This window comes from Caulobacter sp. P1_D6, assembly GCF_056406095.1.
In genome coordinates, this window is the sequence record NZ_JBFUAW010000003.1 from 1 (window position 1) to 110,119 (window position 110,119).

At 68.6% G+C, this 110,119-nt stretch carries 111 protein-coding genes, 1 tRNA gene and 1 pseudogene (1 of these 113 cut by a window edge); 58 read left to right on the forward strand and 55 right to left on the reverse strand.

The features are described 5' to 3' along the window. Positions 1 to 602 precede the first annotated feature (602 nt). On the forward strand, positions 603 to 2,441 hold the full coding sequence (gene aspS, locus AC1DYP_RS01385; RefSeq protein WP_477044810.1) for an aspartate--tRNA ligase: 1,839 nt from the start codon (positions 603 to 605) through the stop codon (positions 2,439 to 2,441). Positions 2,442 to 2,504: 63 nt separating this feature from the next. On the opposite strand, the gene AC1DYP_RS01390 is transcribed toward aspS, so the two are convergent. The 3 genes from AC1DYP_RS01390 to AC1DYP_RS01400 form a co-directional block, all read right to left on the reverse strand. After that, a complete protein-coding gene (locus AC1DYP_RS01390) occupies positions 2,505 to 3,446 on the reverse strand; it encodes a pentapeptide repeat-containing protein (protein ID WP_477044811.1) in 942 nt (313 codons plus the stop codon). A 96-nt stretch (positions 3,447 to 3,542) separates the two neighbouring features. Further along, complete coding sequence (locus tag AC1DYP_RS01395; protein ID WP_477034879.1) at positions 3,543 to 4,037, reverse strand: pentapeptide repeat-containing protein; 495 nt, start codon at positions 4,035 to 4,037, stop codon at positions 3,543 to 3,545. A 69-nt stretch (positions 4,038 to 4,106) separates the two neighbouring features. Next, a complete protein-coding gene (locus tag AC1DYP_RS01400) occupies positions 4,107 to 6,878 on the reverse strand; it encodes a TSCPD domain-containing protein (protein ID WP_477044812.1) in 2,772 nt (923 codons plus the stop codon). 262 nt (positions 6,879 to 7,140) lie between these two features. Here AC1DYP_RS01400 and AC1DYP_RS01405 point away from each other — a divergent pair, with 262 nt between their 5' ends. Then, positions 7,141 to 7,536 carry an NADH:ubiquinone oxidoreductase subunit NDUFA12 gene (locus tag AC1DYP_RS01405; protein WP_477034881.1) on the forward strand — a complete coding sequence of 132 codons (396 nt, stop codon included), beginning with the start codon at positions 7,141 to 7,143 and terminating at the stop codon, positions 7,534 to 7,536. Between the two features lie 34 nt (positions 7,537 to 7,570). Beyond that, a complete protein-coding gene (locus AC1DYP_RS01410) occupies positions 7,571 to 8,221 on the forward strand; it encodes a DUF2155 domain-containing protein (protein WP_477044813.1) in 651 nt (216 codons plus the stop codon). On the opposite strand, the gene aat is transcribed toward AC1DYP_RS01410, so the two are convergent. From aat to AC1DYP_RS01430, 4 genes are all read right to left on the reverse strand, one after another. Beyond that, a complete protein-coding gene (gene aat / locus AC1DYP_RS01415; protein WP_477044814.1) occupies positions 8,158 to 8,814 on the reverse strand; it encodes a leucyl/phenylalanyl-tRNA--protein transferase in 657 nt (218 codons plus the stop codon). The genes AC1DYP_RS01410 and aat overlap by 64 nt on opposite strands. Before the next feature lie 84 nt (positions 8,815 to 8,898). Then, positions 8,899 to 10,242 carry an acetyl-CoA carboxylase biotin carboxylase subunit gene (gene accC, locus AC1DYP_RS01420; protein WP_477044815.1) on the reverse strand — a complete coding sequence of 448 codons (1,344 nt, stop codon included), beginning with the start codon at positions 10,240 to 10,242 and terminating at the stop codon, positions 8,899 to 8,901. 5 nt (positions 10,243 to 10,247) lie between these two features. After that, positions 10,248 to 10,760 (reverse strand): acetyl-CoA carboxylase biotin carboxyl carrier protein, encoded by a 513-nt coding sequence (gene accB / locus AC1DYP_RS01425; RefSeq protein ID WP_477034885.1) that lies wholly within the window; start codon positions 10,758 to 10,760, stop codon positions 10,248 to 10,250. A 40-nt stretch (positions 10,761 to 10,800) separates the two neighbouring features. Beyond that, positions 10,801 to 11,244 (reverse strand): type II 3-dehydroquinate dehydratase, encoded by a 444-nt coding sequence (locus AC1DYP_RS01430; protein WP_310078814.1) that lies wholly within the window; start codon positions 11,242 to 11,244, stop codon positions 10,801 to 10,803. A 79-nt stretch (positions 11,245 to 11,323) separates the two neighbouring features. Between AC1DYP_RS01430 and thiS the strand changes: the two genes are divergently transcribed. Both thiS and AC1DYP_RS01440 read left to right on the forward strand, forming a co-directional pair. After that, entirely contained in the window at positions 11,324 to 11,524 is a 201-nt protein-coding gene (gene thiS / locus AC1DYP_RS01435; RefSeq protein WP_477034886.1) for a sulfur carrier protein ThiS, read from the forward strand. A 45-nt stretch (positions 11,525 to 11,569) separates the two neighbouring features. After that, on the forward strand, positions 11,570 to 12,379 hold the full coding sequence (locus AC1DYP_RS01440; RefSeq protein ID WP_477034887.1) for a thiazole synthase: 810 nt from the start codon (positions 11,570 to 11,572) through the stop codon (positions 12,377 to 12,379). Position 12,380: 1 nt separating this feature from the next. On the opposite strand, the gene AC1DYP_RS01445 is transcribed toward AC1DYP_RS01440, so the two are convergent. The 4 genes from AC1DYP_RS01445 to AC1DYP_RS01460 form a co-directional block, all read right to left on the reverse strand. Then, a complete protein-coding gene (locus AC1DYP_RS01445) occupies positions 12,381 to 12,725 on the reverse strand; it encodes a hypothetical protein (protein ID WP_477044816.1) in 345 nt (114 codons plus the stop codon). Between the two features lie 163 nt (positions 12,726 to 12,888). Continuing rightward, entirely contained in the window at positions 12,889 to 13,626 is a 738-nt protein-coding gene (locus AC1DYP_RS01450; protein ID WP_477044817.1) for a DsbA family protein, read from the reverse strand. Positions 13,627 to 13,649: 23 nt separating this feature from the next. Continuing rightward, positions 13,650 to 15,080, reverse strand: coding sequence for a M48 family metalloprotease (locus tag AC1DYP_RS01455; RefSeq protein WP_477044818.1), 1,431 nt, complete (start codon positions 15,078 to 15,080; stop codon positions 13,650 to 13,652). A 147-nt stretch (positions 15,081 to 15,227) separates the two neighbouring features. Beyond that, positions 15,228 to 17,933: an Rne/Rng family ribonuclease gene (locus AC1DYP_RS01460; protein ID WP_477044819.1), complete on the reverse strand. Its 2,706-nt coding sequence runs from the start codon at positions 17,931 to 17,933 to the stop codon at positions 15,228 to 15,230. Between the two features lie 559 nt (positions 17,934 to 18,492). Between AC1DYP_RS01460 and AC1DYP_RS01465 the strand changes: the two genes are divergently transcribed. The 3 genes from AC1DYP_RS01465 to prfB all read left to right on the forward strand — a co-directional run bounded on the left by AC1DYP_RS01465 (position 18,493) and on the right by prfB (position 23,474). Beyond that, positions 18,493 to 19,692, forward strand: a complete 1,200-nt coding sequence (locus tag AC1DYP_RS01465) for an N-acetylmuramoyl-L-alanine amidase family protein (protein ID WP_477044820.1) — start codon at positions 18,493 to 18,495, stop codon at positions 19,690 to 19,692. A gap of 191 nt (positions 19,693 to 19,883) precedes the next feature. Further along, positions 19,884 to 22,259, forward strand: a complete 2,376-nt coding sequence (locus AC1DYP_RS01470; protein WP_477034893.1) for a penicillin-binding protein 1A — start codon at positions 19,884 to 19,886, stop codon at positions 22,257 to 22,259. 101 nt (positions 22,260 to 22,360) lie between these two features. Beyond that, a protein-coding gene (gene prfB / locus AC1DYP_RS01475; RefSeq protein WP_477044821.1) for a peptide chain release factor 2 occupies positions 22,361 to 23,474 on the forward strand; the annotation gives its coding sequence in 2 pieces (ribosomal slippage) (positions 22,361 to 22,429 and positions 22,431 to 23,474; 1,113 coding nt in all). Between the two features lie 6 nt (positions 23,475 to 23,480). On the opposite strand, the gene AC1DYP_RS01480 is transcribed toward prfB, so the two are convergent. Continuing rightward, a complete protein-coding gene (locus AC1DYP_RS01480) occupies positions 23,481 to 23,783 on the reverse strand; it encodes a helix-turn-helix domain-containing protein (RefSeq protein ID WP_477044822.1) in 303 nt (100 codons plus the stop codon). An 86-nt stretch (positions 23,784 to 23,869) separates the two neighbouring features. Here AC1DYP_RS01480 and AC1DYP_RS01485 point away from each other — a divergent pair, with 86 nt between their 5' ends. Beyond that, positions 23,870 to 24,241 carry a VOC family protein gene (locus AC1DYP_RS01485; protein WP_477044823.1) on the forward strand — a complete coding sequence of 124 codons (372 nt, stop codon included), beginning with the start codon at positions 23,870 to 23,872 and terminating at the stop codon, positions 24,239 to 24,241. A 39-nt stretch (positions 24,242 to 24,280) separates the two neighbouring features. On the opposite strand, the gene AC1DYP_RS01490 is transcribed toward AC1DYP_RS01485, so the two are convergent. From AC1DYP_RS01490 to tyrS, 4 genes are all read right to left on the reverse strand, one after another. Then, positions 24,281 to 24,760, reverse strand: coding sequence for a bactofilin family protein (locus AC1DYP_RS01490; RefSeq protein WP_477034897.1), 480 nt, complete (start codon positions 24,758 to 24,760; stop codon positions 24,281 to 24,283). Continuing rightward, on the reverse strand, positions 24,741 to 25,895 hold the full coding sequence (locus AC1DYP_RS01495; protein ID WP_477034898.1) for a M23 family metallopeptidase: 1,155 nt from the start codon (positions 25,893 to 25,895) through the stop codon (positions 24,741 to 24,743). Before AC1DYP_RS01495 ends, AC1DYP_RS01490 begins: the two co-directional genes overlap by 20 nt. Before the next feature lie 204 nt (positions 25,896 to 26,099). Beyond that, a complete protein-coding gene (locus AC1DYP_RS01500; protein WP_477034899.1) occupies positions 26,100 to 26,561 on the reverse strand; it encodes a peroxiredoxin in 462 nt (153 codons plus the stop codon). Positions 26,562 to 26,629: 68 nt separating this feature from the next. Beyond that, positions 26,630 to 27,961 (reverse strand): tyrosine--tRNA ligase, encoded by a 1,332-nt coding sequence (gene tyrS, locus AC1DYP_RS01505; protein WP_477044824.1) that lies wholly within the window; start codon positions 27,959 to 27,961, stop codon positions 26,630 to 26,632. A 188-nt stretch (positions 27,962 to 28,149) separates the two neighbouring features. On the opposite strand from tyrS, the gene AC1DYP_RS01510 reads away from it, so the two are divergent. Together AC1DYP_RS01510 and AC1DYP_RS01515 are read left to right on the forward strand one after the other, a co-directional pair. Beyond that, positions 28,150 to 29,253: an anhydro-N-acetylmuramic acid kinase gene (locus AC1DYP_RS01510; RefSeq protein WP_477044825.1), complete on the forward strand. Its 1,104-nt coding sequence runs from the start codon at positions 28,150 to 28,152 to the stop codon at positions 29,251 to 29,253. Positions 29,254 to 29,361: 108 nt separating this feature from the next. Then, positions 29,362 to 29,955, forward strand: a complete 594-nt coding sequence (locus AC1DYP_RS01515; protein WP_477044826.1) for a calcium-binding protein — start codon at positions 29,362 to 29,364, stop codon at positions 29,953 to 29,955. 27 nt (positions 29,956 to 29,982) lie between these two features. On the opposite strand, the gene AC1DYP_RS01520 is transcribed toward AC1DYP_RS01515, so the two are convergent. The 3 genes from AC1DYP_RS01520 to AC1DYP_RS01530 all read right to left on the reverse strand — a co-directional run bounded on the left by AC1DYP_RS01520 (position 29,983) and on the right by AC1DYP_RS01530 (position 32,506). Next, positions 29,983 to 31,281: an NAD(P)/FAD-dependent oxidoreductase gene (locus AC1DYP_RS01520; protein WP_477044827.1), complete on the reverse strand. Its 1,299-nt coding sequence runs from the start codon at positions 31,279 to 31,281 to the stop codon at positions 29,983 to 29,985. A gap of 71 nt (positions 31,282 to 31,352) precedes the next feature. Further along, positions 31,353 to 31,751 carry a VOC family protein gene (locus AC1DYP_RS01525; RefSeq protein ID WP_477044828.1) on the reverse strand — a complete coding sequence of 133 codons (399 nt, stop codon included), beginning with the start codon at positions 31,749 to 31,751 and terminating at the stop codon, positions 31,353 to 31,355. A 101-nt stretch (positions 31,752 to 31,852) separates the two neighbouring features. Then, positions 31,853 to 32,506 carry an alpha/beta hydrolase gene (locus AC1DYP_RS01530; RefSeq protein WP_477044829.1) on the reverse strand — a complete coding sequence of 218 codons (654 nt, stop codon included), beginning with the start codon at positions 32,504 to 32,506 and terminating at the stop codon, positions 31,853 to 31,855. Between the two features lie 200 nt (positions 32,507 to 32,706). Between AC1DYP_RS01530 and AC1DYP_RS01535 the strand changes: the two genes are divergently transcribed. From AC1DYP_RS01535 to AC1DYP_RS01585, 11 genes are read left to right on the forward strand one after another with little or no spacing between them, the layout of a single operon-like run. Beyond that, positions 32,707 to 33,183, forward strand: a complete 477-nt coding sequence (locus tag AC1DYP_RS01535; protein ID WP_477044830.1) for an Rrf2 family transcriptional regulator — start codon at positions 32,707 to 32,709, stop codon at positions 33,181 to 33,183. Then, positions 33,180 to 34,331 carry a cysteine desulfurase family protein gene (locus AC1DYP_RS01540; protein ID WP_477044831.1) on the forward strand — a complete coding sequence of 384 codons (1,152 nt, stop codon included), beginning with the start codon at positions 33,180 to 33,182 and terminating at the stop codon, positions 34,329 to 34,331. The genes AC1DYP_RS01535 and AC1DYP_RS01540 overlap by 4 nt, the downstream gene beginning before the upstream one ends. Further along, positions 34,331 to 35,800: a Fe-S cluster assembly protein SufB gene (gene sufB, locus AC1DYP_RS01545; protein ID WP_422183879.1), complete on the forward strand. Its 1,470-nt coding sequence runs from the start codon at positions 34,331 to 34,333 to the stop codon at positions 35,798 to 35,800. The genes AC1DYP_RS01540 and sufB overlap by 1 nt, the downstream gene beginning before the upstream one ends. Beyond that, a complete protein-coding gene (locus tag AC1DYP_RS01550; RefSeq protein WP_477044832.1) occupies positions 35,797 to 36,099 on the forward strand; it encodes a hypothetical protein in 303 nt (100 codons plus the stop codon). The genes sufB and AC1DYP_RS01550 overlap by 4 nt, the downstream gene beginning before the upstream one ends. Next, positions 36,092 to 36,841, forward strand: a complete 750-nt coding sequence (gene sufC / locus AC1DYP_RS01555) for a Fe-S cluster assembly ATPase SufC (RefSeq protein WP_477034907.1) — start codon at positions 36,092 to 36,094, stop codon at positions 36,839 to 36,841. The genes AC1DYP_RS01550 and sufC overlap by 8 nt, the downstream gene beginning before the upstream one ends. Next, entirely contained in the window at positions 36,838 to 37,869 is a 1,032-nt protein-coding gene (sufD, locus tag AC1DYP_RS01560) for a Fe-S cluster assembly protein SufD (RefSeq protein WP_477044833.1), read from the forward strand. The genes sufC and sufD overlap by 4 nt, the downstream gene beginning before the upstream one ends. Beyond that, positions 37,869 to 39,107 carry an aminotransferase class V-fold PLP-dependent enzyme gene (locus tag AC1DYP_RS01565; protein ID WP_477044834.1) on the forward strand — a complete coding sequence of 413 codons (1,239 nt, stop codon included), beginning with the start codon at positions 37,869 to 37,871 and terminating at the stop codon, positions 39,105 to 39,107. Before sufD ends, AC1DYP_RS01565 begins: the two co-directional genes overlap by 1 nt. Positions 39,108 to 39,112: 5 nt before the next feature. Then, the gene (locus AC1DYP_RS01570; RefSeq protein WP_477044835.1) at positions 39,113 to 39,472 is read left to right on the forward strand and encodes an SUF system Fe-S cluster assembly protein; all 360 of its coding nucleotides are present in this window, start codon (positions 39,113 to 39,115) and stop codon (positions 39,470 to 39,472) included. Positions 39,473 to 39,486: 14 nt separating this feature from the next. Then, the gene (locus AC1DYP_RS01575; RefSeq protein ID WP_477044836.1) at positions 39,487 to 39,876 is read left to right on the forward strand and encodes a HesB/IscA family protein; all 390 of its coding nucleotides are present in this window, start codon (positions 39,487 to 39,489) and stop codon (positions 39,874 to 39,876) included. Between the two features lie 2 nt (positions 39,877 to 39,878). Beyond that, complete coding sequence (locus AC1DYP_RS01580) at positions 39,879 to 40,148, forward strand: hypothetical protein (RefSeq protein ID WP_477044837.1); 270 nt, start codon at positions 39,879 to 39,881, stop codon at positions 40,146 to 40,148. Continuing rightward, complete coding sequence (locus tag AC1DYP_RS01585) at positions 40,148 to 40,348, forward strand: hypothetical protein (RefSeq protein WP_477044838.1); 201 nt, start codon at positions 40,148 to 40,150, stop codon at positions 40,346 to 40,348. The genes AC1DYP_RS01580 and AC1DYP_RS01585 overlap by 1 nt, the downstream gene beginning before the upstream one ends. Before the next feature lie 4 nt (positions 40,349 to 40,352). Here the strand turns inward: AC1DYP_RS01585 and AC1DYP_RS01590 are convergent, their stop codons facing one another. From AC1DYP_RS01590 to AC1DYP_RS01605, 4 genes are all read right to left on the reverse strand, one after another. Further along, positions 40,353 to 40,721, reverse strand: coding sequence for a hypothetical protein (locus AC1DYP_RS01590; protein ID WP_477044839.1), 369 nt, complete (start codon positions 40,719 to 40,721; stop codon positions 40,353 to 40,355). Between the two features lie 87 nt (positions 40,722 to 40,808). Beyond that, on the reverse strand, positions 40,809 to 41,081 hold the full coding sequence (locus tag AC1DYP_RS01595) for a hypothetical protein (RefSeq protein WP_477044840.1): 273 nt from the start codon (positions 41,079 to 41,081) through the stop codon (positions 40,809 to 40,811). Positions 41,082 to 41,119: 38 nt separating this feature from the next. Further along, positions 41,120 to 41,908, reverse strand: coding sequence for a lysophospholipid acyltransferase family protein (locus AC1DYP_RS01600; protein ID WP_477044841.1), 789 nt, complete (start codon positions 41,906 to 41,908; stop codon positions 41,120 to 41,122). A 41-nt stretch (positions 41,909 to 41,949) separates the two neighbouring features. After that, entirely contained in the window at positions 41,950 to 42,510 is a 561-nt protein-coding gene (locus tag AC1DYP_RS01605) for a TetR/AcrR family transcriptional regulator (protein ID WP_477044842.1), read from the reverse strand. 97 nt (positions 42,511 to 42,607) lie between these two features. On the opposite strand from AC1DYP_RS01605, the gene AC1DYP_RS01610 reads away from it, so the two are divergent. Together AC1DYP_RS01610 and AC1DYP_RS01615 are read left to right on the forward strand one after the other, a co-directional pair. Continuing rightward, positions 42,608 to 43,597, forward strand: coding sequence for a glycosyltransferase family 9 protein (locus AC1DYP_RS01610; RefSeq protein ID WP_477044843.1), 990 nt, complete (start codon positions 42,608 to 42,610; stop codon positions 43,595 to 43,597). A 1-nt stretch (position 43,598) separates the two neighbouring features. Beyond that, positions 43,599 to 44,003 (forward strand): DUF6165 family protein, encoded by a 405-nt coding sequence (locus tag AC1DYP_RS01615; RefSeq protein ID WP_477044844.1) that lies wholly within the window; start codon positions 43,599 to 43,601, stop codon positions 44,001 to 44,003. Here AC1DYP_RS01615 and AC1DYP_RS01620 read toward each other — a convergent pair. The 4 genes from AC1DYP_RS01620 to AC1DYP_RS01635 form a co-directional block, all read right to left on the reverse strand. Then, positions 44,000 to 44,821: an arginase family protein gene (locus tag AC1DYP_RS01620; protein ID WP_477044845.1), complete on the reverse strand. Its 822-nt coding sequence runs from the start codon at positions 44,819 to 44,821 to the stop codon at positions 44,000 to 44,002. The genes AC1DYP_RS01615 and AC1DYP_RS01620 overlap by 4 nt on opposite strands. A 34-nt stretch (positions 44,822 to 44,855) precedes the next feature. Further along, on the reverse strand, positions 44,856 to 45,971 hold the full coding sequence (locus tag AC1DYP_RS01625) for an FUSC family protein (protein ID WP_477044846.1): 1,116 nt from the start codon (positions 45,969 to 45,971) through the stop codon (positions 44,856 to 44,858). Next, the gene (locus AC1DYP_RS01630; RefSeq protein WP_477034921.1) at positions 45,972 to 46,463 is read right to left on the reverse strand and encodes a CinA family protein; all 492 of its coding nucleotides are present in this window, start codon (positions 46,461 to 46,463) and stop codon (positions 45,972 to 45,974) included. A 108-nt stretch (positions 46,464 to 46,571) separates the two neighbouring features. After that, positions 46,572 to 47,723: a bifunctional 2-C-methyl-D-erythritol 4-phosphate cytidylyltransferase/2-C-methyl-D-erythritol 2,4-cyclodiphosphate synthase gene (locus tag AC1DYP_RS01635; protein ID WP_477044847.1), complete on the reverse strand. Its 1,152-nt coding sequence runs from the start codon at positions 47,721 to 47,723 to the stop codon at positions 46,572 to 46,574. 97 nt (positions 47,724 to 47,820) lie between these two features. On the opposite strand from AC1DYP_RS01635, the gene dusB reads away from it, so the two are divergent. The 9 genes from dusB (at position 47,821) to AC1DYP_RS01680 (ending at position 58,531) form a co-directional block, all read left to right on the forward strand. Next, positions 47,821 to 48,828: a tRNA dihydrouridine synthase DusB gene (gene dusB / locus AC1DYP_RS01640; RefSeq protein WP_477044848.1), complete on the forward strand. Its 1,008-nt coding sequence runs from the start codon at positions 47,821 to 47,823 to the stop codon at positions 48,826 to 48,828. Further along, positions 48,825 to 49,955 carry a two-component system sensor histidine kinase NtrB gene (locus AC1DYP_RS01645; protein WP_477034924.1) on the forward strand — a complete coding sequence of 377 codons (1,131 nt, stop codon included), beginning with the start codon at positions 48,825 to 48,827 and terminating at the stop codon, positions 49,953 to 49,955. Before dusB ends, AC1DYP_RS01645 begins: the two co-directional genes overlap by 4 nt. Then, entirely contained in the window at positions 49,952 to 51,373 is a 1,422-nt protein-coding gene (locus AC1DYP_RS01650) for a sigma 54-interacting transcriptional regulator (protein ID WP_477034925.1), read from the forward strand. The genes AC1DYP_RS01645 and AC1DYP_RS01650 overlap by 4 nt, the downstream gene beginning before the upstream one ends. Positions 51,374 to 51,516: 143 nt before the next feature. Further along, complete coding sequence (locus AC1DYP_RS01655) at positions 51,517 to 53,760, forward strand: sensor histidine kinase NtrY-like (RefSeq protein ID WP_477044849.1); 2,244 nt, start codon at positions 51,517 to 51,519, stop codon at positions 53,758 to 53,760. After that, entirely contained in the window at positions 53,757 to 55,145 is a 1,389-nt protein-coding gene (gene ntrX, locus AC1DYP_RS01660) for a nitrogen assimilation response regulator NtrX (RefSeq protein WP_477044850.1), read from the forward strand. The genes AC1DYP_RS01655 and ntrX overlap by 4 nt, the downstream gene beginning before the upstream one ends. Positions 55,146 to 55,301: 156 nt before the next feature. Then, complete coding sequence (locus AC1DYP_RS01665; protein WP_477044851.1) at positions 55,302 to 56,165, forward strand: D-amino-acid transaminase; 864 nt, start codon at positions 55,302 to 55,304, stop codon at positions 56,163 to 56,165. Between the two features lie 136 nt (positions 56,166 to 56,301). Next, positions 56,302 to 56,550 (forward strand): RNA chaperone Hfq, encoded by a 249-nt coding sequence (gene hfq / locus AC1DYP_RS01670; protein ID WP_012286640.1) that lies wholly within the window; start codon positions 56,302 to 56,304, stop codon positions 56,548 to 56,550. A 10-nt stretch (positions 56,551 to 56,560) separates the two neighbouring features. After that, a complete protein-coding gene (gene hflX, locus AC1DYP_RS01675) occupies positions 56,561 to 57,916 on the forward strand; it encodes a GTPase HflX (protein ID WP_477044852.1) in 1,356 nt (451 codons plus the stop codon). Between the two features lie 66 nt (positions 57,917 to 57,982). After that, complete coding sequence (locus tag AC1DYP_RS01680; protein WP_477044853.1) at positions 57,983 to 58,531, forward strand: lysozyme; 549 nt, start codon at positions 57,983 to 57,985, stop codon at positions 58,529 to 58,531. A gap of 2 nt (positions 58,532 to 58,533) precedes the next feature. On the opposite strand, the gene mazG is transcribed toward AC1DYP_RS01680, so the two are convergent. The 6 genes from mazG to AC1DYP_RS01710 all read right to left on the reverse strand — a co-directional run bounded on the left by mazG (position 58,534) and on the right by AC1DYP_RS01710 (position 64,697). Beyond that, positions 58,534 to 59,394, reverse strand: a complete 861-nt coding sequence (mazG, locus tag AC1DYP_RS01685; RefSeq protein WP_477044854.1) for a nucleoside triphosphate pyrophosphohydrolase — start codon at positions 59,392 to 59,394, stop codon at positions 58,534 to 58,536. Then, on the reverse strand, positions 59,339 to 60,769 hold the full coding sequence (locus tag AC1DYP_RS01690) for an MFS transporter (RefSeq protein WP_477044855.1): 1,431 nt from the start codon (positions 60,767 to 60,769) through the stop codon (positions 59,339 to 59,341). The genes mazG and AC1DYP_RS01690 overlap by 56 nt, the downstream gene beginning before the upstream one ends. 95 nt (positions 60,770 to 60,864) lie before the next feature. Further along, entirely contained in the window at positions 60,865 to 61,350 is a 486-nt protein-coding gene (locus AC1DYP_RS01695) for a hypothetical protein (protein WP_477044856.1), read from the reverse strand. Between the two features lie 17 nt (positions 61,351 to 61,367). Continuing rightward, a complete protein-coding gene (gene nhaA / locus AC1DYP_RS01700; protein ID WP_477044857.1) occupies positions 61,368 to 62,561 on the reverse strand; it encodes a Na+/H+ antiporter NhaA in 1,194 nt (397 codons plus the stop codon). A gap of 212 nt (positions 62,562 to 62,773) precedes the next feature. Further along, entirely contained in the window at positions 62,774 to 64,234 is a 1,461-nt protein-coding gene (locus tag AC1DYP_RS01705; RefSeq protein ID WP_477044858.1) for a cobyric acid synthase, read from the reverse strand. A gap of 49 nt (positions 64,235 to 64,283) precedes the next feature. Further along, complete coding sequence (locus AC1DYP_RS01710) at positions 64,284 to 64,697, reverse strand: DUF6766 family protein (protein ID WP_477044859.1); 414 nt, start codon at positions 64,695 to 64,697, stop codon at positions 64,284 to 64,286. Positions 64,698 to 64,798: 101 nt separating this feature from the next. Here AC1DYP_RS01710 and AC1DYP_RS01715 point away from each other — a divergent pair, with 101 nt between their 5' ends. Continuing rightward, positions 64,799 to 65,092, forward strand: a complete 294-nt coding sequence (locus AC1DYP_RS01715; protein WP_082554633.1) for an FAD assembly factor SdhE — start codon at positions 64,799 to 64,801, stop codon at positions 65,090 to 65,092. Positions 65,093 to 65,169: 77 nt separating this feature from the next. Continuing rightward, a complete protein-coding gene (gene mfd / locus AC1DYP_RS01720) occupies positions 65,170 to 68,634 on the forward strand; it encodes a transcription-repair coupling factor (protein ID WP_477044860.1) in 3,465 nt (1,154 codons plus the stop codon). Here the strand turns inward: mfd and AC1DYP_RS01725 are convergent. Together AC1DYP_RS01725 and AC1DYP_RS01730 are read right to left on the reverse strand one after the other, a co-directional pair. Continuing rightward, the gene (locus tag AC1DYP_RS01725; RefSeq protein ID WP_477044861.1) at positions 68,631 to 69,104 is read right to left on the reverse strand and encodes a helix-turn-helix transcriptional regulator; all 474 of its coding nucleotides are present in this window, start codon (positions 69,102 to 69,104) and stop codon (positions 68,631 to 68,633) included. The genes mfd and AC1DYP_RS01725 overlap by 4 nt on opposite strands. After that, a complete protein-coding gene (locus AC1DYP_RS01730) occupies positions 69,074 to 69,595 on the reverse strand; it encodes a helix-turn-helix transcriptional regulator (RefSeq protein ID WP_477044862.1) in 522 nt (173 codons plus the stop codon). Before AC1DYP_RS01730 ends, AC1DYP_RS01725 begins: the two co-directional genes overlap by 31 nt. A gap of 88 nt (positions 69,596 to 69,683) precedes the next feature. Between AC1DYP_RS01730 and AC1DYP_RS01735 the strand changes: the two genes are divergently transcribed. The 3 genes from AC1DYP_RS01735 (at position 69,684) to AC1DYP_RS01745 (ending at position 71,345) form a co-directional block, all read left to right on the forward strand. After that, complete coding sequence (locus tag AC1DYP_RS01735) at positions 69,684 to 70,175, forward strand: DUF1579 domain-containing protein (RefSeq protein ID WP_477044863.1); 492 nt, start codon at positions 69,684 to 69,686, stop codon at positions 70,173 to 70,175. Next, positions 70,172 to 70,876: an NIPSNAP family protein gene (locus AC1DYP_RS01740; protein ID WP_477044864.1), complete on the forward strand. Its 705-nt coding sequence runs from the start codon at positions 70,172 to 70,174 to the stop codon at positions 70,874 to 70,876. The genes AC1DYP_RS01735 and AC1DYP_RS01740 overlap by 4 nt, the downstream gene beginning before the upstream one ends. A gap of 73 nt (positions 70,877 to 70,949) precedes the next feature. Further along, positions 70,950 to 71,345, forward strand: a complete 396-nt coding sequence (locus tag AC1DYP_RS01745; RefSeq protein ID WP_477044865.1) for an SRPBCC family protein — start codon at positions 70,950 to 70,952, stop codon at positions 71,343 to 71,345. A 711-nt stretch (positions 71,346 to 72,056) separates the two neighbouring features. Here AC1DYP_RS01745 and AC1DYP_RS01750 read toward each other — a convergent pair. The 4 genes and pseudogenes from AC1DYP_RS01750 to AC1DYP_RS01765 all read right to left on the reverse strand — a co-directional run bounded on the left by AC1DYP_RS01750 (position 72,057) and on the right by AC1DYP_RS01765 (position 74,756). Next, complete coding sequence (locus AC1DYP_RS01750) at positions 72,057 to 72,578, reverse strand: CcdC protein domain-containing protein (RefSeq protein ID WP_477044866.1); 522 nt, start codon at positions 72,576 to 72,578, stop codon at positions 72,057 to 72,059. 57 nt (positions 72,579 to 72,635) lie between these two features. Then, a complete protein-coding gene (locus tag AC1DYP_RS01755; protein ID WP_477044867.1) occupies positions 72,636 to 73,280 on the reverse strand; it encodes a DsbA family oxidoreductase in 645 nt (214 codons plus the stop codon). 43 nt (positions 73,281 to 73,323) lie between these two features. Then, positions 73,324 to 73,424 (reverse strand): annotated as a pseudogene (locus AC1DYP_RS01760) (hypothetical protein); the annotation flags it as partial. 6 nt (positions 73,425 to 73,430) lie between these two features. Further along, on the reverse strand, positions 73,431 to 74,756 hold the full coding sequence (locus tag AC1DYP_RS01765; protein WP_477044868.1) for a diguanylate cyclase domain-containing protein: 1,326 nt from the start codon (positions 74,754 to 74,756) through the stop codon (positions 73,431 to 73,433). Positions 74,757 to 74,962: 206 nt separating this feature from the next. Here AC1DYP_RS01765 and AC1DYP_RS01770 point away from each other — a divergent pair, with 206 nt between their 5' ends. Then, positions 74,963 to 76,099, forward strand: a complete 1,137-nt coding sequence (locus tag AC1DYP_RS01770) for a CaiB/BaiF CoA transferase family protein (protein ID WP_477044869.1) — start codon at positions 74,963 to 74,965, stop codon at positions 76,097 to 76,099. Positions 76,100 to 76,325: 226 nt separating this feature from the next. Next, entirely contained in the window at positions 76,326 to 77,276 is a 951-nt protein-coding gene (locus tag AC1DYP_RS01775; RefSeq protein ID WP_477034945.1) for a YihY/virulence factor BrkB family protein, read from the forward strand. On the opposite strand, the gene AC1DYP_RS01780 is transcribed toward AC1DYP_RS01775, so the two are convergent. The 3 genes from AC1DYP_RS01780 to AC1DYP_RS01790 are packed head-to-tail and all read right to left on the reverse strand — an operon-like array spanning position 77,248 to position 79,128. Beyond that, complete coding sequence (locus AC1DYP_RS01780; RefSeq protein WP_477044870.1) at positions 77,248 to 77,493, reverse strand: sulfurtransferase TusA family protein; 246 nt, start codon at positions 77,491 to 77,493, stop codon at positions 77,248 to 77,250. The genes AC1DYP_RS01775 and AC1DYP_RS01780 overlap by 29 nt on opposite strands. Further along, positions 77,486 to 78,223 (reverse strand): pseudouridine synthase, encoded by a 738-nt coding sequence (locus AC1DYP_RS01785; RefSeq protein ID WP_477044871.1) that lies wholly within the window; start codon positions 78,221 to 78,223, stop codon positions 77,486 to 77,488. The genes AC1DYP_RS01780 and AC1DYP_RS01785 overlap by 8 nt, the downstream gene beginning before the upstream one ends. Next, positions 78,220 to 79,128: a class I SAM-dependent methyltransferase gene (locus tag AC1DYP_RS01790; protein ID WP_477044872.1), complete on the reverse strand. Its 909-nt coding sequence runs from the start codon at positions 79,126 to 79,128 to the stop codon at positions 78,220 to 78,222. The genes AC1DYP_RS01785 and AC1DYP_RS01790 overlap by 4 nt, the downstream gene beginning before the upstream one ends. Positions 79,129 to 79,406: 278 nt before the next feature. On the opposite strand from AC1DYP_RS01790, the gene AC1DYP_RS01795 reads away from it, so the two are divergent. The 3 genes from AC1DYP_RS01795 (at position 79,407) to AC1DYP_RS01805 (ending at position 83,934) form a co-directional block, all read left to right on the forward strand. After that, positions 79,407 to 80,348, forward strand: a complete 942-nt coding sequence (locus AC1DYP_RS01795; RefSeq protein ID WP_477044873.1) for a hypothetical protein — start codon at positions 79,407 to 79,409, stop codon at positions 80,346 to 80,348. A gap of 16 nt (positions 80,349 to 80,364) precedes the next feature. After that, entirely contained in the window at positions 80,365 to 81,633 is a 1,269-nt protein-coding gene (locus AC1DYP_RS01800) for an FG-GAP repeat domain-containing protein (RefSeq protein ID WP_477044874.1), read from the forward strand. Between the two features lie 93 nt (positions 81,634 to 81,726). Then, on the forward strand, positions 81,727 to 83,934 hold the full coding sequence (locus AC1DYP_RS01805; RefSeq protein WP_477044875.1) for an FG-GAP repeat domain-containing protein: 2,208 nt from the start codon (positions 81,727 to 81,729) through the stop codon (positions 83,932 to 83,934). A 29-nt stretch (positions 83,935 to 83,963) separates the two neighbouring features. Here AC1DYP_RS01805 and AC1DYP_RS01810 read toward each other — a convergent pair. Further along, positions 83,964 to 84,053, reverse strand: a tRNA-Ser gene (locus tag AC1DYP_RS01810). A 141-nt stretch (positions 84,054 to 84,194) separates the two neighbouring features. Between AC1DYP_RS01810 and AC1DYP_RS01815 the strand changes: the two genes are divergently transcribed. From AC1DYP_RS01815 to AC1DYP_RS01845, 7 genes are all read left to right on the forward strand, one after another. Beyond that, complete coding sequence (locus AC1DYP_RS01815) at positions 84,195 to 85,211, forward strand: septal ring lytic transglycosylase RlpA family protein (protein WP_477044876.1); 1,017 nt, start codon at positions 84,195 to 84,197, stop codon at positions 85,209 to 85,211. Positions 85,212 to 85,317: 106 nt separating this feature from the next. Next, entirely contained in the window at positions 85,318 to 85,944 is a 627-nt protein-coding gene (gene tmk / locus AC1DYP_RS01820; protein ID WP_477044914.1) for a dTMP kinase, read from the forward strand. Positions 85,945 to 85,946: 2 nt separating this feature from the next. Further along, positions 85,947 to 86,951 carry a DNA polymerase III subunit delta' gene (locus AC1DYP_RS01825; RefSeq protein WP_477044877.1) on the forward strand — a complete coding sequence of 335 codons (1,005 nt, stop codon included), beginning with the start codon at positions 85,947 to 85,949 and terminating at the stop codon, positions 86,949 to 86,951. 4 nt (positions 86,952 to 86,955) lie between these two features. Beyond that, positions 86,956 to 87,735, forward strand: coding sequence for a TatD family hydrolase (locus tag AC1DYP_RS01830; RefSeq protein WP_477044878.1), 780 nt, complete (start codon positions 86,956 to 86,958; stop codon positions 87,733 to 87,735). After that, positions 87,732 to 88,535, forward strand: a complete 804-nt coding sequence (locus AC1DYP_RS01835) for an MBL fold metallo-hydrolase (protein WP_477044879.1) — start codon at positions 87,732 to 87,734, stop codon at positions 88,533 to 88,535. The genes AC1DYP_RS01830 and AC1DYP_RS01835 overlap by 4 nt, the downstream gene beginning before the upstream one ends. 82 nt (positions 88,536 to 88,617) lie before the next feature. Continuing rightward, entirely contained in the window at positions 88,618 to 91,302 is a 2,685-nt protein-coding gene (locus AC1DYP_RS01840) for a DUF4118 domain-containing protein (RefSeq protein ID WP_477044880.1), read from the forward strand. 7 nt (positions 91,303 to 91,309) lie between these two features. Then, positions 91,310 to 92,002: a response regulator gene (locus AC1DYP_RS01845; RefSeq protein ID WP_477044881.1), complete on the forward strand. Its 693-nt coding sequence runs from the start codon at positions 91,310 to 91,312 to the stop codon at positions 92,000 to 92,002. Positions 92,003 to 92,058: 56 nt separating this feature from the next. Here the strand turns inward: AC1DYP_RS01845 and AC1DYP_RS01850 are convergent, their stop codons facing one another. The 7 genes from AC1DYP_RS01850 to AC1DYP_RS01880 form a co-directional block, all read right to left on the reverse strand. Continuing rightward, positions 92,059 to 92,244 carry a hypothetical protein gene (locus AC1DYP_RS01850; protein WP_477044882.1) on the reverse strand — a complete coding sequence of 62 codons (186 nt, stop codon included), beginning with the start codon at positions 92,242 to 92,244 and terminating at the stop codon, positions 92,059 to 92,061. 1 nt (position 92,245) lies between these two features. Next, positions 92,246 to 92,428: a coiled-coil domain-containing protein gene (locus tag AC1DYP_RS01855; RefSeq protein ID WP_477034956.1), complete on the reverse strand. Its 183-nt coding sequence runs from the start codon at positions 92,426 to 92,428 to the stop codon at positions 92,246 to 92,248. Then, positions 92,425 to 92,676 (reverse strand): hypothetical protein, encoded by a 252-nt coding sequence (locus tag AC1DYP_RS01860; protein ID WP_477044883.1) that lies wholly within the window; start codon positions 92,674 to 92,676, stop codon positions 92,425 to 92,427. The genes AC1DYP_RS01855 and AC1DYP_RS01860 overlap by 4 nt, the downstream gene beginning before the upstream one ends. Before the next feature lie 115 nt (positions 92,677 to 92,791). Beyond that, positions 92,792 to 94,075: an alginate lyase family protein gene (locus AC1DYP_RS01865; protein ID WP_477044884.1), complete on the reverse strand. Its 1,284-nt coding sequence runs from the start codon at positions 94,073 to 94,075 to the stop codon at positions 92,792 to 92,794. Positions 94,076 to 94,192: 117 nt separating this feature from the next. Beyond that, on the reverse strand, positions 94,193 to 95,653 hold the full coding sequence (locus AC1DYP_RS01870; protein ID WP_477044885.1) for an efflux transporter outer membrane subunit: 1,461 nt from the start codon (positions 95,651 to 95,653) through the stop codon (positions 94,193 to 94,195). Further along, positions 95,637 to 97,175 carry a DHA2 family efflux MFS transporter permease subunit gene (locus AC1DYP_RS01875; protein WP_477044886.1) on the reverse strand — a complete coding sequence of 513 codons (1,539 nt, stop codon included), beginning with the start codon at positions 97,173 to 97,175 and terminating at the stop codon, positions 95,637 to 95,639. Before AC1DYP_RS01875 ends, AC1DYP_RS01870 begins: the two co-directional genes overlap by 17 nt. Further along, positions 97,172 to 98,269: an HlyD family secretion protein gene (locus AC1DYP_RS01880; RefSeq protein ID WP_477044887.1), complete on the reverse strand. Its 1,098-nt coding sequence runs from the start codon at positions 98,267 to 98,269 to the stop codon at positions 97,172 to 97,174. The genes AC1DYP_RS01875 and AC1DYP_RS01880 overlap by 4 nt, the downstream gene beginning before the upstream one ends. A gap of 145 nt (positions 98,270 to 98,414) precedes the next feature. Between AC1DYP_RS01880 and AC1DYP_RS01885 the strand changes: the two genes are divergently transcribed. Beyond that, complete coding sequence (locus AC1DYP_RS01885) at positions 98,415 to 99,383, forward strand: LysR family transcriptional regulator (protein ID WP_477044888.1); 969 nt, start codon at positions 98,415 to 98,417, stop codon at positions 99,381 to 99,383. Between the two features lie 527 nt (positions 99,384 to 99,910). Next, positions 99,911 to 100,153 carry a hypothetical protein gene (locus AC1DYP_RS01890; RefSeq protein ID WP_477044889.1) on the forward strand — a complete coding sequence of 81 codons (243 nt, stop codon included), beginning with the start codon at positions 99,911 to 99,913 and terminating at the stop codon, positions 100,151 to 100,153. 265 nt (positions 100,154 to 100,418) lie between these two features. On the opposite strand, the gene AC1DYP_RS01895 is transcribed toward AC1DYP_RS01890, so the two are convergent. The 3 genes from AC1DYP_RS01895 to AC1DYP_RS01905 are packed head-to-tail and all read right to left on the reverse strand — an operon-like array spanning position 100,419 to position 102,602. Beyond that, positions 100,419 to 101,477 (reverse strand): PAS domain-containing sensor histidine kinase, encoded by a 1,059-nt coding sequence (locus AC1DYP_RS01895; RefSeq protein WP_477044890.1) that lies wholly within the window; start codon positions 101,475 to 101,477, stop codon positions 100,419 to 100,421. Between the two features lie 20 nt (positions 101,478 to 101,497). Continuing rightward, positions 101,498 to 102,166 (reverse strand): response regulator, encoded by a 669-nt coding sequence (locus AC1DYP_RS01900; protein ID WP_165187097.1) that lies wholly within the window; start codon positions 102,164 to 102,166, stop codon positions 101,498 to 101,500. Positions 102,167 to 102,212: 46 nt separating this feature from the next. Continuing rightward, positions 102,213 to 102,602, reverse strand: coding sequence for a hypothetical protein (locus AC1DYP_RS01905; protein WP_477044891.1), 390 nt, complete (start codon positions 102,600 to 102,602; stop codon positions 102,213 to 102,215). Between the two features lie 227 nt (positions 102,603 to 102,829). Here AC1DYP_RS01905 and AC1DYP_RS01910 point away from each other — a divergent pair, with 227 nt between their 5' ends. Beyond that, positions 102,830 to 103,939: a BamA/TamA family outer membrane protein gene (locus tag AC1DYP_RS01910; protein WP_477044892.1), complete on the forward strand. Its 1,110-nt coding sequence runs from the start codon at positions 102,830 to 102,832 to the stop codon at positions 103,937 to 103,939. Between the two features lie 88 nt (positions 103,940 to 104,027). Further along, positions 104,028 to 104,447: an EF-hand domain-containing protein gene (locus AC1DYP_RS01915; protein ID WP_477044893.1), complete on the forward strand. Its 420-nt coding sequence runs from the start codon at positions 104,028 to 104,030 to the stop codon at positions 104,445 to 104,447. Positions 104,448 to 104,529: 82 nt separating this feature from the next. Here AC1DYP_RS01915 and AC1DYP_RS01920 read toward each other — a convergent pair whose 3' ends face one another. Next, positions 104,530 to 105,459 carry an HAD family hydrolase gene (locus tag AC1DYP_RS01920; RefSeq protein ID WP_477034968.1) on the reverse strand — a complete coding sequence of 310 codons (930 nt, stop codon included), beginning with the start codon at positions 105,457 to 105,459 and terminating at the stop codon, positions 104,530 to 104,532. A 17-nt stretch (positions 105,460 to 105,476) separates the two neighbouring features. Beyond that, positions 105,477 to 106,388 carry a formylglycine-generating enzyme family protein gene (locus AC1DYP_RS01925; protein ID WP_477044894.1) on the reverse strand — a complete coding sequence of 304 codons (912 nt, stop codon included), beginning with the start codon at positions 106,386 to 106,388 and terminating at the stop codon, positions 105,477 to 105,479. Between the two features lie 327 nt (positions 106,389 to 106,715). On the opposite strand from AC1DYP_RS01925, the gene AC1DYP_RS01930 reads away from it, so the two are divergent. From AC1DYP_RS01930 to AC1DYP_RS01945, 4 genes are all read left to right on the forward strand, one after another. Beyond that, complete coding sequence (locus tag AC1DYP_RS01930; RefSeq protein ID WP_477044895.1) at positions 106,716 to 107,087, forward strand: DUF1622 domain-containing protein; 372 nt, start codon at positions 106,716 to 106,718, stop codon at positions 107,085 to 107,087. Next, complete coding sequence (locus AC1DYP_RS01935; protein WP_477034971.1) at positions 107,084 to 107,728, forward strand: hypothetical protein; 645 nt, start codon at positions 107,084 to 107,086, stop codon at positions 107,726 to 107,728. The genes AC1DYP_RS01930 and AC1DYP_RS01935 overlap by 4 nt, the downstream gene beginning before the upstream one ends. Positions 107,729 to 107,751: 23 nt before the next feature. Further along, on the forward strand, positions 107,752 to 108,759 hold the full coding sequence (locus tag AC1DYP_RS01940) for an HAD family hydrolase (protein ID WP_477044896.1): 1,008 nt from the start codon (positions 107,752 to 107,754) through the stop codon (positions 108,757 to 108,759). 136 nt (positions 108,760 to 108,895) lie between these two features. Further along, positions 108,896 to 110,119, forward strand: the 5' portion of a protein-coding gene (locus tag AC1DYP_RS01945) for an arylsulfatase (RefSeq protein ID WP_477044897.1). The gene runs 315 nt beyond the window's last position; the window shows 1,224 of its 1,539 coding nt (coding positions 1–1,224); the start codon lies at positions 108,896 to 108,898; the stop codon falls past the right edge of the window.

The window sequence follows — 110,119 nt, forward strand, 5'->3', positions numbered from 1 at the left end:
GCGACCGATGCGGCGGCGGGGGGCGATCGAGCGGGAYTGGGCTGGAGGGGGTTACTTCAGCGTGTCCGGGGAGCCTGGCGTTGCAGGCCCCGCCCGCCGTCGGCGTCGAACGGGGACAAAGCGCGTGTATTGCCCATTGGCCCGCGCCCTCGGCGGCTGGGACTGGCYCGAAAGGGKYGSTYCCGGRTCCGGCTAAGCCTCAACAGGGCTGCCCACCGGATGCTGGCGGATAACGATGGCGCGGAGCGGTCGGCTTCGTCGAAACGGTAACAACACAAAGAACTCCGGACGTCGTCCGGCGCTCCGCGACCCTTTCCATCAGCTCAGCGAGCAGTCGCGTGAGGCGGCGAGCCGTGCCTCCAAGGCCCTCCCCCTGTGGGGGAGGTGTCGGCGCAGCCGACGGAGGGGGGCGTGATCGGCAGATGGCCACACCCCGGATCGACGCCCCTAAAACTCCCCCCACCGATCGCTGCGCGATCGCCTCCCCCACAGGGGGAGGGTTTGGATCTGGAAGGACGGACCTCGCCCCAGAATCCTTGACATCCACGCCCCCTCATGCGCCTTTCCGCGCCTTGCAAATCATCGCGTTTCAAAGACTTTCCATGACCTCGACGCACGCCTATCGCACCCATACCTGCGGCGCCCTGCGGGCCTCCGACACCGGAAACCCCGTCCGCCTGTCGGGCTGGATCCACCGCAAGCGCGACCACGGCGGCCTGGTCTTCATCGACCTGCGCGACCATTACGGCCTGACCCAGCTGGTGCTGCACCCCGAAACCCCGGGCTTCGCCACGGTCGAGCGCCTGCGCGCCGAGAGCGTGATCAAGATCGACGGCGAGGTCGTGGCCCGCGACGCCAGCGTCGTGAACCCCAACCTGCCGACCGGCGAGATCGAGATCCGCGTCACCGCCGTCGAGGTGCTGTCCGAGGCCGCCGAGCTGCCGCTGCCGGTGTTCGGCGAGCCGGACTACCCCGAGGAAATCCGCCTCAAGCACCGCTATCTCGACCTGCGTCGCGAGACCCTGCACAAGAACATCGTGCTGCGCAGCAAGGTGATCCAGTCGATCCGCTCGCGGATGTTCGCCCAGGGCTTCAACGAGTTCCAGACCCCGATCCTGACGGCGTCGTCGCCGGAAGGGGCGCGCGACTTCCTGGTGCCCTCGCGCCTGCATCCGGGCAAGTTCTACGCGCTGCCCCAGGCGCCCCAGCAGTTCAAGCAGCTGCTGATGGTCTCGGGCTTCGACCGCTACTTCCAGATCGCCCCGTGCTTCCGCGACGAGGACCTGCGCGCCGACCGTTCGCTGGAATTCTACCAGCTCGACGTCGAGATGAGCTTCGTGACCCAGGAAGACGTGTTCGCGGCCATCGAGCCGGTGATGCACGGCGTGTTCGAGGAGTTCTCGGGCGGCAAGCCGGTGTCGCCGATCGACGGCGTCCACACCTTCACCAACGATTTCGGCGCGACGCTGGAGCACAAGGGCTTCGAGCGCCTGACCTACGCCCAGTCGATGGCCTGGTACGGCAGTGACAAGCCGGACCTGCGCAACCCGATCAAGATGGCCGACGTCTCCGAGCACTTCCGCGACGGCGGTTTCGGCCTGTTCGCCAAGATCCTGGGCGCGGACGCCAAGAACGCCATCTGGGCCATTCCGGCCCCGACCGGCGGTTCGCGGGCCTTCTGCGACCGCATGAACTCGTGGGCCCAAGGCGAAGGCCAGCCGGGCCTGGGCTACGTCTTCTGGTCGGAAGACCAGGGCGGCTGGGGCGGTCCGATCGCCAAGAACCTGGGCGAGCCGACCCAGGCGCTGATGGAGTCGCTGGGCCTGGGCAAGGGCGACGCCGCCTTCTTCGTGGCCGGCGACCCGGCCGTGTTCGCCAAGTTCGCCGGCCTGGCCCGCACCCGGGTCGGGACCGAGCTGAAGCTGGTGGCCGAGGAGCAGTTCAAGTTCTGCTGGATCGTCGACTTCCCGATGTTCGAATGGAACGAGGACGAGAAAAAGGTCGACTTCTCGCACAACCCGTTCTCGATGCCGCAGGGCGGCCTGGAGGCCCTGGAGACCCAGGACCCGCTGACCATCCGCGCCTACCAGTACGACATCGTCTGCAACGGCTACGAGCTGTGCTCGGGCGCGATCCGGAACCACAAGCCGGAGATCATGCTCAAGGCCTTCGAGACCGCCGGCTACGGCGCCGAGGTGGTCGAGGAGCAGTTCGGCGGCATGCTGAACGCCTTCCGCTTCGGGGCCCCGCCGCACGGCGGCCTGGCCCCCGGCATCGACCGGATCGTCATGCTGCTGGCCGAGCAGGTCGCCATCCGCGAGGTCATCGCCTTCCCGCTGAACCAGCAGGGCCAGGACCTGCTGATGAACGCCCCGGCCGAGGCCCAGGACCGCCAGTACAAGGAACTGCACATCCGCTCGGCCCCGCCGATCAAGGTGTAGCGACCAAAGAAAAAGGCCCCGGTTCACACCGGGGCCTTTTGAATTTCAGGGCCTGAGCCGGGCCTAGTACTTCGGCTCTTTCGGCGGCTTGGGCGGCTTCGGCGGCCTGGGCGCGGAGGCGGACACGCGGGCCGCGGCCTCGATCTCGGCGCGGTGCGCCTCCACCTCGGCCCGGGCGGCTTCGGCCTGGGCGCGCTGGAAGCTGGGGCTGACGCGAACCCGGACATTGACCCCGCAGTTGCGGACGACCAGGCCGCGCGGCAGCCGGGTGGCCTGGTCGCCGCAGGCCTCGTCCAGCTGGTCCTGGTCCAGCCCCCGGGCGTTGGACAGGTCGGCCCCGTTCAGGCTGGCGCCCGAGAGGTCCGCGCCCCGGAAGTCGGCGCCGTTGAAGATCGCGCCGCGCAGGGTGGTGCCGGTGAACTCGGCGTCGCGGAAGCTGGCCCGCTCGAAATTGCCGCCGCTCATGTTGCTGGCGTTCAGCTCGGCCGAGCTGAAGTTGGCGCCCTTGGCGCTGACGCCCTGCATGTTGGCGCCGATCAGCTCGCTGCTCGACAGGTTGGCGCGCTCCAGGTTCGCGCCCTGGAAGCTGGCGCCGTGCAGTTCGCTGCTGGACAGGTCGACCCGGCCCAGGTCGGCGCCGATGAAGTTGGCGCCGCTGCTCTCGATGCCCGACAGCTTGGCGTCGGTGAAGATGGCGTGGGAGAAGCCGGCGCCGCGCATCTCGGCGCCGCGCAGATCGGCCCGCGACAGGTCCGCGCCGGTGAAGTTGGAGCCGAAGAAGCTGGCGCCGCGCAGGTCCGCGCCGATCAGATTGGCCTTGGCGTAGTTGGCGCCGGTGAAACGCGCGCCGGTCAGCTTGCGGCCCGACAGCTCGCAGCTCACGCAGGCGCCGCCCAGCGAGATCATCTTGGCCACGTCCTTGTCCTCGACCCCGGCATAGGCCTGATGAGCCATGGCCGACAGGGCGAGCGACAGAGCGGCGACAGTGATCCGCAAGCGGGACATCAAAACCTCCAGACCGGTCAGATAAGCGACCGTATGGGTTACGATTTGGGACCGGCGGCTCTCAAGCGCCACTTAAATCGCGGTAATGACGGAAGTTTAACGGCAAGCGGGCACGGAAAACCCGCGTGGCAAGCGGGTGGACAGATCGCCGCAGGCCCGGTTCAGCTGGGCCTGGGACAGGCCGACGGCGCGGTCCATCTCGGCTCCGGACAGGTTCGCCCCGGTCAGGGTCGCGCCCCGGAAGTTGGCCCCTTCCAGGTAGGCGCCGACCAGGCTGGCGTTGGTCAGGTTGGCGCCCGCGAAGCTGGCCCCGCCGAACACGCCGCCGTAGAAATTGACGTCGCGCAGGTCGCCGCCGGCGAAGCTGGTACGGTTCATCTCGGCCAGGCTGAGATCGGCTTGGCGCAGGCGGGCCCCGGCCAGGTTCTTGCCCTTCAGCACCTTGCCCGACAGATCGGCCTGGAACAGGTTGCAGCCCGGGCAGTTGGCGCCGCCCCGGACCTTGGCGATCTGGCCGGCGTTCTGGGCCGACGCGGGCGCGGCGGCGATCAGCAGACCGGCGGCGACGAGGATCGAGAGCAGCGGTTTCATTGTGGCGCGGGTCTTTCGGCGGGAACGGCGATTAAGCATGACCTTGCAAGCTTAAGGCCAAGCAAATGCCTAGCCGGCGTCGCTTTCGCCCCGGGAGCCGTCGCCGGCCTGGGTTCCGCAGCTGTCGCACACCACCAGCCCGCCCTTGCGGCTCAGCGCCAGGTCGCCGCACGACGGGCAGACATCGCCGCTGGAGCCTGCGGGACGAGGCTCCTGATCGCGACGGCCGCCGAACGGCAGGAACACCAGATTGTCCGGCGCCGCGCCACGCGAGAAGCCCTTGGAGATGAACTTGCTGGCGGGCAGGGGCTCGGCCTCGATAGCGCCGTCCTCGACGCCTTCGCCCCGGCCCAGGCCGTCGGCGTTGAACTCTCCCGGATCGGCGTTGGCCAGGTCGTCGCGGCCCAGATACGAAACCCCGAGCTCGCGGAAGATATAGTCGAGGATGGAGGTCGCCGAGCGGATGGAGTCGTTGCCCGTCACCGGCCCGGCCGGCTCGAACTTCGTGAAGACATAGGCGTCGACGAACTCGTCCAGCGGCACGCCGTATTGCAGGCCGATCGAGATGGCGATGGCGAAATTGTTCATCAGGCTGCGGAAGGCGGCCCCTTCCTTGTGCATGTCGATGAAGATCTCGCCGACCTCGCCGTCCTCGTACTCGCCGGTGTGCAGATAGACCTTGTGGCCGCCGACCGCGGCCTTCTGGATATAGCCCTTGCGGCGGTCGGGCAGCTTGCGGCGAGCGCGGCCGCCACGTTCCACGATCCGCTCGACTACACGCTCGACGATCCGTTCCTTGACCTGGACGGCGGGAGTCTCGGCGACGGAGGCCTCGGCACGGACCGGCTTGGGCGCTTCGGCTTCGGCCTCGGGCAAGGGGAGGGTGAAGCCCGCGGGCGGCGCGGTGCGGTTCAGGCGCAGGGCCCGGACCCCGGCGCGAGCCGCAGCGGCCTGAAGACGGGCGGCGTCGGCGGGGCGGGCGTCGAACGGCACGTCCAGCACGGCCGGGACCGCCAGGCAGGTGAAGGTCTCGACGGCGGCGATCATCGCCAGGCGATCGGCCAGGACCGGCGCTTCGATGGCGGCGAACAGGGCGCGCAATTCGCCCTCCAGCGCTTCGCAGTCCGACAACCGGCGCGCGCCGAGGGCGTGGCGTTCGGCCGCCTCGATCTCGATCTCGGAGAAGCCGGCGAAGGCCAGGGTGTCGAACCTGGGATCGGCCAGGGCCTCGGCGGGAACGCCCAGCACGTCGCTGAGGAAGCCGGCCCCGATCACGGCCGGGGCGAAGGCGGCGCGCAGACCGTCGGCGTGGCGCAGGGCGTCCTCGGCCTGTTCGATCTCGTGGGCGGTGAAGCCGCGCGCCTGCAGGACCATGTGGTCGATGGCCGGAGCCTCGGCCAGCGAGCCGTGGCCCATGGCGTGACGGCGGGCGGCGTCGAAGTCGGCGCCGGCTTCGGTCAGGCAGACGTGGGCCGCGGCGCTGAAGGTGGGGACCAGCAGGCCGTCGGCGGTTTGCGCCGTCGAGACGGGCGCGGCGGCGGCGGCGTGGCCCAGGGCCTTGCCGCCCAGGCGCAGGGCGGTTTCGGGGTCGGCGAAGGCGGCGACCAGACGCGACGAGCGCAGGCCGTGCTTGCGGGCCAGGCCATGGGYGACGGCCAGGGCGGCGGCGGCTTCCGAGGCCAGGGGCGAGCGCAGGGCGGCGGCGCGCACGCGGCGCTCGGCCAGGCCGCGCAGCACGGTCTGGCGCTCCTGGGCGAAGGCGGGGTCGACGCCGAGCACCGCGGCGGTCTCGGCGCTGGCGCTGAGCGCGGCGCCGACCGTCAGGGCCCAGAGGGCCGAGGCCGCGTCGCGTCCGGCGTCGCCGGCGGCCGAGAGGCCCTGGACCAGCAGCCAGTCGCCGATCCCGGCCAGGCCGATTTCGGCCGGGCGGTCGCCGCGCTCGATCTCCAGGGCCGTGGCCCACAGCCCCACCACCTGGTTGAAGCCGGCGGAGTCGAAGGTCTCGTCGTGCTGGAAGGCGGTGACGTCGATGGCGGCGCGGACCGGCGCGCCCCGGGCCAGGGCCTCGGCGTCCTCGGGCGCCAGGGCCAGGATCAGGGCGCTGGTCTCCCAGCCGATCTGGGCGGCGGCGGAGGCGGCTTCGTCGACGGCGGCCACGCCCTGGCGCGAGGCCGAGGCCACGAGGGGGGCGGGGGTTTGGACGTCGGACTCGATCAGACCCGTGCGTGGCGCGCCGGCCAGGGCGATCGCGTCGAGGATCATGCGGTCGTCGGCGCCCAGGTCCCGGGCCCGGCGCGTGGCGCGGCCCAGGGCGCTGTTCTTGGACGGATCGGCGCAGGCCTTGGCGTCGCCATGGCAGCGCTCGACGGCGTCGCCGACCTGGGCCAGCGCCGCGTCGAGGCGGGCGGCGGCCTTGACGGCCAGTCGCGCCGAACGCCAACGGGCCAGATGCCCTTCGGCGACGCGCTTGAATTCGATCTCGCCGATGTCAGGCAGGCGCTGGGCTGCGGCGGGCGTTCCGACGGGCGAGGCGACGCCGGTCAGCATGGTGGCCAGCAAGGCGTCGCGGAAGGCGTCGGCGTCGGCGTCGTCGCCGAACAGACCGTCCGAAAGGCCGGTCCTGGCCAGGCGATCGGCGTAGCGGGCCGGACCGCCGCCCAGCGGCGCCTCGGCGTCGAACGCCTTGTCGTTCTGATCCTGGACGGCCCAGTCCAGCCAGGCCTCGACCCGCGCGTCGGTCCAGCCCTCGGGCGCCAGCACCTCGATGACGGCGTCGGCGCGCTCGATCTCGCGCAACGCGATGCGCGGGGCGGAGGCGGGGTGTCGGGACTGGATGCGCATGGGCGATTCCGCGGCCTGGGCGCCAGGGTGCGCCAAGAATTAGCCATCCTAGATCGCCGAACAGCGCCCTTCAATAGATGTGGGGCGCCGCAACCCCTCGATCCACAAGATGTTGATATGGCGACCTCGCGCCGGATGCTGGACGCTGGAAGGCCGCCGACCTATAGTCCGGCCGCTTCGCAACGCCTTTGCGTTGCCCGAAACCCTCCCGGATTCTGGACCCTTCCAGATCTGGGACCTTTGCGAGATTGGTGCTGACGCGGTGCTGAAAGCGATCTTCACGTGGTGGAACGGTGCGACCATCGGTCAGCGCTTCCACATTAGCCGTCGTGGCGTGTTCGTGGGCCAGGACGACTACGGCAACCGCTACTTCGAGGCCCGCGACAACAGCGACAGCTATGACGACCGCAAGCGTCGCTGGGTGATCTACGACGGCTACGCCGAGGCTTCCAAGGTCCCGCCCGAATGGAGCGGCTGGCTGCACTATACGTTCGACGAGCCGCCGACCACGGCGCCGCTGAAGCGTCGCAGCTGGGAAAAGGATCACCATCCCAACCTGACCGGCACCATCTACGCCTGGCGTCCGAAGGGCTCGCTGGCCCGTGGCGGCGAGCGCGCAGTCGCCACCAGCGACTACAAGCCCTGGTCGCCAGAATAGGATGACGATCCGGCGGCCCTCGACGAGCGTGGCGATGCTGGCCCTGGCGGGTTCGCTCGTCGGCGGCGGCGCCTGGGCGCTGCAGAACGCGCCACAGCAACCGCCTGCCGCCCAGACGCCGCCGACGGCCCCCGCGCCGACGGTCGCGCCGCAGCCGTCCCGCCAGGGACCTGGCGCGCGCCCTATTACGCCTGCGCCGGCAGCCCAACCCGCCGCCCAACAGCCCGCCCCAGCGACCGAGCCCACACCGGCCGTCAAGGGGCCTGCTCCGCCAGCGCCGGCCGCCAAGCCCGTGGTGACCGTGCCCGAGAAGCCCGCGGAACCGATCAAGCGCGCGCGCTCGTCGATCGCCATCATCCAGGCCCTGGACAAGGTGACGACCGAGACGATGCGGTTCGAAGCGCCGGTCGGCCAGCCGATCCGCTACAAGACCCTGGTGTTCACGGTCCGCGCCTGCGAGACGACCGCGCCCGACGAGGACGCCCCGGACTCCGTGGCCTATGTCACCGTCGACACCCAGCCCAAGGCCCTGCCGGGCCGCGTGGCGCCGCCCGGACGTCAGATCTACAAGGGCTGGATGTACGCCAATTCACCGGGTCTGAACCCGCTGGAGCATCCGGTCTATGACGCCTGGCTGATCGCCTGCAAGACCTCGGCTCCGGTGGCCCCGGCCGCCAGCCGATAGAAGTCGGCCTGGGCCGTCCAGGCCCGGCCAAGCCGGCGGCGATAGTCGGCGCGCGAGATCTCCACCGTTCCGAACTGTTCGAGATGCTCGGTGATGAACTGGGTGTCCAGCAGCCGGTAGTCGCCGGCGACCAGACGACCGACCAGATGGACCAGCGCCACCTTGCTGGCGTCGCGGCGGGTCGAGAACATGCTCTCGCCGAAGAAGCACGCCCCGAACGCCACGCCGTAGAGGCCGCCGACCAGCTCCTCGCCGTCCCAGCATTCGACGCTGTGGGCCAGGCCGCGCGCGAACAGCTGGCTGTAGAGCCGTTGGATCGGATTGTTGATCCAGGTTTCGAGCCTGCCCGGCCGCGCGGTCGCGCAGGCCTCGACGACGGCGTCGAAGGCGGAGTCGATGCGGATTTCGAACGGTTCGGCCCGGACGGTGCGGGCCAGGCGGCGCGGGACGTGCACGCCGTCCAGCGGCAGCACGCCCCGGCGTTCCGGGTCGATCAGGAAGATGCTCTCGTCCTGGCGGGCGTCCGCCATCGGGAAGACGCCGCGCTCGTAGCAGGCGATGAGATCATCGACCGTGAAGGCGTCGTCATCCATGGCTGGCCGTGAACCCCAGGTGGGCCTGATCCCGAAGCGTCGTCATCCCTTCGAACAAGTCGGGGGATGACGACGATTTTAAGGTCAGCCCTGCGCCTTGATCCAGCGCTCCAGCCAGTGGATGTCGTAGTCCCCGGCCAGGATGTCGGGCTGCACCAGCAGGTCCTGGAACAGCGGGATCGTGGTTTCGATGCCGCCGACGACCATTTCACCCAGGCAACGGCGCAGGCGCGCGATGCACTCCTCGCGATCGCGGCCATGGACGATCAGCTTGCCGATCAGGCTGTCGTAATAGGGCGGGATCGCGTAGCCGGTGTAGATCGCCGAATCCAGCCGCACGCCCAGGCCGCCGGGGGCGTGGAAGTCGGTGATGGTGCCGGGCGACGGCGTGAAGGTCCGGGCGTTCTCGGCGTTGATCCGGCACTCGATGGCGTGGCCTTCGAACACCACCTCGTCCTGGGTGAACGACAGCGGCAGGCCGGCGGCGATGCGGATCTGTTCGCGCACCAGGTCGATGCCGGTGATGGCTTCGGTGACCGGGTGCTCGACCTGCAGGCGGGTGTTCATCTCGATGAAGAAGAACTCGCCGTTCTCCCACAGGAACTCGATGGTGCCGACGCCGAGGTAGCCGATGGCCTTGACGGCGTCGACGACGATCTTGCCGATCTTGGCGCGGTCCGCGGCGCCCAGGGCGGGCGAGGGGGCTTCTTCCAGCACCTTCTGGTGACGACGCTGCAGCGAGCAGTCGCGCTCGCCCAGGTGCACCACGTTGCCATGGCTGTCGGCGATGACCTGCAGCTCGATGTGACGCGGCTTCTGGAGGTAGCGCTCCATGTAGACCGTGTCGTCGCCGAAGGCGGCGCGGGCTTCCGAGCGGGCCGTGGAGACGGCTTCCGCCAGGTCTTCGCGGGTCTGGGCCACTTTCATGCCGCGACCGCCGCCGCCGGAAGCGGCCTTGATCAGCACGGGGAAGCCGATCTTCTCGGCGGCTTCGAAGGCCTCTTCCTCGGTCGACACGCCGCCGTCCGAGCCGGGAACCACGGGGATGCCCGCGTCCTTGACGGCCTGCTTGGCGGTGATCTTGTCGCCCATCATCCGGATGTGTTCCGGCTTGGGCCCGATGAAGGTGTAGCCGTGCGCGCCGACGATCTCGGCGAACCGGGCGTTCTCGGACAGGAAGCCGTAACCCGGGTGGATCGCCTGGGCGCCGGTGATCTCGGCGGCCGCGATGATCGACGGGATGTTCAGGTAGCTCTTGGCGGCCGAGGCCGGGCCGATGCAGACGCTTTCGTCGGCCAGCCGCACCCACATGGAATTGGCGTCGGCCTCGGAGTGGACCGCCACGGTGGCGATGCCCATTTCCTTGCAGGCGCGGTGAACCCGAAGCGCGATCTCGCCTCGGTTCGCGATGAGGATCTTGTCAAACATGCCGATTACTCGACGATGACGAGCGGCTCGCCGAACTCGACGGGCTGGGCGTCTGCCACCAGGATTTCGACAACCTTACCGGCCTTCGGGGCCGAGATCGGGTTCATGGTCTTCATGGCTTCGACGATCAGCAGGGTCTGGCCGGCGCTCACGGTGTCGCCCACCTTGATGAAGGCGTCGGCGCCGGGCTGGGGCGACAGATAGACGGTGCCGACCATCGGCGATTTCACGGCTTCGCCGGCGTGGGCGGCCGGCGCGGGCGCGGCGGCTTCAGCGGCGGGCGCGGCGGCGAGGGGAGCCGGGGCGGGCGCATAGGCCTGGGCGGCCGGGGCCTGGACGTACTGGGTGGCCTGGGCGGCGACGGTCAGTTCGCGGGCGACCCGGATCTTCAGGCCGGCGTGCTCGACCTCGATCTCCGACAGGCCGGTGTCCTTCAGGATGTCGGCCAGCTTGCGGACCAGGCGGGCGTCGATCGACGGAGTCTCGACCGGATCGGCGGGGGCCTTGGGATTGGACATGGAAGCTTACCTTGCTGTCTTCTGAAGCCGGGGTCGCCGGCTAGTTCGCGCCGATCAGGCCGGCAGCGGCCTCGATCGCCAGTTCATAGCTCGCCGCGCCGAAGCCGGAGACAATCCCGGTCGCGGCGAGCGAAACGAAGGTGTGGCGGCGGAAATCTTCACGCGCCGCCGGGTTGGACAGGTGACACTCGATGACCGGGATGTTCAAGGTCTTCAGGGCGTCGAGGAGAGCGATCGACGTATGGCCGTAGCCCGCCGGGTTAATCACCAACGCGCAGGCTTCCGTCCGGGCCTCCTGGACCCAGTCGATCAGCACGCCTTCGTGATTGCTCTGCCGGAAGACGACGGAAAGGCCCCGAGCGGCCGCGCGCGCCTCGCAGCGCGTACGGACATCGTCGAGCGTGTCCTTGCCGTAGATCTCGGGCTCGCGCGTTCCCAACAGGTTGAGGTTGGGTCCGCTCAGCACATGGATCGGTTTTACCATTCGGCTCCGCCGTCGATTCCGGGAGGTCTTGTATAGCCGGTTCCCCCGCGTCACAAGCAGGGCTCGCTTCGGAGGTGACATGAAGCTTCTCTTGAACGGCGAGGAACGGCATATCGCCGACGTCGTCAGCATCGCGGATCTGGTGTCCGCCCTGGGCCTGGACGCCCGCAAGGTGGCGGTGGAGCGCAATCTCGAGATCGCGCCGCGCTCGACCTATGCCGACGTGCGCCTGGCCGACGGCGACCGAATCGAGATCGTGACGTTCATCGGCGGCGGCTAGGTCTGCGGGTTTGAAACCCGGGGCGCGGAGGCGTAAACCGGCCCCATGAACGCGCATGTCTCCCCCGAATCCGCCGTCCCCGTTTCCGAAGATACGTGGACCGTCGCCGGCCGCACTTTCCGTTCGCGACTGATCGTCGGCACCGGCAAGTACAAGGACTACGCCACCAACGCCGCGGCGGCGAAGGCGGCGGGGGCCGAGATCGTCACGGTGGCCGTGCGTCGCGTGAACCTGACCGATCCGACCCAGCCGCTGCTGGTCGACTACGTCAAACCCACCGAATTCACGTTTTTGCCCAATACGGCGGGCTGCTTCACCGGCGAGGACGCCGTGCGCACCCTGCGCCTGGCCCGGGAGGCGGGCGGCTGGGATCTGGTGAAGCTGGAAGTGCTGTCCGACCCCAAGACGCTCTATCCGGACATGGAAGAGACGTTGCGCTCGCTGAAGCTGCTGGTCGCCGAGGGCTTCCAGGTGATGGTCTATTGCTCGGACGATCCGGTCTATTGCCGCAAGCTGGAAGAGGCCGGCGCGGTGGCGATCATGCCGCTGGGCGCGCCGATCGGCTCGGGCCTGGGCATCCAGAACCGCGTGAACCTGCGGATCATCGTCGAGAACGCCAAGGTGCCGGTCCTGGTCGACGCCGGCGTCGGCACGGCTTCGGACGCCGCGATCGGCATGGAGCTGGGCTGCGACGCGATCCTGATGAACACGGCCATCGCCGAGGCCAAGGACCCCATCCGCATGGCTCGGGCCATGAAGCACGCGGTGATCGCCGGTCGCGAGGCCTATCTGGCCGGGCGGATGCAGAAACGGCTCTACGCCGATCCCAGCTCGCCGCTGGCGGGCCTGATCTAGGTCAGGCCTTCACGTCGAGCAGCGATCCCTTCTTCATGGCGGGATCGTTCTGGACCTGCTCCTTGATCTGCTTCTTGAGCTCGTCCTCGATCTTCTGGCGCTCCTCGGGGCTCATCGCCTTCATCTGCTCTTCGGTGACGCCCATCTTCGCCAGCATGGCCGCGCGCATCTTCTGCGCCGGCGTCAGCTTGGCGTAGTCCATGAACTCGTCCTTGGCCGACTTCGCGGGCCCGGCGGCCAGCGGATCGGACGACGAAGTCGCCGGCTTGGCGGCCGTGGCGGCGTTGATCTTCGACAGGGTCGCGGCGGCGAGAGACGCCAGGATGCTGGGACCGGAAACGAGCATGGAAATCTCCGCCGTAAGAGGGCGGGTCATGCCAAGCAAGAGCCGTGCGCGCTTTGCGTCTCAGGGATTTCAATAGGTTGCCGAAAGCTTGCCGAGCCCCACGGCAGAGTTGGCCGAGCAGTTCCTTCCGGGCCGGCCAGATCTGCCCCGCCGCTCGGGGGCGCTAGACCTTCTTGGCCTTGCCCGCCCGGGCCTGTTCGATCGCCAGTTTGAGGGCGTGCATGTCGGCGCCGGGGATCATCTGGTCGCCGACGAAGAAGGCCGGCGTGCCTTCGATGGCCAGGGCCTCGGCCAGGGCGTGGGTGTCGGCCAGGTGCTGGGTGGTGGCCGCGGACGTGGCCGAGGCGCGGGCCTTGGCCATGTCGATGCCCAGGTCCTGGGCGATGCGCAGGACGCTGGCCTCGTCGAGGCTCTTCTCGGCCATCAGGCGTTTGTGCAGCTCGATCGTCTTGCCCTGGTCCTTGGCGCCCAGGACCATGCGCGCGGCGACTTCGGAGTCGTGGCCGAAGATCACGAAATCCTTGAACACGAAGCGCACGTCGGGGTTCTTCTGGATCAGCTCGACGATCTGCGGCGCGGCCAGCTTGCAGTAGCCGCAGCGGTAGTCGAAGAACTCGACGACGGTGACCGAACCGTTCGGATTGGCCACGAAATCGCGCGGATCACGTTCCAGCGCCTGGCGATACTTGTTCATCGCGCTCTTGGCGTTCTTGGTCTTCTCGGCGGTCTGCTTTTCCTGGAGCTTGGTGCTCATCTCGACCAGCACCTCGGGGTGCTCGATCAGATAGGCGTGCACCTTCTCGCCGAACGCCTTGTCGGCGTTGGCCTGGCCGCAGCCGATCAGCGAGAGAGCGGCGATGGACGCGGCGGCGAACGCCATCGGACGGAGCGACAGGGGCATGGAGATCTCTGGAAAGGGGCGGCCTAGCGGCGCAGGCCCGAGGTGACGGCGCCTTCCTTGGCCAAGTCCTTGAGGTCCTGGTTGGAAGGATTGGAAGTCAGGACGATGTCGGTGGCGCGACGCCATTCGACGCTGTCCTTCTTGAGCAGTTCACGGGCCCGCATCGCGAAGACCCGGGCCTCCTGGGTTGCGCCCATGTTGAAATACTGCTCGGCGGTAGCCAGGCGCGCCCGGCCGTCCTCGCCGCGCTTGTCGTAGGCCTGGGCCAGCAGGCGCCAGGCGACGGAATTGTCGCTTTCGTCGAGCAGCGAGCGCTTCAGTTCGCTGATGCCCTCCTCGACCTTCTTGGGGTCGTCGAGGCCAATCAGGGTCTGGCCCAAATTGACGCGCAGCAGCGCGGCGTCCGGCTTCAGCGCCACCGAGCGGCGTTGGGGCTCCTCGGCTTCCTTGACGCGGTTGAACTCGAACAGAATCTGGCCCTTGAGCTCCCAGAGGTAGGGATTGTTCGGGTTCTCGGTGATCAGGCCGTCCAGGATCTTCAGGGCCCGGTCGGGCTCCTTCATCTGGTAATAGGCGATGGCCCGGGCGTAACGGGCCGGGAAGGCCCGGTCGTTTTCCTTGTACTTCGTGATCGCGATGCCGGGATTGAGGAACCCCTCCAGCTTGGCCTTCATGATCTCGTGTTCGGCCAGGGAGGCGGGATCGTCGACGGCGTTGTAGTGCGGCAGCTTCTCGACGCGGCTGCGCAGGGCGTCGATCCGGTCGCCCGAGAGGGGGTGGCTGCGGAAATAGGCGTAGCGCCGCGACTGGTCGAAGACCTCCTGGTAGCGGAAGTTGTCGAAGAACTCGACGAGGCCGCGGCCCGACTGGCCGGTGGCTTCGAGGAAGCCGGCGCCGGCCTGGTCGGCGCGTGATTCCTGGTCGCGGCTGTAGCCCAGGGCGCCCAGTTGGCCGAAGTAGCTGGCGTTGCCGAGCAGGACCGCGCCGGCGTCCGGAGCGCCGGCCAGGGCGGCCAGGACGCCCAGGCCCATGGTCAGGATCATCGGCTTGAGGCCGGCCCGCATCATCTCGCCCGAACGCAGCGGGTGCGCGCCGGCCAAGTGCCCGGTTTCGTGGGCGATGACGCCCTTCAACTGGTTGGGCGTCTCGGTCTGCAGAATCAGGCCGGTGTTGAGGCCCATCATCAGGCCCTGGGTGGCGAAGGCGTTCAGTTCCTTGTCGCCCACCAGCAGGATGCGGACCGTCTTCGGATCCAGTCCCGCCGCCGCGTAGATCGGGTCGGCGTCGCGGTGGAGGATTTCCTCGATCTCGGTGTCGCGGATCAGCGAAGGGCCGTCCTGCGCGTGGGCCGGCGCGACCGGAGCGAGGATGGCCGTCAGCAAGGCCAGCGCCGACAGCGCCGATCCCGTTTTCCTGGACAATCTTTCGGAAGCCGCCCTTATCCGGGAGGTCATCGAACTCTCCTGATCGCGCCCCCGCGCTCAAGCCGGCAGTCTAACGCGGTTCTCGACGACCTGGGAACATCCGTCGAACGAGCATCCGCGGATATAGGTGCAAAGCCCGGCGGGACCAGGGTCCCGCCGGGGCTGCATTCAGGGATTTTAGCCGCGACGCCACCAGCCGCGCTTGGGCTTCTCGGGCGGCGTCACGATTTCGGCCGGATCGGGTTCGGACACGACCGGAGCCGGCTCCGCCGCGGCGACCGCGACGGGTTCCGGTTCGGCGATCGGTTCCGGGGCGGCCTTGACCGCCACCGGAGCCTCGACCTCGACATCGGCCGCGACCAGCGGCGTTTCCTCGACCGCTTCGACGGCGGGCGTTTCGACAGTCGCTTCGGCCGAAACCTCGGCGTCGCCGGTCTTGCGGCCGCGGCTGCGGGGACGACGCGCCTTCTTGGGGGCTTCGTCCTGCGGCGGCAGTTCGACCCAGACGTCGGCCGGCGGGCCTTCGATCACGGGCGGCGGCAGCGGGGCGGCTTCCAGCTCGGCGACGTCGACGCGTTGGGCGGGGGTGCGTTCGGCGCCGAAGGTCTCGGAGGACGCCTCGGTCCGCTCGCCGCGTTCGCCACGACCGCGTCCACGACGACCGCCGCGTTCACCGCGCTCGGCCCGCTCGGGACGCTCGGCGCGTTCCGCCACCGGGGCTTCCACGCGTTCCGGGCGCTCAGGGCGTTCCGGACGTTCGGCGCGCTCGGGGCGAGCGCCGCGACCGTCCAGTTCCGCCGGGTCGTGCCAGACGAAGGCGTTCTCGCCGAACGGCACCCGCGGACGGGTCCAGGCGAAGGCGTCGGCCGGACGATCGCCGTCCTCGCGACCGCCGCGACGACCGCCGCGACGTCCACGACGGCGACGACGGCGGCGCGATTCCTCGTCCTCACCCTCGATGTCGCCCTCGGCGCGGTCAGCGCCTTCGGCGTCTTCCTCGTCTTCGTCGCCGGCGGCCTCGGCCGGGGCTTCGTCACGCTCGTCGCGACGACCGCCGCGACGGCGGCGCTTGCGGCCGCGACGGCCAGCTTCATCCTCGGCCGGTTCGGCGCGAGCCGGACGGGCGGCGCGGGGCGCGGCGTCGTCTTCGCTCTCGTCTTCGTCCTCGGAGACGATCTCTTCGTCTTCGTCTTCTTCCTCGTCGTCGAACGCCTCGTCGTCATAGACGGGGTCCGGCTCGATCGGCGCGAAGATCTGCGGGGCAGGGCGCTCGCCCAGCTCGGTGCGATCGATGTCGTGTTCAGCCTGGTGCAGGCTGTCGTCGACCAGGACCGTGACGAACAGGGCGTGGGTCTGCTGCAGGCGCAGCAGATAGGCGCGCTTTTCGTTGAGGATGTAGATGCCGACCGGGCGGCTGACCTTCAGGGTGACGGCGCCGCCGCCCTTCAGGGCCTCGACCTCGACCGCGCGCAGGGCGGCCAGGGCGCTGGATTCGACCGAGCGGACGCGGCCGGTGCCGTCGCAGTGTTCGCAGACGTGGGTGGTGCCTTCCAGCACGCCGGTGCGGCGACGCTGGCGGCTGATCTCCATCAGGCCGAACCCGCTGATCTTGCCCATCTGGATGCGGGCGCGATCGTCCTTGAGGGAGTCCTTGAGGACCTTCTCGACGGCGCGGTTGTTCTTGCCTTCATCCATGTCGATGAAGTCGATGACGATCAGGCCGGCCAGATCGCGCAGACGCAACTGGCGGGCGGCTTCTTCCGCCGCTTCCATGTTGGTCTTCAGCGCGGTGGCTTCGATGTTGCGCTCGCGCGTGGCCTTGCCCGAGTTGACGTCGATGGCGACCAGGGCCTCGGTCTGGTTGATCACCAAATAGCCGCCGGAGCGCAGCGGCACGACCGGCGAATAGATCTGGGCCAGGTGGTCTTCGATCTTGTGCTTGACGAACAGCGGCGCCGGCTCGCGATACGGGAAGACCTTCTTGGCCTGGCTCGGCATCAGCATGCGCATGAAGTCGCGCGCTTCCTTGTAGCCGGCCTCGCCCTCGACCCAGATGCCCTCCAGGTCCTTGTCGTACATGTCGCGGATGGCGCGTTTGACGAGGTCTTCTTCCTCGTAGATCAGCGCCGGAGCGATCGAGTGCAGCGTGTTGTCGCGGATGTTCTCCCACAGACGCAGCAGGTACTCGTAGTCGCGCTTGATCTCGGCCTTGGTGCGCTTGGCGCCGGCCGTGCGGACGATCAGGCCCATGCCCTGCGGCACGTCCAGGCCCTGCACGACGCTCTTGAGGCGCTTGCGGTCGGTGACCGTGGTGATCTTACGGCTGATGCCGCCGCCACGGGCGGTGTTGGGCATCAGGACGCCGTACCGGCCGGCTAGCGACAGGTAGGTGGTCAGGGCCGCGCCCTTGTTGCCGCGCTCTTCCTTGACGACCTGGACCAGCATGATCTGCCGGCGGCGGATCACCTCCTGGATCTTGTACTTGCGCATCAGGCGGCGCTTGCGGCGCGCCAGTTCTTCCTCGACGGCGTCTTCCTCGTCGTCGACCGCGTCGCCGTCATTGTCCTCGCGGGCGTGCTGGTGATCGTCCTCGTCGTCGTGCGAATCGTCGCGCATCAGCGCTTCGCGGTCGGCGACCGGGATCTGGTAGTAATCCGGGTGGATTTCGTTGAAGGCGAGGAAGCCGTGGCGATTGCCGCCGTACTCGATGAACGCAGCCTGGAGGCTGGGCTCAACGCGGGTCACCTTGGCGAGATAGATATTTCCTCGGAGTTGCTTTCGGGTCTGGCTCTCGAAATCGAACTCTTCAACCCGCGTACCATCCACGACCACCACACGCGTCTCTTCGGCGTGGGCGGCGTCGATCAACATCTTCTTCGACATAAAGGGTATCTCCACGGCGCGCGGCGGACGCTAGGTCCGGGCGCCGATATGATTGAAAGGCGCGCACGTCACCGCCCGTCGCCCCGCCGAAGCGGTTGCGGAAGGTCGGTCGCCAAAGGCGGTCGGGTGCGGCGCAGCCCATAAGGTTTCTGTGTTCCTTAAACGCGCCGGGGGGCGCGGATCGGATGGAGCGTCGACGCCGGAGCGGCTTAAGGGTCCGACGCGGGCCCTGCGGGACGATCCAGGCGAAGGCTTCGCGCCTCACGCTGGTAATCGAGCCCAAACTCGTTTCAGTCCGGCGGTTCCGGCCGCGACCGCGATTTGCATCCTTAAGAATGCAAGCACGTCCGCGAGATAGGAACCGCTCACGCTTTCCGCCATGACGATCACGGCGCTCAGCGCGCGGACCATAGTCTAGCAACATCGCGCGGTAAAAGAAAAGCGCTCGACGATCCGCACCTGCGCGGCCATGTCGCGTTTGAGGTTAACGCTTTCTCTACCGAAACATGCGGATATCGGTTTTTGGGTTTAGGTTGAGCGCCTGGGGGCGACGGACGACATGAGCAGGGTTCTGATCTCGGCTGCGAGGACAGGATGGGCGCGGGCGGCGATGATCGTCGGCGGCCTGGCCCTGGCCGGCGTCGCCGTGGCCATGGCCCAGGGCCCGGCGCCAGCCGCTGGCGTCCAGAAGGTCCGCTTCGGCGGCGACCGCAACGAAACCCGCATCGTCATCGACCTGGATCGCGCGGCCACCGGCAAGCTGTTGGCCGACGGCGCGACGGATCGCCGTGTGGTGATCGGCCTGCCCAATGTCACGACGGCCGGCGATCTGCAGGGCTCGGGCCAGGGGCTGGTCGAGCGCTGGGCGATCGACGAAGCCGCCGGCGGCGCGCGACTGCGCCTCGACCTGAAGGCCAACGCCGAGGTCCGCCGCCGCTTCCTGCTGCCGCCTGGCGACGGCGCGTCGGCCTATCGCTACGTCATCGACCTGAAGTCCACGGACGCGCCGGGCGCGCTCCAGGCGCCGGTCCTGAAGCCGACCCTGGTCTCGACGCCGGTGAAGGCCTCGGCCCTGCGCCTGAAGAAGGTCATCGTCATCGACGCCGGTCACGGCGGCAAGGATCCAGGATCGTCCGGCGCCAACACCGCCGAGAAGGACGTCACCCTGGCCGCGGCCAAGGCGCTGAAGACCAAGCTGGAGAAGTCCGGCCGCTACACCGTGGTCATGACCCGCCAGTCGGACACCTTCGTGCCGCTGGAATCCCGGGTGCAGATCGCTCGCCGGGCCGACGCCGACCTGTTCATCTCGCTGCACGCCGATTCGGGTCCCGACGCGACGACCCGCGGCGCCAGCGTCTACACCTTGTCGGAAAAGGGCACCGAGCGCGTGGCGCGGGTGCTCGAAAAGGACGACTGGCTGATGAAGGCCAATCTGCCGGGCCGCGATCGCGCGGTCAGCCAGATCCTGCTGGATCTTTCGCAACGCGCCACCAAGAACCGCTCGGCCGCCTTCGCCGAAACCCTGTTGCAGTCGGTGGGCGAGGAGACGACCCTGCTGCGCCGCAGCCATCGCGACGCCGGATTCATCGTGCTGCTGGCCCCCGACGTGCCGGCCGTGCTGCTGGAAATGGGCTTCATCACCAATGTCGACGACGAGCAGCTTCTGAAGACCTCGTCCGGCCGCGACCGGCTGATGGACGCCGTCGCCGGCTCGATCGAATCCTATTTCCAGACCCAGACCCGCCTAGCCGCCCGCTAGGCGAAGGGCTTCTGCTCGCTGGACCGGCGAGAGCCGTTGGCGCCTTGCCCGATGCGCGCTAGAGCCATCTGGGGGAAGACGCGTCGGACGTGGCCAATCCCTGCGACCGCAAAACAGCTTACGTTTTTGCCGATCGCGCTCTAGAGGATTCGAACGGAGCGGGCGAAAGTGCGTCGCCCGACGGAGGCTGCGTGGATCTGAAGCCCAGAGAACGATGGATCGCCATCGCCGGCGTCGCGGTGCTGTCCGCGATCGCCGTGGCCGGCTTCACCATCGCCATCTACGCCGCCTGGCTGTTCCACGACATGCCCGACGCGGGCGAACTGCAGGACTACAGGCCGCCGACCGCCACGCGCGTCTACGCCTGGGACGGCACCCTGATCGGCGAATACAGCAAAGAGCGCCGGATCTTCGTGCCCTACGACCAGATCCCGCCCCAACTGGCCCAGGCCTTCCTGGCGGCCGAGGACCACAACTTCTTCAAGCACGGCGGCGTCGACGTCGGCGGCTTCTCGCGCGCCATGCTCAACAACGTCGGCAACGCCGCTCGGGGCCGACGGCTGGAAGGCGGCTCGACGATCACCCAGCAGGTGGCCAAGAACGTCCTGCTGACCAGCGACGCCACGATCGGCCGCAAGTTCAAAGAGGCGATCCTGGCGCACCGCCTGGAGCAATCGCTGTCCAAGCAGCAGATCCTCGAGCTCTATCTCAACGAAATCTGGCTGGGCTACCGCTCCTACGGGGTGGGCGCGGCGGCCTACAACTATTTCGGCAAGTCGCTGCCGGAGCTGACCCTGGCCGAGAGCGCCTATCTGGCCGCCCTGCCGAAGGGACCGGACAACTATCACCCGATCCGGAACAAGGCGAAGGCCAAGGCCCGCCGCGACTGGATCCTGGGCCAGATGGCCGAGCAGGGCTGGATCAGCCAGGACGACGCCCGCAAGGCGATGGCCGAGGACCTGATCGTCCAGGCCGCGCCCAGCCGGGCCAAGTACCGCGACGCCGACTACTTCGTCGAGGAAGTGCGCCAACGCGGCGTGGCCACCCTCGGCCCGCGCCTCAACGAGGGCGGCTACTACATGCGCACCACTTTGGACCCCAAGCTGCAGACCGCGGCCCGCGTGGCGCTGATGGAAGGCCTGGAGAAGTACGACCGCCGCCACGGCTGGCGCGGCGCCTGGGGCCATGTCGAGACCCTCGACGCGGACTGGGAGAAGCAAGCGCTGAAGAGGGCTCCGCCGTCGGAGCGCCGCGGCTGGCGTGCGGCCATCGTCACCTCGGCCTCGGGCGGCGTCCGCCTGGCCAAGGGCGAAGGCGAGGGGGCCATCGCCGGCGAGGACATGGCCTGGGCCAACGCCACCAAGGGCCTGAAGGTCGGCGACCTGGTGTTCGTCGAGAAGTCCGACAGCTCGGCGAACTATCGCCTGCGCCAGACCCCGATCGTCAACGGCGCCCTGGTGGCGATGGAGCCCTATACCGGCCGCGTCGTGGCCTTGGTCGGCGGCTACAGCTACTCGCTGTCGAACTTCAACCGCGCGACCCAGGCGATGCGTCAGCCCGGTTCGGCCTTCAAGCCCTTCGTCTACGCCACGGCCCTGGAGAACGGCTACACGCCGGCCAGCGTGGTGGTCGACAGCGCCATCACCCTGAAGGGGGCCAACGGCGAGGACTGGAGCCCGGAGAATTACCACAAGAAGTTCTATGGGGCCCTGCCGCTCCGCAAGGGCCTGGAGCAGTCGATCAACGCCATGACCGTGCGCCTGGCCCAGAGCGTCGGCATGAAGAAGATCGTCGAGACCGCCAAGAAGACCGGCATCACCCATGAAATGGCCCCGGTGCTGGCCATGGCCCTGGGCGCGGGCGAGACCACGCCGTTCAAGCTGACCACGGCCTATACGCCGTTCGTCAACGGCGGCCGCCGGGTCGAACCGCACCTGATCGAACTGGTGCAGGACCGGGAGGGCAAGGTGATCTTCCGCGCCGACAAGCGCGACTGCGTCCGCTGCAACGCCGGCTTCAACGGCGACGAGAGCCCGCGCATCCCGGCGCTGGGCGAACAGGTCATGGACCCTATCACGGCCTATCAGATCACCTCGATGCTGCAGGGCGTGGTCCAGCGCGGCACCGCCGCCCAGGCCAGCTCGCTGGGCTATCCGCTGGCCGGCAAGACCGGCACGACCAACGAATATCGCAGCGCCTGGTTCATGGGCTATTCGCCCAACCTGGTGGTCGGCGTCTTCATCGGCTTCGACGACAACCGCTCGCTCGGCGAGGGCGAGACCGGCGCGACCGGACCCGTGCCGATCTTCATGGACTTCATGCGCGAGGCCCTGAAGAACCAGCCGAAGACCGAGTTCAAGGTGCCGAAGAACGCCAAGTTCGCCATGGTCCGCGGCATTCGCGAGGCCTTCCGTCCGGGCACCGAGCCCAAGGTCGTCGTGCCGACCGAAAGCACCGGACCCCAGCCCTACGGCGACGCCTGGCCCGGCGGCCAGATCGGCCCGGCCCCCACTCAAGGCCCCGCCAAGCCGCCCACCCAGGCGCCCGACATCAGCGGGCTCTACTAATCGGATTCTACTAATCGCTGGGCAATCGCCCCCGGGTCATTGCGCCGACTCCGGGGGCGGGCTACATCCCGCGCCCTTCAACACTGTCACGGAGTTACGTGATGAGACCGGATGTCGAGGCCTCCGCGGCTGACATCGAGCAGTCCGTGGGACTGCTCAGGAGGCGTCTTTGACTGGGATGTCGCCCTACGCAAGCTCGATGAGCTGAACGCCCGGGTCGAAGACCCGACCCTGTGGGACCGCCCGTCGGAAGCCCAGGCCGTCTCCCGCGAACGCGCAGCCCTGGCCGCGCGCGTCGAGGCCGTGCAGGTGCTGGAAACCGGCCTGAAGGACGCGCTCGAATACGCCGAGCTGGCCGACATGGAGGGCGACGAAGCCCTGCTGGAGGACGCCCGCGCCCAGCTCAAGGACCTGAAGGAACGCGCCGGTCGCGCCGAACTCGAGGCCCTGCTGTCCGGCGAGGCCGACGGCAACGACTGCTATGTCGAAATCAACTCCGGAGCCGGCGGCACCGAGTCGTGCGACTGGGCCGGCATGCTGCTGCGCATGTACAGCCGCTGGGCAAACGCCCACAAGATGAGCGTCGAGCTGGTCGAAGAGACCTCGGGCGACCAGGTCGGCATCAAGTCGGCGACCCTGCTGGTCAAGGGCGCGAACGCCTATGGCTGGCTGAAGACCGAGGCCGGCGTGCACCGCCTGGTGCGCATCAGCCCCTACGACGCCGCCGCCAAGCGCCACACCTCGTTCGCCTCGGCCTGGGTCTATCCGGTGGTCGACGACACCATCGAGATCGATATCAATCCGTCCGACGTGCGGACCGACACCTACCGGGCCTCCGGGGCCGGCGGTCAGCACATCAACAAGACCGACTCGGCCGTGCGCCTGACGCACATCCCGACCGGCATCGCGGTGGCCTGCCAGGCCGGCCGCTCGCAGCACCAGAACCGCGAGGAAGCCTGGAAGATGCTGCGCGCCCGGCTCTACGAGGCCGAGCTGCAACGCCGCGAGGCCGCGCAACAGGCGCTGGAAGACCAGAAGACCGACATCGGCTGGGGTCACCAGATCCGCAGCTACGTCCTGCAGCCCTACCAGATGGTCAAGGACCTGCGGACCAACGTCGAGACGTCGGACACCCAGGGCGTGCTGGACGGCGACCTGGACGCCTTCATGGGCGCCTCGCTGGCCCAGCGGGTCGGGGCGACCCGCGACGCCTAGGAGCCTCTAGTCCCGCTGACGCCGCCAAGGTGTCAGCGGGACATAGGTCGCCGCCTCGGTCGGCCCCTGGCGGTTGATCGCGATCAGTTTCCGCCTTTCCAGCAGTTCGACCGCGCCTTGCACGGCCCGGCGCGACAGGCCGGTGCGCTCGGCCAGCTCCGCATGACTGAGGCTGGCGCGGCCGTCGGCGTGGGCCGCGACGATCGCCAGATAGGTCAGAAACGCCGACGGTCTGTGGTCATGCCCGACCAGGTCGGCCATCAGGGTGTCGAGCACGTAGCGGTCGAGGGCGTAGGTTTGCGCAGTCATTGCTATAGCATTGCCTGCACCCCTTTCCCGACGCAACGGGGCGCGGCTAATCCAGCCCAAGACCTCAGGGCGCGAAAGGGCAGGGCATGAGCGTGATCAAACAACTGAAATTCGTCAGCATCCCGGTCGGCGACCAGGACCGAGCCCTGGCCTTCTGGACCGAGAAGATGGGCCTGCGGGTGGCCACCGATCAGCCGATGGGGCCGGGCAAGCGCTGGATCGAGCTGAGCATCCCGGGCGCCGAGACCGGGGTGGTGCTGTTCACGCCGGATGGGCACGAGGACCGGATCGGCAGCTTCTTCAACGGCTCGTTCGCCTGCGACGACGTCGAACACGCCTATCGCAAGCTGATCGAGAAGGGCGTGGAGTTCGAGGGGCCGCCGCAGAAGCAGCCGTGGGGCACGTTCGCCAAGTTCCGCGATCCCGACGGCAACAGCTTCGTGCTGTCGAGCCGTTAAAACAAAAACGCCCCGGAGCGATCCGGGGCGTTTCCTGTTCTAGCCTGCCGACTTGGCTTCGAGCATCGCCTGCGGCGCGGGCTGGGCCTGTGGCGGCGCGGCCGGGCGCTGGAACTTCAGGCTGCGGCCCTGGAAGAAGGCCCCGGTTTCCATCGCCAGCTGTTCGTGGGTGATGTCGCCGTCGATGTAGGAGGTGCCGTAGAGGCGGACCTGCTTGGCGGTGATCGCCCCGACGATGCGGCCGCGGACCTCGACCGCCTCGGCGTAGATCGAGCCTTCGATGTGGCCGGTCTCGCCGATCGTCAGGCGACCCACGCGGACATCGCCGCGCACCACGCCGTCGATCTGCAGCTCGCCGTCGCCGGTGATGCTGCCTTCGATGGTGATGTCGGGGGAAATCAGGGACGCCACCTTGGGCGGGGCCTTGCGGGCCGCGTCCGGGTTGGCGGGAGCCATGGACATCGGGAGGGGCTCGATGCGAGCCGGACCCTTGGACGCCTTAGCTTGCTTGCTGAACATACTCACCAGCCTTCAAGAAGCGGTTCGGGTTTTGAGCCCGCCCGTTGACCCATACTTCGTAGTGCAGATGCGGACCGGTCGAGCGACCGGTCGAGCCCATGGCCGCGATGCGCTGGCCGATGGCCACGCGCTGGCCGACCCGGACCGAAGCGGCCTGCAGGTGGGCGTAGCGGGTCTTGAAACCGTTGCCGTGGTCGATCTCGACGACATTGCCGTAGCCCGAGCGCACGCCGGTGAACGACACCACGCCCGGCGCGGTGGCCATGATCGGCGTGTAGAAGGCGCCGGGGAAGTCCAGGCCCGAATGGAAGGCCGGGCGATGGGTGAAGGGGTCGAAGCGGACGCCGTAGCTGCTGCTCAGCGCCGGATTGTTGGTCGGACGGTAGAAGGGCAGCTTCTGCGAAGCCGCGCTCAGCTTGCGCATGTCCGACATGTCGGTGGCCGCGTGCTGGATCCGGCCCGCGAAGTCTTCGTCGACGTCGAGCACGGCGGCCAGGGCGCGAGGGTCCTTGGCCTCGATCAGCGGGCCGCCCAGCGACGAGCCGCCGCGGCCGGTGAAAGAGCCGGCGTCCAGGCCGGCCATCCGCATGGCCAGGCGAAGGCGCTCGGCGCGGCTCTTGGCGAAGGTCTCGGCGGCGTCGATCAGGCGCTCCTGATCCATCCGCGTGGCCTGGATGCGCTCGACCGGCGAGGCGCCCAGCACGTGCGGCTTGGCGACCTGCAGGGCCTGGGCGGCGCCGGGCACGCCCTTGAAGTCGCTGACCAGGAGGGCGAGGGCGGCGTGGCGCTTTTCGACCGAGCTGGCCAGTTCGTCCAGCGAGCCGCTGCTGGCCGACAGCTGGACCATCGCGCTGTTCAGGCGGGCCTGGCGATCGGCGTTGAGGCGCTCGTAATAGGCCTTCTGCTTGATGACCATCTGATCGGTCGAGCTGACCGACAGGGCGTTGACCATCATGGCGGCGGTGCAAACGCCCATCCACAGGGCCGCAACGGCGACGCCCGTGGCGCACATCAGCTGCTTGCCGGTGGAGAAAACGTAGCCGCGCATCTCGCCGCCGGAGCGCACATAGAGATGGCGCTCGGGGAAAAGCTCTTCCAGGGATTGTCGCAGTCGCTTGAAGCGCGTGATCGCCATCGCCCTAGGAAACCCCCGTTTTCAAGGTCCCGGCGATATGCAACGAGAAAGCGGAAACGCGCAAGATACTTCGCGCCGAGCGTGAACGCAGGGCGACGTTTTGCCTAAACAATTCAACCGGTAAAAGGTTCCGCGACCGATTGCCACCATCTGGACGCCTCGGTGTTGCGATAACCTCACGCCTGAGGCCGGCAAGCCACACTGTTATTTCAGCGCCTTGGCCGCCGTCAGCACCGCCTTGATATGGTTGGGCACCTTCACCTTGCGCCAGACATTGCGGACCACGCCCTCGCGATCGATCAGGAAGGTCGAGCGGTCGATGCCCATGTACTTGCGGCCGTACATGCTCTTCTCGACCCAGGCGCCGTAGGCCTCGACGATCTCGCCGGTCGTGTCGGCGGCCAGCTCGACGGTCAGGTCGTGCTTCTTGCGGAACTTGGCGTGCGAGGCGGCGCTGTCCTTGGACACCCCGACGATCACCGCGCCCAGCTTGGCGAACTCCTCGACCTCGGACGAGAACTGCAGGGCCTGCGACGTGCAGCCGGCCGTGTCGTCCTTCGGATAGAAGTAGAGCACGACGTTCTTGCCCTTCAGGCTCGCCAGGCTGACGCGGCCGGTGTCGGTGGCCAGGTCGAAATCGGGGGCCTTGTCGCCGGCTTCAAGCATCTGTCTCTCCAACGTCCCAAACAAACCCGTCCCGGACCGCGCGGAGCGATCCGGGACGACCATGCACTCTAGACCGGCTTGACCAGCACGATCTTCTTCTTGCCCGCCGCCAGCTTGACGACGCCGTCGACCAGGTCGGCCGAGGTGATCACGCGGTCGGCGCTGGCCTCGGCCTTGTCATTGACCTTCAGCCCGCCGCCTTGGGCCAGGCGCCGGGCTTCGCCGCGCGAGGCGGCCAGGCCGGCGTCGGCGAACAGGGCGGCCAGGACGATCCCAGCCTCCAGGTCAGCGGCCGGAACCTCGAAGGTCGGCAGGTCGACCGACAGCGCGCCCTGTTCGAAGGCCTTCTCGGCGGCGTCGCGGGCCTTGCGGGCCTCGTCCTCGCCGTGGGCCATGCGGGTGGCCTCGTCGGCCAGCACCTTCTTGGCCTCGTTGATCTGGGCGCCCGGCAGGGCTTCCAGTTCGGCGATGCGCTCCAGCGGCAGGTCGGTGAACAGCTTCAGGAAACGGCCGACGTCGGCGTCTTCCGTATTCCGCCAGAACTGCCAGTAGTCGTACGGGCTCAGTTGCTCGGCGTTCAGCCAGACGGCCCCCGACATGGTCTTGCCCATCTTGGCGCCCGAGGCCGTGGCCAGCAGCGGCGTGGTCAGGCCGAAGGCGGCCTTCTGGTCCACCCGCCGGGTCAGCTCCACGCCGTTCAGGATGTTGCCCCACTGGTCCGAGCCGCCCATCTGCAACACGCAACCGTGGGCGCGGTTCAGCTCCAGGAAGTCGACCGCCTGCATCAGCATGTAGTTGAATTCGAGGAAGGTCATCGGCTGCTCGCGCTCGAGCCGCAGCTTGACCGAGTCGAAGGCCAGCATCCGGTTGACCGTGAAATGCACGCCGTAGTCGCGCAGGAACTGCACGTAACCGAACTTGCTCAGCCACTCGTCGTTGTCGACCATGATGGCGTCGGTCGGCCCGTCGCCGAAGGTCAGGAACTTGGCGAACACCTGCTTGATGCCGGCGATGTTGGCCGCGATGTCGGCGTCCGACAGCAGCTTGCGGCTCTCGTCCTTGCCAGTGGGGTCGCCGACCTTGGTCGTGCCGCCGCCCATCAGGACGATCGGCTTGTGGCCGGCCTGCTGCAGGCGGCGCAGCATCATGATCTGGATCAGGCTGCCGACGTGCAGACTGGGCGCGGTGGCGTCGAAGCCGATGTAGGCCGTGACGATCCCGCCGGCGGCCGCCGCGTCCAGCTCATCCGGATGGGTGATCTGGTGGATATAGCCGCGCGCCTGCAGGGTCTGGAGGAATTCCGACTTGAAGGACGCGGGGGCGGCGGACATGGCTCGACTCTCTAATTCGATAGACCGCGCGTCTAGCACGGGCGGGGCGGTCTGTGGCGAGGGTTTCATCGGCAAAGTCTCCTGGGAATTGATCCGGAGACGTTCGCTGGTGTGACGCGTCGCCGGTTGGGCGGGCGCATCGACGTGATCGGTCGGCCTCCCGCTAGGACAGCGGGCGGTAATAGGCGCGGGTCGTGGGGCGCTGGTCGATCATGGGGCCTAGCTACCCGGCCCGACCCGTGGCAGTCAACCAGACCATGCGTATCCTGGGATTCATGACCGGCACCTCGCTCGACGCGGTCGACATGGCGGTGCTCGAGACCGACGGCGAAGAGATCCAGGCCTTCGGCCCGGCCGGCGAGCGCAAGCTGCGCGAAGAGACCCGCGACCTGCTGCTGGTCGCCACCGAGGTCGCCCGCGGCTGGCCGCGCGACAAGCCGGCTCCGGAGATCTTCAAAGAGGCGGCGCAAGCCGTCGCCGACGAGCATTTCCACGCCGCCGAGAGCTTCCTGGCCGAGCACGGCCTGGCCTGGTCGGAATTCGACCTGCTGGGCGTCCACGGCCAGACGGTGCTGCACGAGCGGCCTCATCCGGGCCGGATGGGCCGGACCGTGCAGTTGCTCGACGCCGAGCGCCTGGCCAAGGCCTGCGGGCGGCCGGTGGCGTTCGACTTCCGCACCGCCGACGTGGCGGCGGGCGGGCAGGGAGCGCCGCTGGCCCCGATCTATCACGCTGCCCGGGCCAGAGCGTCGGGTCTGCCGGCGCCGGTGGCGGCGCTGAACATCGGCGGCGTGGCCAACATCACCCTGATCGGTCCCGACGACGACCTGCTGGCCTTCGACACCGGCCCGGGCAACGGCATGATCGACCTGATGCTGCAAGCCCGAGGCCTGGGGCGTTTCGACGAGAACGGCCGGCTGGCCGCCGCCGGGGTCGTCGACGAGGCGGTGCTGAAGACCTTCCTGGCCAGCGACTATTTCTCCGGGCCGGCCCCGAAATCGCTGGACCGCTACGATTTCCCGCTCGACCTGGTCGATCACCTGTCCTCCGAGGACGCCGCCGCCACTTTGGTGGCCTTCACCGCCGAGGCGGTCGTCAAGGCCTTCGAGCAGGGCCAGCATCCGGACGCCCTGATCGTCTGCGGCGGCGGCCGGCACAATCCGCAGATCATGAAGGCCCTGGCCGACCGCGCGCCCGTGCCGGTCCGCACCGCCGAGGCGGTCGGCTGGCGCGGCGACGCCATCGAGGCCGAAGCCTTCGCCTACCTGGCCGCCCGGACGGCGAGGGGGCTGCCGATCAGCTTCCCGGGAACGACGGGCGTGGCGCGAGCGATGACGGGCGGAAGGATCGTCCGGCCCTAGGTCGGGCGGCCCAGCCCGTCGACCGCCCCGAAATGGTCTTTTTTCAAGTCGGAACAGTCTCTTAGCCCGCCGTGTTCACGAACTCAGGTAGTGGACAGGAGGCCTTCAATGGCTCGGATAGAAGGAACGGGCGGGCGCGACGATCTCAACGGAACCAACAATGACGACGTCATGATCCTCAAGGCCGGAAATGACGACGCCCATGGCCGGGACGGCGACGACACCATTCGCGGCGACGGGGGTGATGACCACCTTTATGGCCAGGCCGGCGCGGACACGCTGTTCGGCGGCGACGGCAACGACGTCCTCTATGGCGGCGCGGGCCGCGACGTGCTCAACGGCGGTCCCGGCGCGGATCTTCTCTACGGCGGCGAAGGCGCGGATCTGTTCGTGTTCAATTCGGCGACCGAGGACGACCTGCCCGGCGGGTCGCAGAGCGGCGAGAATATCGCCGACTTCAGCCGGGCCGACAACGACCGGATCGACCTGTCGGCCATCGACGCAAACTGGAATCAGTCCGGAAACCAGGCCTTCCGGTTCCTGGACGAGCAGGCGTTCACGGGCCATGCCGGCGAACTGATCGTCCGGCGCGGCGGAGCCGACACCATGGTTCTCGCGGATGTAAATGGAGACGGCCGCGAAGACCTCTGGTTCAACCTCGGCGGCGACCACAATCTCTCGGCCTCCGACTTCATTCTCTGACGACCAGGCGGCTCGAGGCGGCGCCCCTCAATGCAGCTTCAGCCGCCCCGCCACCCGCTGCTGCAGCAGCCGCGCCAGGGCCAGGACCAGGGTCTTGGGCGTGCCCATGATCGCCCGGTGGTGGTCCAGGTGCAGCGAGATGTAGGCCCACTTGGCGATCAGGCCCTCGACGAAGAAGTTCGGACCGCCCAGCCCGCCCATCAGGGCCCCGACGCCCTTGTTCTCGCCCAGCGACACCAGCGAGCCGAAGTCGTGATAGACGAACGGCGCCTCGATCCGGCGCTGGCCCAGCCGCGCGATCAGCGCCTTGGCCAGGTAGCTGGCCTGCTGGTGGGCGGCCTGGGCGCGGGCGGGAATGATCCGGCCCTCCACCTTGCCGTCCCGGTCGGGCCACGGACAGGCGGCGCAGTCGCCCAGCGCCCAGACGTCCGGCGCCGAGGTCTCCAGCCGATCGTTGACCACGAACTGGTTGGTCCTGTTGGTCGCCAGGCCATAGGCCGTATTGGTCGGCGCGGCCTTGACCCCGGCGGCCCAGACGATCAGGTCGGCCGGGATGTCACCCTTGCTGGTCTCCAGCCGGTCGGCATGGACGGCCACCACCTTGGCGCCGGTGTGGACCCGAACGCCCTTGCGCTCCAGGGCCACGGTGGCCTGGTCGGAGATCTTCTCGGGCAGGCCGCCCAGGATGCGCGGCGCGGCCTCGACGATGGCGATGTCCAGGCGGAAGCGCTGTTCGGAGCCCAGGCTGCCCAGCAACTCGCGATGGGCCTCGATCAGTTCGGCCGACAGCTCCACCCCCGTGGCCCCGCCGCCGACGATGGCGACGCTCATGGACTTCTCGGTCGAGAACGAGGCCTTCATGAAGGCCGCCAGCAGGCGGGTGTGGAAGATCTCGGCGTCCTCGGTGCGTTCCAGCAGGTGGGCCTGGTCCGCGCCCGGCGTGCCGAACAGGTTGCTGCCGCTGCCGATGGCCAGCACGCCCCAGCTGAAGGTGACGCCGCGCTCGGGCACCAGCACCTTGCCGGCTTCACCGACGATGGGCTTGAGGTTCAGGCGCTTGCCGACGGGATCGAAGCTGTCCAGCTCGCCCAGCAGGAAGCTGAAATGGTTGGCGCGCCCCAGGATCGAATAGGACAGACCCTCCTGATGGGTGTCGAGCGTGCCGGCGGCCACCTCGTGCAGGCTCGGCTTCCAGATGTGGAAGCTGGAGCGGTCGATCAGCAGCACGCGCTCCTTGCCGGCCTTGGGGCCAAGCTTGCGTCCCAGCCGCGCCGCCAGCTCAAGCCCGCCGGCCCCGCCGCCGACGATCACGATGTCGTAGTGCATGCCCGCCATCCAGATAATTCCTCAGATGGTGAATATATAGGAGGTTCGTCGAACGATGTCAGGTGGCGACATCAGGCCAGGTTGAGCTGCCAGGAGACGCCGAACCGGTCGTTGACCCAGGCGAACCGTTTGCTGAAGCCATAGTCGCCCAGCGGCATCAGCACGCCGCCGCCGTCAGCGAGGACAGTGGCCAGGCGGGTGATCTCGTCTTCCGACGCGCAGTCGACGAACAACGAGGAGGAGGGCGTGAACGCGAAGGCGTGCTTCACGAAGCTGTCGGAGCAGAGGACTTCCTGACCGCCGATCCTGAAGCGGGCCAGGATCAGCGTTCCCTCGGGCCCGGGACCGGCGGCGCCGTAGCGCTGGATGTCGAGGATCTCGCTGTCGGGGAAGAGCGAGACGTAGAACGTCATCGCCGCTTCGGCGTCCTGCGCCTGGAACATCAGGAACGGTCGTATGGTCTGGTTCACCGTCACTCTCCCAGAACGTTGTTCCGTGGAGAATGACGGTGAGTTGTCCAGGATCGCAAGCCTTATGGTACCGGTAACCTACAGTTACTCGGCGCCATGGCCTACGGGATCGGGTTCATTTCCAGGCGCTTGTCCAGATAGCCGCCGACGCTTTTCTCGACGCTGGGCAGGTGCTCGGCCCAGAAGTGAGTGGCCTTGTCGACGACTTCGTAGTCGATGACGATGCCCTTCTGGGTGCGCAGCTTGGAGACCACGCGCTCGACCTCGACCGGCGGCACGACGGTGTCGGCCGCGCCCGTCAGGATCAGGCCCGAGGCCGGGCAGGGGGCCAGGAAGCTGAAGTCGTACATGTTGGTCGGCGGCGACACCGAGATGAAGCCGTCGGTCTCCGGGCGGCGCATCAGCAGCTGCATGCCGATATAGGCGCCGAAGCTGTAGCCGGCGACCCAGGTCTGGGCGGCGGCCGGGTTGTTCGACTGCAGCCAGTCCAGGGCCGTGGCCGCGTCGGCCAGCTCGCCGATGCCGCTGTCGAACTCGCCCTGGCTGCGGCCCACGCCGCGGAAGTTGAAGCGCAGGGTCGCGAAACCGCGCTTCATGAACAGGTGGTACAGCTGCACCGAGACCGGATGGTTCATGTGCCCGCCCGCCTTGGGGTGCGGGTGCAGGATCAGCGCGATCGGGGCGTTGTCGGTCTTGCCCGGCGAATAGCGGCCCTCGATACGGCCCGAAGCTCCGGTCAAAATCACGTCAGGCATTCAAGATCCCTATCCAAAAAGGGGCGACGGGGCCGGCTCCTCGCGCCCGAACAGGCGAAGGAATACTTGACCACTGCGCTTGGTCTTCCTAAATCCGCACCGCGCGCCTTGGTCTTTGATCGAGACCTCCGGGCGCGAAGTCGCGGCTTGTAGCACACGCCTAAGCCGATGCGCGGGGAATCCGCAAGGAGATAAGGCGCATGCGCCTGAGCACCAAGGGACGCTACGCGGTGATGGCCATGACCGATCTGGCCCGTCGCCAGGATCAGGCCGAGGGCCGGGCCGTCGCCCTGGCCGAGATCGCCGCCCGTCAGCAGATCTCGCTTTCCTATCTGGAACAGCTTTTCGCCCGCCTGCGCCGCAAGGGCTTGGTGGTCAGCGCCCGGGGGCCCGGCGGCGGCTATCGCCTGGCCCGCGAGGCCCGCGACACCGCCATCGCCGACATCGTCCTGGCCGTGGACGAGCCGTTGCGCGCCACGCGCTGCGGCCTCTCCAAGACCGGTGTCGGCAAGGGTGTGCCCAAGGGCTGCATGGCTGGCGGCGCCCAGTGCCTGACCCACGACCTGTGGGAAGAGATGGGCCGCCAGATCCACGGCTACCTGGCCAGCGTGTCGGTGGCCGACGTGCTGGACGGCAAGCTCAAGGACAGAGCCAACAAGGAGATGGCGGCGGCGTGAGCAAGCCCACGATCTATCTCGACTACAACGCCACCGCCCCGATCCGCCCCGAGGCGCGGGACGCGGTGCTGCGCGCCTTCGAGACCGCGGGCAATCCTTCGTCGGTGCACGCCAGCGGCCGGGCCGCCCGCGACCTGGTCGAGACCGCCCGCGCCCAGGTCGCGGCCCTGGTCGGGGTCGTGCCGGGCTCGGTCACCTTCGTCAGCGGCGGCACCGAGGCCAACGCCCTGGCCATCGGCAGCGCCGCCTTCGCCGGTTTCAACCGCATCATCGTCAGCGAGGGCGAGCACGACGCCGTGCTCGAGACCGCCGGGGCCTCGGGCCTGCAGGTCCTGAAGATGCCGTTGGACGCCGACGGCGTCGCGCGCCTGGATTGGCTGGAGGAAGCCCTGAGCGACGAGGGCCGCGCCCTGGTCTGCCTGATGCTGGCCAACAACGAGACCGGCGTGATCCAGCCCGTGGCCGAGGCCTCGGCCCTGGTTCGCGCCGCCGACGGCTGGCTGCACGTCGACGCCGTCCAGGCGGCCGGCAAGATCGCCATCGACTTCACCGCCCTGGGCGCCGACACCTTGGCGCTGTCGGCCCACAAGCTGGGCGGACCGCAGGGCGTCGGCGCCCTGGTGGCCGGCACGCGCGCCACGATCGTCCGGCAGCAACACGGCGGCGGCCAGGAGCGCGGCCGCCGGGCCGGGACCGAGAACGTGGCGGGCATCGCCGGCTTCGGCGCGGCGGTCGAGGCGGCCCGGAAGAACTTGGAGGGCTTGGGCGACTTGCCCTTGATGGCCAATCAAGGCACATGGCGCGACGCCTTGGCCGAACGGCTCAAGGCCGCTGGCGCTGTCGTGCTCGGGGAGGGCGCGCAACGCCTTCCGCAAACCCTGTGTTTGGCGGCCGAAGGCTTCGCCTCGCAGATCCAGGTGATGAACCTGGACCTGGCGGGGGTGATGGTCAGCGCCGGCAGCGCCTGCTCGTCGGGCAAGGTCAAGGCCAGCCGCGTGGTGGAAGCCATGGGCCGGTCCGACCTGGCCCCGTTCGCCCTGCGCGTCAGCGGCGGCTGGGCCTCGACCGAGCAAGACTGGATTTCCTGCGGCGACGCCTGGCTCGCCGCCTATTCGCGTATCGGCGCCCGGCGCCGGGAGGTGGCGTAGTGGCCGCGGTCAAAGAGACCATTGATACCGTCGCGTCGCTCGAGAAGTACGAGCACGGCTTCACGACCGATATCGAGCAGGAGTTCGCCCCCAAGGGCCTCTCCGAGGACATCGTGCGCTTCATCTCGGCCAAGAAGGACGAGCCCCAGTGGATGCTGGACTGGCGCCTGGACGCCTATCGCCGCTGGCTTGAGCTGGAGGAGCCCACCTGGGCCAAGGTCGACTTCCCCAAGATCGACTACCAGGACAGCTATTACTACGCCGCCCCGACCCAGAAGGCCGGGATCGCCAGCCTCGACGAGGTGGATCCCGACATCCTGGCCGTCTACGCCAAGCTGGGCATCCCGCTGAAGGAGCAGGAAGTGCTGGCCGGCGTGGTCGGCGCGCCGCGCTACGCCGTGGACGCGGTGTTCGACAGCGTCAGCGTCGTCACCACCTTCAAGAAGGAGCTGGCGGCGGTCGGGGTGATCTTCTGCTCGATGAGCGAGGCCATCCGCGAGCACCCGGAACTGGTCAAGCAGTACCTCGGCTCGGTCGTGCCGACGTCCGACAACTATTTCGCCTGCCTCAACAGCGCGGTCTTCAGCGACGGCTCGTTCGTCTACATCCCGCCGGGCGTGCGCTGCCCGATGGAGCTGTCGACCTATTTCCGCATCAACGCCAAGGACAGCGGCCAGTTCGAGCGCACCCTGATCATCGCCGACAAGGGCGCCTATTGCTCGTACCTGGAGGGCTGCACGGCCCCGATGCGCGACGAGAACCAGCTGCACGCCGCCGTGGTCGAGCTGGTGCTGCTGGACGACGCCGAGATCAAGTATTCCACGGTCCAGAACTGGTATCCGGGCGATCCGGAAACCGGCAAGGGCGGCATCTACAACTTCGTCACCAAGCGCGCCGACTGCCGCGGCGACCGCTCCAAGGTGTCGTGGACCCAAGTCGAGACTGGGTCGGCCATCACCTGGAAGTATCCGTCGTGCGTGCTGCGCGGCGAAGGCTCGTCGGGCGAGTTCTACTCGATCGCGGTGACCAACGGCCACCAGCAGGCCGACACCGGCACCAAGATGATCCACCTGGGCGCCAATACAAAGTCGCGGATCGTCGCCAAGGGCATCAGCGCCGGCAAGTCGACCAGCACCTATCGCGGCCTGGTCTCCGCCCACCCGAAAGCCAAGGGCGCGCGCAACTTCACCCAGTGCGACTCCTTGCTGATCGGCAAGACCTGCGCGGCCCACACGATCCCGTACATCGAGGCCCGCAACGGCCAGTCGGTGTTCGAGCACGAGGCCACCACGACCCGCCTGTCGGACGACCAGCTGTTCTACTGCCAGCAGCGCGGGCTTTCGCAGGAAGAGGCCGTGGCCCTGCTGGTCAACGGCTTCGTCAAGGACGTGCTGCAGCAACTGCCCATGGAATTCGCCGTCGAAGCCCAGAAGCTGGTGGCGATCTCGCTGGAAGGCAGCGTGGGATGACGCCTGTCCGCTTCGGCCTGACCGACAAGGAATACAAGTACGCGCGCCAGCTGGCCTTTCAGGCGGCGCACGGGACTTGGATCAACCCCTACGGCGACGACGCGCCGCTGATCGACCGCAGCGCCAAGCTGCTGTCGGGCGGCAATGCCGACGCCGCCGCCGAGCGCGAGCTGCTGACCACCCTGCTCAAGCTCGCCGCCTACAGCCCCGAACACGAATGGGAGGCGCCGACCCTGACCGGCAAGCCGACCACGTTCGCTATCCAGACGCTCGAAAAGATCACGGCCTTCAATGCTTAATATCCAGAACCTCCACGCCAATGTCGGCGACAAGCCGATCCTCAAGGGCGTCACGCTCGACGTGCCGGCCGGGCAGGTGCACGCCATCATGGGGCCGAACGGCGCGGGCAAGTCGACCCTGTCGTACGTGCTGAGCGGCCGTGGCGGCTACGAGGTCACCGAAGGTTCGGCCACGCTGAACGGCGAGGATCTGCTGGCCCTGGAGCCCAACGAGCGGGCCGCCAAGGGCGTGTTCCTGTCGTTCCAGTATCCGCTGGAGATCCCGGGCGTTCCGGCCTTGACCTTCATCCGCACGGCCCTGAACGCCCAGCGCCGGGCGCGCGGCGAGGACGAGATCGCCGCCCCGGCCTTCCTGAAGCTGGCCAAGGAAAAGGCCGCGGCGTTGAAGATCGACTTCGACATGCTCAAGCGCGGCCTGAACGTCGGTTTCTCGGGCGGCGAGAAGAAGCGGATGGAAATCCTGCAGATGGCGATGCTGTCGCCCAAGTTCCTGATCCTGGACGAGACGGACTCGGGCCTGGACATCGACGCCCTGAAGATCGTCTCGGAAGGCGTCAACGCCCTGCGTGCGCCCGATCGCGGCATGCTGGTCATCACCCACTACCAGCGCCTGCTGGACTACATCAAACCCGACCGCGTCCACGTGCTGGCCGCCGGCCGCATCGTCGCCTCGGGCGGCCCGGAGCTGGCCCTGCAGCTCGAGGCCGAAGGCTACGACAAGTATGTGAGCGCGGCTGCATGAGCCTGGCCTCCGCCCTCAAGACCGGCGACCTGACCCAGCTGCCGTCGCGCCGCGACGAGGACTGGCGCTGGACCGACCTGCGCGGCCTGATCCGCGCCGTGCCGCCSGCCTCGCCGGCGGTGGACGGCGACGTCGCCAAGGGTCCGTTCGACGGCTTGGCCGCCGACGAGATCCTGTTCGTCAACGGCCGCCAGCGCCACGCCGCCGCGACCGGCGCGGGCGAGGCAGTGGCCCTGCGCTTCGTCTCGGTCAGCGAAGGCGCGGCCCACGCCGCCGCCTACGCCATCGTCGTCGAGCCAGACACCACCCTGGTGCTGCTGGAAAGCCACGAGGGCCGGGCGGGCGGCTATTTCTCGGACGTCAACCTGGACATCGCGGTGGGCGAGGGCGCCCGCGTCGAGCGCATCGTGCTGGTCGACGACCATGCCGAGGCCATCGACGTGGTCACCGCCGAGGTCGACCTGGCTCCGGGCGCGGTCTTCAACCAGACGGTCCTGACCACCGGCGCCCGCCGCCAGCGGATCGAGACCCGGATCAACCACCCCGGCGCCCACGCCAATGTGCGGCTGGACGGCGTCTACATCCTCGAGAACCAGCGCCACGCCGACCAGACCACGGTCGTCACCCACGGCGGCGTCGACGGGATCACCAGCCAGCTGACCAAGGGCGTCGTCGACGACCAGGCGCGCGGCGTGTTCCAGGGCCGGATCGTCGTCCAGCCCGGCGCCGACCAGACCGACGCCCGCATGGGCCACCACGCCCTGATCCTGTCGGACAAGGCCGAGGTCGACGCCAAGCCCGAGCTGCTGATCTTCGCCGACGACGTCTCCTGCGCCCACGGCAACACGATCGGCGCCCTGGACGACGAGCAGATCTTCTACGCCCGCCAGCGCGGCATTCCCGAAGCCGAGGCCCGGGCCATGCTGACCCAGGCCTTCCTGGGCGAGGTGGTCGAGCGCATCGAACACGAAGGCGCGCGCGAGATCGCCGTCGCCTGGGTCGCGGCCAGACTGGGGAGGCCGGAGTAATGGCCCTGGACACCCCCTTTGGCGCCCCCTTCGACGTCGAGGCGATCCGCGCCCAGTTCCCGATCCTGGCCCGCCGGGTGCACGGCAAGCCGCTGGTCTATCTGGACAGCGCCGCCAGCGCCCAGAAGCCCGAAGCGGTGCTGGACGCCATGACCGGCCTGGCCCGCACCAGCTACGCCAACGTCCATCGCGGCCTGCACACGCTCGCGAATGAGACGACGCAAGCCTATGAGAATGCTCGCGAAACCGTCGCGAAGTTCATCAACGCCGAGCCGTCGGAAATCGTCTGGACCAAGAGCGCGACCGAGGCGGTCAACCTGGTGGCCGACACCTTCGGCCGTTCGCTGAAGGCCGGCGACGAGATCGTCATCTCGCAGATGGAGCACCACGCCAACATCGTGCCGTGGCACTTCCTGCGCGAACGCTACGGCGTGGTGCTGAAGTTCGTGCCCGTCACCGACGACGGCCGGCTGGACATGGAGGCCTACAAGGGCCTGCTGTCCGAGCGCACCAAGATGGTGGCCATGAGCCACATGTCGAACGTGCTGGGCACCATCAACGACGCCGCCGAGATCGTCCGCCTGGCCCACGCGGCCGGCGCGCCGGTGCTGTTGGACGGCTGCCAGGCCATCGTCCACAGCAAGGTCGACGTGAAGGCCCTGGACGTCGATTTCTACGTCTTCTCCGGCCACAAGCTGTATGGCCCAACCGGCATTGGCGTGCTGTACGGCAAGGCCGAGCGCCTGGCCGCGCTGCCGCCCTATCAGGGCGGCGGCGAGATGATCGGCTCGGTCTCGATGGAGACCATCACCTACGCCGACCCGCCGCACCGGTTCGAGGCCGGCACCCCGGCGATCCTGGAAGCCGTCGGTCTGGGCGCGGCCATCGAATGGCTCAACACCATCGACCGCGACGCGGCGCTGGCCCACGAGCACGCGCTCTACCAGCGGGTCGTCGACCAGCTGGACGGGGTCAACGGCGTGCGGATCCTGGGCACGGCTCCGGGCAAGGGCGCGGTGCTGAGCTTCCTGGTCGAGGGCGCCCACGCCCACGACGTGGCCCAGGTGCTGGATCGCTACGGCGTGGCCGTCCGCGCCGGCACCCACTGCGCCGAGCCCCTGATGAAAAGGTTCGGCGTCACGTCGAGCGCTCGCGCTTCCTTCGCCCTATATAACACCCTGGACGAGGCCGACGCGTTCGTGAACGCGCTGGCCAAGGCCCGCAGTTTCTTCAGTTGAGCGACATGACCGAGCAACCCGCATCCGTGGCAACCCCGTCCGCGATCCCTCAAGCCGAACTCGACAAGCTGACCGATCAGCTGATCGAGAAGCTGAAGACGGTGTTCGACCCGGAAATCCCGGTCGACATCTACGAGTTGGGCCTGATCTACAAGGTCGACGTCAGCGACGACAAGGACGTGGCCATCGACATGACCCTGACCGCGCCGGGCTGCCCGGTGGCCGGGGAAATGCCGGGCTGGGTCCGCGACGCGGTCATGGAGCTGGAAGGCATCAAGTCGTGCCACGTCGACCTGGTGTTCGAGCCGCCGTGGGATCCCTCGCGGATGAGCGACGAGGCCAAGCTGCAACTGAACATGTTCTGATCGGTTCGAATCCCATGGAAGCCGCCGTCACCCCTCGCGTCCGTCGCCCCCGTCCCAAGGTCGTCACCCTGACGCCGGCCGCCGCCGCGCGGGTGAAGGAGATCATGGACCGGGCCGATAAGCCCTATGCCGGGCTGCGCGTGGGCGTGAAGAACGGCGGCTGCGCGGGCTCGGAATACATCTTCGAATACGCCGCCGAGAAGGGCCCGATCGACGAGGTCGTCGAGGACCAGGGCGTGACCATCCTGATCGATCCCAAGGCCGTGCTGTTCCTGATCGGCACCACGATCGACTACGAGACCACCAAGCTGTCGTCGAAGTTCGTGTTCAACAACCCGAACGAAACCGACGCCTGCGGCTGCGGCGAGAGCGTGACGATCCAGCCGGCGCCGGAGGAGGCCTGAGGATGGATGAGGATTTGGCGAGCCTGTCACGGGACGCGCTGATCCAGGAAGTCCTGAAGCTGCGCGCCGCCATCCGCGAGCATCGCGACAGCAGCGGCCACGCGTTGTGCTGGCACCATCCGGCCATGTGGGGCTTGCTGCCCGAGATTACCGATCCCCAGCCGGTCGTGCCGGAATGGCCGCAGTTCATGCGCGGCTGCATCCGCTATCGCCAGTCGCTGGACCAACAGTTGCCCGACGCGCCTCGCGCTTCGGCGGAGTTTGAAGACTGATGCTGACCAAGACGCCCGCCTGCGTGGAATGCGGCCTGGCCTGGGGCGCGCCGGCCTTCCGCCACGAAGACCATGCCCCGTTGTACTGGTCGGACCAGGGCATCCTGTGCTCGACCGGCTGCGCCACCAAGCATTTCGACCAGCGTCGGGAGGACGGGACGTTCGTCCCGGTTCCGGCGGAGTGTCCGGTCGAGTTCTAGAGGCTCAAGTCGCCGGGGCCGCGCCCGCGCCAAAGGCGATCGCCCCGAACGCCACCGCCAGCGCCACGAAGGGCAGGGCCGAGCCGATCGCGACGAACCGCATCCGCCCTGTCACGCCGCTGACGAAACCGCCGACCGCCGCCAGCAGGGTGGTCAGGGGCAGGGCGAAACAGGCGAAGACGAAGGTGTAGATGGCCGCGTTCACGCCGCCGTCCGACGCCATCACCGACATCGCCGCCAGACCCAGCGCCGGAACGGTCAGCACCAGCCAGATCGCCCCGACCACCAGGGCCAGGACCCGCCTGACCTTCGACGCCCTGGCGCGGGGCGGCGTTGCTCCGTCGACGCTGATCGATGTGTCCGTCGAGGTCATGTCAGGCGACCCAATTTATGGAGGTGATGGAGAGTTTATCGACCTTAAGAAGAACGACAAGTCATGGTTAGCGCCAAGCGGGTTTCCCTACACGTAGGCGCCGAACAGAAAGCTCGCGCCATAGATCAGGGTGATGCCGCACACGCCCGACAGGGCGGGGAGCACGCCTATCGTCAGCGCCCAAGGGCCAAACCGTCCGATCCTGTAGCTTCCGACGACCGTCGCGATCCACAGCGGCGGAAGGAGGAAGGCCAGCGCCCAGATCCAAGGATCCGTGCCCCACCGGACCTCCCGCGCCATGACGAAAGCCAAGAGGGCGAGGAGGAACGAAAGTACAAGAAGCCCCACGCGCACGATCAAGACTCCCTCCAATCCTTGGGGTGGCCACTCGACGGAAGTCAGGCCGCTTGCGTCTCCGCCGACGCCGTCACGTTCTTCCGCCCGTTCCACTCCACCAGCACCGACGGCTTGACCGGCTCGCCGCGCGCCTGGGCGATCAGCTGGTTGGTGCGGGTTTCGATGACGTCTTCCATCCGGGCCATGAACTCGGCCTTCGACAGGCCCTTGGGCAGGGGCGGCAGGAACTCGACCGTGGCCTGGCCGGCGGTCTTCTTCTTGTCGGTCTGCTTCCAGAAGCAGCCCAGGTTCGTGGCCACGGGCACCACCGGCAGGTCGAAGTCGCGGCTCATGTGGTAGACGCCCGTGCGATAGCGGAACCGCTCGCCCGGGGCGGCCAGGTGTCCCTCCGGATAGATCAGGATGCGGCGGCCCTCTGCGGCGACCTGGGCGGCGCTGGCCGACAGGGCCCTGCGAGCCTCCGGCCCGCCGCAGCTGTCGACCACGATGGCCCCGAACTTCTTGAGGATCTGGCCGACCAGCGGGAACTTCTCCAGGTGGTCGCCAGTCACGAACGACAGGTTCTCGACATTGGCGAACATCACGAAGCCGTCGCCCCAGCTGTGGTGCTTGGCGGCGATGATGAAGGCGCCCTTGGGCAGGTTCTCCTGGCCCTTCAGGTCGATCTTCACGCCGGCGAAGACGCGCAGCGCCCAAATCATCCGCTGGCTGTAGAGCCGCAGGGCGAAGGCGATGGGCTTGCGCCCCGGGAGCAGGGCGGAGAGGGCGGCCGACAGGCCGTAGAAGATCGACAGAACCCAGTAGTAGGCGTTGAACAGCGCGCTGCGCATGGTTCGGTGTCCCTAAAGGCGTCTTGGGGTGGGCGAGGGGCTTAGCGGGCGGAAAGCACGGCCTGGACGGCGGCGGTCATCAAGGGGGCGTGGGCCGAAAGGTCGTCGTCGCCCAGGCGGCCATAGGCCTTGTTCTGGGCGGTCTGGGTGATCACGCCTATGGCCATGGCGGCGATCACGCGCGGGTCGCCCGGCGGCAGTTCGGCAGCCATCATCGCCCGCTTGATCAGGCCTTCGACCACGCTCACCGGATCGCGGCCGTCCTCCTGGTAGTAGGGCAGGAAATGGTGCAGCTGCAGCAGATGGAAGGCGAACAGCAGCCAGTCCTCGTCGGCCACGGTGCAATAGGCGCGGACCACGGCGGCGGCCTTGGCCTGGATGCCGGTCGCCATGTCGGCGTTGACGGTGATCAGGTCCGAAAGGCGTCGGTGAGTGGCCATGAACAGGCCCACGGCCAGCTCGTCCTTGCTCTTCCAGTGACGGTAGATCGCGCCTTCCGACACCCCGGCCTTGGCGGCGATCAGCTTGGTGGTGGCCGCATCGACGCCGCGGTCGACGAAGACCTCGAGGGCGGCGCGTTCGATCTTGGGCTTGGCGTTCATGAGGCAAAGCTAGCACGCCGTCGCCGGAATGCAAGTGAACACTCACATCACGCAGAGGGCCGTTGACCGCCGCGGGGCCGGCGGCCTAAGCCCGGCCATGGTCCAGACGATCCTGATCTATTCGATGGGCGAGATCCTCGGCGACAGCCTGATCAAGCTGCCCTTCATCGCCGGCCTACGCGAGGCCTTCCCCCAGGCCCGGATAACCTGGTGCGCGGCCAAGGGCGGAACGATGTACGCCGGCCCCCTCAAGCCCGTGGTGGCGGGCTATATCGACGAAATCCTGACCGAGGGGCCGACCGGCGCCAAGCCTCTGGACGCCCTGCCGTGGGTCAAGCCGTTCGGCGGCCGGACCTTCGACCTGGTCATCGACACCCAGGAGAACCTGCGCCGCAGCCTGGTGGCCAAGCGAGCGGCCAAAGGGGGGCGCTTCATCTCGGCCGCCACCCAGGCTCGCAAGCCCGGCTGGCCCGCCGCCGTGGTCGATCGGCTGGCGCGGCTGCTGTTCCTGGCCAGCGACGGCGCGGGCGCGCCGCGCCCCCTGGCCCTGTCCGACCCCGCCGCCACGAACGCGGCCCGCGCCCTGCTGCCGACCGCGCGCCATGGCGGCCCGGTCTATGTCGGCCTGGCCCCCGGGGCCGGCGGCCAGGATCGCCGCTGGCCGATGGAGCGCTACATTGACCTGGCCCAGCGCATCGAGGCGTCCGGCCGCAAGGCGGTGTTCTTCTTCGGCCCCGACGAGGCCGCCGACCTGGAGATCACGCGCAGGGCGGTTCCAACGGCCCTTTTCCCGGAAAAGGACCGCACCGACGGCTTCGACGTCGCGAAGGGTCCGCTGCTGGCCATCGCCCTGGCCGGCCGCCTGACCGCCGCCGTGGCCAATGACGCGGGCCCTGGCCACATGCTGGCGGCCGGCGGCGCGCCGCTGCTGTCGCTGCAGCAGGATCATCGCAAGGCCGCCAAGTTCCGCCCCGCCGCGACGCGTCTTGAGCTGCTGGTCGCGGAAGACTACGGACAGGACATGGCCGCCCTGCCGCTGGACGTGGTGGACGCCGCCCTGCAACGCCTGATCGCCGGAGTTTCCTAAAATGCCCATCCTCGCACCCGTCTCGGCCGGCGAACTGATCGACAAGATCACCATCCTGCGGGTCAAGGCGCTGCGGATCGGCGACCCGGCCAAGGAGGCCAACGTCAAGGCCGAGCTGGCCCTGCTGGAGGAGACCGCCGGGCGCGAGCTTCCGCAGTCGGCGGCGCTGGAGGACCTGGTCGCCCAGCTCACCGAGATCAACGCCGCCCTCTGGGACATCGAGGACGGCAAGCGCGACTGCGAACGCCGCCAGGACTTCGGACCCGAGTTCGTCGCGCTGGCCCGCCGCGTCTATATCGACAACGACCGCCGCGCCGCCGTGAAGCGCCAGATCAACACCCTGGTCGGCTCTGAGATCGTCGAGGAAAAGAGCTACAAGCCGTATCTGGCCGGGCAGGACGACTAGGCCGCCAATCGTTCCAGCAGCGGCGCAAGCGCGTCCAGCAGCGCCTCGACGTCGCCGAGCGCGGCCGTCTCCGCGAAGACGTCCTCGAACTCGGCGATCTCCAGCCCGATCACCCGGTTTCGAGCCAGGACCGCGCAGGCCTCGCGCAGGTCAGCGAAGCTCAGGCCGTCGGCGACGCTGTATTCGGTGGGCACGAGGCCCGGGTTCAGGACATCGCAGTCGAGATGCACATAGACCGGCCGGTCGCCGATCGCGGCGGCCAGTCGCTGCGCGATCCCCGGGCCGGCCGCCACCACGCGCGGCCCGCCGGCGGCGATCAGGGCGATCTCGCACGCATCCAGGTCCCGCGCCCCGACAAGGACCACGTCGGCCAGGTCCAGCCCTTGGCCCAGGCCCGTATCCCAGACGCCGGCGGCGGCGGTCAGCACCATGCCGCCCAGATAGCCGGTGGTAGAATAGGCGGGCTGATTACAGTCGCCGTGGGCGTCGAACCAGACGATCAGGGCGTCGGGATGATGGCGCAACACGACGGGCAGGGCGGCGATCGAGGCGGCGCAGCGTCCCTGGGCCACCAGGGAAACCTTGCCGTCGGCCAGCACGGCGTCCAGGCGGGCGGCCAGCGCCTCCAGTCCGGGACGGGCCGCTTCCAATTCCGCCGACCATCCGGTCGCCAGCGGCGGAGCCCGAACGCCCACGCGCTCAAGGGCCACGCCCAGGCGGGCTCCAAGGGCCGCGCCCACGGCCAGGGCGCCGGCGACGCCGCGCGGATTGCGATCGCCGGCGCGACCTTGGAAGACGGTGAGAGCGAGGCTGGACATGGGTCTCAGCCTAACCCGAGCTTCGGCAAGATCGCTAGGACCGCTTGCCGACGGTTTCCTCGACCCGCTCCTCGAAGTCGCCGAGGTTGCCGAACAGGTTCTCGATGGCGAACACCAGGCCGAAGACGCGCGCCGCGTCGTCGAAGGCCAGAGCCCGGGTGCCGCCGCCGGCCCGCAGGGTCTCGACGGCGGACTGGAAGGCCTGATGCGCCTCGGCGAAGGCGATGCGATCGGGGCGCGGACCGCCCGACAGCAGGGCCGAACAGGCCCGCAGGAAGCTCGCGCTGGCGTTCAGCATGGCCGCCGAGGGCAGGGCCAGGCCGGGCGAGGGGAAGGTCTCGCGCAGAGCCCGGCCGATCATCACGCTGTCGTTGCGCAGCCGCCAGAGCGTGCGGGGCAGGGCCTCGGTCACCGAATGGTCGCTCAGCCGGCTGGCGCTTTCGCGATCGGCCTCGGTCATGGCGGTCTGCAGCTTGGACAGCGCCTTCAGCGTGTCGTCGTAGTGCGCGCGGGCCTCCAGCTCGGTCGCGCCGCCCTTCAGCTTCAGGGCGTAGTGCTCCAGCAGCTCGGCCAGCAGTCCGGCCACCTTGTCGGCGTTGTCGACCACCGTGGCGTGGGCCCGGGCGGGGAAGATCAGCAGGGTGGCGGCGATGCCGACCACGCTGCCGACCGTGATCTCGGCCACCCGCAGGAAGGCGGCGACCAGGGGATCCATGTGCGTCGTCGTGCCGATCAGCATGATCACGGCGGTGACCGGCGCGACCTTGAAAGCCGGGCGGACGGCCGCCAGGAAGGCCAGCAAGGCTGCGGTCACGGCCAGGATCGGCCCGCCGGCCTCGGGAAAGCGGGCATGCAGGATGGCGGCTCCGGCACCGACAGCCGCGCCGACGGCGGTGCCCATCAGGCGTTCGATCGAGGCGGTGATCGTCGCGCCCAGGCTGGACTGGACGATGATCACGGCCGTGAACACCGCCCAATAGCCCTGAGGCAAGCGCAGCAGGGTCGCCAGGGCGTAGGCGGCCACGACCGCGGCCGACACCCGGATGGCGTGGCGCAGCTCGGTCTTGCGGCCGGCGGCCTTGGCCAGGGCGGCGCGGGACAGCTCCAGGCCGACGAACCGCCGCCAGTCGCTGGGCGCGGCTTCCGGCATCTAGGTCACCGCCTCGCGCAGCATCTCCAGCGCCGTGCGGACGGCGGCCAACTGCACCCCTTCGCGGGTCTCGCCGTCGAACAGTTCATGGCGATGGACGACCGAACGGTTGGCGCGGGCCACCGCGAAATGCACGGTGCCGACCGGCTTCAGGGGCGAGCCGCCGCCGGGTCCCGCCACGCCGGTGATCGACACGGCGACGTGGGCGTTGCTGGCCTCCAGCGCGCCCTCGGCCATCCATCGCGCCACCACCTCGGACACCGCCCCGTGGTCGGCGATCAGGTCGCCCGGCACGCCCAGCATCTCGGACTTGGCGCGGTTGGTGTAGGTGACGAAGCCGCGCTCGAAGACGTCCGACGCCCCGGAGATGTTGCAGATCGCGCCCGCCACCAGCCCGCCGGTGCAGCTCTCGGCCGTGGCCAGCCGAAGGGACTTCCCGCGCGCTTCGTCAATCAGCAGGCGGGCCAGGGTCTGGATTTCGAGCGGGAACATCGGAGACTCCTGCGCCTCGAGGCGGGGACACACACTCACATCACGGTCTGCGGGCAAATGGCAATGTGGATGGGGTGAGTGTGTGTCCCCATCTTCGTCCCGAGCCCCTCAGGCCGGCGTCTCGACCACGGCGATCGCCTGGGCGGCCAGGCCTTCGCCGCGGCCGGTGAAGCCCATGCCCTCGGTGGTGGTCGCCTTGACGCTGACCCGGTCGAGCGGAAGGTCCAGGATCTGGGCCAGGCGCTCGCGCATCGCCGCGCGGTGCGGTTTGATCTTGGGCCGCTCGCAGATCAGGGTCACGTCGACATTGACCAAGGTTCCGCCGCGTTGACGGACTAGATCCACGGCATGGATCAGGAACTTGTCCGAGGACGCGCCCTTCCATTGCGGATCGGTGGGCGGGAAGTGGTCGCCGATGTCGCCTTCGCCGATCGCGCCCAGGATGGCGTCGGTCAGGGCGTGCAGGCCGGCGTCGGCGTCGGAATGGCCGATCAGGGTTTCAGTGTGGGCGATCTCGACGCCGCACAACCAGACCGATTCCCCCCGGCCCCAGCGGTGGGCGTCGAAGCCTTGTCCCATGCGGGTGATCCGCGCGCGGCCCGCCAACGTCTCAGCCATGGCGAAGTCCTCCGGATAGGTCAGTTTCATCAGCATCGGATCGCCGGGCACGACCACGACGCGGCCGCCGTGGCGTTCGACCACCTGGCCGTCGTCGGTCGGTTCGTCCGGACCCGTCCATTCGACGTAGGCCGCCAGCAGGCGGTCGCGGCGGAAGGCCTGGGGGGTCTGGGCGCGCCACAGATCGTTACGCGGTTTCGTGACAACGGCCGCGTCGACCGCCCCGCTTTTCAGCGTATCGGCGACCGGCAAGGCCGGAATCGCGCCATCGGCGTCGTCGAGGGCTTTCAGCACAGCTTCGATTGTTGCGGCGCCGAGGAAGGGCCGGGCGGCGTCGTGGATCAGCACCGGCTCGTCGGCCGGACGGTCGGCGAGGGCGGCCAGACCGGCCTGGACGGAGAGGGCGCGAGTCGCGCCGCCGGCGGCCGTGGTCCAGCCGGAAAGTCCGTGCAGGGCCGTTTCCAGGATCGGGCGGGCGTCGGGATCGGCCACGATCACAAGCTTTTGCGCGCCGCCGCCCAGCAGGGCTTCCACCGACCAGCGCAGCACGGTTTTCCCGGCCAGCACACGCCATTGCTTGGCCTGGCCGGGGCCAGCCCTGGTACCGGAACCGGCGGCGACGATGACGGCGGAGAAGGTCATCCGGGCTGTTTAGCCGCCCGAGGTAACTTGTCTAGAGAAGAGGGTTTACTGCGGCGCACAAATTGCCTAAAAACAGTGCGGTGGGGATGCATATAAAATGAGCAACAGTCTCGCAGTCGGCAAGGTCGAAGTGCCCGGGCGTGTGTGGATCGCACCCATGACCGGCGTCTCCGATCTGCCTTTCAGGGAAACCGCCACCCGCCTCGGCGCGGCCTATGTGGCGACCGAGATGGTGGCCTGCGCCGAGTTCGCGCGGGGACGCCCGGACGCCGTGCGTCGCGCGGCGGTCGGCGACGGCCTGCCGCTGATGGTCGTCCAGCTGGTCGGCCGCGATCCCGGCTTCATGGCCCAGGGCGCGCGGATGGCCGCCGAGGCCGGGGCACAGATCGTCGACCTGAACTTCGGCTGCCCCTCCAAGATGGTCACCGGCGGCGTGGCCTCGGGCTCGGCCCTGATGCGCGAGCCGGACCTGGCCGAGGCCCTGGTCGCCGCCGCCGTCAAGGCCGTCGACGTGCCGGTCACCGTCAAGATGCGCCTGGGCTGGGACGACGACAGCCGCAACGCCGCCGACATCGCCCGCCGGGCCGTCGACGCCGGCGCCCAGGCGCTCACCGTCCATGGCCGCACGCGCTGCCAGTTCTACAAGGGCGAGGCCGACTGGGAGGCCGTCGCCGCCGTCAAGCAGGCGGTCGGCGTCCCGGTGCTGGTCAACGGCGACATCGTCGACGGCGACACCGCTCGCCAAGCCTTGGACCAATCGGGCGCCGACGGCGTGATGATCGGCCGCGGCGTCTACGGCCGCCCGTGGATCGCCCAGGCCATCGAGGCGGCGCTGCGCGGCGAGGGCTTCCGCGAGCCGGACGCCCAGGAGCGCCTGGCCATCGCGGTCACCCATTTCCGTCGCAGCCTGGACTTCTACGGCCAGAACCTGGGGCTGAAGATCTTCCGCAAGCACCTGGCCTCGTACATCGACGCCGCGCCGTGGCCCGACAGCGAGGAGGCGCGGCGGATCGCCCGCGGCGTCCTGTGCCGCCTGGAAGACCCCGCCGCGATCGAGGACGGCCTGGCCGCCCTGTGGCTGGACGACCGGAGGCTGGCCGCATGACCGATCACGCCCGCATCTCCCCGACCAAGATCTCCGACAGCCTGAAGGTCGCGGCCTTCGACCTGAGTCCCGAACCCGCCCTGGTCGTCGACCGCGAAGGCGCTTTGGTGGCGGTCAACGAAGCCGCCGAGGCCCTGTTCGGCCAGGGCCTGTCGCTGCTGGCCCGCGGCCGCTTCCGCGCCGCCCTGCCGCCCGGCTCGGTGCTGGTCTCGATGATGGACCGCGCCCTGTTCGAAGGCGCGCTGGTCCGCGAGCACGGGGTCGAGGTCAATCTGTTCGGCCAGCCGCCGTTCGAGGCCGACGGCGCCGCCGCGCCCCTGGGCGACGGTTCGGTGCTGCTGACCCTTCACGTCAAGGGCGTGCTGGGCGTCGAGCGGGCTTCGGACGCCGCCGGCCTGCGCTCGGTGGTCGGCCTGGGCCGCATGCTGGCCCACGAGATCAAGAACCCGCTGGCCGGCATCCGCGGCGCGGCCCAGTTGCTGAAGACCGGCGCCAGCGCCGCCGACCAGCCGCTGGCCCAGCTGATCGTCGACGAGACCGACCGCATCCGCCGCCTGGTCGACCGCATGGAGGCCTTCTCCGACGAGGTCCCGGGTCCGCGCGAGGCGGTCAACATCCACCAGGTGCTGGACCGCGTCCGCGCCCTGGTCGTCAACGGCGTCGCAGACGGCCTGGCGCTGCAGGAGCACTACGACCCGTCGCTGCCCGACGTCTGGGGCGACGAGGACCACCTGATCCAGGTGTTCCTGAACCTGGTCAAGAACGCCGCCGAGGCCGCCCACATGCGCGGCGACGGCCAAGGCATCCTGTCGATCCACACCGCTTGGCGTCCCGGCGTCCGGGTGCGGGGCGCGGATGGCAAGGCCACCGCCGGCGCGCCGATCGAGATCCGCGTGCAGGACAACGGTCCCGGCGTGCCCCAGAGCCTGCGCGATCACCTGTTCCAGCCGTTCGTCACCACCAAGGCCAACGGCACGGGCCTGGGCCTGGCCCTGGTCACCAAGCTGGTGACCAGCCACGGCGGACTGATCGACTTCGAATCCGAGCCCGGCCGCACCGTGTTCCGCGTGCTGCTGCCGATGGCGACCGGAAAGCTTGCCACCTCCACTGGAGACGCCCACGCATGAACGCCGCCAGCAAGAAGATCCTGATCGCCGACGACGACAGCTCGGTGCGCCTGGTGCTCAGCCAGGCCTTCACCCGGCTGGGCTATCAGGTCCGGGCGACGGGCAACGCCACCACGCTGCTGAAGTGGGTGATGGACGGCGAGGGCGATCTGATCGTCACCGACGTGATGATGCCCGACGAGAACGTGTTCGACGTGCTGCCGCGCATCCGCAAGGAGCGGCCCAAGCTGCCGATCATCGTGATGAGCGCCCAGAACACCCTGCTGACGGCGGTCAACGCCGCCGACGCGGGCGCGTTCGAATACGTCTCCAAGCCCTTCGACCTCGACGACGTCACCGCCGCCGCCCGCCGGGCCCTGTCGCGGCCGGCCGACGCCGAGGCCTCCAAGGCCCAGGCCCGCGCCATGCGCGACGAGCGCCTGCCGCTGATCGGCCGCTCGGCCCCGATGCAGGAGGTCTATCGCACCATCGCCCGCCTGGTCGGCGCCGACCTGACGGTGCTGATCCTCGGCGAGAGCGGCACCGGCAAGGAACTGGTGGCTCGCGCCCTGCACGAGCTGGGCCGCCGCCGCGACGGCAAGTTCGTGGTCATCAACCTGGCCGCCGTGCCGCGCGAGCGGGTCGAGACCGAGCTGTTCGGGCGCGGGGAGGGCGACATGGGCCGCCTGATCGAGGCCGACGGCGGCACCCTGTTCCTGGACGAGATCGGCGACATGCCGCTGGACGCCCAGACGCGCCTGCTGCGGGTGATCGACGGCACCGAGCCGGTGCTCAACCCCAAGACCGGCCGTCGTCCCAACGTCCGCATCATCGCCGCCACCAATCGCGACCTGCGTGGCCTGATCCAGCAGGGCCTGTTCCGCGAAGACCTGTTCTTCCGCCTCAATGTCGCGCCCGTGCGCCTGCCGCCGCTGCGCGACCGCACCGAGGACATTCCGGACCTGGCCCGCACCTTCCTGCTGCGCGCCGCCCGCGAAGGCCTGCCGTCCAAGACCATCGACCAGAGCGCGCTGGACCGCATGAAGAGCCACGCCTGGCCCGGCAACGTGCGCGAACTGGAAAACCTGATCCGGCGGATGTGCGCCCTCTACGCCGAGGAGCTGATCACCGCCCGGATCGTCGATCGCGAACTGCAGGACCACGCGCCGGCCGCCCACGCCGACGAGGGTCCGGTCACCCTGGCCAGCCTGGTCGAGCGCCACCTGTCGTCGCACTTCGCCGACCAGCCCGACGGCGTGCCGGCCGCCGGCCTCTACGACCGGGTGCTGCAGGAGGTGGAGCGGCCGCTGATCCAGCTGACCCTGTCGGCCACCCGCGGCAATCAGGTGCGGGCCGCCGAAATCCTGGGACTCAACCGCAACACCTTGCGCAAGAAGATCCAGGACCTGGGCGTCGAGATGACGCGCGGCCGGCGGTAAAATCTCACCAGTGAGACTCTCCGTCCTGATTTTGGGCGGACGGAGGGCGTTTCGTGCGGATGAACGCATTGTAACGCCACCGCTGACGCTTAATTGGCACATACCTGTTGAGTTTAGGGCACAGGGCCCCTTAGACTTGGTCAATGGCGTCCGTTCCGTCCGTGCTGGAGCTTGAAGGACCCCCGACCCGGTTCAGCCGGGCCTGGTGGCGCGAGCTGTTGCGGTCCCGCTTCACGTTGGGCGGGGCCTACGGCGTGGCGATCGCCCTGACCGCCACGGCGGTGTTCCTGGCGTCGTCGCCGCCGGCCACCGGGCCGATCGGACCGGCCACCACGGTCATCCTCGTCGTCCTCGGTTTCAACCTCGCCCTGATTCTCTGCGTGGCCGGCATCGTCGGCTGGCGGCTGCTGGACCTGGTCGACGCGCGGGCGAGCGACGCCGGCGCGCGGCTGCACCTGCGCTTCGTGGGCCTGTTCTCGGTGGCCGCCGTGGCCCCGGCGGTGATCGTGGCCCTGTTCTTCGGGGTGCTGGTCAATCGCGGGGTCGACGCCTGGTTCAGCGAGCGCGTGCGCACCGTGGTCGAGAACTCGGCCACCGTCGCCCGCTCCTATGTCAGCGAGCAGACCGAATATATCAGCCAGCACGTCGGGCCGATGGCCGGCGCCCTGAACTTGGCCGCGCCGACCCTGGCGGACTCGCCGGTCGCCTTCGGCCACTACATGAAGGAGCACATGGACGACAACGGCTTCTCGTCCGCCTATGTGCTCGACCGCGACGGCCGGATCCTGGCCCGCGCCGAGTCCGACGACGCCCCGCCGTTCCTGGCCCCGCCGCCGTCCAGCTACCAGCGGACCGACGACGGCGACATCACCTCGCAGCGCTTCGTCGAGGAAGACCTGTTCCGGGCGCTCTATCGCCTGAAGGCCTTCCCGGACGCCTACCTCTACATCGCCCGGCCGATCGACAAGGGCATCCTGGCCCACCTGATCGAGTCCGAGGAATCGCTGATCTCGTATCGCGAGGCGGCCAAGAACCAGAACCGCATCCAGGTGATCTTCGGCCTCAGCTACATCGAGACCGCCCTGCTGGTGCTGGTCGCGGCCGTCTGGGTCGGCATCGCCGCCGCCAACTCGATCGCCGCCCCGGTCTCGGGCCTGGTGCAGGCGGCCGGCCGGGTGTCGGCCGGCGACCTGGACGCGCGGGTCGACGTCGAGATCGGCCCCGAGGAGATCCGCGCCCTGTCGATCGCCTTCAACATGATGACCACCGACCTGCAGGCCCAGCAGGCCGCCCTGCGGGTGGCCAGTCTCGACGCGGAGTCGCGCCGCCAGTTCATCGAGACCGTGCTGTCGGGCGTCAGCGCCGGCGTCGTGGGTCTGGATTCCGAGGGCCGGATCACCGCCCTCAACCGCCGGGCCGGCGACCTTCTGGCTCTGACCGACGACGCCGTGAGCCAGCCGCTGGTCGAGGTGGCTCCCGAGCTGGAGACCGTCATCTCGGAGATCAGCGGCGGCAAGCCGAACGCCGAGGTCGAGATCGACGTGATCCGCGGCGGCGAGACCCGTCGGCTCCGCTTCCGCGGGGCCGGTCACGCGGTCGGCACCCTGGTCCTGACCTTCGACGACATCACCCGCCTGGTGGCCGCCCAACGCAACGCCGCCTGGAAGGACGTCGCCCGGCGCATCGCCCACGAGATCAAGAATCCGCTGACCCCGATCCAGCTGTCGGCCGAACGCATCCGTCGCAAGTACCGCAAGGACATCACCAGCGACCTGGAAACCTTCGACCGCTGCACCGAGACCATCATCCGCCAGGTCGGCGACATCGGCCGGATGGTCGACGAGTTCTCGTCGTTCGCCCGCATGCCCGCGCCACGCTTCGCGCCGGCCGACCTGACCGAGATGCTGCGCCAGGCGGTGTTCGCCCAGCGCTTCGTCGACGCCGAGACCGAGGTGGCGCTGGAGGATCCTGAAGAGGAAGTGTGGGTCAGCTGTGACGCGCGGATGGTCGGCCAGGCCCTGACCAACATCCTCAAGAACGCCGGCGAGGCGGTCGGCGCGCGTCGCCTGGCTTCGCCGGAACCGCCGGGCCGCATCGTCGCCAGCCTGGTCTCGGACGACGAGCACCTGTGCCTGGTCGTCGAGGACAACGGCGTGGGTCTGCCGGCCCGCGACCGCGACCGGCTGACCGAACCCTATGTCACGACCCGCGAGAAGGGCACCGGCCTCGGGCTGGCGATCGTCAAGCGGATCATGGAGGACCATGAAGGCGAACTGGTCCTGACCGACGCGCTGAATGGAACCGGCGCCCGGGTCATCCTGAAGTTCCCCACGACCGCGCGGCTGACCGCCGCCAACGCCCAGAACGGCGTAGAGGAGATGATATGAGCGCTGACGTGCTTGTGGTCGACGACGAGGTCGATATCCGCGAACTGGTGGCCGGCATCCTCGAGGATGAAGGCTACGCGGTGCGGGTCGCGGCCGATAGCGACCAGGCGCTGGCCGCCCTGCGAGCCCGAAAGCCCGCGCTGCTGGTGCTGGACATCTGGATGCAGGGCGGGGGGATGGACGGGCTGGAGCTGCTCGACATGGTCAAGGCCCTCGACCCCGACCTGCCGGTGATCATGATCTCGGGCCACGGCAACATCGAGACCGCCGTCAGCGCCATCAAGCGCGGGGCCTACGAGTTCCTGGAAAAGCCGTTCAAGTCCGACCGCCTGCTGCTGGTGGTGGAACGGGCCCTGGAAGCCGCCAACCTCAAGCGCGAAAACCGTCGCCTGCGGGTGCAGAGCTTCAGCTCCGACGGCCTGATGGGCAAGTCGGCGGCCGCCCAGGCCCTGCGTCAGCTGATCGCCAAGGTCGCCCCGGCCAACAGCCGGGTGCTGGTCTCGGGCCCGCCCGGCTCGGGCAAGGAGCTGGTCGCCCGGCTGATCCACGGCTCCAGCGCCCGGCTGCGCAACGAGTTCGTGGCCGTCAGCGCCGCGGGCATGGCGCCCGAGCGCCTGGACGTCGAACTGTTCGGCGAGGAAGGCGAGAACGGTCGTCCGCGCAAGATCGGCGTGTTCGAACGCGCCCACGGCGGCACCCTCTATCTCGACGAGGTGGCCGACATGCCGCGCGAGACCCAGAGCCGCATCCTGCGGGTCCTGGTCGAGCAGCGCTTCCGCCGGGTGGGCGGCGACAACGACGTCCAGGTCGACGTGCGGGTGATCTCGTCGACCTCGCGCGAGCTGCGCGAGGAGATCGCCGCCGGGCGGTTCCGCGAGGACCTGTTCCACCGTCTGAACGTGGTGCCGGTTCGCGTGCCAGGTCTTTCCGAGAGGCGCGAGGACATCCCCGAGCTGATCAGCTACTTCATCGAGCGGATCAGCGAGGCCACGGGCATGCAGCGCCGGCGGCTGGGCGAGGACGCCCTGGCGACCCTGCAGGTCCAGGCCTGGCCCGGCAACGTCCGCCAGTTGCGCAACAACGTCGAGCGGATGCTGATCCTGGCCTCGGGCGAGCCCGGCGACCTGATCACCGCCGAGATGCTCAACACCAACGAGCAGCCGACCGGCGGCAACGCCGGGGCGATCGGGGCCGAGCGGATCATCGCCCTGCCGCTGCGCGAGGCGCGGGAACTGTTCGAGCGCGAGTATCTGAACGCCCAGATCCTGCGGTTCGGCGGCAACATCTCGCGCACCGCCAACTTCATCGGCATGGAGCGCTCGGCCCTGCACAGGAAATTGAAATCCCTGGGCGTCGCGGGTGCACGAGTCGAAGAGGAAGAGTAACTATCTGACCCCCAACCTCCGCTCATCCCGGCGAAAGCCGGGACCCAAGCCGAGCTTGAGATCAGTTCGCGGACGCTCGGTCGGTCGAAGCGTCCTTTTGACAGGCCGCTTAGGTCCCGGCTTTCGCCGGGATGAGCGGAGTATTTGGGGATTCAGATGTCGCGTTTCGCCTATGTGAACGGCCGGTTCGTGCGCCATGGCGAGGCCGCCGTGCATATCGAGGATCGCGGCTATCAGCTGGCCGACGGCGTCTACGAGGTGTGGGCGGTGTTCGGCGGCAAGCTGGCCGACGCGGCGGGGCATTTCACGCGGCTGTGGCGCAGCCTGGACGAACTGCGCATCGCCCATCCGATGAGCGAAAAGGCCCTGACCGTGGTGCTGCGCGAGACCATCCGCCGCAACAAGGTGCGCGAGGGCCTAGTCTATCTGCAGGTCACCCGCGGCGTCGCCCCGCGCGACCACGCCTTCCCCAATCCGGCCGTGCCGCCGGCCGTGGTGGTCACCGCCAAGAGCGTCGATCGCGTGGCCGCCGAGGCGAAGGCCGCCAAGGGCCAGTCGGTGATCACCGTGCCCGAGAACCGCTGGGGCCGCTGCGACATCAAGTCGATCGGCCTGCTGCCCAACGGATTGGCCAAGCAGGCGGCCCGCGAGCGCGGCGCGGTCGAGGCCTGGTTCGTCGACGAGCTGGGCCTGGTCACCGAAGGCGCCTCGTCCAACGCCTGGATCGTCGACGCCGAGGGCCGTCTGCGCACCCGCGACACCCAGGCCAACATCCTGCGCGGCATCACCCGCTCCAGCCTGCTGGAGGTGATCGCCGAGGCCGGCCTGCCGATCGCCGAGCAGCCGTTCACGGTGGAGGAGGCCAAGGCCGCCAGGGAGGCCTTCATCACCGGCGCGGGCACCCTGGTGCTGCCGATCGTCAGCGTCGACGGCGCTCAAATCGGCGATGGAAAGCCCGGCCCGGTGGCGACGCGGCTTCGGCGTCTCTATATCGAGCGCGCGAAGGCGGCCGCGATCTAGATCGATAGTCTAGGTTTAAGGGCGTTAGCGCACTTTCTTCGCGGATTGGTCATACCAACCGGCGAAAAATGCTTTAGTCTGAACTTGTTTGTGTGGGGGGCGTGTGGCCCTCCGAAACAATAAGAGGGGAATCCCCATGTCGACCGAAAAAAAACAGAACCTTCAGGACACCTTCCTGAACAGCGTGCGCAAGTCGAAGACGCCGCTGACCATCTTCCTGGTGAACGGCGTGAAGCTGCAGGGCGTTGTCAGCTGGTTCGACAATTTCTGCGTCCTGCTCCGCCGCGACGGCCAGTCCCAGCTGGTCTACAAGCACGCCATTTCGACGATCATGCCGGCCCAGCCCGTGCAGCTGTACGAGCCGAGCGCTGATCAAGACGATTGATCCTTAGCGTTTGACCAAGTCCACTTCCAAGTCCATCGACCACGCTGTGCCCCTTCTGCGGGCCTTCGTGGTCCATCCCGTGCGCCCGACGCGCGGCCAGTCGGTTCTCGAGACGCGTGATCCCAACGTGCGCCTCGAGGAAGCCGTCGGCCTGGCCGTCGCCCTCGATCTCGAGGTCGTCGAGACCACGATCGCGCCCCTGCGCCTGGTCACGCCCGCCACGCTGTTCGGCAAGGGCAAGATCGAGGAGTTCGCCGCCATCTGCGAGGTCGAGAAGATCGACGTCGCGGTGTTCGACGACCAGCTGACCCCGGTTCAGCAGCGCAATCTGGAACGCGCCCTGAACGTGAAGGTCGTCGACCGCACGGGCCTGATCCTCGAGATCTTCGCCCGCCGGGCCCGGACCCGCGAGGGCAAGCTGCAGGTCGAGCTGGCGCGGCTGGACTACGAGCGTTCGCGCCTGGTCCGCACCTGGACCCACCTTGAGCGCCAGCGCGGCGGCACCGGCAACACCGGCGGCCCCGGCGAAACCCAGATCGAGCTGGACCGCCGCCTGATCGCCGGCGTCATCATCAAGCTCAAGCGCGAGCTGGACGAGGTGCGGCGCACCCGCACCCTGCACCGCAGCGCCCGCAAGAAGGTCCCGTACCCGACCGTGGCCCTGGTGGGCTACACCAACGCCGGCAAGTCGACGCTGTTCAACCGCCTGACCAACGCCACGGTCGTGGCCCAGGACATGCTGTTCGCGACCCTGGACCCGACCCTCCGCACCGTGAAGCTGCCCGACGGGCGGCCGGCGATCCTGTCCGACACCGTCGGCTTCATCTCCGACCTGCCGCACGAACTGGTCGAGGCCTTCCGCGCCACCCTCGAGGAGGTGCAGGAGGCCGACGTGGTGCTGCACGTGCGCGACGTGGCCAATCCGGACACCGACGCCCAGGCCCGCGACGTCCAGAAGGTGCTGACCGAGCTGAAGGTCCTGGGCGACGACGGCGACGAGGTCGACGGCAAGACCCTGATCGAGGTCTGGAACAAGATCGACCTGGTCGAGGGCGAGGCCCGCGAGATCCTCGAGGGGCAGGCCCGCCGGCAGGAGGCGTCGCCCGTCTCGGCCGTTACCGGCGAAGGCTGCGCCGAGCTGCTCAAGCGGGTCGGCGGCCTGATCGACGACACGCCGCCTGTGGCGGTGCGTCTGGCGGCCAAGGACGGCGAGGCCCTGGCCTGGATCTACCGCAACGGCCGTGTGGAGAGCCGCGAGGACGAGGACGAGGGCGGCGTGCGCCTGATCGCCCGTCTCGACGCCCAGGCCCTGGGCCGGTTCGAGCGCCAGTTCCCCGACGTCTGGATCATGGCGACCGGCGACTGATCTTTCCCGGCTTGCCGCGCTCGCCCTGCGGGTGAACACTCCGAACCCCGCATTCGGAGCGCGAGCATGGCCAACGATCTCTGGGACGGCGTGACGGTGCCGGACGCCGCCACCGTTGTCGTCAAGCGGGTGGAGGGCTTCTTCGCCCAGCCCTACGACGACAACGGCGCGCTGCCGGGCGGCACCTGGACGATCGGCTACGGCACGATCCGCGACGCGGCCGGCAAGGCCGTGACGCCGACCACCCCGGCCGTCACCGAGGTCCAGGCCGTCAAGTTGCTGATGCGCGACATGAAGCGCGCGGCCATGGACGTGCACGCTCGCGTCCGGATCCCGCTGCTGGTCTACGAGGCCGCCGCCCTGATCTCGTGGACCTACAATCTGGGCGATGGGGCGCTGCGCACCTCGACGATGCTGCGCAAGCTGAACGCCGGCGAGAAGACCGCCGTGCCCGACGAGATGCGCAAGTGGATCAACCAGAACGGCAAGCCGCTGGTCGGCCTGCTGCGCCGCCGCTGGGCCGAGGCGGCGATCTTCGTGGGCAAGGATCCGGTCAACGCCTGCGTCCGGGCCTGGCGCGAGATCGACGACCTGACCGACTGGCCGGCCTTCTAGGCCTACTTGCCGGCCTTCTCCGCCGCCTTGGCCGCGTTCCACAAGCCGTCCATCTCGGCCAGGTCCGACTGATCCGGGGTGCGGCCGTCCTTGGCCAGTTCGGCCTCGATGAAGGCGAAGCGCCGGGCGAACTTGGCGTTGGTGGCGCGCAGGGCGTCCTCGGGCTCGACGTCCAGCTTGCGGGCCAGGTTGGCGACCACGAACAGCAGGTCGCCCAGTTCCTCGCGGGCCTTGGCCTTGTCGCCGGCGGCGATCTCGACCTTCAGCTCGGCGACTTCCTCGGCCAGCTTATCCAGCACCTCGTCGGTCGAGGGCCAGTCGAAGCCGACCCGGGCGGCGCGCTTGGTCAGCTTGACCGCGCGGGTCATGGCGGGAAGGCCGGCCGGTACGTCGTCCAGGACGCCGCCCTTGGCCTTGGCCTTGCGTTCCTGGGCCTTCAGCGCCTCCCAGCCGGCGGTCTGGGCGTCCTGATTCTCGTAGGAATGGTCGCCGAACACGTGCGGGTGGCGGCGGACCATCTTGTCGTTGATCGCCGAGGCGACGCCCGCCAGGTCGAACACGCCTTGCTCCTCCGCCATCCGCGAATGGAACACCACCTGCAGCAGCAGGTCGCCCAGCTCTTCCTTCAGGTCCGACAGGTCGTTGCGCTCGATGGCGTCGGCGACCTCGTAGGCCTCCTCGACCGTGTAGGGCGCGACCGTGGCGAAGGTCTGCTCCAGATCCCACGGACAGCCGCCGTCGGGATCGCGCAGCTTGGCCATGATGTCGATCAGGGTGAAGAGCGGGTGCTGATCCTTCTCGCGGGGATCACTCAGCGGCTGGCCATTCTGCGTTTCTTGGGGGGGCGGCGAGAGGGGCGACATGCGGTTCCGGGCTCGGACTGGGAAGGGGCTCGGCCGCGTCCCGCGCGTCGAGCTGACGGCGGATCTCGGCATGGGCGGTCTCGTCCAGGCGATAGCGCAGGATGACGGCGCACACCAGCAGGCCCAGCGCGGCCGGGGCCACGGCGTAGAGGACGATCAAGGCCGTGTCGCCCTGGGCGCTGGGAACCTTGGGATCGAAGCCCAGTTGCGCCAGCACCAGGAACACCCCGACGGCCAGGGCGTAGCCCAGCTTCACCGTGCCGTTGACGATGGCGTAGAGCAGGCCGGTGCGGTCCACGCCGCTGGCCAGCCGCTCCTCGTCGCCCAGGTCGGCCATCATCGAACGCACCAGCAGCGGGGCGGCGGAGTAGGGCAGGCCGGCCAGCACCAGGATCACCATGCCGAGCAGCATCGGGGGGCTGAGATACGACCCGCCGTCGTACCGAGGCGTGAACACCGTCACCACCTGGACGGCGGCGTAGATCACGGCCGCGATAGCCAGGGCCTTGTGCTTGCCGATCTTCTTGGCCAGGGCCGGCCAGATCGGCGATCCGCCCAGGGCGGCGACGAAATAGATCAACAGCAGGATGCCGGCCGAGGCCTTGTCGAAGCCCTTGATGCGCTCGAAGAAGAAGAAGAACAGCGCCCCTGTGATGCCCGGCGCCAGGCCCATCAGCAGGTCGGCGAACAGCAGGGTCCGCACCGACGGGCGCTTGAGCAGGTCGACATATTGCTTGAGGCCGGCCTCGTGCTTGACCGGCGGGACATTGGTTTCGCCCACCACCTTCATGGCCAGCAGGAAGGTCAGCGGCAGCAGGGCGATGATGAACCAACCCATGGCCTGGACGCCGGCCGCGTGATTGCCCTTGTAGATCACGGCCAGGATCGGCGGCAGCAGCAGGACCAGGATCATCCCGACCACATTGCCCGCGCTCCACCAGCCGTAGACGCGTGATCTCTGCTGGTAGTCGGGGGACAGCACCGCGCCCCAGGCGGTGTGCGACAGCACCGCCATCGAGTAGCCGACATAGCAGACGACCAGCCAGCCCCAGAGATAGAGCGGCCCGATTCCGGGCTTGGCCATGAAAAGGAAATAGGCCGCCAGCATCAGCACGGGCGCGGCGGCCGCCAGCCAGGGCCTGAATCGGCCGATCCGGGTTCGCGTGCGGTCCATCATGCCGCCCAGGATCGGGTCCAGGATGATGTCGGCCACCCGCACCAGCAGGAAGGCCGAGCCGACCACCGACAGGGAGAGGCCCAGCTCGCTGACATAGTATTCCGGCAGATAGACCACCAAGGGCAGGCCCAGGGCGGCCAGGGGCAGGCTGGGCGCGGCGAAGGCCGCCAGGGTCCAGGATGAGCGCCGTCCGGTCATGCGTTCCTCGCCGAAAGCGGGCTGCCCCCGCGTTTATGAACAGCGATCAGACGCCGTGTCGCGGCGGCTGGCAAGAGGCCTCGGAAACGCCGAGCTCAGCGCGCGTCGCCGAACTGATCCTTGGCCAGACGGACCGCGAAGCGGTCGAAGGCCTGCTCGGCGTCCTGCCAGGTCGAGCCGTAGCGGGCCCAGCGGATGTCGTCGCCGTACCAGCTGTAGGCGATCGGCGTGCGGGCGCCGGCCGCGTCGACATAGTCGCCGCTGATCCGCGCCCCGCCGATGCCGAAGCTCTCCATCGACAGCCCCTGGGTGGTCATCAGTTGCTGGGGCGTGGGCCGGTTGGGCCGGGCGTCGTCGATGACCAGGGTCAGCGTCCCGCCGTCGGCGCGCGACGGAAGCCGCCTTTCGACGGTGCGTTGCAGTTGGGCGGTCAGGATGTCGAGGTCACGCTGGCCAATCTCGTCGACCTTGTCGGCCAGGGCCGGGCCGACGGAGACCTTGACCGATGAAACGGCCGGGGCGGAGAGGGCGGGCTGGGCCGCGCCCAGCAACAGAACGGCGGAAACGAGGGCGACGCGCATGGGAGGCTCCTCCTGGATCAGGCTTCACTCGAAATGTGGGGGTCGCGCGGGCGCGGCGCCAGGCTGAAGATCAACCAGCCCAGCAGGGCCGACAACAACGAACCGACCAGCACGCCGATCTTGGTCTCGTCCTGCAGGATGGGGGCGTCGAAGGCCAGGTTGTTGATGAACAGGCTCATGGTGAAGCCGATGCCGCACAGGGCCGAGACGCCGAACAGCTGGGTCCAGGACGCGCCGCTGGGACGTTGGGCCCAGCCCAGCCTGATCGCCGCCAGGCAGAACAGGCTCACCCCGATCACCTTGCCCAGGAACAGGCCGAGGGACGCGCCCAGGGTGGCGGGCGCCGTCAACTCGGCCAGGCCGACCTGGCCCAGGGCGACGCCGGCGTTGGCGAAGCCGAACACCGGCACCACCAGATAGCCCACCCACGGCGCCAGGCCGTGCTCCAACCGGTGCAGCGGCGAGTGCTCGTCGTCCGGCCGGGCCGGCGACTTGGTGATCGGGATGGTCATGGCCAGGATCACCCCGGCCAGGGTGGCGTGGACGCCGGACTTGAGGAAGAAGAACCAAAGTCCAGCGCCGACAAGCAGATAGGGCCACAGGCTCATCACCTTGAAGCGGTTCATCGCGACCAGCACGACCAGGGTCGCGGCCGCGCCGCCCAGGGCCCAGAGGGTCAGGTGGTCGGTGTAGAAGACGGCGATGATCAGGATTGCGCCCAGGTCGTCGATGATCGCCAGGGCGGCCAGGAAGATCTTCAGCGAACCCGGCACCCGCGATCCCAGCAGCGACAGCACCCCCAGGGCGAAGGCGATGTCGGTGGCGGCCGGAATGGCCCAGCCGCGCAGGTTGGCCGGGGTCTGCAGATTGACCGCCACGTAGATCAGGGCCGGAACGATCATCCCGCCCAGGGCCGCGACGCCCGGCAGCACGCGCCGCGACCAGCTGGAAAGCTCGCCGTCGACGGTCTCGCGCTTGATCTCCAGCCCCACCAGCAGGAAGAACACCGCCATCAGGCCGTCATTGACCCAGTGGGCGATGCTCAGCCCGCCGACATAGACGTGCAGGACGTGGAAATAGCCCTCGGCCAGCGGCGAATTGGCGACGATCAGCGCCAGGGCCGCCGAGCCCATCAGCAACAACCCGCCGGCGGACTCGCTCCTGAGGAAGGCGCGCAGGGCCGAGATTCCACGGGGATGGGCGGTCGTCATGCGGCGGGGCCTCGGGAGAATCTTGAGACCATCTTGGCTCGGGGGAAGGTGACAAGGCTACCGAAACCCATCACCCCCACCAAGGTTGTCATCCCGGACAAGCGCGCAGCGCGCCGATCCGGGACCGCCACAAGCGCATGCGCTCAGGCGTCGGTCCCGGGTCTACGCTTCGCTCCGCCCGGGATGACAGCCGGGCGAGGACGTGAGGGTGTCTACAGCCCCGCGATCCGTGCGATGGCTTCGATGTCCAGCGAGCGCTCCAGCATCGCGGCGATCTCGTCCAGAGACGCATCGACGGTGGCCGCGTGGTCGCGCGGCGTCATCGCCAGGCCCAGCGGGGCCAGCAAAGCCGCATGGGCCTCGCCCCGCTCGAACAGGCCGTGGACATAGGCGCCGCAGACCCGGCCGTCGGCCGAGACCGCGCCGTCCGCCACGCCGCCGTCGAGGGCCAGCATCGGTGTCGCCGTTCCTGGACCGGTCGTCCGGCCGATGTGCATCTCGTAGCCGGAGAAGGGCGCGTCGCCGTCCAGCAAGCGGCCGGATGTCGCCCGCAGCACCTTGTCGCCCAGCAGCACGGTGTCGACGTCCAGCAGGCCCAGACCGGGGGCCGAGCCCGCCGCGCCTTCGATGCCTTCGGGGTCCGACACCGTCTTGCCCAGCATCTGGTAGCCGCCGCAGACGCCCAGCACCCGCCCGCCGCGCCGCACATGCGCCAGGATGTCGATGTCCCAGCCCTGGGCGCGCAGGAAGGCCAGGTCCGCCAGGGTGGCCTTGGTGCCTGGAATGATCACCAGGTCGGCGTCGCCGGGCACGGGCGTGCCGGGCGGCAGGAAGGCGAAGTCGATGTCCGGATCGGCCCGCAGCGGGTCGAACTCGTCGAAATTGGCGATCCGCGACAGCATCGGCACGACGATCCGCACGCGCCTGTCGCCGTCGGCGCGGACCGGGCGCTCCAGCACCACGGCGTCCTCGGCGGGCAGGGCGCGGGCCGGGGCCAGCCACGGCGCCATGCCCAGGTCAGGCCAACCGGTGCGGGCGACAATATCGCGCCGGCCGTCGTCGAACAGCGAAGGATCGCCGCGGAACTTGTTGATGATGAAGCCCTTGATGCGATCGCTGTCGGCCGCGTCCAGCACCAGGTGGGCCCCGGCCAGCGCGGCGATCACATGCCCCCGGTCGATGTCGCCGACCAGGGCGACGGGCACGTCGGCGGCATGGGCGAAGCCCATGTTGGCGATGTCGCCCTGGCGCAGGTTGGTCTCGGCCGGACTGCCGGCGCCCTCGACCAGGACCAGGTCGGCCTCGGCGGCCAGCAGGCGATAACTCTCGACCGTGGTGGCCAGCAGGTCCGGCTTCAGCCCCTGGAAGGCCCGGGCCTTGTAGTTCCCGACCACCTTGCCCCGCACCACCACCTGGGCCCCGACGTCGCTCTGCGGCTTCAGCAGCACCGGGTTCATGTGGACGGTCGGCGGGGTGCGGCAGGCCAGGGCTTGCAACGCCTGGGCCCGGCCGATCTCGCCTCCGTCGGCGGTCACCGCGGCGTTATTGGACATGTTCTGCGGCTTGAACGGTCGCACGACCAGGCCACGATTGGCGAACAGCCGGCACAGGCCCGCCACCAGGGTCGACTTGCCCACGTCCGAACCGCAGCCCTGGATCATCAAAGCGGCCATGCGGTCCCCTCGTTTGAGAGACCGGGCCTAGAGACCGCTCGTCCGTCCGTCAATCGCGGGCCGCGCGCTCCACCTCGTCATGGGCATGAGGCTTGGAGTGGCCGTCGGTCCGCAGGTAGCGCCGGTCGATGTCGGCCAGGATGGCCTCGGCCTTCTCGCCGGCTTGCAGGCGGATCAGGGCGTCCAGCTTGGCTTCGGTGCGGTCATCGTTCTCCTTGGACGCGGGTGAGCCGACATAGAGGAAATAGGCCAGACCCACGACCTGCCAGATCAGTTGCAGGAACTCCGACTGCCAGTTCTCGAAGGTGTCCCGTCCCATCTCGACCAGATAGGGCGTCAGGTGCGGCGCCTGGTGCAGGCTCTGTTGCTCGTCGACGAAGGCGAACCAGCCGAACACCCAATGCCCGACGATCGACACCAGAAAGAAGATGGCCGTCAGCCAGCCATAGGCATAGCGTTTCATGATCATCCATCCCGTGTTGAAGGGTGGGAGCGCAACGACGGGAGAACCGGCGAGTTCCAGCGCTGGCGCAAGGGCTTTGGGCGCTCTATATCCCCGGTCACATGACCATCGATCACGACTCCCGCCTCCGGCGGCTGAAGTTCCGGGCCTGGCATCGCGGATTTCGGGAAGCGGACCTCATTCTGGGGCCGTTCGCGGACACCCATGGCCCCAACCTGACCCCCGAACAGCTCGACACGTTCGAAACGCTGATGGAGGAGTCGGATCGCGAGATCTACGCCTGGATCGTCGGCCAGGAGCCGACGCCGGCCAAGTTCGACACCGATGTCCTGAACCTTATCAAGACCTTCCGCTACGAAGCTCATGCTTCGCGGCCGATCGGCGACGGGATGTAGCGGCTCCGCCCGACCGTTTTCGGGCAACAGCATCAGCACCGGCGGCGTTGTCGCTGGCTCAACCTTCGAAGAGTTGCATGGCCTACGACGCCAAACAGATCGCCAAGGCTTCCGGCAGCCTGACCCTCGCAGGCGCGCCGGAAGGCTTCGACGCGCTGGTCATGGCCGACATCGCCCGGTCGCGCGGCGGGCTGACCGCCTTCGTGGCCCGCGACACCGCCCGGGCCAGCGCCTTCATCGACGCCCTGAAGTTCTTCGCGCCCGAGATCGAGGCGGTGCTGTTCCCCTCGTGGGACTGCCTGCCGTACGACCGCATCGGTCCGTCGGCGGGTGTCGCGGCCGTCCGCATGGCCACCCTGCATCGCCTGGCCGAGGGTCTGGGCAAGGACAAGCCGGCGATGCTGGTCACCGCCGCGCCGGCCCTGCTGCAGCGGGTGCCCGAGAAGGCCGTGCTGCTGCGCGCCAGCTATTCGGCCAAGGTCGGCAATTCCGTCGATGTGGCGGATCTGGAACGCTATTTCGCGATCAACGGCTACAGCCGGGCCTCGACCGTGTCGGAACGCGGCGAGTTCGCGATCCGCGGCGGCGTCATCGACGTGTTCCCGCCGGCCGCCGAGGAGCCGGTGCGCCTGGACCTGTTCGGCGACACCCTGGAGAGCATCCGCGCCTTCGATCCGGAAACCCAGCGCTCGACCAAGCAGCTGCGCGAGATCCAGCTGCTGCCGGTCAGCGAAGCCCTGCTGGACAAGGAAGGCATCGCCCGGTTCCGCAACGGCTATATCCGCGCGTTCGGCGCGCCGGGCGACGATCCGCTGTACGCCACGGTCAGCGAGGGCGGCCGCCGGGCGGGCCTCGAGCACTGGCTGCCGCTGTTCTACGAGCGGATGGCGACCCTGTTCGACTATCTGCCGGACGGCGCCCTGATCGGCGTCGACCACCAGGTCGCCGAGAGCCGCGACGAGCGCCTGGCGATGATCGCCGACGCCTATGACGCCCGCGCCTCGGCCGACCGCAAGTCGGCCTATCGCCCGCTGGCGCCCGACGCCCTCTACCTGACCGCCAAGGAATGGGACGCGGCCGTCGACGACCGCGCCAATCGCAAGTTCACGCCCTTCCAGCCCCAGGGCCTGGACGTCGTCGACCTGGGCGCGAAGCTGGGCCGCACCTTCGCCGCCGAGCGGGCCCAGGACAGCGTCAACCTGTTCCAGGCGACCGCCGACCACGCCACCTCGCTGGCGGGGCAGGGCAAGCGCGTGCTGTTCGCCTCGTGGTCCGAGGGCTCGTCCGAGCGCCTGGGGACCATGCTGGCCGACCACGGCCTGAAGAAGGTCCCCTACGCCGCCTACTGGCAGGCGGCCAAGGCCAACGATCCCAAGACCCCGCAGCGCGTGGTCCTGCCGCTGGACAACGGTTTCGAGACCGAGAACCTAGCGGTCATCTCCGAGACCGACATCCTGGGCGATCGCCTGGCCCGGCCGCGCAAGAAGCGCCGCGCCGCCAACTTCCTGGCCGAGGCCAGCGCCCTGACGCCGGGCGACCTGGTCGTCCACATCGACCACGGCATCGGCCGCTACGAGGGCCTCAAGACCCTGGACGTCCAGGGCGCGCCGCACGACTGCCTGGACCTGCTGTACGGCGGCGAGGCCAAGCTCTACCTGCCGGTCGAGAACATCGACCTGCTGACTCGCTACGGCACCGACGCCGAGAACGTCCAGCTGGACAAGCTGGGCGGCGCGGCCTGGCAGGGGCGCAAGGCGAAGGCGAAAGAGCGCCTGCGGGTCATGGCCGAGGGCCTGATCCAGATCGCCGCCGCCCGCCAGCTGAAGTCGGTGGAGGAGACCGATCCGCCGCACGGCGTGTTCGACGAGTTCTGCGCCCGCTTCCCGTACGAGGAGACCGACGACCAGCTGTCGGCCATCCACGACGTCTTGGAAGACCTGTCGTCCGGCAAACCGATGGACCGCCTGATCTGCGGCGACGTGGGCTTCGGCAAGACGGAAGTGGCCCTGCGCGCGGCCTTCGTGGTGGCGATGAGCGGCAAGCAGGTGGCCATCGTCTGCCCGACCACGCTTCTGGCCCGCCAGCACTACAAGACCTTCAAGGACCGCTTCCAGGGCTGGCCGGTCAAGGTCACCCGCCTGTCGCGCCTGGTCACCGGCAAGGAGGCGGCCGAGACCCGCGACGGCCTGGCCAACGGCCAGTTCGAGATCGTGGTCGGCACCCACGCCATCCTGTCCAAGCAGGTGTCGTTCAAGGACCTGGGCCTGGTCATCGTCGACGAGGAGCAGCACTTCGGGGTCAAGCACAAGGAGAAGCTCAAGGAGCTTCGCGCCGACGTGCACATGCTGACCCTGACCGCCACGCCCATTCCCCGTACGCTCCAGATGGCGCTCAGCGGCATCCGGGAGATGTCGATCATCGCCACCCCGCCGGTCGACCGCCTGGCGGTGCGCACCTACATCAGCCCGTTCGACCCGGTCACCCTGCGCGAGGCCCTGCTGCGCGAGAAGTACCGCGGCGGCCAGGCCTACTACGTGGTGCCGCGCATCAAGGACCTGGAGGACATCGAGAAGTTCCTCCGCACCCAGGTGCCGGAGATCAAGTACGTGGTCGGCCACGGGCAGATGGCCCCGACCCAGCTGGAAGACGTGATGACGGCCTTCTACGAGGGCCAGTACGACGTGCTGCTCGCGACCACGATCGTCGAAAGCGGGCTGGACATCCCCTCGGCCAACACCCTGATCGTCCACCGCGCCGACATGTTCGGCCTGGCCCAGCTCTACCAGATCCGGGGCAGGGTGGGCCGCTCCAAGGCCCGGGCCTACGCCTACCTGACCACGCCGGCGGAGAAGCAGATCACCCTGTCGGCCGAGAAGCGCCTGAAGGTGCTGCAGTCGCTGGACAGCCTGGGCGCCGGCTTCCAGCTCGCCAGCCACGACCTGGACCAGCGCGGCGGCGGCAACCTGCTGGGCGACGAGCAGAGCGGCCACATCAAGGAGATCGGCGTCGAGCTGTACCAGCAGATGCTGGAGGACGCTGTCGCCGAGCTGCGCGAACGTCAGGGGGCCGAGGCCCTGCTGGAGGACCGCGGATGGTCGCCGCAGATCAACACCGGCGCGGCCGTGATGATCCCCGACGACTATGTGCCCGACCTCAACGTGCGCCTGTCGCTCTATCGCCGCCTGTCGGAAGCCGAGAAGGCCGCCGACCGCGAGGCGCTGGCCGCCGAGATGATCGACCGCTTCGGCCCCCTGCCGCCCGAGACCGACAGCCTGCTGAAGGTGGTCGCCATCAAGGGCCTGTGCCGCGAGGCCAATGTCGCCAAGATCGACGTCGGCCCGAAGGGCGCGGTCGCCAGCTTCCGCAACGACATCTATGCCGAGCCGCTGGCCCTGATGCAGTTCGTGGCCAAGAACAACATCGTCTGGAAGGTGCGTCCCGACCAGAAGGTGGTGGTCAAGGGCGAGTGGGACACCCCGGCCCAGCGGCTGGACGCGGCTGAGAAGATCCTGACGCAGCTGGTCAAGCTGACGAAGGCCTAGTCGGCGTAGATCCCGGCCAGTTCGACCGCCGTCCGGCGCATGCGCTCGCGCAGCGCCGGCGGCTCCAGCACCTGCGCCTCGACGCCCAGGCGCAGGAAGTCGGCCGCCGCGTGGTCGACTGACTCGATCGGCACGACGACCTCGCAGGTCTCGCCGTCCAGCGCCGCCAGGGCCTCGGCCGCGATCCGGGCCTGGGTCGCGCCCAGATAGGACAGGCGCTTCAAGCCCGCGCGGGTCAGGCGCAGGCGGGCTTCTCCCGTGAAGATCTCGGCCTCGAAGCGCTGGGTCGAGGCGGTCCAGAAGGCCTCGAGATCGAAATCGGCCGGACGCTCGAACGTCTCGTCGCCCACGGCCAGGGCCTGGATGTTCGAGACGCGGTAGACGCGCGGCTCGGCGCCTGAGGCCAGAGCCGCCAGGTACCAAGTCCCGCCCTTGAGGATCAGGCCCAGGGGCGACAGGATCCGCTCCACCAAGCCCTTCCAACTGTCGTAGCGGACTTCGATCCGTCGACAGGCCAGACCGCCTGGGCCAAAGCTGGCAGGCGGGCGGCTTCCTCGGCGTCGCGATACCAGCCGACCGGGTCCAGGTGGAAGCGGCTGGAAATCCGCTCGGCGGCGGCCTGGCGTTCGGCGGGCAGGGCGGCCAGCAGCTTCAGCTGGGCGACGCCCATGGCCTCGCTCAGGCCCAGTTGGGCGGCCGGGCCCGCCAGCCCGCCCAGGAACAGGGTCTCGGCCTCCGCGTCGGTCAGGCCGGTCAGGCGGGTGCGATAGCCGTCCAGCAGGGCGAAGCCGCCGCCCGGACCGCGGTCGGCATAGACCGGCGCGCCCGACAGGCTGAGGGCGTCGATGTCGCGATAGATGGTGCGCACCGAGACCTCGAATTCCTCGGCAAGGACCTCGGCGGTGAGGCGACCCCGGGTCTGCAGCAGCATCAGGATCGAGAGCAGGCGGCTTGAGCGCATGTTTTCGATCCTAGCCGAAAATACCTGACAATAGATGTCAGTTAGACCTGTCTACATGGCCGTCTCACCCGCGATGAAGAGGCCCAGCATGACCGTTCCCAATGAGACGCCCGCCGGCGCCCGCGACTTCGACTTCCTGCACGGCCGTTGGCGCATCGCCCATCGCCGGCTGAAGCAGCGCCATGTGGCCTCCCAGGACTGGGACGCGTTCGACGCCACCGCGACCTGCGAACCTCGCCTGGGCGGAATGGTCAATGTCGAGGAGATCGCCATGCCCGAGCGCGGCTTTTCCGGCGTCTCCGTGCGCAGCTTCGAACTGGCGACCGGCCTGTGGTCGATCTGGTGGATCAGCAGCCTGGAGGGGCGTCTGCAGGCGCCGGTGACCGGGCGCTTCGAGGGCGGCGTCGGCCTGTTCGAAGGCGACGACGTCGACGGCGACCGGCCGATCCGCGCCCGCTACGTCTGGTCGGACATCACCCCAGGCTCGGCCCGCTGGACCCAGAGCTTCTCGCTGGACGGCGGCGCGACCTGGGAAGCCAACTGGATCATGAACTTCACGCGGATGGCGGACGCGGCATGAGCCCGGTGATCGAACTGCGTCAGTACCGTATGAAGCCGGGGAGACGCGACGACCTGATCACGCTGTTCGAGCGGGAGTTCATCGAGAGCCAGGAGGCCCATGGCATGAGCCTGCTGGGCCAGTTCCGCGACCTTGACGCGCCCGGTCACTTCGTCTGGATGCGCGGCTTCGAGAGCATGGCGGCCCGCAAGACGGCGTTGGAGGGCTTCTACGGCGGCCCGGTCTGGCAGGCTCATCGCGAGGCCGCCAATGACACCCTGGCCGACAATGACGACGTCCTGCTGCTCAAGCCGCCGGTGAAGACCGCGCGCCTCGACCTGCCGCCCCGTCGGCCCGCTGGGGCGGACCTGGGTCCAGCGTCTTTGATCGGCGTGACGATCCAGGCGCTGGACGGCCCGCCGGAGCCCGGTTTCGCCGATCGGTTCGAGGCCGAGGTCCGGCCGGCGCTTGAGGCGGCCGGTGCGTCGGTGCTGGGCTGGATGATCACCGAAGGGGCCGAGAACACCTTTCCCCGCCTGCCGGTGCGCGAGGGCGAACCGGCGCTGGTCTGGATCGGCCGCTTCGCCGACGCGGCGGCCCATGCCGACCATCTGGTCCGCGCCGAACGGGCCGGGCTGGGCGACGGGTTCGGCGTGGTGTCGAGGCGCGGCGTGATCCAGCGCCTGCGCCTGGCGGCGACGGACCGTTCGCGGCTCAGATGACCGGGTCCGGATCCCGCCAGCCGACCCGGCGCGGATTTGCCAGAGTCGGGGAAAGCTCAAAAGGAGATTTCCCATGGCCACCGTCACCAAGTCCGTCGATGTCGCGCTCGCCCCGGACCAGGTCTGGGACGCCGTGCGCGACTGGGGCCACGTCCATCAGCGGCTGTGTCCCGGCGTGCTGACTGACTGCGTGGTGGAGGAGGGCGTCCGGACCGTCACCTTCGCGGGCGGCCTGGTCGCCCGCGAACTTATCGTCGCGGTCGACGACGAGACCCGCCGCCTGGTCTGGTCGGTGGTCGGCAGCCAACTGCTGAGCCATCACAACGGCGCCATGCAGGTGCTGGCGCAAGGACAGGGCAGCCGCATCGTCTGGACCGCCGACCTGCTGCCGCACGACGCGGCCGAGCAGGTGGCTGGTTTCATGGACCTGGGCTGCGCGGCGATGAAGACGACGCTGGAAGCGCATTGAAGCCGCTCATCGCGCTTTCCCTCCCCATGAAGGGGAGGGAAGGGTGTTTGCGCTCGGCGGATAGGGAACGAACTCCAGCGTTTCCAACGCCTTGAACTTTCTCGACCCGATTTGATCCTCACCCTTCCAGACCGCCCGTATCCTGTTCCCACCTGAGAGCACGGGGAGGGCGCACGTACGGCGACCGATGCGGCTTTCGGGGGTGGTCGAGCGGGAGGCGTTTGTCGGTGGGTCTTGAGTGACAGCCTTCGCGACGGTCCTGGGCAGGTTCCCTGAAACACGGGACGAAACCCAGGCGGCGAGGGATCAGCGAACGCGGCAGGCAGGGGCTGAAATCGCCTGTGCGGTCCAGGACGCGCCAACGTCCTGCCCGTCGGGGGCCTCCATCGGAGCGGGTTAAAAATCCGCGATCCGAAGGCTTCCGGATAACGGCCGCGCGAAGCGCTCGTCTTCGTCGAAACGGTACACACATCAAAGCTACTCCGGGCGAGGCCCGGGCGCTTCGCACCCTTCCCATTCAGCTCAGCGGGTTTCCGCGTGAGGCGGCGAAGTCGTGCCGCCAAGGTCCTCCCCCTGTGGGGGAGGTGTCGCCCAAGGGCGACGGAGGGGGGAGTGATCGGCAGATGGCCGGATCAACGATCGACGATCCTAAAACTCCCCCCACCGATCGCTGCGCGATCGCCTCCCCCACGGGGGGAGGGCTTTGGGGTCTCAGGCTGCAGCGGCCGCCTTCGCCGCCCGGGCCTCGCGCAACAACCCCCAGGCCCGCAAGGCCATCTCCACGCGCGACACCGCCAGCAGGCTGACGCCCAGCACGATGAAGCCGTCCGTGACCAGCGCCGCGTTGATGTGCCAGACCGAGGCTTCGCTCTCGATCAGCGCGCGCAGGGCGAAGCGGACGACGAACAGGCCCAGCAGGAACAGGATCGCCGCCGGCGACGGCTTGGTGTTCAGCAGGTGGGTCTCGGGGTCGATGGTGATCGGCATCAGCTTGCCGCGCCACCAGCCGATCGCCGAGCCGACCGCCAGGATCGCCGCCAGCCAGAGCCAGTCCAGGCCATGGGGCGGGAACTGCAGCAGGGCGGCGACCATGGCCGCGACCAGCAGCGTCGGCATGATCCACAGCAGTTCCAGCTTCAGCGGACGCTCGCGGGTCATGCCGCGAAAGCGCAGCGCGAACACCACGGCGACGACCGCGATCGTGATCGCCGTCTGGATGCTGGATTGGTTCATGGGACGCCCCGACTACCCACCGCGACGAACGCGGTCTCTCCACGGCAGATTGCCAAGCTAGGCCGCTTGTTCAAGGGCCTTGTCGATGGCCTGGGCGATATTCTCCGGGCTTTCGGCCCCCACGACCGCCAGCTTGCCGCCGAAGATCGCGAACGGCACGCCGGTGATCCCGCCCTGGACGGCCATGGCGTGCTCGCGGGCAACCGTCTCCTTGTCGGCGCCCTCCGACAGCAGGCGCAGGATCACCACGGGATCCATGCCCGCCGCCTCGCCGATGTCGGCGAGGACCACGGGATCGCCGATGTCGCGACCTTGCGTGAAATAGGCCGCGAACAGCCCTTCGACCACGGCGTCCTGCTTGCCCGCGCCGTGCGCCCAGCGGATCAGGCGGTGGGCGGCGTTGGTGTTGGGCGACAGTTCGATGGCGTCGAAATCGAAGACGATGCCTTCCTCGGCCCCGGCCTCGACCAGGGCGGCGTGCACCGCCTTAAGCTTCAGGGCGTCCTTGAACTTGCCGGCCATATAGGCTTTGCGATCAACGCCTTGCTCGGGAAGGGTCGGGTCCAGCTGGTAGGGCCGCCAGACGATCAGCGGCTCGACATCCGGCCGCAAGGCCACGGCCGACTTCACCCGCCGCCAGCCCAGATAGCACCAGGGACAGACGACGTCAGCGACGAGGTCGATAAGCAGCGGCTGGCCCATGGCGCGGTCCTCCGAAAGATAGCGAACGCCCCAGCACCTAGGGGCGTCCTCGTCCTTCGACAAGCTCAGGATGAGGACGATTGCCGGCGCGGCGCTGCAAAAATCCTCATCCTGAGCTTGTCGAAGGACGAGGATTTCGCCCACCCCGACTTAGGCGCTGTGGCGCTGCAAGGCCTGGGCGGCGGCGCGCTCCAGGGCGTGGACGGCGCTTTCGCCGGCCTCGATCTGGGCCACGCCGATGTCGAACTCGCAGACGAACGGCGGGCGGTCGTCGCCGGCGTCGAAGGCCGTGCAGCCGATCACCGCGGCGATCCGCTCGGCGGCGGCGCGGCCGGCGGCCTGGTTGGTGGCGGGCAGGGCCAGGGCGAAGACCTCAGGCGCCAGGCGGGCGGCGGTGTCCTCGACCCGCACCAGCCGGCCGACCATCGAGCCGATCTGCGGAATGGCGCGGTCCAGCCAGCCGTTCTTGCGGGCCCAGACGGTGTCGGGCTTGTCGGCGACCCGCAGCACGCAGATCGACAATGGGCGGCCCCGCTCGCGGGCGGCGCCGGCCAGGCGCACTAGGTGGGCGGCGAACAGGTCGCGGGTGAACAGGCCCGTGGCGGCGTCCATCAGGCCCGAGCTGCGGGCCTTTTCCAGCGCGCCGCGGATGGATTCGCCCCGGCGATAGTTCCGGGCCAGCTCGATGACCCGCTTGGCGGTCTCGATCTCGGCGGTTTCCGGCGAGGCGACGTCGGACACCCCGCGATGGAAGGCCTCCGACATGGTCACATAGCTCTCGGCCTTCAGGTACAGCAGGGCCGGGATGTGGAAGAGGCGGGTGTTGCGACGCATGCCCGCCGCGATCGACAGGGCTTCCTGCTGATTGTCACCGGCCCACAGCACCACGGCGTCGAAGGCGCGCTCGTGCAGATAGTCGAAGGCCGTATAGGCGGTGAAGGCGCCGACCACGTCGGCTCCGCTGCGGGTCAGGGCGTTGGACAGGGCCAGGAACTGTGGGGCCGGCTCGCCGATCGCCAGGATGCGGAACGGCTCGGCGTGCGGCTCGGGCAGGTCCAGCCGCCGGCCGCGATCGCCGAACGTCGCCAGGCGGAGCTCGAACTCCTCCTCGGCGATGGCGGTGCGCACCAGGGATTCCAGGCGCAGCACGGCCTGAGCGGGATGCAGCGGCGGCGACAGCGTCAGGTCGAAGGCCTGGTGGTGGGCTTCCGTCCCGGGCTCGCCGATGGCGATGACGGGCAGGCGGCGCGGAGCCACCGCCGCCTTCAGGCGACGCGACAGGGAATGGGCGTCGGGACCGGCGCTTTCCAGGTCGACGATCACCGCCTCGATGTTCAGGTCGCCCAGGGCGGCGAGGGCGGCGTAGGGGCCACGCGCGGTGATGGTTCGCCAGCCGAGCTTGTCGAGCCCTTCGGACAGCGGCCCCGCGCGGGAATCGTCGCGCGCCACGATCAGGATTCGGGCGTTCACCGCCAACTCAAGCCTCCGCCCCGGATACCGGTATCGCTCGACGACGCGGCGCCCTCGAGATTCGACGTTGCAACATAGCAGAGGCGTGCGGCCCTCATAGGTGCGCATCGCCGCAGGGCTGTGCACAGACAAACGCCCTTGCCTGACCGAAGGGCAGGGTCGTTCTAGTGCGAGAGAAGCGAAGCGCCGCGAGAGTCGGCCGGGAGGAACATATGGCCCAGGGACCCCAAGGACCTTTGTCCGGCCTGAAGGTGCTGGAATTCGCCGGGATCGGCCCGGGACCGTTCTGCGGCATGCTGCTGTCGGACCTCGGGGCCGACGTCGTGCGCATCGACCGCAAGGGTTCGGGGCGCAGCTCGCCCGCCGACGTCACGGCCCGTGGGCGCCGCTCGGTGGCGCTGGACCTGAAGTCGCCGGCCGCGGTCGAGACCTGTCTGAAGCTGATGGAAGGCGCCGACGGGATCATCGAGGGCTTCCGTCCCGGCGTGATGGAGCGCCTGGGCCTTGGACCGGACGTGGCCCTGGCTCGCAATCCCAAGCTCGTCTACGGCCGCATGACCGGCTGGGGCCAGACCGGCCCCTACGCCAAGGCCGCCGGCCACGACATGAACTACATCGCCATCACCGGCGCCCTGGCCGCGATCGGCACACGGGACAAGCCGGTGCCGCCGCTGAACCTGGTCGGCGATTTCGGGGGCGGCGCGCTCTATCTGGCCTTCGGCCTGCTGGCCGGGGTGATCCACGCCCGGGCCACGGGCCAGGGCCAGGTGATCGACTGCGCGATGAGCGACGGCGCGGCCTCGCTGATGGCCATGTTCTACGGCTTCAAGGCCGGCGGGATGTGGAGCGAGGATCGCCGCGCCAACATGCTCGACGGCGGCGCGCACTTCTACGACACCTACCAATGCTCCGACGGCAAATGGATTTCGATCGGCTCTATCGAACCGCAGTTCTACCTGCTTCTGCTTGAAAAGACCGGGATCACCGACCCGCAGTTCCAGCACCAGATGAGCCGCGAGGAGTGGCCGCAACTGCGCGAGAAGCTGGCGGCGGTGATCGCGACCAAGACCCGCGACGACTGGTGCGCCCTGATGGACGGCACCGACGTCTGCTTCGCCCCGGTCCTGACCATGGACGAGGCTCCGACCCATGCCCACAACGCCGCCCGCCAGACCTTCGTCGAGGTGGCCGGCGTCACGCAACCGGCTCCGGCCCCGCGCTTCTCGGCCACGCCCGGCGCGATCCAGGGCCCGCCTCCGAAGATCGGCGCCGACAACGACGCCGCCCTCGCGGACTGGGGTTTCTCGGCCGAGGCGATCGCCGCGCTGAAGGCGCAGGGGGCGCTGTGAACAACTTCTCCTGACGGAGTCATTCAGGTCCGGTTCAGCCGCAAGGTCTTAAACCTGATCCTGCAACCGGCCGTCGCGCCACCCGTCCCTCGATGCGGCGATCGGTTCAGGTTCGTCCTGCGGAGGCCCGCCGCTTTCCCTGAAGCGGCGGGTCTTTGTGCTTCAACTTCATGTTTTTTCGGCGGCGCGCTTGCGTCGAAGCGGCGCCGAGGCCAGTTTCCGCCGCATGAAATCCCCCCAGGACCGTCTTCGCTTTCGGGATCTCGATCTCGACCCGATCCATTGGGTGAGCGAGATCCTGCGCGTCCTGGGCCTGGCCCTGCAACGCCTGTGGGGCCGCGACGTGATGCTGTACGTCGGCGGCGTCTCGTTCTTTGTCCTGCTGGCCGTGTTCCCGGGCCTGGCGATTCTGATCGGCCTGTTCAGCCTGTTGCTGACGCCCGAGCAGGCGGCGTTCCAGGCCGACAAGCTGGCCTTCCTGATGCCGTCCGGCGCCCGCCCGATCTTCCAGAGCGAGCTGGCGCGCCTGGTCCACGCCCCGGAGAGGGCCATCTCCGTGCAGAGCGCGGTGGTGCTGGTCATTGGTCTCTACGCCGCCCATCGCGGCTTCAAGGCCCTGCTGGCCGGCCTGTCCTTCATTCACGACGAGGAGGACCAGCGCGGCTTCTTCGGCTTCAACTTCATGGCCCTGGTGGTGCTGGTCGCCGCCTTCGTGCTGCTGTTCGTGCTGTCTGGCGTGTTCCTGACCTTCCGCCTGCTGGCCAGCACCCTGAACCTGCGCCCCCTGGCCGGCGTGTCGTGGATCCAGAGCGAATGGACCTGGGCGAGCCTGGGCCTGATGTTCGGCATGACCCTGATCTATCGCTACGCCATGTCGCGCGCCCCGGTCGGCTGGCGCGCCTCGACCACCGGCGGCTTCGCCGCGGCGGTGATGTGCGTTTTCATGTCCTGGGCCAGCGCCTTCTATGTCGAGCAGGTGGCCCATCTGGGCGCGACCTACGGCTCGATCTCGGCGGTGATCATCTTCCTGATCTGGCTGTCGTGGAGCGTCAACGCCGTGTTCTTCGGCGGCGCCCTGGCCACCGAGATGGAGATCGCGCTGGACGAGCGGCCCCGGGCCCTGCTCGAGGGCCCCAAGGCCATTCAGCTCAAGGCGCCTTCGCCACCAGAAAGCTGATCGCGCCGTTCGGGGCGTCGACGATCTCCAGCACCGTGGCCCCGGCGCCGGCGGCGAAGTGCGGCACGTCGATGCGGGCCAGCGGATCATCGGCCAGCAGGCGCACCAGACCGCCGGCCGGCGCCTCCTCCAGGGCCCGGCGCAGACGCAGGGTCGGGACCGGGCAGCGATGCCCCCTCGCGTCCATCAGACGTTCTTCGGGCTTGGCGTCAGACATCGAACACCGTCTCCGCCTGGGCCGCCGTCAGGATCCGATGTTGGCCAGGCTCCAGGTCGTCGGGCAGGGCGATGCCGCCGATCCGCTCGCGATGCAGGCCGACCACGTGGTTGCCGACGGCCGCGAACATCCGGCGCACCTGGTGATAGCGGCCCTCGGTGATCGTCAGCCGCGCCTCGCGCTCGCCCAGCCCTTCGAGCTCGGCGGGGAGCAGGGGCTTTTCCTCGCCCTCCAGCAGCAGGGTCCCGCTGGCGAAGACCGCGCCCTCGGTCCCGGTCAGCGGCCGGTCCAGCACCGCGCGATAGACCTTGGGCACGTGGCGCTTGGGCGAGATCACCCGGTGCAGATAGTCGCCGTCGTCGGTGATCAGGATCAGGCCCGAGGTGTCCTTGTCCAGCCGCCCGACGCTGGACAGGGCCGGGTCGCGGATCTGCCAGCGCTTGGGCAGCAGGTCATAGATCCGCTCCCCGTCCTCGCGGTGCGAGCAGACCACGCCCAACGGTTTGTGCATGATCAGCACCAGGGGCGCCGGGGGATCGACGGGAAGGCCGCGGATCTTCAGGTGCAGAGGCAGGTCGGCGGTGACGGCGATCTTCAGGCCGGCGTCCTTGATCGGCACGCCGTCCAGCGTGACCTTGCCGGCCGAGACCAGGGCCTGGACGTCGCGACGGCTGCCGTAGCCGAGATTGGCCAACAAGCGGTCCAGACGCGCCATCAAGGCTTTTGTCACTTGCGGGCCTCGTAGACCTTGAACCCGCCGGCGTCGGCGACCGGGCGGACGTTCTTGAAGTGCTCGTTCAGCGCCGCCTCGTAGGGCAGGTGGCGGTTGGCGACGATCCACAGCACGCCGCCCTTGCGCAGCATGGCGGCCGCGGCGGTGATGAAGGCCTGGCCCAGACCCTTGTCCTCGGAGCCGGCCTCGTGGAACGGCGGGTTGGTGACCACGAAGTCCAGGCCTGTCGCCAGCTCGGCGCCGCGCCGGGCGTCGGCCTGCACGACCTCGACGCGCGGGTCGTTGACGTTGCGCTTGGCCGCCTCGACCGCCCGGCGGTCCAGGTCGATCAGGGTCAGCTTGGTCACCTTGGGCGAGGTCAGGACGGCGTGGGCCAGGATCCCGATGCCGCAGCCCAGGTCGACGCCGACGCCGCTCAGCAACGGCAGCGACTTCAGCAACAGGGCCGAGCCGGGGTCCAGGCGGTCCCAGCTGAACACGCCGGGCTGGGTCCACAGGCCGTCGTCGTCCAGGCGGCGCGGCGCGCCCTCGGCGATGGCGGCGTCCAGGCCGGTCACCCCCGCCGGCTTCAGCGCGACGCAGATCCGCTGGTGGCGCTTGGCGCTCTCGCCGATCGTGCAGCCGAACGCGGTCAGCTCCTTTTTCATCCGCAGGCCGCCGCGATCCTTGGGGGCCAGGGCCGTCAGCCGCCCCTCGACCTTCAGCGCCCGCAGGGCCTGGGCCAGGACGTAACGCCGCTCGGCGACGCCGGCCGGAGCCTGGACGACGATCTCGTCCAGAGAGCCGTCTGGCAAGGTTGCCAGGTCCGTCGCGCCTAGCGCCAAGGGCGAGGTTTGTAGCGCCTCGCCGGGGAGGTCGACGAGATCGTGGGACGGCGAACCGTAGACGGCGAAGTTGGGCATTTCAGGATCTTTGCTTGGCGAGGCCAGCGAACGAGGCCTCCGAACGTCGAGAGCCAGAGCGCGTCGCAAAATCGAGACGAGAAGTCCAGCCTTGCGTGCGGATCGAAGGTGTCACGTGGTCGCATGCTCGTTGCGGAGAGAGGCGGCGGCGCGCTAAGCTGGCGCGGATCCAAATCACTTCGCGCCGCCTGATGCGGCGCCGACGGATCGCCTCGCCCGACGCGACGTGACGCGGCAAGGGCCCCACCGGGATCGAACCCGGCCTTTCGAGATCGAAGATGCAACTTTTCGCCGACCTTCCGCCGACCCAGATCAACACGGACTCTGGCGAGGCGGGCCCGCAGGTCACCGTGCTGGCCAACGGCAATTATGTGGTCGTGTGGGACGACGCCAAATACGGGAGGCTGACGGCGCGGCACTATGAACTTCACGTCGATGTCTTCGATGCGGCGGGCGCGTTGGTGAAGTCGAGCGTGGTCGACGCCAGTCCACAGATCAACCATGATTTCCCTGACCCGCTGGCGCAGGTCGTCGCCCTCGACGACGGTGGTTTCGCGATCGCCTGGCACCGGTCGACCGGCTCTTCCACGGGCTCGGCCGCCCAGACCTTCGACGCCTCGGGCGACGCGACGTCGGCGATCATCTCGGTGACCGGCAGCATCTACGGCCAATCGCTGGCGCCGTTGGCCAACGGCGGCTTCGCCCTGGGATGGTCGCAGCTTTCGCCTTCGGGCGCGAAGGACGCTTACGCGGCGACCTTCGATTCCAACGGGCAGGTCTCGGCGACCACCCAGCTCAGCCAGCTCACCGGTTCTGCCTATGTCGACTCGCCGGTGCTGGTCTCTCTGCCCAACGGCTACGCGGTGTCGTGGACGGCGGCGCTCAACGCCCAGACCGCCGACATCTACATGGCGGTCTTTGACGTCAACGGCCAGATGATCGGCGCGCCGATCGAGGTCAGCGGTCCGTTCAACACCTCCATCCACACCGAAACTCAAGGCCGAGCCGCTTTCGAACGGCAGCTATGTCCTGAGCTGGTCGAGGGGCGCGGGCGGCGATGCCGTCACCGACGTCTACAGCGCCATCTACGGCGCGAACGGCGCCCAGATCGCGCCGCCCGCCATCGTCGCGCACGGCAAGACCGCCCATGTCGCCGATCTGGCCGACGGACGCCACGTCATCGTCACCAACGACAGCGGCATCGCCTTCCAGATCAATGACCTGAACGGCCATGCCGTGACCGGCAAGATCGCGGTGACCCACGACGGCCCCTATGGCTTCGTCATGGACACCCGTGGCTACGTCGCGAACGACATCGCCGTGACGGTCTCGGCGGACGGCGACCAGTTCCTGGTTTCCTGGACGCAGACCACACGCGAGGCCCCGTACTCGGCGGTCCAGCCCGCCGACGAACTGTTCGTCGCGGTCTACGACTCGACGGGCCACCGGGTCACCGAGGCGGTCAATATCTCGGACACGCGGTTCAACGCCGAGTCGACCCCGGCGGTCGCGGCTTTTGCCGACGATCATTTCCTGGTCAGCTGGAGCACGGGCCAAGCGCCGAGCGGCGTCTTCGGCGGCTTTACGTCGCTCGGGATCCATACGACGATCCTGGCGCCGGTAGCCTTGTCGATCGGTCCGGTGGACCTGAACGGCGACGGCCGCTCGGACATGCTGATGCGCAACCACGAGGGCGATATCGGCTCCTACCAACTGGTCGGCGGCCAGTATCAGTGGACCGCGCTGGCCCAGACGAAGATGACCTATTCGGTGGCGGGCGTCGGCGACTTCGACGGCGACCACAAGTCGGACCTGTTGTTGCGCAACAACATCACCGGCGACCTGAACTACTACGGCGCCAACGCCTTCCATGCGATCGGCGCTTCCTCGACCGGCTACGCCGTGGTGGCCACCGGCGACTTCGACCGGGACGGAACCTCGGACATCCTGTTCCGTGACGCCGCAGGCGACATGGGCTTCTATCGAATGAGCGCTGGCGCGACCACCGGCTGGGGCCATCTAGGCCCCTCCAGCACCGACTATACTGTGGTCGGGGTCGGCGATCTGGACGGCGACGGCGGCGACGACATCCTGTTCCGCAACATGACCGCCGGCGGGCAGGGCGCCCTGGGCTTCTACCACCTGCAGAACGGAGCCCTGAGCAGCTGGGGCTCGATCGCCACCTCGTCGACGGCCTACACCGTGGTCGGCGTCGCCGACTTCGACGGCAATGGCTCGGCCGACATCCTGTTCCGCAACGACGCGACCGGCGACACCGGCTTCTACAAGATCGACCACGGCCAGTTCGTCGACTGGGTCGGCGTCCAGGGCTCCTCGCCAGACTATCGCGTGGTCAATGTCGGCGACTTCGACAACAACGGCAGCGTCGACATCCTGTTCGAGAACGAGTTCACCCACGATCTGGGCTACTATGCCCTCGATCACGGCCACTTCCTGCACTGGATCGGCGTGGCCACCACCCCGGACGGCTTCTTCGGCATTTAGGTCGGAGACGGCGCGGCGAAGGGAAGCCGTCTGACCGCCTTGAGTTGACTTGACCGCCGCCCGCGCCGACGACGACCGCTCCAGGAGCCGAACATGCAACTTCTCATCGACCAGACGCCGATCCAGATCGACACGGACTCTGGCGAGGCGGGCCCTCAGGTCACCGCGCTGGCGAACGGCGGCTACGTCGTGGTGTGGGATAATGCTCACCTCGAAATACATCAGCAGCCGCGTTACAAACTTTACGTCGATGTCTTCGACCCGTCGGGCGCGTTGCTGAAATCGACCGTGATCGACGGCGGCCCCGCCAACAACGTTGGGCCCGTCACCCCGATGGCGCAGGTTGCCGCCCTTGACGATGGGGGTTTCGCGATCGCCTGGCACCGGTCGACCGTCTCCCCCGCAGGCTCGGCCGCCCAGACTTTCGACGCCTTGGGCAACGCGACGTCCGCGATCATCTCGGTGACCGGCAGCATCTACGGCCAGTCGATGGCGCCGCTGGCCAACGGCAGCTTCGCCCTGGGATGGTCGCAGCTTTCGCCTTCGGGCGTGAAGGACGCCTACGCGGCGACCTTCGATTCCAACGGGCAGGTCTCGGCGACCACCCAGCTTAGCCACCTCGCCGGTTCGGCCTATGTGGACTCGCCGGTGCTGGTCTCTCTGCCGAACGGCTACGCGGTGTCGTGGACGGCGGCGCTCAACGCCCTGACCGCAAACATCTACACGGCGATCTTCGACCTGAACGGCCAAATGATCGGTGCGCCGATCGAGGTCAGCGGTCCGTTCAACACCTCCATTCACACCGAGCTCAAGGCCGAGCCGCTTTCGAACGGCAGCTATGTCCTGAGCTGGTCGAGGGGCGCGGGCGGCGATGCCGTCACCGACGTCTACAGCGCCATCTATGACTCGAACGGCGCCCAGATCGCGCCGCCCGCGATCGTCGCGCACGGCAAGACCGCCCATGTCGCCGACCTGGCCGACGGAAGCCATGTCATCGTCACCAACGACAGCGGCATCGCCTTCCAGATCAATGACCTGAACGGCCATGCCGTGACCGGCAAGATCGCCGTGACCCATGACGACGCCTATAGCGTCGTCAGGAACGACCTCGCCGTGACGGCCTCGGCGGACGGCGACCAGTTCCTGGTCTCCTGGACGCAGACCACGCGCGAGGCCCCGTATTCAAGGTTTGGGTCGGCCGACGAACTGTTCGTCGCGGTCTACGACTCGACGGGCCACCGGGTCACCGAGGCGGTCAACCTCTCTGACACGCAGCTCAACGCCGAGTCGACCCCGGCCGTCGCCGCCTTGGCCGACGATCACTTCCTGGTCAGCTGGAGCACGGGGCGGTTTGTGAGCGGCATGACCCCCGCTTACTACGCTGGCGGCATCTACACGACGATCGTGGCGCCGGGCGCCTTGTCGATCGGTCCGGTGGACCTGAACGGCGACGGCCGCTCGGACATTCTGATGCGCAACCACGAGGGTGATATCGGCTCCTACCAGGTGGTCGGCGGCCAGTATCAGTGGACGGCGCTCGCCCAGGCGAAAATGACCTATTCGGTGGCGGGCGTCGGCGACTTCGACGGCGACCACAAGTCGGATCTTCTGCTCCGAAACAACATCACCGGCGACCTCAACTTCTACAGCGCCGGAAGCACCCTGCGCACGATCGGCGCGTCCTCCAACAGCTACGCCGTGGTGGCCACCGGCGACTTCGACCGGGACGGAACCTCGGACATCCTGTTCCGTGACGCCGCGGGCGACATGGGCTTTTATCGGATGAGCGCGGGCGCGACCACCGGCTGGGGGCATCTGGGCCCCTCCAGCACCGCCTATACGGTGGTCGGGGTCGGCGATCTGGACGGCGACGGCGGCGACGACATCCTGTTCCGCAACATGACCGCCGGCGGCCAGGGCGCCCTGGGCTTCTACCACCTGCAGAACGGAGCCCTGAGCAGCTGGGGCTCGATCGCCACCTCGTCAACGGCCTACACCGTGGTCGGTGTCGCCGACTTCGACGGCAATGGCTCGGCCGACATCCTGTTCCGCAACGACACCACGGGCGATACCGGCTTCTATAAGATCGACCACGGTCACTTCGTCGACTGGGTCAACGTCCAGTCCTCGTCGCCCGACTATCGCGTGGTCAATGTCGGCGACTTCGACAACAACGGCAGCGTCGACATCCTGTTCGAGAACGAGTTCACTCACGATCTGGGCTACTACGCCCTCGACCACGGCCACTTCCTGCACTGGATCGGTGTCGCCACCACCGCCGACGGCTTCTTCGGCATCTAGCCGCGCGTTGAATCAACGCGATCGTTGTCTGGCGGGCAGGGTGGGATTCGAACCCACGGTGGACTTTCACCCACGGCGGTTTTCAAGACCGCTGCCTTAAACCACTCGGCCACCTGCCCGGAGCAGGGGCCTATATCAGCGGTCGTCCGCGCGCTCCAGTCGTTTCCGGCGCGTTTGGCCGCACCTTTGATTAACCAGACCTCAAGCCTCCTGAACGACCCTGCCTTCTGGTATACAACCTTCAGGAGGGCGGCTGGGTCATGGGATGCGAGGCGCGAGGCGAGTTTCGTCTGCTGCGCGGCGTGGCCGTGGCCGCCTTGGGCTGCGCCGCTCTGGCCGCCTGCGCCACGCCGCTGCCGACCCGCCTGCCGCAGACGACCTCCACCGCCAGACCCTATTCCGGACCGCCGGCGCCGGGCTCGACCGCCGGTCTGCGCGGCACCGAGAAGCCCTATCAGATCAGAGGCGTCTGGTATTATCCCAAGGCCGATCCGGACTATGACGAGCGGGGCGTCGGCTCGTGGTACGGCGAGCAGTTCCACAATCGCCGCACGGCCAACGGCGAGATCTTCGACATGGATCTGCCCTCGGCGGCCCACAAGACCCTGCCGCTGCCGAGCATCGTCGAGGTCACCAACCTCGACAACGGCCGCAGGATGCAGGTGCGGGTCAACGATCGCGGCCCGTTCGTCGACGGCCGGATCATCGACCTGTCCAAGGCCGCCGCCGAGCAGCTGGGCTATGGCCGTGCGGGCGTCGCCCGTGTCCGCGTCCGCTATATCGGCCCCGCCGCCAAGACTCCGTTCGACCAGCGCCGGATGATCGCCGCGACGCCGCCGCCAGCCCAGCCGAACCCCGAGCCACGCTACGCCCCGCCGCCCAAGGCTCGGGTCTATGCGACCGGCCTGCCGCCGGCTCAGGCCGCCTATGGTCCGCCGCCGCCGCCCAAGGCCGCCGATCCGGGCTATGTCCCGTACGCGCCGTCCGCCCCATCCGCGCCTCTGGTTCCGGCCGAGCCCGCGCCGGTGCTGGCCAACATCGGCGCGGGAAGCGCCTATCGCGTCCAGGCCGGATCGTTCGCCAGCCGCGACAACGCCGAACGCGCCGTCGCCCAGCTGAGCGGGGCGGGGGAGGCCTCGATCGAGTCGGTCCAGCGCAGCCAGGGCGTGCTCTACCGCGTGGTGGTCAAGGCCGGGCCCGACGAGGCCGAAGCCTTCGGCGTGCGCGATCGCGTCGCCGCCCTGGGCTTTTCCGACGCCACCGTGCTGCGTCCCTAGAGGCATCGGCCCGAAAAGCGGGACCCGGTTTCGGAAAAAGCCGATGCCCTGGACTGAGCCGCGATCGGCTCTGGACAAGACGGGCGTTACGGCCGATTTGAAGCCGGTGACGCGTGGAACCTTCATCAGTTTCGAGGGCGGCGAGGGGGCTGGAAAGTCCACCCAGATCCGCCGCTTGGCCGAACGCCTGAAGGCGGACGGCGCCGACGTGGTGCTGACCCGCGAGCCGGGCGGCAGTGCCGGCGCCGAACAGATCCGCGACCTGATCCTCAACGGCGACATCGATCGCTGGTCGCCGGTCACCGAGACGCTGCTGATGTACGCCTCGCGCCGCGATCACATCGAGCGGGTCATTCGCCCGGCCCTGGAACGCGGCGCCATCGTGCTGTGCGACCGCTTCGCCGACAGCACCCGGGCCTATCAGGGGGCCGGCGGCGAGGCGCCGATCGGCTTGATCAAGGCGCTGGAGGAGCACGTGCTGGGCGGCACGGTTCCGGACCTGACCCTGATCTTCGACATCCCGGCCAAGACGGGCCTCGAACGCGCCATGGCCCGGGGCGGCGAGGCGCGCTTCGAGTTCAAGGGCCTGGAATTCCACCAGCGCCTGGGCGAGGCCTTCCTGGAGATCGCCCGCCGCGAACCCGAGCGCTGCGTGGTGATCGAGGCCGACGACGCGATCGACGCGGTCTGGGCCGACGTCTGGAACGCGGTCTCCAGCCGGCTGGGCCTGTAGACATGGACGCGCCTCCGCATCCTCGCGACGTGTTCGCCATCGATGGCGTCGAGGCCGCCGAGCTGGCCTTCCTGGACGCCCTGGACCGCGGCCGGCTGCACCACGCCTGGCTGCTGACCGGCCCAGAGGGCGTGGGCAAGGCGACCCTGGCCTATCGCATGGCCCGCCGCCTTCTGGGCGCGCGGCCCGATCCCGCCTTCGGCGCCCTGGGCTCGGCCCCGACCGATGTCGTCAGCCGCCAGGTCGCCGCGCGTTCGCATCCAGACCTGATGGTGCTGGAGCGTGAAACGGACGACGGCAAGGCCCGCAAGTCGATCCCGGTCGACGAGGCCCGCCTGCTGCCGGCCTTCTTCGCCAATTCGCCGGCCATTTCGCCCTACCGCGTGGCGATCATCGACGCGGCCGACGACCTGAACGTCAACGCCGCCAACGCCGTACTGAAGACTCTTGAAGAACCGCCGGCGCGGGGCGTGATCCTGCTGATCAGCCATTCGCCGGGGCGGCTTCTGCCCACGATCCGTTCGCGGTGTCGGCGCCTGGCCGTAACCGCGCCGAACCTGTCCCTGGCCGCGGCCATGGTCGAGCAGCGGGCCGGCGTCTCGGCCCACGAGGCCGACCGCCTGGCGCGGATGGCCAAGGGCGCGCCGGGCCGGGCGCTGCAACTGGCCGCCGCCGGAGCCCTGGAGGCCGACGACGCGGCGGGCGAGATCCTGCGCAAGCTGCCCGACCTGGATGAAGGCGCATTGCTGGCCATGGCCGACACCTTCCGGGGAGCCGAGGGCGTCGCGCGGTTTGAGCTCCTGTTCGACCGCCTGGGCGACCAGATCCACGCCATGGCCACCGGCATGGCCGGCGAGCGCACCCCGGCGGGCCTGGACCGCTGGGTCGCGGCCTGGGAGAAGATCGTCCGCGCGCCGGGCGAGGCCGAGGCCGTGAACCTGGACCGCGCCGACGTCTTCTGGACCGCGATCATGGACTTGCGCGCCGCCGCCCGGGCGGCCATGTGACCGCATGCTCATCGACAGCCACGTAAACCTGCACGCCCATCAGTACGACGAGGATCGCCAAGCGGTGATCGACCGCGCCCGCGCCGCCGGGATCGAACTGATGGTCACCATCTGCGACAAGATCCCGTCGTTCGAATCCGTCCATGCCATCGCCATGGCCAACGACGACATCTGGTGCACGGTCGGCGCTCACCCGCACGAGGCCAAGGACCATGTCGAGCTGACGACCGAGCGCCTGGTCGAGTTGGCCGGCCGCCCGAAGGTGATCGGCATCGGCGAGACCGGACTGGATTTCCACTACGATCTCAGCCCGCGCGAGGTGCAGGCCGACGTGTTCCGCGCCCACGTGGCCGCGGCCCGCCAGACCGGCCTGCCGCTGGTGGTCCACACCCGCGAGGCCGACGCGGTGATGGGCGACATCCTCGAGGAAGAGCACGCCAAGGCGCCGTTCAAGATCCTGATGCACTGCTACACCAGCGGTCCGGAGCTGGCGAAGCGGATGGCGACGCTGGGGGCGTGGTTCTCGGTCTCGGGCATCGCCACCTTCAAGCAGGCGCAGGAGGTCCGCGACATCATCGCCGACATGCCGGCCGACAAGATCATCCTCGAGACCGACTGCCCGTACCTGGCCCCCGTGCCGATGCGCGGCCGCCGCAACGAGCCGGCCTATCTGCCCCATGTGCTGGACAAGCTGGCCGAGGTCCGGGGCTGGACCCGGGCCGACGCCGAAGCCCGCACCGAGGACGCCTTCTTCACCCTGTTCGACCGGATCCCGCGACAATGACGGAACGGCTGGAGTTCACGATCCTGGGCTCCGGCTCGTCGGGCGGCGTGCCGCGCGCCGACGGCAATTGGGGCGATTGCGATCCGGCCGAGCCCAAGAACCTGCGCACCCGCTGCTCGATGCTGGTGCGCCGACCAGGCGGCGATCCGGCGACCGACACGACGGTCGTCGTCGACACCGCGCCGGACTTCCGGCTGCAGGCGGTGAGGGCGGAGGTCAAGCGCGTGGACGCCTGCCTGTTCACCCACGACCACGCCGACCAGGCCCACGGCATCGACGACCTGAGGCCGTTCTTCCTGAACCATCGCAGGCGCGTGCCGACCTATATGGACGCCTATACGACGGCCAGCCTGGAGCGGCGCTTCGACTACGTCTTCAAGAGCAACGGCGGCTATCCGGCCATCTGCGACGCCCATCCGATCCCGCCGCACGGCCAGCCCTGGCGGGTGGACGGCCCCAGCGGCGCGATCCCGGTGACCACCTTCGACGTCGACCACGGCGAGATCCGCGCCGTCGGCTACCGGTTCGGCAAGGTCGCCTACACCCCCGACGCCATCGGCTTCCCCGAGGAGAGCTGGGGCGCCCTGAGCGATCTCGACGTCTGGGTGGTGGACGCCCTGCGCTGGACGCCGCACCCGACCCACGCCCATGTTGGCCTGGCCCTGGAATGGATCGCCCGCGCCAAGCCGCGCCGCGCCATCCTGACCAATCTGCATATCGACCTGGATTTCAACGCCTTGGCGGCGAAACTTCCGCCGGGCGTCGAGCCGGCGTACGACGGGATGCGCTTCGAGGCCTGAGACCCGTCTTCAAACGGGTCGCCGAGATCGTATCCCCGCCTGGACTGGCCTAAGCTGTCCTCCTCCTCGGAGACTCGCCGTCATGCCCGCTGACTATTCCGAGAAGAACCGTCCCGATCCCGAGGCGCTGTTGGCGGTCGCCAGCAAGGCCGGCCGGGGGCGGTTGAAGGTGTTCCTGGGCATGGCGCCGGGCGTGGGCAAGACCTACGAGATGCTGCGCGCCGCCCGACGTCGCAAGGCCGACGGCCAGGACGTGCTGATCGGCCTGGTCGAGACCCACGGCCGTCGCGAGACCGAAAGCCTGCTGCGCGGCATGGAGGTGCTGCCGCGCAAGCCGATCGACCATCGCGGCCACGTGATGATGGAGTTCGACCTCGACACGGCGCTGGCCCGCAAGCCGGCCCTGCTGCTGGTCGACGAATACGCCCATTCCAACGCCCCGGGCTCGCGCCATCCCAAGCGCTGGCAGGATGTCGAGGAGCTGTTGGCGGCCGGCATCGACGTCTGGACGACGCTGAACGTCCAGCACCTGGAGAGCCTGGTCGACGTCGTTCAGCGCATCACCGGCGTGCGCCAGCGCGAGACCGTGCCCGACAGCGCCCTGTCGCGGGCCGACGCCATCGAGCTGATCGACATCACCCCGGACGAGCTGCGCGACCGGCTGACCGAGGGCAAGGTCTATGTGCCCGAGACCGCGCGCCTGGCCTCGGAGAACTTCTTCAAGGTCGAGAACCTCACGGCCTTGCGCGAGCTGGCCCTGCGTCGCGCGGCCCAGACCGTGGACGACCAGCTGGTCGCCGCCATGCGCGAAAAGGGGGTCGAGGGCCCATGGGCGGCGGGCGAGCGCATCCTGGTGCTGGTCGGCGGCGACGCCATGGCCAGCAGCCTGGTGCGCGCCGGCAGGCGGCTGTCGGACATGATGATGGACGCGCCGTGGACGGTGACCCATGTCGACCGCCTCGACCATCCGGTCACGGCCCCGGCGGCGACGGCGCGGCTGCGCGACGCCCTGAAACTGGCCGAGCAGCTGGGCGGCTCGACCGTGGTGCTCAGCGGGGCCGACATCGTCGCCACGGTGATGGCCTATGCCCGCCGCAACAACGTCACCCAGATCGTCATCGGCAAGTCGGCCGACAGCCGCTGGCGCGAGCTGCTGGGCCGGTCGCTGGCCGCCGCCCTGCTGCGCGAGGCGCGCGGCGCGGCGATCCATGTGGTCACCGAGGCGACGCATGAGCCGCTGGTCGAACCGCCCAGGCGTCGGCCGCCGGCCGGCTGGACCTCCTACCTGCTGGCCGCCGGCTGCGTCGCCGCGGCCACGCTCGTGGCCTGGGGCCTGGACGTCGCCTTCGACCGGGTGGACCTGGGGATGATCTTCCTGGCCGCCGTGCTGGCGGCCGGGGTCCTGCGCGGCCTGCGGCCGGCCCTGGCGGCGGCGACCGTGGCCTTCTTCGTCTACAACTATCTGTTCCTCGAACCGCGCCAGACCTTCGTGATCGGTTCGCCGACCGACTTCCTGACCCTGGTGGTGTTCTGGGCCGTGGCCCTAGCGGCCGGCGGTCTGGCCGGACGGGTGCGGGACCAGGGACGTGACGCCCAGCGGCGGGCCTCGGCCGTCTCGGCCCTGCTGGCGGCCAGCCGCACCTTCTCGGCGGCGGCCGGGCGCGGGGCCGCGGCCAAGGCCCTGGCCGAACAGACCGCGGCGGCCGTGGGGGCCAAGGCCGTGGTGCTGCTGCCCACCAACGGCGAACTGCAGGCGATGGCCGGAGCGCCGACCCTCGACGAACTGGACGCCGCGCCCATGGCCGCCGCCCGCTGGGCCTGGGAGAAGGGCGAGGCGGCCGGTTTCGGCACCGGCACCCTGCCGCAGACCCGTTGGACCTTCTGGCCGCTGGAAGGGGTGCGTTCCCGGGCCGGGGTGGCCGGGGTCGAGGCGGGCGCGATGGTCGCCGGGTCGGAGGACGAACGCCTGCTGCTGGCGCTGCTGGAGCAGGGCGCCGTGGCGCTGGAACGGGCGGAACTGGCGAGCGAGGCCGTCGAGACCGAAACCCTGCGCCGCGCCGATCGCTTCCGCTCGGCCCTGCTCAACTCGATCAGCCACGACCTGCGCACGCCGCTGTCGACCGTGCTGGGGGCCTCCACCACCTTGCTCGACTTCGGCAAGGGCATGACCACGGCCGTGCGCGACGACCTGCTGCTCAGCATCCGCGAGGAGGCCGAGCGGCTGAACCGCTATGTGGGCAACCTGCTGGACATGACCCGGCTGGAGGGCGGGGCGCTGCGGCTGCGCACCGACTGGACGGATGTTCGCGACGTGCTGGGCGCGGCCGCCGAGCGCGTCTCGCGCCGGCTGGGCGACCGGGCGCTAGTGCGCGACTTCCCCGGCGAGCTCAGCCTGGTGCATGCCGACTCCAGCCTGCTGGAGCAGGCCGTGGTCAACATCCTGGAGAACGCCATCGCCTACAGTCCGCCGGACACCCGGATCGAGATGGCCGCCTACGAAGACCGCGCCAATGTGGTGATCAGCATCGAGGACGAGGGCAGGGGCATTCCGACGGCCGAACTAGAGCAGGTTTTCGAGAAGTTCCGCCGCATGGAGGAGCCCACCGACCGCAACCAGGGCGCGGGGCTTGGCCTGTCGATCTCCAAGGGCTTCGTCGACGCCATGGGCGGGCGCATCGCCGCCGCCAGCCCGATCCACGACGGCAAGGGCACACGGATCCTGATCAGCCTGCCCAAGGCCGTCGCGACTCCGCATCATCTGCTATGACAGTCCCATGAGTCCTGTCCGCCAGCGCATCCTGATCATCGACGACGAGCCGCAGATTCACCGGTTCCTAGGCCCGGCCATGGACGCGGCCGGCTACGAGCCCCTGCGCGCCGACAGCGGCCAGGAGGGCCTGCGCGGCATCGCCCTGTGGTCGCCCGACGCCGTGGTGCTGGACCTGGGCCTGCCGGACATGGACGGCAAGGACGTGCTGGAAAAGGCCCGCGCCTTCTACGAAGGTCCGATCGTCATCCTGTCGGCCCGCGACCGCGAGCCCGAGAAGATCCAGGCCCTGGACCTGGGCGCCAACGACTATGTGGAAAAACCCTTCGGAGTCGGGGAGTTGCTGGCGCGTCTTCGCGTCGCGCTGCGCCAGCGCGGCCAGACTCAAGGACCCCTGGTCCCCATCCGGGCGGGCGGGGTCGAGATCGACCTCGAAAAGCACCTGGTGACCCGTGACGGGGCCGTGGTGAAGATCTCGCCGCGCGAATACGAGGTCCTGGCCCGTCTGGCCCAGGCGCGCGGCAAGGTGCTGACCCACAAGGACCTGCTGACCGCCGTCTGGGGCCCGGCCCACGCCCACGACACCCAGTACCTGCGCGTGTTCGTCGGCCAGCTGCGCCAGAAGCTGGAAGCCGACCCGTCGACCCCGAAGATGATCCTGACCGAACCGGGGATCGGCTACCGGTTCATCGGCGACTGACAACACATGATCGTCAGCCAAGTATCGACGACATTTCAACGCCGTATAACGGAATCCTAGTCTCGTTCAGCGAGGGCGGCGACTCCGGCGGACGTGATCACCCAGCCGCCACCGGTACGCTCCGCCAGGCCGAGATCGGTCAGCGCTCGCGCATCGGCGATGTTGATCCAATCGACCGCATCGCCAGCCTTCTTCCTGGCCAGGTTCTTCAACGCCACCAACTGGCTCGGCGAGAGCATCATGCTATTGGCCGCCAGACAGGGGATCGGGCGACACCATCGCCCGTCGCCCGCTCACACGTTCCAACTCCTGCTGCATGCGCAGAACCTGGCCGCCCAGGCTTGTGACGTCGTCCTGGAGTTGGGCGTTGCGACGCTTCAGGTAATCGTTCTCCCGGCGAAGGGTCTGGGCGTCCTCGTCCGTCATGCCTCGACCTCGTCAGGAGTTGTCGCCGCAACCGCGCGGATCACCGCGCGCAGCAGCGCGGCGCGATGAGGCGAAAGCTCGGGATCCTTGAGCTCCAGGCGGGCGCCCTCGGCGATCCTGCCCTGGTGACGGTTTCCCAGGAACATGGTCTCGGCGCGAATTTCCTGCGCCGTAATCCTATGGATGCCGATGAGTTCGAGCAGGGCGGTCCAACGCGTCGTCTGGCGCGTGTCCGGATGGTCGGACATGAAGTCCTTTCAGGCCGGCGATCCCGCATGGCGCGGGGCGATCACGGGCTCCGCCCACTATAGCGCGCCCGCGCTCCAATAGCTCCGGCGCTTTTTTTGGCAGCCCTGGAAAGGCCTAGGGTTTCGGTGCGGCCACGAGGCGGTTGAGGTTGGCCGGATACCGCTCCGCCAGGAAGGCCGCCTTGTCGGCCAAGGCCTTGTCGCCGTAAGCCTCGGCGGCGGCGGTGAACAGCGGCAGCGCCTCGGACGAGGCGTCCTCGGGCTTCAGTTCCGGATGGGGAAAGCTGGCTTCCTTGCCGACATACGGCGCCAGGAAGTCGAAGGCCGCGCGCAGGCCGCGGCCGTCGGCGGTCCGGTAGCGCCAGAGGTCCAGCTCCACGCAGCGCCCGAACTGCGCCGTGCCGACCAGGGCTTCCAGGGCGAAGTAGCTGTAGTGCAGGGCGCGGGTGCGCTTCAGCTCCAGCGGCAGCGAACCGTCCGGCGCGACCTGGGTCTTGATCCGCCGAGCGCCGGCCTCGGCGACCACCTGACGGGTCACGGCGTCCTGCCGGGCGAACAGCGAGAAGCCGGCAAGCTGGTAGTCGAACCAGATGCCGTGGTTGTTGGCGGCGGCCTGTTCCTCGCGGCCATTGGGATCGGTGCGCATCCAGGTGGTGTAGTCGGCGAACCAGCGCTCGAGGCCCTTCTGGTCGGCGTCCGACAGGGCCTTGGACGGAGCCAGGAGACCCACGCCTTCGATCACCTTGAGCAGACGGTAGGTGTCGAGCACGCCCTCGGCCCGGCCGGTGCTGCCGCCCGGCACGCCCTGGGCGTACTTGGTGTTGGGGTTCATCCGGGTGGCCGGATCCAGGAACCAGACGCGCAGCAACTGGGCGGCCTTGGTGGCGTAGCGGGCGTCGTCGGTGAACCAGTAGGCCAGGGACAGGGCCTCGACCGAGGCGCTCATGGCGTCCAGGTCGGAGACGTCGAAGGCGTTGGTGGCCCGCTCAGGATTGAACTCGCCGTCGCGGCGCAGATAGGGCTCGCCATTGGGCTTGCTGGGGTCGGGCCACCAGTAGGGACCCATCGAGATGTAGTCGTGCTTGTCGCCGCTGGGCGGGGTGCGGGTCTTGTCGACGACCGTATAGGTCGGGCCGGCCAGCGCGGCGTCGGCGCGCTTGATCACGGCGGCGTAGGCGGCGGCGATCGCGGGGTCGGCGCGGTGGGCCTTGGCGTATTCCAGGCCCTCGGGACTCCAGCGGAAGAGGCGGCGACCGCCGAAGGCCGCGGCGGTTCCGTCATCGCCCTTGCAGACGCCGGCCGGGGCGGAGGGGACCGTCGGCTCGGCGGCGAAAGCGGGAACGACCGCGCTCAGCGACAACAGGGCCACGAGGCCGACGAGGGCCGTTTTCGTTCGCATGGTCAGCATCCCCAATCCGTCGACGCGCCTTGGACTCGGCGTCGGTTCGGCCGGCACCATAACGGGTCCGGTCAGCCGCGCAAGCAATTGGCCTGACCAAATGCTGGATTTGGTCAGTTAAGTCGTCGCGCTCCGCCAATCGGCGCCGGACGCCGCGAACAGCCGCACCGCGTCGGCCAGGCGCTGGCCCTGGGCGCGCACCCGCGAGACCTGGACCTCGTGGACCCGGCGCTGGGCGTCCAGCACCTCCAGCAGCGTGCCGCCGCCCTTGTCGTAGGCGACGCGGGCCAGACGCAGGCTCTCGCCGGCCTGGGCCTCGGAACGGCCATAGGCGGCGATGGCCGCGTCGTCGGCCGCCAGGGCCGACAGGGCGTCGGCCACCTGGGCGAAGGCGGTCAGGACAGTCTGCTGGTAGCGGGCCGAGGAGGCCACGGCCGCCTCGCGCGCCTGTTGCCGACGGGCCTTCAGCGCGCCGCCGTTGAAGATCGGCGCGGTCAGCCCGGCCCCGACGTTCCAGGCGGTGGCGTCGTAGAAGAAGAAGTCCGACGGGTTCAGCGAGCCCTGGGTCAGGGACGCGGTCAGCTTGACGTTCGGATAGAGGTCGGCGGTCGCCACCCCGATGTCGGCGGTGGCGGCGTGCAGATCGGCCTCGGCGGCCAGGATGTCCGGACGCTTGCGGACCAGGGCCGAGGGCAGGGCGACCGGCACGGGCGCGGCCAGGTTCAGGTCGGCCAGGGTGAAGTCCGGCGCGGTCCAGTCGGCGGGCGCGTGGCCGACCAGCAGGGCCAGGGCGTGGCGGGCGGCGGCAAGTTGCCCCTGCAGCGGCGGCAGAAGGGCGCGGTCCTGCTCCAGTTGGCTCTGTGCCGAGACCCGCGCCGTGGCGGTCGAACCGCCCAGGGTGTTGGCCTTGTGGACCAGGTCGATATTGGCCTGGTCGGCGACGATCATCTGGGTCACCGCCTCGATCTGGGCATTGAGCGTGGCGATGGTCAGGGCCTGCAGGGCGACATTGGCCGTCAGGGTCAGATAGGCCGCATCGCCGCGCCGGGTCTGGGCCTCGACCCGAGCCGCCGCGCCCTCGATCCGGCGCTTGGCGCCGCCGAACAGGTCGAGGTCGAAGCCGACCGCGCCGCCCACCGAATAGAGGTTGAAGGTCGGGTTCTCCAGCTTGACGTCGCCGAAGCTGGTGAAGCCGAAGGCCTGCAGGTTGGCGCGCTCGCGGTTGACGCCGGCGGTGGCGTCGACCCGCGGGCCGGCCGCGCCCCGCGCCTGGGCCAGGGCCGACTGCGATTGACGCAGGGTGGCGTCGGCCTCGGCCAGGGTCGGGCTGTCGGCCAGGGCCTGGAGGATCGTGGCGTCCAGCGCCGGCGAGCCCAGGGCCGTCCACCACGGACCGGCCGTGGCGGCGGCGTCCAGGCGAGCCTCGGCGGGCGCGGCCTCGCCCTGGGCGGCATAGCCCGGGGTCTTGGGCGCATCCGGCTGGGCGAAGTTCGGCCCCACGGTCGTGCAGGCGCCGGCCAGGACGGCCAGGCTGACGGAGGCGGCGAGGGCGGCGAAGCGCTTAGTGTTCGGCGACATGGACGGTCTCTTCCCCCGCGGATTTCTTCTTGGGGGTTCGCATCAGGAGGATCATGGGGGCGCACAGGATGGTGATGCCCAGCATCAGCTGGAAATCGTCGATGTAGGACAGCATCGAGGCCTGGCGTGTGATCACGGCGTTGAACCGGGCCATGGCGTCGGTCGTGGCGAAGACCAGCGGCGCATAGGCCTGGAACAGCGGGTTGTCGGGCCGGGCGTGCTCGACCAGCTTGGCGTGGTGCACCTCGATGCCGCTGACGAACCGGGCCTGCATGATCGAGATGCCGGCCGCCGAGCCGATGTTGCGGATCAGGGTGAACAGGCCCGCGCCTTCGGCCCGGTGCTGCGGCCGCACGGTGGCGAAGGCGATGGTGCTGAGCGGCACGAAGATCAGGCCCGTGCCGACGCCCGACAGGAAGCCCGAGACGATGATCAGGTGGGTGTCCATGCCCAGGCTGAACTGGGTCATCATCCACAGCGACACGGCGCTGACCGACAGGCCGATCAAGAGGATGAGCTTGATGCTCATCCGGCCGATCAGCTGGCCGACGGCGAACATGGCGATGAACGAGCCGATGCCGCGCGGCATGCTGACCAGGCCGGTGAAGGCCACCGGATAGCCCAGCAGGTTCTGCATCATCGGCGGCAGCAGGGCGAGCACGCTGTAGAGCAGGATGCCGATGAAGAAGCCGAACACGCAGCAGGTGATGAAGTTGGTGTCGGCCAGCAAGGCGCGGTCGACGAACGGCTTCTTGGCGGTCGCCAGTTGCACGCCGAAGATCCACAGCGCGACGATGCCGACGATCAGGTAGGTCCAGATCTCGGTCGAGGCGAACCAGTCCTGGCTGGGGCCGCGGTCCAGCATCATCTGGAAGCCGCCGATGGCCAGGGCCAGGCTGGCGAAGCCCAGCACGTCGAACCGGCGCTTCTCGGCGCTCTTCTTCTCGGACAGGAACAGGAACACCCCGGCGAAGGCCAGGATGCCGATCGGCAGGTTGATGAAGAACACCCAACGCCAATCGAGATTGTCGGTCAGCCAACCGCCCAGGGCCGGACCCAGGATCGGACCCAGCACCGCCCCGGCGCCCCAGATGGCCATGGCCGAGCCGTGCTTCTCGGGCGGGTTGATGTCGAGCAGCACCGCCTGGGACAGTGGGATCAGGGCCGCGCCGAACAAGCCCTGCAGCAGGCGGAAGAGCACGATCTCGACCAGGCTGCCGGCGATGCCGCACAGCATCGAGGCGGCCGTGAAGCCGGCGATCGACACCAGGAACACCATCTTGCGGCCCACCCGATCGGCCAGGAAGCCGGTCAGCGGGGTCATGATCGTGGCGGCGACGATGTAGGAGGTCAGCACCCAGGTGATCTGCTCGGCCGAGGCCGAGACGCTGCCCTGGATGTGCGGCAGGGCGACGTTGGCGATCGTCGTGTCCAGCGAGTTCATGATCGTCGCCAGCATGACCGAGATCGTGATCGCGACCCGGTTGGCCGCGTCGCCCTTGCCGTTGCCGGCGCCGGTCATTTCGCGCCCTGATCCTTGGCGGCGTCCTTAGCGGAGCGGACGTCGACCTTGGCCTTGGCGCTGAGGCCGGCGCTCAGGTGCGGGGCGCTCTCGTCGAGAGCCAGGCGGACGGGCAGGCGCTGGACCACCTTGACCCAGTTGCCGGTGGCGTTCTCGGGCGGCAACAGGGCGAAGCTCGAACCGGTGCCGGGGCTGAAGCTGACCACATGGGCTTTCAGCGGCCGGTCATAGGCGTCGACCTTGACCGTCGCCGGCTGGCCGATCCGCATGTGGGCCAGCTGGTCTTCCTTGAAGTTGGCCTCGATCCAGGGCTGGCCCGAGACCAACCAGAACAGGGTCTGGGAGGCGGCGACCCGGTTGCCGACCTGCAGCTGCTCGACCTTGGTCACCACGCCGTCGGCGGGGGCGACGATGGTCGCATAGCTCAGATCCAGTTTGGCGCGGTCGAGGTCGGCCTGGGCCTGCATCACCTTGGGCTGCCGGTCGGCGGCCACGTCGATGCGACCGCCGATATCGGCCAGGGCCGAGGCGATCTGCTGGCGCACGACGGCGATCTGGCGGCGGGCCTGCTCGGCGGCGTGGGCGGCCTCGTCGGCCTGGGCCCTGGTGGTGACGCCGGCGGCGGCCAGGGCTTGCTGGCGAGCGGCTTCGCGCTGGGTGTAGGCGACGGTTTCCTGAGCGGCGGCCAGGTCGGCGTTGCGCTGGTCGTAGACGGCGCGCGAACCCTGCGTCTCGAAGCGGGCGGCGGCCAGGGCGGCTTCGGCCTGGGCGACGGCGACCTGGAAGTCGGCAGGGTCGAGGCGGAACAGGACCTGGCCCTTCCTGACCGTCTGGTTCTCTCCGACGTCGATCTCGATCACCCGCCCCGCCACGCTGGGGCTGATGGCGGCCCGAGCCGCCTGGACATAGGCGTCGTCGGTCGTCTCGAACTTGCCGCCGGTCAGGATGAAGAACGCGACGATGGCCAGCACGACCAGCGGACCGCCGATCATCAGCGGCCAGCGCAGCCTTTGGCCCAAGGTTCGCTGCCGGCGCTTCCGGGCCGCTTCTTCCTCGACCTCGGCGATCGCCTGATAACCTTCCGCGTCGCTCACGCAATGCTCCACGCCCAAGCGGCCAGCGCTCAAGCCGGCCGCGGATCACACACAGTTTGATGAGGAGGGCCGGGGAGGGCCTTGCCTTGACCGCGAGATAGGACTCCCGAGGTCATGAGCAAAATGATATTCCGTCACAGCAATCATGAATGATGCGCATTTCAAGACTCTCGACCTCAACCTGCTGCGGGTGTTCGACGCCCTGCTGGAGGAAGAGAGCGCGACCCGAGCGGGCTCCAAGCTGGGCCTGACCCAGTCGGCGATCAGCCACGCCCTGGGCCGCCTGCGCCTGTCGCTGGGCGACGACCTGTTCGTGCGGGGGCCGTCAGGCCTGCGGGCGACCCCGCGCGCCGTCGAGATGGGCGGACCGGTTCGGGCGGCCCTGAAGCTGTTGGAGACAGCCGTCACGGCCTCGCGTTTCGATCCGGCCGCCGACCAGCGAACCTTTCATGTCAGCGCCAGCGCCTATCTCTGCTCGGTCCTCATGCCCGGCGTCGTGCGGCGCGTGCAGGCGCAGGCGCCGGGCGTGAAGCTGCGCATCGGCGGGATCGAGGGCCCCTTGGTCGAGGATCTCGATCGCGGACGGCTGGACATGGTGATCGGCGGATTCGAGCATGTGGCGCCGCGCTTCGTCCACACGCCGCTGTTCACGGAGACCGGGGTCTGGGTGATCCGTGTCGACCATCCCGTCGCCCAGGCGGCCGGCGATGGCGAGATCACGCCGCAGGCCCTGGCCGGCGTGCCCTATCTGGTCGTCTCCGGCGGTCAGGAGAACGAGGAGACGCGACGGGGATCGCGGCGCGAGCTGGGCCTTCGACGCATCACCAGCTGGAGCGACGACTACGCCCTGCCGTCGATGCGCGGGCTCAAGGGGCCGGTCACGGTGCCGGACGCTTCCTCGGCCCTGGTGATGGTCAGCCAGACGGACATGGCGGCCCTGCTGCCCCGACGGTTGGCGACCCTCGCGGCGGATCGTGGAGCCGTCGTCCTGGTGGAGCCGAGCCGACACCCCGAGCCGGCCCAGTTCGGAGCGGTGATCCGGGGCGGCGAGAGCGAGGCGGGACCGGTGGCCTGGCTTATGCGTCTGGTCAGCGAGGCCGCGGCGGACCTGTGAAGGCCACTCGCGGACTTGACGAATGACGAGGCAAGCGCAACCTGCCCGGGTAAGACGTGGCCGATTCTCCACAGTCCGGCGCCCATGCCTGAATATCCTTGGCCGAGTAGGTCGTTTTCCGTGCCTGCAAGAGGGGTTCGCCTGATTTCAGATCGGGCGGGACGCCTTGATAACGGTGGGCGGTCTTGAAGAAACATCCCACGCATTGCTTTGGTGTCTGTCGCGCGGTCCCCGCGTAGCGAGGACGGCTCCTAAATACACGCGCGCTGTTCGTTCGAGGCCCCGGAAAATTCACGCAACGGTCGGTCGCCGGCTCCGCCCTCCAGCCGCTCGTTCGATCAGTTGTCACCTGAGTCGACCCAAACAGCGTTTCGCCCGTTCTAGTCTGGTGTTGTCCTGAGATTCGCCTGCGGGGAGTCAGTCGTGGCGCAGCTTGAACTCCGAGGCTATGGTCGCTTCGTCGCCGACATCCGAACGGCCCGACCCGTCCGTATCTGCTCGCACCCTGTTTTCGCAGCGACATGCCGATGACAAACCTTGAGATCCGAGTAGCCGCACTGCAGTTCCTCAGCCTTCGCCTTTGCGCGGCGCTGTCGCTGGAACAGCTTGAGGAAATTCGGCAGTCGACCCTGGACGGGGTGAGGGCGTCGGACATCGAGTCCCTGCAGATGCAGTCGGAGTTCCTGAAGCTGCTCGACGACGCCATCGACCGCGCCCGCCAGAAGCAGGCCGCCACGAGCGAGATCAAAAGTTCCGTCCACCTGGCCTGACCGGACCTGGTCGGGAGAACGTGGCCGTAAGGATTTTCTCGCGCCATTCGAGGGTTTGACCTGATGGCGCTCGAGCCGCCGTGGCCGCAATCTGGCTTGGCTCGCTCGCCAAGGCGTCACCCCCGATTTCCCTTGGCAAGCCGCGGTTCGCTCATCCCCCAAGAGCGCGGCCGTGGTCGCGGGTCGAGAGCCGGCCCACATGTCCCGACGCATGTGCTGGGCCGGCTCTCCCACGCGTCCTTCCCTCCACCTCCGTCCGACAGGTTCAGTCCTCGCCCTCGGGCAGGAACGGGGCCCAGGCCTCCAGGGCCAGGCCCGGTTCGGCGTTGCGCAGCGACAGATGCCCTTTGAGGAACTCCAGGCGCAGGCGCATGCCTTCGAGCCCGACGCCGGGAACGCTGTCGCGTCTCGGCGGCAGGCCCGAGCCGAAATCGCGAACGGTCAGCAGGACCATCTCGCCGGCGACCCGCAGCCTTACGACCGCCTGCTGGCTGCCGGAATGACTATGGACGTTGGCCAGGGCTTCCTGCACCACGCGGTAGAGCGCGATCTCGGTGGCGTGGGACAGTCGCGGGAAATCGTCGGGGATGTCGATCGTCACCGCCACGTCCGCGCGTCGCGAGAAGCCGGTCGCGAACTGCCGGATCGCCGCCGCCAGCCCCAGATGCTCCAACGCCGGGGGATGCAGCAGATAGGCGAAGCTGCGGATTTCGTCCAAGGCGCTGGACAACAGCCCCGACACCTCGTCGCGCACCAGGCCGGTGCTGACCGGATCCTTGGCGTCCAGCCGCCGCAGCATCAGCTTCGCGCCCGCCAGATGCTGGGCGGTGCTGTCGTGCAGCTCGCGCGCGATGCGCCGTCGTTCGGAATCCTCGGCACGCAGCAGACGCGCCGTGGCCTCCCGCAGTCCCATTTCGGCCCGTCGCTGGATGGAGATGTCCTCGTGGGCGACGATCAGGAAGGGCCGGTCCAGATGACCGACGCGGACGGCTGACAGCTTCACCCAGCGTGAACCGGTGTCCAGCGGCATGACATATTCATGCCGGAAGGGGCCGTCTCCTCCAGCGATCAGCGCCCGCAGGCCGGCGGCCACCGTATCGCCGCCCGGCGTGCCCAGCCGGTCGCAGAAACCCAGATAGTTGCAGCCGACGCCATTGTTGACGGGCTTGAGGTCGTTGAGATTGATGAACTGGACCCAGGCGTCGTTGACGGCGACGATCTCGCCCCGTGCATCCAGCACCGCGACGTTCGCCGTGAACGCGTCCAGGGCGGACTCGTAGAACGCCGGGTCGAACCCACCGGCCATGCTGTCGCCCGTGTGCATTCGACAGAGTCCCGGGTTGACTAGGCCTCGATCAGCTTGTTGCGGATCGCATAGCGCACGATGTCCGCCAGCGAATGGGCGCCCAGCTTTCGCATGATGTTGCCGCGGTGGCTCTCGACGGTCTTGACGCTGATGTCGAGCATCGAGGCGATGACCTTGTTGCTGCGGGACTCGGCCAGCAGCTGAACGATCAGCAGCTCGCGCGTCGTCAGGGTCTCGGACCCCTCGATGACTTCCCCAAGTCCGTGCCCGCCCGGCGACAGGTAGCCGCGCAGCACGGCGTCGGTGATCCCCGGGCAGAAGTAGGGCTTGTGGTTCAGCAGGGACGCCACGGCGGCGATGATGTTGTCGGTCGAGGCCGACTTGAGCACGAAGCCCCGCGCGCCGGCGCTGAACACCTCGCGCACCAGCTGTTCGCTGTCGTGCATGGTGAAGATCAGCAGTTCGGTATGGGTCTTCAGCTTGCGGACGTCGCGAGCGACGATCACGCCGCTCAGGTCGGGCATGCTGATATCCAGGATCATGACGTCCGGGACCAGCTCCTTGGCCAGGCGGACGGCATCACGTCCGTTCGAAGCTTCGCCGCAGATCGTCCAGCCCGGTTGAGACTCCAGCGCCTCGCGCAGCCCTGCCCGGACGATCGAGTGATCGTCGGCGAGCAGAATGGTCGGGGCGCTAGGCAAGGGCATCTTCGATTCCAGCTCCGATGGCAATGCACACTATAATTGTCAGCTTTTAGCTGAAATGCTTGCGGAATTTTCTGCGCGAGGTTGTGAAACACCCCATCGGTGAACTTGTGGTCGCACAGCGAAACTCGTGTGCATTCCCGAGCCAGGTCAGGGCGTCGTGGCGGCCGAGCAGGCCGTCAGGCGAGGGGGCTTTTCCCGAGCAGAACTGATTGACGGGCTTCTCGTCGACCGCTTCCGCCACATCGGTGGAAGAGATCGCTTCAAAGTTCCGGGAAGATCGAAGATAGGCCCTAGTGCGCGGGCCCGCGTCCGGCGTGATCGGACCGATCGACGCCACGGTCGACGCCTGGGGTCTTTCCGCCGCGAATGTCGGCGAAATATCCAATCCCCCGACAAAAAGCGCCTCGCCCGTGAAGGCTGTGGCCACCCTACCCATTCAAGAACTCTTCCCTCTATCCGGAAAGTACGGTTGCAGTGCCTTGAGGTAGTAATCTACCGGGTAAAACCCTTAGTCGGCCCTCATAAATCCCCCGATGGTTTGACGCTCGGGCCTATCCACGAGGGAAATACTGGTGCTTCCGGAAAGCGGGTAGGACTTCACCTGATTGTTCCGACCCGACCGGCGCCCAAAGTTGACGGCATGCGCGTTGAAGGCCGTCCGTCATGCGAAGCCTGATCCTCTGTGGAATTCTTATCGCTTCGCCGACCGCCTTGTGGGCGCAGGACGTCGAGGTTTCCGCTACGAGCCTGCGGACGCCGGTTGAACAAGTCGGCAAGCTGAAGCCGAGCTTCGTGGTCATGCCGATCCCCCTGTCCAACCCCGCGATCGGCAGCGGCCTGGGCGTGGCCGCCCTAGCCATCTACCAGCCTCGAGGCTCTGAACGGCCTTGGACCAGCGGCGCGGGCGGGCTCTACACCGACACCAAGAGCTGGGGCGCCGCGGTGTTCCAGAAGGCTTATCTCGGCGGCGACAAATATCGGGTCACCGCCGGGGTGGGGACGGGCGTCTTCAACGTCGACTTCTACGGCATCGGTTCGGATGCGGGCTCCGACGGACGCTCGGTCAAGCTCGAGCAGAAGACCAGCGGCGCCGTCGTCGAGGTGCTGGCCCGCTTGCGCAAGAACGTCCACGGCGGCCTTCGCTACCGCTACATCAAGATGGACTCGACGTTCGACACCACCAGCCTGTTGCCGCAGTTCGAACTGCCGCCGATCGAGCTTCAGAGCCAGGTTTCGCAGCTGGGCCTTTCTGGAGAGTTCGACACGCGGGACAGCGAGTACTTCCCCCGGTCGGGCGTCTACGCCAACGCCCAGTGGCTGGTGTCCGACGACGTCCTGGGCAGCGACTTCGACTATCCCCGGTTCACCGGCGCGGCGAACGGCTATCACAGCGTCAACGACAAGACCGTGCTGGCTTGGCGCGGATCGGTCTGCCGGTCCGGCGAGGGCGCCCCCTTCTACGACCTGTGCAACTACGGCCAGAGCAACGACCTGCGCGGCTACACCGCTGGGCAATATCGCGACCACGCGATGTTCGCGGTCCAGGCCGAAGTGCGGCGCAAGATCTACAAGCGCTTCGGCGCGGTGGCCTTCGTCGGGGTCGGCGAGGTGTCCACCGAGTTCTCGAAGATGAACACCAAGGACCTTCTGCCGGCGGCCGGGATCGGCGCGCGGTTCGAGGCCTCCACGAAGTACCACGTCAATCTCAGCATCGACTACGCCGTCGGGGACGGCTCCTCGGCCCTCTACTTCTATGTCGGCGAGGCCTTCTGATGGACCGCGCGATCCTTCGCCGCGGCCAGGTCACCAGATTCCTTTGAGTTTCCCCGGGGCCGAGGCCCCATCTCCTGGAGGTCCTTACATGCGTAGACTCGTCCTCATCACCGCCGTGGCGCTGCTGTCCGCGTCCGCCGCGAACGCCCAGCAACTGCTCGCCGACGCCAACAAGGACGGCAAGGTGACCCAGAAGGAATACCAGGACAGTCGCCGAACCTTCCTGATGCGCGCCGACAAGGACAAGGACGGCAAGCTCAGCAAGGCCGAATGGGACCGGGGCGCAGAGCAGGTTCGCAACGAGGTTCGCGCGGAGGGCGTCGACGGCTGGCCGAAGATCGGCAAGGCGGGGCTCTTCGATATGCTGGACACCAACAAGGACGGCTTCGTGACTCCGACCGAGATCGACGCCTATTACGGCCCGAGGTTCGCCACGTTCGACACGAACCACGACGGCGTCGTCACCCGCTCCGAGGCCAACGCGGCCGAGAAGGCGGCCCGCAAGTAGGGCGCCGCTCGGCGGTCTTCAGACGCGTTCCTGAACTGTCACGGCCCGTCGACCACCGCCGGCGGGCCGGCGTTCGTCGCCCCTAGAGCGTCTTGTCCCGAAACAGCCGCGACCAGTCGTCCTTCATGCTGACGACCGTCCAGCCCCGATCGATCGCCGTGCTCAGGGCCACGTCCAGCTTTCCGACGTGGGTGTCCTTGTCATAGGCGTATTCGCGCTCGGGATCGTCGTGATGCAGCAGCATCGGCAGCCGCCGGCCTGGGCCCGAGGCGGTGTATTCCAGCATCGCCAGGTCGCCGTCGGAATTGCCGAACGCCAGGATCGGTCGCCGGCCGATGTGGAGGGCGATGTTGACCGGCTTTTCCGCGTACTCGTTGAACGACTGCAGCTCGGGCAGCTTGCGGATTTCGCCGCGGCGACCGTTCAGGCGAAACTCGGTCTTGCCGCTGGAGCCGATCACCCGTTCGCGCGGCACGCCGTACGTCTGCTCGCTGAACATCCGCACGACGTCGACCCCGCCGGCGGTGACGATGAAATTGCGGAAATCGTTGGCCGCCAGATAGGTCAGCAGCTCGCGCATCGGCTGGTAGGCGAGGGCGGTGTAGGGCCTGTCGAAACGAGGATGCCGCGCCTCGACCAGCCATGTCGCGACGTCCAGCGCGAAAGCCTCCTCGGTGGCGTGGGCGTGCAGGTGCAGCAGCAGCTCGATCACGGCTTGCTTTCCGCAGGCGGCCAGCGCGGGCAGATCCTGATTGAGGAAGGCCTGGAAGACCGGCTTGGCGGCCAGTTCGGGATGCGAGGTCGCCATGTGCTTGGCGCGGTCCAGGGCGAACATGCCCTGGGCGTAGAGGGGGTGCTCGACCCACAGGGTGCCGTCGTTGTCGAACACGGCGATGCGATCGGCCGGGGCGACATAGTCGCGGCCGCCGGGGCGCGTGACCCGCGCGACGAAGTCCAGGATCTTCCGCCTGGGCGAGGTGTCGGACCAACTCGGTAATGGCACTTTGGTCATGGTCGCCTCCGAGCGGCTCAGGCGCGGGATCTGACAATGCAGCGGAAGCCCACATGCGACGCCGAGGTGTCGATCGGCTGCGCGTGTCGCGCCGCCGGCCGGTAGCGTTTGCAGTAACTCGGCGCGCACAGGTGCGAGCCGCCCTTGAGCACCTTCCTGGGGATGCCAAGCCCGTCGGTCTCGCAACTGGCCTCCTCGAGCCCGCCCCTTGGATTCTTGGCGGCGCAGCAGCGGGGCGCCGCGTCCCCCGCATCGGGCGTCGACCACCAGTCCGCCGTCCACTCCCAGGTGTTGCCGATCATGTCGTAAAGGCCGTGACCATTGGGCGGATAGGCCCCGACCGGCGACGTCCGGGCCCAACCGTCGTCCAGGGTGTTCTGATGGGGGAATACGCCCTGCCAGGTGTTGGCCCTGTGGCGACCGTCCTGCAGGAACGTGTCGCCCCAGGCGAACTCCGCGTCCTCGAGCCCGCCGCGGGCGGCTAGTTCCCACTCGGCCTCGGTGGGGATTTCGACCCCGGCCCAAGCAGCGTAGGCCAGCACGTCGACCCAGGCGACGTGGACCACGGGATGGTCGCCCAAGCCGTCGACATCGCTGCCGGGGCCATAGGGACGCCGCCAGTTGGCGCCCTGGACGAAGGCCCACCATTGCAGGGGATGGCGAAGGTCGACGGGGCCGCGCGGCGGGGTGAACACCATCGACGAGGCGACCAGCAGCGCCGGGTCGGCGCCAGGATAGTCGTTCGGATCGGGCGGCAGCTCGGCGAAGGTGACGTAGTCCGTGGCCTCCACGAACTGGGCGAACTGCCGATTGGTCACCGGGCCGGGGTCGATCCAGAACCCGTCGACCGAGACCCGGCGCGCCGGCCGCTCCTCGGGATAGTGATGGTCGGAGCCCATGGTGAAGACGCCGCCAGGGATCCAGGTCATCGCTTCCCGGAGCGGCCGGCGCCAAGTCTTCGCGGAGGGGGCGGAATCGCCAAGGTTCTTCATGCGCGCCCCGTCAGTCGTGAGCGGCTGCGAACGGGACGTCTGACTCTGGCATGGCCCGCCTTCACCGCAAGGTCTCTACTAGTGACCATGGGCGGCGACGCTGATCGATCAGGCGATCCCCCGGGGTCGGAATGGAAGATTCCCTATCGATCCGCCCGTCAGTGCAGGTTTCTCCCCGAGCGTCTCGGCGCTTCGCCGGATAGCGCCCGCGCGCCAAACGCCCTTTGCTAGCGCCCCTCGAAGCCCTTCGCCGCGAGTTCGTCCATGGAAATGTTGCTGCGCGAATGCGCCAACTACGTCGCGCTCGCCGCCGAGCTGTGTTCGGTGCTCTGCATCGCGGTCGGCATGGTGGAAACCCTGGTTCAGGGGACCATCGTCGTCGCGGCCGGCCGTCAGACGCGACAGGACGCGCGACGTGAACTGTGGGCCCAGTTCGCCAGGTGGATCGTCCTGGCGTTGGAATTCGCCCTGGCCGCCGACATCGTCCGCACGGCGATCGCGCCGACCTGGGACGATATCGGCCACCTGGGCGCCATCGCCCTGATCCGGACCATCCTGAACTACTTCCTGGAGAAGGACATGCAGGAGTTCGCGCCCGATCCCGCCCCCTTGGAAGAGGCAGGAACAAAGCCATGACCGAGCGCTTTGACCGCGCCTGGCTCGTCGAGGTCTCGGCCGCCCTGGTGATCTCGCTGGCCGCGGCCATGACGTCCTGGGTCGGCTTTCAGGCCGCGCTGTGGGACGGCGAGCAGGCCGCGCACTACGCCCAGGCCGGAGCGGCCCGGGTGGAGGCGACCTCCGCCATCGCGGCGGGCGGACAACTCCAGACGGCGGACCTGCTGCTGTTCCAGGGGTGGCTGAGCGCCGCCGCCGAGGACGAACCGATGCTCCAGGCCTTCTATCGCCAGCGCTTCCGTCCCGAATTCGCCAGGGCGTTCGAGGCCTGGCTCGAAACCGCTCCGCTGAAGAACCCCGGCGCGCCGGCCTCGCCCTTCGCCATGCCCGAATACCACTCGGCCCTGCTTGCCCGCGCGCAGCAGCTGCAGAAGAAGGCCGACGACCTGTTCAATCAGGGGCAGCGGGACAACGACATCGGCGACCGCTTCGTGCGCGCCACGGTGCTGCTGGCCGTGGCGCTGTTCTTCGGCGGGATCGGCCAGACCTTCAAGTCGACGATGATCAAGGGCGTCCTGGTCGCCATGGCCTTTGTCGTCTGCGTGCTCAGCGCGCTGATGGTGGCGCACCTGCCGATCCTGCAGCTGAAGCTCTTCGAATGAGGACCACGGGTCCGGGAGGCGTCATGTCCGTTTCAACACGCAGAACCGTTCTTGCCGGGAGCGCCGCGCTGGGCGTGTTGGTCGCGGCGGCGCCGAGCCTGGCCGCTCCGCCGGTCGATCCCTTGCCGTCGTGGAACACCGGCCCCGCCAAGACCGCGATCACCGGCTACGTCGCCCGGGTCACCCGCCAAGGCCCCGACTTCGTGCCGCCGGCCGAGCGGATCGCGGTGTTCGACAACGACGGCACGCTTTGGGCCGAACAGCCGATCTACTTCCAGTTCGCCTTCGCGATGCAGCGGATCGGACAGATGGTCGCCAAAGATCCGGCGCTGCGTCAGAAACCCGCCTTCGCCGCCATCGCCGACCGGGACCAGGCCGCCATGGCCAAACTGAGCGAAAAGGATCTGATCGAGGCGGTCCTTGCCGTGCAGGTCGGTTTGACGACCAGCGAATATCAGGCGGTCGCCAAGGCGTGGTTCGATCAGGCGCGCCATCCGCGTTTCCGCACGCCCTACACCGCTCTGACCTATCGGCCGCAGTTGGAGCTGCTGGCCTATCTGCGCGCGGCGGGGTTCAAGACCTACATCGTCTCCGGCGGGGAGGTGCAGTTCATGCGGGTGTTCGCCGAGCAGGCCTATGGCGTGCCGCCCGAGCAGGTGATCGGCACCAGCCTGACCACCAGGTTCGACATACGGGACGGGAAGGGCGTGCTGGTGGCGCAGCCCACGCTGGGCAGCATCGACGACGGTTCCGGCAAGCCCAGCAACATCGACCTGCACATCGGCCGCCAGCCCCTGGTGGCGGTGGGCAATTCCGACGGCGACCTGCAGATGCTGCAGTACTCCGCCTCCAGCGCCCGTCCCAATCTGCAGATCCTGATCCATCACGACGACGCCGTCCGCGAATATGCCTACGACCGGCAGTCGAAGATCGGCAAGTTGGACAAGGCCCTGGACGAAGCGCAAGCCCGCGGTTGGACGGTCGTCAGCATGAAGAGCGACTGGAAGGTGGTGTTCGCGACCAAGCCGTGAGGCCCCGGTGAAACACCTTGCAGGCCTAAGGGAAACTCAGGGACCGAGACCGGTAGTCCCGCCGATATTCCCCACCCCTGCGTCGTGATGATCTTGCGCCGCCCCGTACCTGGGGCGCGACCGCGGGAGCATCGTCATGCCAAACGGAAAGCCAAACATCCTCGTCATCTGGGGCGACGATATCGGCATCAGCAACCTCAGCTGCTATTCGCACGGCTTGATGGGCTATCAGACGCCCAACATCGACCGCATCGCCCGCGAAGGCATGATGTTCACCGACAGCTACGGCGAGCAGTCGTGCACCGCCGGGCGCTCGTCGTTCATCACCGGTCAGAGCGTGCTGCGGACGGGCCTGTCGAAGGTCGGCGCTCCGGCCGCGCCGGTCGGCATGAACGACAAGCTGGTGACCATCGCCGCGCTGCTGAAGGAACAGGGCTACGCCACCGGCCAGTTCGGCAAGAACCACCTGGGCGACCTGAACCACATGCTGCCCACCAACCACGGGTTCGACGAGTTCTTCGGCAACCTCTACCACCTCAACGCCGAGGAAGAGCCGGAGATGTACGACTACTATCCGGACGAGGACTTCCCCAACTTCAAGAAGAAGAACGGACCGCGCGGCGTGATCCACTCCTGGGCCACCGACGTCGACGACCCGACCACGCACGAGCGCTGGGGCAAGGTCGGCAAGCAGAAGATCGAGGAAACCGGCCCTCTGACCAAGGCGCGGATGGAGACCTGCGACGACGAATTCGTCGAGCGGGCCAGCGACTTCATCAAGAAGCAGCAGGCCGACGACAAGCCGTTCTTCGTCTGGCTGAACACCACTCACATGCACATGTTCACGCACACGAAGAAGTCCAGCCTGGGCCAGGCCGGCCGGTGGCAGTCGCCCTATCACGACACCATGATCGACCACGACAAGAACGTGGGCCAGATGCTGGACCTGCTCGACGAGCTGGGCCTAGCCGAGGACACCATCGTGGTCTACTCGACCGACAACGGTCCGCACCGCAACAGCTGGCCGGACGGCGGCATGACCCCGTTCCGCAGCGAGAAGAACTCGAACTGGGAAGGCGCCTTCCGCATTCCCGAACTGATCCGCTGGCCGGGCAAGATCAAGGCCGGCAGCGTCTCCAACGAGATTGTCCAGCACCACGACTGGCTGCCGACCTTCCTGGCGGCCGCGGGCGCGCCGGACATCGTCGAGCAGGTCAAGAAGGGCGTCACAGCGGCGGGCCGGCAGTACAAGAACCACATCGACGGCGTGAACCTGCTGCCCTACCTGACCGGCGAGGTCGAGCACAGCCCGCGCAAGCTGTTCGTCTACATCAGCGACGACGGCGACATCCTGGCGGTC

Bases quoted from the DNA above. Each gene is read 5' to 3' on its own strand.
- aspS (WP_477044810.1), top strand. From the start codon at position 603: ATGACCTCGACGCACGCCTATCGCACCCATACCTGCGGCGCCCTGCGG.
- AC1DYP_RS01390 (WP_477044811.1), bottom strand. From the start codon at position 3,446: ATGTCCCGCTTGCGGATCACTGTCGCCGCTCTGTCGCTCGCCCTGTCG.
- AC1DYP_RS01395 (WP_477034879.1), bottom strand. From the start codon at position 4,037: ATGAAACCGCTGCTCTCGATCCTCGTCGCCGCCGGTCTGCTGATCGCC.
- AC1DYP_RS01410 (WP_477044813.1), top strand. From the start codon at position 7,571: ATGCTGGCCCTGGCGGGTTCGCTCGTCGGCGGCGGCGCCTGGGCGCTG.
- aat (WP_477044814.1), bottom strand. From the start codon at position 8,814: ATGGATGACGACGCCTTCACGGTCGATGATCTCATCGCCTGCTACGAG.
- accC (WP_477044815.1), bottom strand. From the start codon at position 10,242: ATGTTTGACAAGATCCTCATCGCGAACCGAGGCGAGATCGCGCTTCGG.
- accB (WP_477034885.1), bottom strand. From the start codon at position 10,760: ATGTCCAATCCCAAGGCCCCCGCCGATCCGGTCGAGACTCCGTCGATC.
- AC1DYP_RS01430 (WP_310078814.1), bottom strand. From the start codon at position 11,244: ATGGTAAAACCGATCCATGTGCTGAGCGGACCCAACCTCAACCTGTTG.
- thiS (WP_477034886.1), top strand. From the start codon at position 11,324: ATGAAGCTTCTCTTGAACGGCGAGGAACGGCATATCGCCGACGTCGTC.
- AC1DYP_RS01440 (WP_477034887.1), top strand. From the start codon at position 11,570: ATGAACGCGCATGTCTCCCCCGAATCCGCCGTCCCCGTTTCCGAAGAT.
- AC1DYP_RS01445 (WP_477044816.1), bottom strand. From the start codon at position 12,725: ATGCTCGTTTCCGGTCCCAGCATCCTGGCGTCTCTCGCCGCCGCGACC.
- AC1DYP_RS01450 (WP_477044817.1), bottom strand. From the start codon at position 13,626: ATGCCCCTGTCGCTCCGTCCGATGGCGTTCGCCGCCGCGTCCATCGCC.
- AC1DYP_RS01455 (WP_477044818.1), bottom strand. From the start codon at position 15,080: ATGACCTCCCGGATAAGGGCGGCTTCCGAAAGATTGTCCAGGAAAACG.
- AC1DYP_RS01460 (WP_477044819.1), bottom strand. From the start codon at position 17,933: ATGTCGAAGAAGATGTTGATCGACGCCGCCCACGCCGAAGAGACGCGT.
- AC1DYP_RS01465 (WP_477044820.1), top strand. From the start codon at position 18,493: ATGAGCAGGGTTCTGATCTCGGCTGCGAGGACAGGATGGGCGCGGGCG.
- AC1DYP_RS01480 (WP_477044822.1), bottom strand. From the start codon at position 23,783: ATGACTGCGCAAACCTACGCCCTCGACCGCTACGTGCTCGACACCCTG.
- AC1DYP_RS01485 (WP_477044823.1), top strand. From the start codon at position 23,870: ATGAGCGTGATCAAACAACTGAAATTCGTCAGCATCCCGGTCGGCGAC.
- AC1DYP_RS01490 (WP_477034897.1), bottom strand. From the start codon at position 24,760: ATGTTCAGCAAGCAAGCTAAGGCGTCCAAGGGTCCGGCTCGCATCGAG.
- AC1DYP_RS01495 (WP_477034898.1), bottom strand. From the start codon at position 25,895: ATGGCGATCACGCGCTTCAAGCGACTGCGACAATCCCTGGAAGAGCTT.
- AC1DYP_RS01500 (WP_477034899.1), bottom strand. From the start codon at position 26,561: ATGCTTGAAGCCGGCGACAAGGCCCCCGATTTCGACCTGGCCACCGAC.
- tyrS (WP_477044824.1), bottom strand. From the start codon at position 27,961: ATGAAACCCTCGCCACAGACCGCCCCGCCCGTGCTAGACGCGCGGTCT.
- AC1DYP_RS01510 (WP_477044825.1), top strand. From the start codon at position 28,150: ATGCGTATCCTGGGATTCATGACCGGCACCTCGCTCGACGCGGTCGAC.
- AC1DYP_RS01515 (WP_477044826.1), top strand. From the start codon at position 29,362: ATGGCTCGGATAGAAGGAACGGGCGGGCGCGACGATCTCAACGGAACC.
- AC1DYP_RS01520 (WP_477044827.1), bottom strand. From the start codon at position 31,281: ATGCACTACGACATCGTGATCGTCGGCGGCGGGGCCGGCGGGCTTGAG.
- AC1DYP_RS01530 (WP_477044829.1), bottom strand. From the start codon at position 32,506: ATGCCTGACGTGATTTTGACCGGAGCTTCGGGCCGTATCGAGGGCCGC.
- AC1DYP_RS01535 (WP_477044830.1), top strand. From the start codon at position 32,707: ATGCGCCTGAGCACCAAGGGACGCTACGCGGTGATGGCCATGACCGAT.
- AC1DYP_RS01550 (WP_477044832.1), top strand. From the start codon at position 35,797: ATGACGCCTGTCCGCTTCGGCCTGACCGACAAGGAATACAAGTACGCG.
- sufC (WP_477034907.1), top strand. From the start codon at position 36,092: ATGCTTAATATCCAGAACCTCCACGCCAATGTCGGCGACAAGCCGATC.
- AC1DYP_RS01565 (WP_477044834.1), top strand. From the start codon at position 37,869: ATGGCCCTGGACACCCCCTTTGGCGCCCCCTTCGACGTCGAGGCGATC.
- AC1DYP_RS01570 (WP_477044835.1), top strand. From the start codon at position 39,113: ATGACCGAGCAACCCGCATCCGTGGCAACCCCGTCCGCGATCCCTCAA.
- AC1DYP_RS01575 (WP_477044836.1), top strand. From the start codon at position 39,487: ATGGAAGCCGCCGTCACCCCTCGCGTCCGTCGCCCCCGTCCCAAGGTC.
- AC1DYP_RS01580 (WP_477044837.1), top strand. From the start codon at position 39,879: ATGGATGAGGATTTGGCGAGCCTGTCACGGGACGCGCTGATCCAGGAA.
- AC1DYP_RS01585 (WP_477044838.1), top strand. From the start codon at position 40,148: ATGCTGACCAAGACGCCCGCCTGCGTGGAATGCGGCCTGGCCTGGGGC.
- AC1DYP_RS01590 (WP_477044839.1), bottom strand. From the start codon at position 40,721: ATGACCTCGACGGACACATCGATCAGCGTCGACGGAGCAACGCCGCCC.
- AC1DYP_RS01600 (WP_477044841.1), bottom strand. From the start codon at position 41,908: ATGCGCAGCGCGCTGTTCAACGCCTACTACTGGGTTCTGTCGATCTTC.
- AC1DYP_RS01605 (WP_477044842.1), bottom strand. From the start codon at position 42,510: ATGAACGCCAAGCCCAAGATCGAACGCGCCGCCCTCGAGGTCTTCGTC.
- AC1DYP_RS01610 (WP_477044843.1), top strand. From the start codon at position 42,608: ATGGTCCAGACGATCCTGATCTATTCGATGGGCGAGATCCTCGGCGAC.
- AC1DYP_RS01615 (WP_477044844.1), top strand. From the start codon at position 43,599: ATGCCCATCCTCGCACCCGTCTCGGCCGGCGAACTGATCGACAAGATC.
- AC1DYP_RS01620 (WP_477044845.1), bottom strand. From the start codon at position 44,821: ATGTCCAGCCTCGCTCTCACCGTCTTCCAAGGTCGCGCCGGCGATCGC.
- AC1DYP_RS01625 (WP_477044846.1), bottom strand. From the start codon at position 45,971: ATGCCGGAAGCCGCGCCCAGCGACTGGCGGCGGTTCGTCGGCCTGGAG.
- AC1DYP_RS01630 (WP_477034921.1), bottom strand. From the start codon at position 46,463: ATGTTCCCGCTCGAAATCCAGACCCTGGCCCGCCTGCTGATTGACGAA.
- AC1DYP_RS01635 (WP_477044847.1), bottom strand. From the start codon at position 47,723: ATGACCTTCTCCGCCGTCATCGTCGCCGCCGGTTCCGGTACCAGGGCT.
- dusB (WP_477044848.1), top strand. From the start codon at position 47,821: ATGAGCAACAGTCTCGCAGTCGGCAAGGTCGAAGTGCCCGGGCGTGTG.
- AC1DYP_RS01645 (WP_477034924.1), top strand. From the start codon at position 48,825: ATGACCGATCACGCCCGCATCTCCCCGACCAAGATCTCCGACAGCCTG.
- AC1DYP_RS01650 (WP_477034925.1), top strand. From the start codon at position 49,952: ATGAACGCCGCCAGCAAGAAGATCCTGATCGCCGACGACGACAGCTCG.
- AC1DYP_RS01655 (WP_477044849.1), top strand. From the start codon at position 51,517: ATGGCGTCCGTTCCGTCCGTGCTGGAGCTTGAAGGACCCCCGACCCGG.
- ntrX (WP_477044850.1), top strand. From the start codon at position 53,757: ATGAGCGCTGACGTGCTTGTGGTCGACGACGAGGTCGATATCCGCGAA.
- AC1DYP_RS01665 (WP_477044851.1), top strand. From the start codon at position 55,302: ATGTCGCGTTTCGCCTATGTGAACGGCCGGTTCGTGCGCCATGGCGAG.
- hfq (WP_012286640.1), top strand. From the start codon at position 56,302: ATGTCGACCGAAAAAAAACAGAACCTTCAGGACACCTTCCTGAACAGC.
- AC1DYP_RS01680 (WP_477044853.1), top strand. From the start codon at position 57,983: ATGGCCAACGATCTCTGGGACGGCGTGACGGTGCCGGACGCCGCCACC.
- mazG (WP_477044854.1), bottom strand. From the start codon at position 59,394: ATGTCGCCCCTCTCGCCGCCCCCCCAAGAAACGCAGAATGGCCAGCCG.
- AC1DYP_RS01690 (WP_477044855.1), bottom strand. From the start codon at position 60,769: ATGACCGGACGGCGCTCATCCTGGACCCTGGCGGCCTTCGCCGCGCCC.
- AC1DYP_RS01695 (WP_477044856.1), bottom strand. From the start codon at position 61,350: ATGCGCGTCGCCCTCGTTTCCGCCGTTCTGTTGCTGGGCGCGGCCCAG.
- nhaA (WP_477044857.1), bottom strand. From the start codon at position 62,561: ATGACGACCGCCCATCCCCGTGGAATCTCGGCCCTGCGCGCCTTCCTC.
- AC1DYP_RS01705 (WP_477044858.1), bottom strand. From the start codon at position 64,234: ATGGCCGCTTTGATGATCCAGGGCTGCGGTTCGGACGTGGGCAAGTCG.
- AC1DYP_RS01710 (WP_477044859.1), bottom strand. From the start codon at position 64,697: ATGAAACGCTATGCCTATGGCTGGCTGACGGCCATCTTCTTTCTGGTG.
- AC1DYP_RS01715 (WP_082554633.1), top strand. From the start codon at position 64,799: ATGACCATCGATCACGACTCCCGCCTCCGGCGGCTGAAGTTCCGGGCC.
- mfd (WP_477044860.1), top strand. From the start codon at position 65,170: ATGGCCTACGACGCCAAACAGATCGCCAAGGCTTCCGGCAGCCTGACC.
- AC1DYP_RS01730 (WP_477044862.1), bottom strand. From the start codon at position 69,595: ATGCGCTCAAGCCGCCTGCTCTCGATCCTGATGCTGCTGCAGACCCGG.
- AC1DYP_RS01735 (WP_477044863.1), top strand. From the start codon at position 69,684: ATGACCGTTCCCAATGAGACGCCCGCCGGCGCCCGCGACTTCGACTTC.
- AC1DYP_RS01740 (WP_477044864.1), top strand. From the start codon at position 70,172: ATGAGCCCGGTGATCGAACTGCGTCAGTACCGTATGAAGCCGGGGAGA.
- AC1DYP_RS01745 (WP_477044865.1), top strand. From the start codon at position 70,950: ATGGCCACCGTCACCAAGTCCGTCGATGTCGCGCTCGCCCCGGACCAG.
- AC1DYP_RS01750 (WP_477044866.1), bottom strand. From the start codon at position 72,578: ATGAACCAATCCAGCATCCAGACGGCGATCACGATCGCGGTCGTCGCC.
- AC1DYP_RS01755 (WP_477044867.1), bottom strand. From the start codon at position 73,280: ATGGGCCAGCCGCTGCTTATCGACCTCGTCGCTGACGTCGTCTGTCCC.
- AC1DYP_RS01770 (WP_477044869.1), top strand. From the start codon at position 74,963: ATGGCCCAGGGACCCCAAGGACCTTTGTCCGGCCTGAAGGTGCTGGAA.
- AC1DYP_RS01775 (WP_477034945.1), top strand. From the start codon at position 76,326: ATGAAATCCCCCCAGGACCGTCTTCGCTTTCGGGATCTCGATCTCGAC.
- AC1DYP_RS01780 (WP_477044870.1), bottom strand. From the start codon at position 77,493: ATGTCTGACGCCAAGCCCGAAGAACGTCTGATGGACGCGAGGGGGCAT.
- AC1DYP_RS01790 (WP_477044872.1), bottom strand. From the start codon at position 79,128: ATGCCCAACTTCGCCGTCTACGGTTCGCCGTCCCACGATCTCGTCGAC.
- AC1DYP_RS01795 (WP_477044873.1), top strand. From the start codon at position 79,407: ATGCAACTTTTCGCCGACCTTCCGCCGACCCAGATCAACACGGACTCT.
- AC1DYP_RS01805 (WP_477044875.1), top strand. From the start codon at position 81,727: ATGCAACTTCTCATCGACCAGACGCCGATCCAGATCGACACGGACTCT.
- AC1DYP_RS01815 (WP_477044876.1), top strand. From the start codon at position 84,195: ATGGGATGCGAGGCGCGAGGCGAGTTTCGTCTGCTGCGCGGCGTGGCC.
- AC1DYP_RS01825 (WP_477044877.1), top strand. From the start codon at position 85,947: ATGGACGCGCCTCCGCATCCTCGCGACGTGTTCGCCATCGATGGCGTC.
- AC1DYP_RS01830 (WP_477044878.1), top strand. From the start codon at position 86,956: ATGCTCATCGACAGCCACGTAAACCTGCACGCCCATCAGTACGACGAG.
- AC1DYP_RS01835 (WP_477044879.1), top strand. From the start codon at position 87,732: ATGACGGAACGGCTGGAGTTCACGATCCTGGGCTCCGGCTCGTCGGGC.
- AC1DYP_RS01840 (WP_477044880.1), top strand. From the start codon at position 88,618: ATGCCCGCTGACTATTCCGAGAAGAACCGTCCCGATCCCGAGGCGCTG.
- AC1DYP_RS01845 (WP_477044881.1), top strand. From the start codon at position 91,310: ATGAGTCCTGTCCGCCAGCGCATCCTGATCATCGACGACGAGCCGCAG.
- AC1DYP_RS01850 (WP_477044882.1), bottom strand. From the start codon at position 92,244: ATGATGCTCTCGCCGAGCCAGTTGGTGGCGTTGAAGAACCTGGCCAGG.
- AC1DYP_RS01855 (WP_477034956.1), bottom strand. From the start codon at position 92,428: ATGACGGACGAGGACGCCCAGACCCTTCGCCGGGAGAACGATTACCTG.
- AC1DYP_RS01860 (WP_477044883.1), bottom strand. From the start codon at position 92,676: ATGTCCGACCATCCGGACACGCGCCAGACGACGCGTTGGACCGCCCTG.
- AC1DYP_RS01865 (WP_477044884.1), bottom strand. From the start codon at position 94,075: ATGCGAACGAAAACGGCCCTCGTCGGCCTCGTGGCCCTGTTGTCGCTG.
- AC1DYP_RS01870 (WP_477044885.1), bottom strand. From the start codon at position 95,653: ATGTCGCCGAACACTAAGCGCTTCGCCGCCCTCGCCGCCTCCGTCAGC.
- AC1DYP_RS01875 (WP_477044886.1), bottom strand. From the start codon at position 97,175: ATGACCGGCGCCGGCAACGGCAAGGGCGACGCGGCCAACCGGGTCGCG.
- AC1DYP_RS01885 (WP_477044888.1), top strand. From the start codon at position 98,415: ATGAATGATGCGCATTTCAAGACTCTCGACCTCAACCTGCTGCGGGTG.
- AC1DYP_RS01890 (WP_477044889.1), top strand. From the start codon at position 99,911: ATGACAAACCTTGAGATCCGAGTAGCCGCACTGCAGTTCCTCAGCCTT.
- AC1DYP_RS01895 (WP_477044890.1), bottom strand. From the start codon at position 101,477: ATGCACACGGGCGACAGCATGGCCGGTGGGTTCGACCCGGCGTTCTAC.
- AC1DYP_RS01900 (WP_165187097.1), bottom strand. From the start codon at position 102,166: ATGCCCTTGCCTAGCGCCCCGACCATTCTGCTCGCCGACGATCACTCG.
- AC1DYP_RS01905 (WP_477044891.1), bottom strand. From the start codon at position 102,602: ATGGGTAGGGTGGCCACAGCCTTCACGGGCGAGGCGCTTTTTGTCGGG.
- AC1DYP_RS01910 (WP_477044892.1), top strand. From the start codon at position 102,830: ATGCGAAGCCTGATCCTCTGTGGAATTCTTATCGCTTCGCCGACCGCC.
- AC1DYP_RS01915 (WP_477044893.1), top strand. From the start codon at position 104,028: ATGCGTAGACTCGTCCTCATCACCGCCGTGGCGCTGCTGTCCGCGTCC.
- AC1DYP_RS01920 (WP_477034968.1), bottom strand. From the start codon at position 105,459: ATGACCAAAGTGCCATTACCGAGTTGGTCCGACACCTCGCCCAGGCGG.
- AC1DYP_RS01925 (WP_477044894.1), bottom strand. From the start codon at position 106,388: ATGACCTGGATCCCTGGCGGCGTCTTCACCATGGGCTCCGACCATCAC.
- AC1DYP_RS01930 (WP_477044895.1), top strand. From the start codon at position 106,716: ATGGAAATGTTGCTGCGCGAATGCGCCAACTACGTCGCGCTCGCCGCC.
- AC1DYP_RS01935 (WP_477034971.1), top strand. From the start codon at position 107,084: ATGACCGAGCGCTTTGACCGCGCCTGGCTCGTCGAGGTCTCGGCCGCC.
- AC1DYP_RS01940 (WP_477044896.1), top strand. From the start codon at position 107,752: ATGTCCGTTTCAACACGCAGAACCGTTCTTGCCGGGAGCGCCGCGCTG.